The sequence below is a fragment of the Streptococcus toyakuensis genome (assembly GCF_024346585.1).
Lineage (GTDB): Bacteria > Bacillota > Bacilli > Lactobacillales > Streptococcaceae > Streptococcus > Streptococcus toyakuensis.
Genome location: NZ_AP024523.1, coordinates 885,425 through 1,000,767 on the forward strand (window position 1 = coordinate 885,425; position 115,343 = coordinate 1,000,767).

The window sequence follows — 115,343 nt, forward strand, 5'->3', positions numbered from 1 at the left end:
GGAGAACCTGCTGCAGAAGCAGGAATGGACCGCGTTCAGGCCGATTACACTGGAATGCTTGGGACCGTGATGAATGCTCTTGTGATGGCAGATTCATTGCAGCAAGTTGGTGTCGATACGCGTGTGCAAACTGCCATTGCCATGCAACAAGTGGCAGAGCCGTACGTACGTGGACGTGCCCTTCGTCATCTTGAAAAAGGCCGCATCGTTATCTTTGGTGCTGGGATTGGTTCACCTTACTTCTCAACAGATACAACAGCTGCCCTTCGTGCAGCTGAAATCGAAGCGGATGCCATCCTTATGGCTAAAAATGGGGTAGACGGTGTTTACAATGCCGATCCTAAGAAAGACAAAACTGCCGTTAAGTTTGAAGAATTGACCCACCGTGACGTTATCAATAAAGGTCTTCGTATCATGGACTCAACTGCTTCAACCCTCTCTATGGACAACGACATTGACTTGGTTGTCTTCAATATGAACCAACCAGGCAACATCAAACGTGTCGTATTTGGTGAAAATATTGGAACAACAGTTTCAAACAATATCGAAGAAAAGGAATAAGAAAATTATGGCTAATGCAATTGTAGAAAAAGCTAAAGAGAGAATGACCCAGTCTCACCAATCACTTGCTCGTGAATTTGGTGGTATCCGTGCCGGTCGTGCCAACGCAAGCTTGCTAGACCGTATCCACGTAGAATACTACGGAGTCGAAACTCCTCTTAACCAAATCGCTTCAATTACTATTCCAGAAGCGCGTGTCTTGTTGGTAACACCATTTGACAAGTCTTCATTGAAAGACATCGAACGTGCCTTGAACGCTTCTGATCTTGGTATTACACCAGCTAATGACGGTTCTGTGATCCGCTTGGTTATCCCTGCTCTTACAGAAGAGACTCGTCGTGACCTTGCCAAAGAAGTGAAGAAGGTCGGTGAGAATGCTAAAGTGGCTGTCCGCAATATCCGTCGTGATGCTATGGACGAAGCTAAAAAGCAAGAAAAAGCAAAAGAAATCACTGAAGACGAATTGAAGACTCTTGAAAAAGATATTCAAAAAGTAACAGACGACGCTGTGAAACACATCGACGACATGACAGCCAATAAAGAAAAAGAAATCTTGGAAGTCTAAAAATAAACAGAAAAACTCAGTTGGCATTGCTGGCTGAGTTTTATTCGAAAGAAGGAAATATGAATACAAATCTTGCAAGTTTTATCGTTGGACTCATCATCGATGAAAATGACCGTTTTTACTTTGTGCAAAAGGATGGTCAGACCTATGCTCTTGCTAAGGAAGAAGGTCAACATACAGTAGGGGATACGGTCAAAGGTTTCGCCTACACGGATATGAATCAAAAACTCCGCCTGACAACCTTAGAAGTGACTGCCACTCAGGACCAATTTGGTTGGGGAACCGTAACAGAAGTTCGTAAGGATTTGGGTGTCTTTGTCGATACTGGTCTACCTGACAAGGAAATCGTTGTGTCACTCGATATCCTCCCTGAGTTCAAGGAACTCTGGCCTAAGAAGGGTGACAAACTCTACATCCGCCTTGAAGTGGACAAGAAAGACCGAATCTGGGGACTCTTGGCTTATCAAGAAGACTTCCAACGTCTGGCTCGTCCTGCCTACAACAATATGCAGAACCAAAACTGGCCAGCCATTGTTTACCGCCTCAAGCTGTCAGGGACCTTTGTCTATCTGCCAGAGAATAACATGCTTGGTTTCATTCACCCAAGTGAGCGCTATGCAGAGCCACGTTTAGGGCAAGTGTTAGATGCGCGTGTCATTGGTTTCCGAGAGGTTGACCGCACTCTTAATCTTTCTCTCAAACCGCGTTCTTTTGAGATGTTGGAAAATGATGCACAAATGATTCTGACTTACTTGGAAAGCAATGGCGGTTTCATGACTTTAAATGATAAGTCATCTCCTGATGATATCAAAGCAACCTTTGGTATTTCTAAAGGTCAGTTCAAGAAAGCACTCGGTGGCTTGATGAAGGCTGGCAAAATCAAGCAAGATCAGTTTGGGACAGAGTTGATTTAGGCCTTATAGACATGATAAAGAAACTTGAAGAAATGAGTTTAGAGGAACTCTGGCAACTTTTTCCGATTTTTTTAGTAGAGCACAAGCCAGAGTGGAAATACTGGTATGAATCGGAAAAAGCAAATCTGAAAAAAATATTGGGTGCAAATGTTATTAAAAGAATAGAACATATCGGTAGCACTGCTATCCCTAATATTTGGGCCAAAAATATCGTTGATATTCTGTTAGAAGTAGGTAAAATAGAGGATTTAGCAAGAGTTAGGGATTTATTGGTGAAGAATGGGTGGCTAGTGATGTCGGAGAGTCCTAACAGGATTTCGCTAAATAAAGGATATACAGAGCAGGGATTTGCTGAGAAAGTTTTTCATTTACATTTGCGAATGACGGGAGATCATGACGAGATTTATTTTAGAGATTATCTCTGCCAGCATCCAGATATTGCCCAAGCGTATCAGGAATTAAAACTAAGTTTGTGGAAAAAATTTGAACACAATCGAGACGCCTATACAGATGCTAAAACAGATTTTATAAACCACTACGTTTCAGAGGCTAAGTCCAGTAATTTTCAAGAATCAGAAAAGTGTCATTAAAAAACTCTTGATAGGAGAAAGAATTGAGAAAATCATTTTACACTTGGCTCATGACCGAGCGCAATCCTAAAAGTAATAGCCCTAAAGCCATCTTGGCAGACCTCGCTTTTGAAGAGTCAGCTTTTCCAAAACATACAGATGATTTTGATGAGGTGAGTCGCTTTCTGGAGGAGCATGCCAGTTTCTCTTTTAACCTAGGTGACTTTGACGCTATCTGGCAAGAATACTTAGAACACTAGAGACAATGAGATGAGGCTAGTATTTTATTGTTCTCTTTGCTATAATATAAAGAAATAAACGGATTAGAGAGGTTCTTTATTTGAAGGAACATTCAATAGACATTCAACTAAGTCACCCAGATGACTTGTTCCATCTTTTTGGTTCCAATGAGCGCCATCTTCGTTTGATGGAAGAAGAGCTCGATGTGGTGATTCATGCCCGTACGGAGATTGTGCAGGTTTTGGGAGAAGAAGCTGCCTGTGAGGAAGCCCGTCAGGTTATTCAGGCTTTGATGGTCTTGGTAAATCGTGGAATGACCGTTGGCACGCCAGATGTGGTGACTGCGATTAGCATGGTCAAAAACGATGAAATTGACAAGTTTGTCGCCCTTTACGAAGAAGAAATTATCAAGGATAATACTGGGAAGCCTATCCGTGTCAAAACCTTGGGTCAAAAGCTTTATGTGGACAGTGTCAAACAGCATGATGTGACCTTTGGAATCGGACCTGCAGGGACAGGGAAGACCTTTCTTGCAGTGACTTTGGCAGTAACTGCCCTTAAACGTGGGCAAGTCAAGCGGATTATCCTTACTCGTCCGGCAGTGGAAGCAGGCGAGAGTCTAGGATTTCTTCCGGGTGATCTTAAGGAGAAGGTCGATCCTTATCTTCGACCAGTTTATGATGCCTTGTATCAGATTCTCGGGAAAGACCAAACGACCCGTCTCATGGAGCGTGAAATTATCGAAATCGCGCCCCTCGCCTACATGCGTGGACGGACCTTGGATGATGCCTTTGTCATTCTCGATGAGGCGCAAAATACGACTATCATGCAGATGAAGATGTTCTTGACTCGTTTAGGCTTTAATTCGAAGATGATTGTCAATGGGGATATCAGTCAGATTGACCTGCCACGTAATGTTAAGTCCGGTTTGATTGATGCTCAAGAAAAGCTCAAGAACATTCACCAAATCGACTTTGTTCATTTTTCAGCTAAGGATGTGGTTCGCCATCCGGTTGTCGCTCAGATTATTCGAGCTTATGAACCCGCTCCAGTTAAGGTTGAAGAAAAGAACCAAGAGACAGAATAGCAAAAAAGAGCAGTTCAGATGCGAACTGCTTTTAAGTTGCCCTGTATAAAAAGTTGTATGGCTAATTTATTATATACAGAATAATGATGATTCTAATCTGATGTTGGTAAAATTCTAGAAATATTAGTGCTGAAACCTCCACATTTAAGTTAACTTATTATAAATTTTATTTTTTCTTAATTTCCTTAGCAATTAATAGGAAAAATTACGATAAATTTTATTGAAATAAAGATTTCAAAATGATAAAATGATATTTGGGTTAGAGTGGGCTTATGTCCAAAATTTGAAAGTACCTAACTCGCTTTCACATCTTAATAGAAAGGAGATATTATGAAAAAAGACAAGTGGTGGCTTCCATTTTTAGCAGTAGGAGTCATCATAGCTTTAGCGGTGGGTTTAATTTATTTCACTAGACCCACTAAGGATGGAGATATAGGAACGTCTTCAGTTTCGCAATCGACTTCAAGCGATGAGAACAATTCAGCTTTGAGTTTAAAAGGTCAACAACTTCCAGAATTTAAAATGACCTCTCAAGATGGAAAATTGATTGCTATCTCGGAACTGTATGATAAACCTATATTAGTTGTCGAATGGGCTAGTTGGTGTCCGCATTGCCAGAAACAACTACCCATTGTTCAGCAGATGTATGAAAAGTATGGAGATCAAATTCATTTTGTTCTTCTGAATATGAACGAACCAGGAAAAGAAACAAAGGAAACTGCTGATCAGTATATCAAAGAAAAAGGATATACTTTCCCGTATTATTATGACGAAGATCAGTTCGCAGCCGATCTTTTACAGGTTCAAACCATACCAAGTATGTATCTTGTGACAAAACAGCAACAGGTAAAGAATGTATTAGTAAATCATACCACTGCTGAAAATTTCTCGAAAGAGTTACAAGAACTGCTAAACTAACATACATTCATTTCGGAAAAAGGAGGAAGAAGAAATCGCAATAGGATTTCAGAGAAAATTATGAGAGATTTCATTAAAAAAGGTCTCCATTCTGTTTACGATTCTGTTTCTCTCTGTGCCATTAGGATTAGCTAGTTTACGTTTCGGTCGTGGTGCGGCTGATGAAACTGAGGTAATTCGAGTAGGAGATAATACGGAAATTATCCAGAATGGATGTTATCGTAAGATAAAGAAATCGGACAAAACAAAGTGGACAGTTCCACGTAAACCGGTCGACTTAGTTATTCTTCAGGATGCGAGTGGATCGTTCAAGAACACCATTCCTAATGTCCAAAATGCCTTAAAAACATTGACAACATTTGTCAGTGAAGAAAATTATGATGAGAATAATCCACGTTTGGTTAAGACTGATAACCCGGATACATCAGACCGAGTTATGATGGCAACCTTCCAAGGTGCAGATGGATACAACTATTACTACAATAATGATTTTACAGGTCGTAAAGATACTTATGGTAGTTGGGGACCTGATTATGATTACAAATACAAGTCTAGCAACTTGTCTTCAGATCAAAATGATATCCATCAATTCATTGATAATATTAAGGTGGCAGGAGGAACCCCTACAGTACCAGCTATTGACGATGTCATTGCTCAATATAATCAAAGAAAAGGGAATATGGCTAACGGTCGTAAGACCATCTTCCTTTTGATTACGGATGGAGTTGCCAACGGGAAACGTGACCCGGATGGTAAGGTTCGTCTAGAGTACAGCGACTATCGCAACAATATTCTTACACGTGCTTGGAATTTTGATGAGCTAACTGAAGCATCTCAAAACGTTTTAGGGCGAGTGAAAGAGGTTAAGGAAGCATCTACAAGACTTCAAAATGTTGTTGGTTCCGAAGGAACTGTAGTAGTAGGTTTCTGGGAAGACGTATCAATCTTTGCAAACTCTAAAGCTCAGTATTATGACACATATAAAGAAGGTTATTCAAAATACTTTGATATCGGTGACAACCGTTCAGTTCAAGATATCTTCCATGAAGCATTAGAGGGGATGGCTTCTCCAGCAAAAAATATTAATGGTAAGAACGTTTCTTTCTATGTTAATGAACAAAGTGATATCAATAAGTTCTCAAGTCGAGTTCTAGAATCTGTTGGAGCTGCGTTGATTAAGGAAGACATCAAGGGTGAGTTCACTGTTACACCTGGATATAAGGTTGATGCTGTTCGAATCAATGGTAAAACAGTTGTTGAAAAAGTCACAGATCCATCAAAACAAATTCGTGGTCGAATCAATCAAGAAGGTGACAATGTCACAATCTATGTACCCGATAGTGTCTTCAATCCAGGTAATAACAATTTCGACTATGATTTGAGTAAGGAAGCTCGTGCTCCTGAAACGAATGAAGAGGATGAAGTTGATCCGCCAGCTGATTATAAACCTGTAAACGAAGAAGTTACAGTTCCTGAATTGACGGGTGTCTTCAAGACAGGTGAATTTTCAACTCAAAAAATCGGTGGTCGTAATGAAAAAGTTGAAGTTCAAAAACTCGAGTACTGTTACCCAAGTGTCACTAAGAAAATTACCGACGCAGATAAGAGTAATGACTTGGGAGAAATTGATGACCCGCTTGGTTTGACAAAGAAAAAAGCCTATTCTGCACAATTGTCAGACAAGGCAGAGGAGTTCACCTATACTCTTGATTACAACTTCAATAACGTAGCCTACGAATTTGAAAAGAACGTCATGTTGACAGACCCACTTGACTACCGTTTGGAAGTGGTTGAAAGTTCAGCTACTGGACCAAATGGAGAAAAATGGACCACTCGTGTAGTTAGTCAAGATGATTCAGAAGGCAACCCTCAAAGTGTCGTGGTTGCGGATGTTCCTGCTAAAGGATCCAACTACAATTACTTGGTATTGAAAAAAGCTCAAATGACCATTAAGGTTCGTTTGAAAGAACAATACCGCAATAATCAATCAAGTAAAGAATTCATGGCTCTCCTTCAGGAAAGTAATGGATTTGGTCTCCTAAACCAAGGGAACATCATGTGGAATGGTGATGACAATCAACCAAACCAAGATGCGCATGCCAAGACAGATACCAAACCAAGTACCATTCGCCGTTCAAATCCAGTTTACGTGAAACCTCCAGTTGTAACAGAGATTACGAAGAAGGTTAATGACAAAGAACATGAAGATTTGAAGGCAGAAGAGGAACTCTTTGAGTACAAGGTGACTGCTCCATGGCCAGGTATTGCGGACAACTTTACGCTGACAGATACAGTTGTTCCAGAGTTAGAAGTTCAAGCAGATAGTTTGAATGTAAAACTCGGTGGAAAAGATAACGCTGATTTGAAAGGTGCGACAACTGTTTCAGGTCAAACCGTTTCGTTGACACTAGACAAAACTAATCTTGAAAAAATCACTCGTAAAGTGAATCGCCGTAAGGTGAAAGACATTCAATATGTAGAATTAACCTTTAAGGCGAAAATCCGTAAAGGTGCTGATCTTTCTAAATACAAGAAAGATGGTCAAGTAAAAGTACCAAATACAGCGGATGTGATCTTGAACGATGTGAAACAAACCTCTAACGAAGTAACGGTTACCCCACCAAAACCAAAAGAACCAACGATTGATAAGAAAATCAATGAAAACTTGGATAGCTTCCAAACGTTTGATGGGCAACCATACAACTACAACATTACAACAGCAGTACCAAGTGATGTTGCTAATTACAAGAAATTTGTGATTCGTGATACACTGGATGCTAATTTGGAACTTGCAGGAGACGTAAGTATTAAAGGTTCTGCAGCGGCCCTCTTTGATATCCACACCAATGGCCAAGAGATTACGGCAACGGTGAAGGATGGTCAGTTTGGTGAACTTGCAAAATACTCAACTGTTGAACTAGTCATTCCTGCAAAAGTTAAAAATGGTGTGACAGGTACAACCATTGAAAACAAGGCTTCTATTTCCTTTACAAATGAGAATAATGTAGAGAAAGAAGTTGAATCGAAACCTGTCACCGTAACGCCACCTCCTGTAACGAAGAAGATCAATGAAACTCTTGATCACTTAGATATCGCGACAGGTCAAGCGTATAACTACAACATTAAGACAAAACTTCCAACCGATATTACAGATTACAAGAAATTTGTGATTACAGATACACTTGAAGGAGATTTGTCAGTTATCAATGAAACTTCAAGCAAACCAGTTATCAAAGGAGCAGCTGCAGCCTTCTTCGATGTAACAGTTGAGGGTCAAACCGTGACTGCAACGATGAAGGAGTTTGCGAACGCTACAGACCTTGCTGGTCAAGAAGTGGAATTGATTATTCCGGCTAAGATCAATGATGGAGTGACTCGTATCAACATTCCAAATACTGCGAAGTTCAGCTTCACAGATAAGAACGATCATAGCGGAGAAAAAGAAACGAAACCTGTCACCGTAACCCCTCCATCAGAACCAGGTGTTGATAAGAAAATCAACGAAACACTGACAGAGGCAACAATCGGTGCGGAAACCGACTTTGCTTATAATATCAAAGCGAAATTGCCAAATGATATTACAACGTACAAGTCCTTCGTTGTAACGGATACCTTGGATGAGAACTTGACTCCAGGTCAAGCTGAAATCAAGGGAGCGGCAGCGAAATTCTTCGATGTAACAGTTCAAGGTCAAACCGTGACTGCAACGATGAAAGATTTTGCGAATGCGGGTGACTACGGTAACCAAGAAGTAGAGCTCGTGATTCATGCCAAAGTGAAGAAAGGCTCAACTGTTCCATCTATTGAGAACAAAGCTAAGATTACTTACACCAACAAGAATGACCAACAAGGTGAGAAAGAAACCAAGCCAGTCACTGTTACACCACCACCAATCACGAAGAAGGTGAATGGTCAGGAACACGCAGATCTTGGTAAGTTATCAGAAATCTTTACTTATACGATTGACTCAACGGTTCCACATGTGGCAGATAGCTTCACCATTTCAGATGATATCGTCAAAGAATTGGCATTTGAAGGAGAAGCAACGGTCACTGTTGATGGCCAAGCTGTTCAAGACCTCACTGTAACAACAGAAGGTCAACGTTTGACGGTCACATTTGGTAAAGAGCAAGTGAAACAATATGCTGGTAAAGCTGTACAAGTTTCATTTAAGGCTAAGGTGAAGGAAGGCATTACCTTTGATGCACTCTTAGCAGCTTATCCAAATGAATCAAAAGACAAGCCGGTAGTACCAAATACTGCTAGCTACATCATTAATGATAATCCTGATTCTAAGAAAGAATCAAAACCAGTTACCGTTACACCACCACCAACCACTACTCCAGAGCTTAAGAAGGAAGTAAACGGAGCAGAACGTTATGATCTTGCAAAACGTAATGAAGAGTTTACTTATACTTTGAAAACAACAATGCCTGCCAGCGCAACTGTGTTTGAGATGACAGACGAGTTGAAAGAAGTTCTAGAATTTGTTGGTGAGAATGCTTCAGCCACTGTTAAACTTGATGGTGAGGATGCAGGATCGAAGGCGACAGTGACACTTTCTGGTCAAGTCATCAAAGTTGCCTTTACAGAAGCTTCTGTAAAAGCAGATGCAGGTAAGTCCATTGAAGTGAATTTCAAGGCTAAGATTAGAGTTAATGCCAACTTATCAGCTTATGTGAATAAAGATGGTAAGACAGAGATTCCGAATAAGGCTTCTTATGATATTGATCACAATCCGAAATATCACAAGGACTCTAACGAAGTCCCAGTAACGCCACCAACACCAGAAGAGCCAGAAATCAAGAAAGATGTGAACGGCAAGGCAGAAGAAACCCTCGCGAAACGTGATGAAGTCTTCACCTATAATGTGAAAACAAGTGTAGCGCAAGATGCGACAGCCTTTGCGGTAACGGATACCCTAGTGGACGTTCTTGAATTCGCAGGAACTTCAAGTGCTAAATTGAATGGTCAAGCTCTTGATGCCAGTCAAATCAAGGTAGAAGGACAAACGATTACCTTGACGCTTACAGAGGAACAAGTGAAAGCCAATGGTGGTCAAGCAGTTGAATTAACATTCGACGCGAAGATCAAAGCCGGTGCGAACTTGTCTGCTTACCTATCAGAAGATAAGACTGTGAAAGTTCCTAACAAGGCAGCTTACAAGGCAGATCTACCAAACAAACCAGGCTTTACGAAAGACTCTAACGAAGTTCCAGTAACGCCACCAACACCAGCAGAGCCAGAGATCAAGAAAGATGTGAACGGCAAAGAATCTGAAACTCTTGACAAACGCGACCAAGTCTTCACTTACAACGTGAAAACAAGTGTAGCTCAAGATGCGACAGCCTTCTCAGTCACAGATACCCTAGTGGACGTTCTTGAATTCGCAGGAACTTCAAGTGCTAAATTGAATGGTCAAGCTCTTGATGCTAGCCAAATCAAGGTAGAAGGTCAAACCATTACCTTGACGCTTACAGAAGAACAAGTGAAAGCCAATGGCGGTCAAGCAGTTGAATTAACATTCGACGCGAAGATCAAAGCTGGCGCGAACTTGTCTGCTTACCTATCAGAAGATAAGACTGTGAAAGTTCCTAACAAGGCAGCTTACAAGGCAGATCTACCAAACAAACCAGGCTTTACGAAAGACTCTAACGAAGTTCCAGTAACGCCACCAACACCAGCAGAGCCAGAGATCAAGAAAGATGTGAACGGCAAAGAATCTGAAACTCTTGACAAACGCGACCAAGTCTTCACTTACAACGTGAAAACAAGTGTAGCGCAAGATGCGACAGCTTTCTCAGTCACAGATACCCTAGTGGACGTTCTTGAATTCGCAGGAACTTCAAGTGCTAAATTGAATGGTCAAGCTCTTGATGCCAGTCAAATCAAGGTAGAAGGACAAACGATTACCTTGACTCTTACAGAAGAACAAGTGAAAGCCAATGGCGGTCAAGCAGTTGAATTAACATTCGACGCGAAGATCAAAGCCGGCGCGAACTTGTCTGCTTACCTATCAGAAGATAAGACTGTGAAAGTTCCTAACAAGGCAGCTTACAAGGCAGATCTACCAAACAAACCAGGCTTTACGAAAGACTCTAACGAAGTTCCAGTAACGCCACCAACACCAGAAGAACCAGAGATCAAGAAAGATGTGAACGGCAAAGAATCTGAAACTCTTGACAAACGCGACCAAGTCTTCACTTACAACGTGAAAACAAGTGTAGCTCAAGATGCGACAGCCTTCTCAGTCACAGATACCCTAGTGGACGTTCTTGAATTCGCAGGAACTTCAAGTGCTAAATTGAATGGTCAAGCTCTTGATGCTAGCCAAATCAAGGTAGAAGGTCAAACGATTACCTTGACGCTTACAGAAGACCAAGTGAAAGCCAATGGCGGTCAAGTCGTTGAATTAACATTCGACGCCAAGATCAAAGCTGGTGCGAACTTGTCTGCACATGTGAAGGAAGACGGTCGTATACGGATTCCGAATAAGGCGACTTACAAGGTAGATCTTCCAAATAAACCAGGCTTTACGAAAGACTCCAATGAAGTCCCAGTAACGCCACCGACACCAGATGAACCAGAGATCAAGAAAGATGTCAATACTAAGGCTGAGGAAACGCTTGCTGATCGTGACCAAATTTTCACATACAACGTGAAAACAAGTGTCCCAACAGATGTATCATCCTTCAGTGTAAGTGATACACTTGAGTCTGTTCTTTATTATGCAGGTTCAGCAAGTGCAATCTTGAATGGTCAAGCTCTTGATGCCAGTCAAATCAAGGTAGAAGGTCAAACCATTACCTTGACCCTTACAGAAGAACAAGTGAAAGCCAATGGCGGTCAAGCAGTTGAATTGAGCTTCACTGCTAAGATTAAAGCGGGAGCTGATTTGACTCCATATCTAACAGATCGTGGATTCACTGTTCCAAATACGGCTTCTTATGATGCAAACATTCCAAATAGACCAGGGCTACACAAAGATTCGAATAAAGTTCCGGTTATCGTTCCAAAAGAACCAGAACCAGAAATTACGAAGAAAATCAACCGTACCTTGGACCACTTGGATGTCGAATACGATGCACCTTACATGTACAATGTCAATACAGCTTTACCAAAAGATATTGATAAGTACAAAGAGTTCACCGTAACAGATACACTTGAATCTGTTTTGGCAATCCCTGATACGCCAGTAGCCTATGTGGACGGTCGTGATGCAAATGGAGCTCTTGAAACAAGTGTTGAAGGAAACACTGTCACTGTAAAAGTGAAAGATTTCGCTCGACTAAAAGGCTTCAAAGAGATTCAATTGTACATCCCAGCTAAACTCAAAGCGAATAGCGATTTGACTCCTTATAAGGATCAATTGGTACCAAACAAAGCAAGTGTTAACTTCAAGGATGCCAATGGTCAATCTGGCAGCAAGGAATCAAAACCGGTAACGGTGAAACCACGTGACCCAGAAAAACCAACTGAACCAAAACCAAATGAACCTTCTAAGACTGTTGGACCAGAAGATGGATCAAATCCAACTGGTGGTTACAGATTGAAAGAAGCAGATGAAACATTCCGCTTCGACATTTCAACGCTCGTTCCTGCAGATCCTAAGGATGAAAATGGAAATGCCTTGAAAGATGAGTACGGTCGCATCAAGAAGACGGAATTGACGAACTTCACAATCAGTGATAAAATCAATCAAGTCCTCAAAGTGAACCTTGACCGCATCGCCCTCAAAGTTGAAAACGCTCAATTTGACAAGATCAAAGCAACTCTTCAAGCCCAACTTGAACAGTCTGAGAAAGAACTCAAAGCTTTGACAGGTAAGTCAACTGATGAGACTTCAACAGAGGCTAACAAGAAGGAAGATTTGAAAGTGGCGGAAGCGAAAGTGGCTGAATTGAAAGCGAAGTTGGAAGCAGCTAAGGCAGCGCAGCCAGCTAAACCAGCTGAAACTACAACACCAGCTACAGCTGAAACTACAACACCAGCTACATCTGATTCTTCTGCAACAGAAGATAAGAAACCTGCAACTAGCGAGCCAAGTCAAGATCTTGTAAGCTTGGAAGCAGAGTTGAAAGCAGCTGAAGAAAACTTGGCTAAACTTCAAGCACCAGCTGAGAAAGAAGCAGAATTGGCACCAGCTGATAAGAAACAACAACAAGAGAAACTCGAAAATGAAATCAAGAAACTAAAAGAAGCTCAAACCAAGCTTCAAGCAGCTATTGATAAATTGAGTAAGTCTTCAAATGATCGTGGTGAATTAGTAGGTAAAGATTTAGAAGCAATTGCTATTGTTACTTACGATGAAACTAGCAATGTTGTGACTTTTGAAATCAGCGACAAGGATGTTCTTGAAGCCTTGAAGGGAAGTACCGTACGTCTTGTACTTTACACTAACTTCAAAGAAGGAACAGATTTTACACAATTCGCTGCTGGTGTTCCTAATAAAGCTAAAGTAAGCTTTAACCATAATCCACAGCCTACCAATACAGTTATGGTGTTCCCACCTAAACCGGAGGAGCCAACAAAACCAACTCCTGTTGGGAATGTTCCACCAAAAGATCCAGGCAAAAACTTGCCAAATACAGGTTCTGAAGCATCTTCAATCTTTGGAGTACTTGCTGCCCTAGCTCTAGGACTTGCTGGACTTCTAGTTTGGAAGCGTAAAGCTGAACGTTAGTATCATATAGTAAGAGGAGAGTAGAAATATTTCCTCTCTTCCTTACTATATATTAAATGAATTAAGGGAAAAAGAATGAGTAGAAAAAAATTATTAAAGTTAGGGATTTCAATACTTGCTTTAAACGCTCTTGGAGTAGCAACGTATCATGTAGCTCCAGATCTATATCAAATTCCAACAGTGCATGCAGAAGAAACACCGGCGGAAGATGAAGAAATTCCAGATGGAGCAGAGCGAAACATTGCGCTTAAATTCAAAAGAATGCTTGATGATGTAGAGGCTTTCATCGCTGACTATAAAGCTAATCCTAATGATGAAGACAACAAAACTGGATTAGAAGATAGTTTGGCGGAAGCTACTAACTACCTTCCTACCGCAAAGAAGGCAATGAAGAGTCCAGAAGGTCAAAAAGGTTTTGTGGCATATGAAGCTCGCTACAATGAGTTGAAAGCCAAGGTTGAAGCTTTGTTGGCTGGTAAGACAGAACAACCAGCGGAACCAAAAGTTGAGCATCAAGAAATCACTACAACAGAAGAGATTCCTTATGCATCTCGTACCGAAAACAATGCTGATCTTGCAGAAGGTACTCGCAATGTGAAACAAGCGGGTGTTAAAGGTACTAAGACCATTACTTGGGATATCACACTGACAGATGGTAAAGAAACAGCTCGTACTAAGAAAAGCGAGAAAGTTACCAAAGAACCAGTAGAAGAAATCATCGAAGTTGGAACTAAGAAAACAGGTGTAGAAACCAAAGAAACAGTGACTGTAGAGGAAAAAGTTGCTTTCAAAGAAGAAACGAGAGTAGACCCAGTACTGGATAAAGGTCAAACGCGTGTTGAAGAAGGTGAAGAAGGTATCGATGAAGTCACTTATGAAGTGACAAAAGTGGATGGTGTTGAAAAATCTCGTAAAGAAGTTTCACGCAAGACCAAGAAAGCAGCCAAAAACAAGATTACTTATACCGGTTCAAAAGCTGTTGTAACGACTAAGGAAGTAACCAAAACTGAAGAAGTTGCCTTCCAGACTCGTGAGGTTGAAAATACACTCTTAGCTGAAGGTGTTCGCCGAGTGAAGACAGCTGGTAAGAAAGGTGTTCGTACGATTGTTGAAACTGTCACTTACACAGACGGAAAAGAGACAGGTCGTGAGGTGAAATCAAACACAATCACTACTCCAGCAGTAGACGAAGTTGTCGAAGTTGGAACTAAGAAAGTAGTAGCCCCAGTTGTAACGACTAAGGAAGAAACGAAGACAGAAGATGTTGCTTTCCAAGTCAAAGAAGTGAAGAACGCAGACCTTCCAGAAGGAAGTCGTCAAGTGAAAGCTGCTGGTAAGAAGGGTGTTCGCACCATTGTTTATACAGTGACATACACAGACGGCGTTGAAACAGGTCGCGAAGTGAAATCAAACACAATCACCACTCCAGCAGTAGATGAGATTGTTGAAGTTGGAACTAAGAAAGTAGTAGCGCCAGTTGTAACGACTAAGGAAGAGACCAAGACAGAAGAAGTTGCTTTCCAAGTCAAAGAAGTGCAGAACGCAGACCTTCCAGAAGGAAGTCGTCAAGTGAAGACAGCTGGTAAGAAGGGTGTTCGCACCATTGTTTATACAGTGACTTACACAGATGGCGTTGAAACAGGTCGTGTTGAGAAATCAAACACAATCACTACTCCAGCAGTAGACGAAGTTGTCGAAGTTGGAACTAAGAAAGTAGCTTCTACAACAACCAACGGTGATAAGAAAGATACTGCAACAACAGGGAACCAAGCTGAAAACACTAAGAAAGAAGAAACTGTAAGCCAAGATCAGAAAGCTCTACCAAGCACAGGTACAGCTTCTACCAGTCTTCTTTCAATGATTGGTTTATTTATCGCCGGTCTAGTCGGCTTTGTCGTTCGTAAGAAGGACTAAGGCTCTCTAATTGTACAAAAGCATCTTTTGTACCAGAAATACTAAAAAGAACCCAGAATTTATTCTTGGGTTCTTTCTTTATAAATTAAAACGAATTACTATGGATAAGTTGTTAGAAACGATATCATGTTATGGAGTTTGTAGAGTAGTATGAGTCTATTCTAGCTTGAAAGAATGGTCAACCATTTTTAAACCAATTCATTGATAGAAGTAAAATCTCTACCCAGGCCTTGGGCGACTGGGAGGCTGGTCAAGTAACCTTGATAAGTGGTCACACCTTGACGCAAGCCTTCATCTTCAGCAATTGCTTGTGCGAATCCTTTGCCAGCCAGAGCTTCGATATAAGGAAGAGTGACATTGGTTAGGGCGATAGTAGAAGTACGGGCAACCGCACCAGGGATATTGGCAACGGCATAGTGGAGAACACCGTATTTTTCATAGACAGGTTCATCGTGCGTTGTCACACGGTCAGCTGTCTCGATAACGCCACCTTGGTCAACGGCAACGTCAACAATGACAGAGCCTGGACGCATTTGTTTGACCATCTCATCTGTCACCAATTTCGGTGCTTTGGCACCAGGGATGAGAACTGCACCAATCACCACATCAGCATCTCTCACACTTGCTTCGATGTTGAATGAATTAGACATAAGAGTTTGGATTTGGTTTCCAAAGACTTCTTCTAGAACTGAGAGACGCTTCGCACTGATATCTAAAATAGTCACTTGAGCACCAAGACCAAGGGCGATGCGGGCAGCATGTGTACCGACGACACCACCACCGATGATGGTTACTTTTCCTTTTGGAACACCTGGTACACCACCTAGTAGGACACCAGAACCACCAGCTTGCTTAGTAAGGAAGTGAGCTCCGATTTGAACAGCCATACGACCTGCAACCTCACTCATAGGAACGAGGAGTGGTAGTTGTCCTTGATTGTCACGAACAGTTTCATAGGCAATTCCTGTTGTTTTGGCTGCTAACATAGCACCTGTTAATTCTGGAGCAGCGGCCATGTGCAAGTAGGTGAAGAGGAGAAGATCGTCGCGCAAATAACCATATTCAGAAGCTAGTGGTTCTTTTACTTTCACGACCAACTCGGCAGCCCAGGCTTCAGCAGCAGTTGCGACAATCTCAGCTCCTTGCTTTTGATAGTCTGCATCAGTAAATCCTGAACCGAGACCAGCATTTGTTTCGATGAGAACACGATGTCCACGACTGATTAAACTATGGACGCCAGCAGGAGTGAGGGCAACACGGTTTTCGTTATTTTTAATTTCTTTTGGGATTCCGATTAACATAGAGATAACCTACCTTTCAATTGTTAGATTGTTTTAGTTGTCACATTCCATTCCATAAATCAAAAATGTGATGGTTTTATTGTATATGAAACCGCTTCAAAAATCAAGAAAAACTTGTCATCCAAATTTATTTATGCTAGACTAGTGAGAATCAAGCTCTAATGGAGGGAAAAGTATGGAATCAATATTTGTGAAATTTGCCCAGTATCCATCTATAGAAACGGAGCGTTTATTGCTCCGACCTGTAACCTTGGACGATGCAGAAGCTATGTTTGAGTATGCCTCAGACAGAGAAAATACACGCTACACTTTTCCAACAAATCAAAGCCTAGAAGAGACCAAGAACAACATCTCTCAGTTATACTTGGCTAATCCCTTGGGACGGTGGGGAATTGAACTAAAAAGCACTGGTCAGTTTATCGGAACCATTGACTTGCACAAGATTGATCCTGTTCTTAAGAAGGCAGCTATTGGTTACATTATCAACCAAAAGTATTGGAATCAAGGATTGACGACAGAAGCCAATCGTTCCGTGATTGAGCTGGCTTTTGAGAAGATTGGAATGAACAAGTTGACCGCTCTTCACGATAAAGACAATCCCGCATCAGGAAAGGTCATGGAGAAATCAGGTATGCGTTTTTCCCACGAAGAACCCTATGCCAAAATGGATAATAAAGAACCAGGTCGAATGATCACAAGAGTTCATTATGTCTTGACTAAGGAAGACTATTTTGAAAATAAATAAGCAGTTGAAAAGATTTTTCAGCTGTTTTTTTCTTTCACTTACGAATAACTTAAGAGAGGAGAAAATATGGAAGTCATTATCGAAAAAATCAAAGAGTATAAAATCATTGTCATCTGTGCTGGTTTGGGTTTAGCCTTAGGCGGATTTTTCCTGTTAAAACCAACTTCACAAACATCTGTGAAAGAAACAAATTTGCAGGCTGAAGTCGCAGCTGTTTCAAAGGATTCATCGTCTGAAAAAGAAGTGAACAAGGAAGAGAAGGAAGAATCTCCTGAACAAGATCTGATAACAGTAGATGTCAAAGGTGCTGTTAAATCGCCAGGGATTTATGACTTGCCAGTAGGTAGTCGTGTCAATGATGCTGTTCAAAAGGCGGGTGGCTTGACAGAGCAAGCAGACAGCAAATCGCTCAATCTAGCTCAGAAAGTTAGTGATGAAGCTCTGGTTTACGTTCCAACTAAGGGAGAAGAAGTAGCTAGTCAACAGACTGCTTCTGGGACGGCCTCTTCGACGAGCAAGGAAAAGAAGGTCAATCTCAACAAGGCCAGTCTGGAAGAACTCAAGCAGGTCAAAGGACTTGGTGGCAAACGAGCCCAGGATATTATCGACCATCGTGAGGCAAATGGCAAGTTCAAGTCGGTTGATGAATTAAAGAAGGTTTCTGGTATTGGCGCTAAGACCATAGAAAAGCTAAAAGACTATGTTACAGTGGATTAAGAATTTCCCTATCCCCCTAATCTATCTGAGTTTCCTGTTGCTCTGGCTTTACTATGCCATTTTTGGAGTGTCCTATCTCGCACTGCTAGGTTTTGTTTTTTTGCTTGTCTGTCTCTTTTTCCAATTTCCTTGGAAATCGGCCGGTAAAGTTCTAGCGTTTTGTGGAGTTTTTGGTTTTTGGTTTTTGTTTCAAACTTGGCAACAGAGTCGAGCGAGTCAAAATTTGGCGGATTCTGTTGAAAGGGTACGGATTTTGCCTGACACTGTTAAGATCAATGGTGATAGTCTGTCCTTTCGTGGCAAGTCTGATAGACGCATTTTTCAAGTCTATTATAAACTCCAGTCCGAGGAGGAGAAAGAAGCCTTTCAAGCTTTAACCGACCTTCATGAGATAGGACTAGAAGGGAAGCTTTCGGAGCCAGAAGGGCAGAGAAATTTTGGTGGCTTTGACTACCAAGCCTATCTGAAGACTCAGGGAATTTACCAGATTCTCAATATCAAAAAAATCCAGTCACTTCAAAAGGTTGGCAGTTGGGATATAGGTGAAAACCTGTCCAGTTTACGTCGAAAGGCTGTAGTTTGGATTAAGACACATTTTCCAGTTCCTATGCGCAATTACATGACGGGGCTCTTGTTAGGGCATCTGGATACAGATTTTGAGGAGATGAATGAGCTTTATTCTAGTTTAGGAATTATCCACCTCTTTGCCTTATCGGGGATGCAGGTAGGTTTTTTCATGGATGGATTTAAGAAACTACTCTTGCGATTGGGCTTGACCCAAGAAAAGTTGAAGTGGCTGACTTATCCCTTTTCCCTTCTCTATGCTGGTCTGACAGGATTTTCAGCATCGGTTATTCGCAGTCTCTTGCAGAAGCTACTGGCTCAACATGGTGTTAAGGGCTTGGATAATTTTGCCTTGACGGTGCTTGTCCTCTTTATTGTCATGCCTAACTTTTTCCTGACTGCAGGAGGAGTCTTGTCCTGCGCTTATGCTTTTATCTTGACCATGACCAGCAAAGAAGGAGAGGGACTCAAGGCTGTTGCCAGAGAAAGTTTAGTCATCTCCTTAGGAATATTGCCTATTTTATCCTTCTATTTCGCGGAATTTCAGCCTTGGTCCATCCTTTTGACCTTTGTCTTTTCCTTTCTTTTTGACTTGGTCTTCTTACCGCTCTTGTCTATCTTATTTGTCTTTTCCTTTCTCTATCCAGTCATTCAGCTAAATTTTATTTTTGAATGGTTGGAAGGGATGATTCGCTTGGTGTCACAGGTGGCGAGTAGACCTCTAGTCTTTGGACAACCCAATGCATGGCTTTTAATCTTATTATTAATTTCCCTGGCTTTGGTCTATGATTTGAGGAAAAACATTAAAAGACTAACGGTATTGAGCTTATTGATTACAAGTCTCTTTCTCCTGACCAAGCATCCACTGGAAAATGAAATTACCATGCTGGATGTTGGGCAAGGGGAAAGTATTTTCCTAAGGGATGTAACTGGGAAGACCATTCTCATAGATGTAGGTGGCAAGGCAGAATCTGATAAGAAAATCGAAAAATGGCAAGAAAAGGCGACGACCAGCAATGCACAGCGAACCTTGATTCCCTATCTCAAAAGTCGAGGAGTAGCCAAGATTGACCAGCTAATTTTGACCAATACAGATAAGGAGCATGTTGGAGATTTGTTGGAGATGACCAAGGCTTTCCATGTAGGCGAAATTTTAGTGTCCAAAGGCAGTTTGAAACAGAAGGAATTTGTAGCAGAACTACAGGCAACTCAAACCAAGGTGCGCAGTGTGACAACAGGAGAGAACCTTCCAATTTTTGGAAGTCAGTTAGAAGTCTTATCTCCAAGGAAAATTGGAGATGGAGGTCATGAAGATTCTCTAGTTCTGTATGGAAAACTCTTGGATAAGCACTTTCTTTTCACAGGAAATTTGGAGGAGAAAGGAGAGAAGGATCTTCTAAAGCAATATCCTGACCTAGAGGTGGATGTTTTGAAAGTTGGCCAACATGGATCTAAAAAATTATCAAGTTCAGCCTTTTTAGAACAGCTCAAACCAGAGATGACTCTCATCTCAGTTGGAAAGAACAATCGAACCAAACTACCCCATCAGGAAACCTTGACACGACTGGAAGGTATCAATAGCAAAGTTTATAGAACTGACCATCAAGGAGCTATACGCTTTAAGGGGTTAGATAGTTGGAAAATCGAAACGGTTGGTTAATGAGCAGAAACTTTTCAAAAAAATAACTTTTTATCTTGACAAGGGCTAGAAAACTTGGTATCATATAAAAGTTGAGAAAAGCAGAAGTGAGAGCTTCTCGCCTTGTGACATTAAGTTGCCTGGCCCTACGGATGAAAAGTTTCTAAGAAACGCTATCATAACGTGCGGGCTTGTATATTTACGAGTCCGCTATTGTTTTTCTCTAATAAAACAAAAGAGGTGAAAACCATAGCAAAGCAAGACTTATTCATCAATGATGAGATTCGTGTACGTGAAGTTCGCTTGATTGGTCTTGAAGGAGAACAGCTAGGCATCAAGCCACTCAGTGAAGCGCAAGCTTTGGCTGATAACGCTAATGTTGACCTAGTATTGATTCAACCCCAAGCCAAACCGCCTGTTGCAAAAATTATGGACTACGGTAAGTTCAAATTTGAGTACCAGAAGAAGCAAAAAGAACAACGTAAAAAACAAAGTGTTGTTACTGTAAAAGAAGTTCGTCTAAGTCCAACTATTGACAAGGGTGACTTTGATACAAAACTTCGCAATGCACGCAAATTCCTTGAAAAAGGAAATAAAGTTAAGGTATCTATTCGCTTTAAGGGTCGTATGATTACCCATAAAGAGATTGGTGCAAAAGTTTTAGCCGAGTTTGCTGAAGCAACTCAAGATATTGCCATCATCGAACAACGTGCTAAAATGGATGGACGTCAAATGTTCATGCAATTGGCGCCAGCGACTGACAAAAAATAATTGTCAGAAAGTTAAATAAAGGAGAAAAAATCATGCCAAAACAAAAAACACACCGCGCATCAGCTAAACGTTTCAAACGTACAGGTTCTGGTGGACTTAAACGTTTCCGTGCTTACACTTCTCACCGTTTCCACGGAAAAACTAAGAAACAACGTCGTCATCTTCGTAAAGCATCTATGGTGCATTCAGGAGATTACAAACGTATCAAAGCAATGCTTACTCGCTTGAAATAATAGCTTGACTGTAAGTAAACAATTCTAGGAAATATTTGGAGGAAATAAAACATGGCACGTGTTAAAGGTGGCGTTGTATCACGTAAACGTCGTAAACGTATTCTTAAATTAGCAAAAGGTTACTATGGAGCTAAACACATCTTGTTCCGTACTGCAAAAGAACAAGTAATGAACTCTTACTACTATGCATACCGTGACCGTCGTCAGAAAAAACGTGACTTCCGCAAATTGTGGATCACTCGTATCAACGCGGCAGCTCGTATGAACGGACTTTCATACTCACAATTGATGCATGGTTTGAAATTGGCTGAGATCGAAGTTAACCGTAAAATGCTTGCTGACTTGGCTGTTAACGATGCAGCAGCTTTCACAGCTCTTGCAGATGCAGCTAAAGCAAAACTTGGTAAATAATAACAGATAAGACTGGAACAGGATTGTCCCAGTCTTTTTAAAAATAAAGGAGGAAAATATGGCTTCAAAAATGCTACACACTTGCTTGCGCGTAGAAAATCTTGAAAAATCAATCGCATTTTATCAAGATGCTTTTGGATTTAAAGAATTGCGTCGCAGAGATTTTCCAGACCATGCCTTCACGATTGTCTATCTAGGTCTTGAGGGTGATGACTATGAGTTGGAGTTGACTTATAACTACGATCATGGTCCTTATGTGGTTGGAGATGGCTTTGCCCATATCGCCCTCAGTACACCTGATCTTGAGGCGCTTCATCAAGAGCATAGTGCCAAAGGTTATGAAGTTACTGAGCCAAATGGTCTACCAGGAACTGCGCCTAACTATTACTTTGTCAAAGACCCTGATGGCTACAAGGTCGAAGTCATCCGTGAAAAATAATCTCGTGAGGTCAAGTAGAATGTTCGTTTTCTACTTGACTTTTTTTAGCTGAAAGAGTATACTAGTAAAAATTTAACCTTTAAGGGGAGTCCAGAGAGACTCACAAGGTGTCAGATAAAAGAATAGTACAATTTTCTAGAGGAGACTTTTTGAGTGTGCTCTCTTGTGTTGTACGATTTTAACTGAGGCCTTGCACTAGCAAGGTCTTTTCTTTGTCTGATCCCCTTAAAATTTAAGGAGGAAAAGTCATGAATCCCACATGTAAGAAACGTTTGGGTGCCATTCGTTTGGAAACCATGAAGGTGGTTGCACAGGAGGAAATCGCGCCAGCAATCTTTGAATTAGTCCTAGAGGGGGAAATGGTTGAAGCCATGCGAGCAGGCCAATTTCTTCATCTGCGTGTGCCTGATGATGCCCATCTCTTGCGTCGCCCTATTTCAATTTCGTCTATTGATAAGATTAACAAGCAGTGTCACCTCATTTATCGGATTGAAGGTGCTGGTACAGCTATTTTTTCAACCTTAAGTCAGGGAGATACTCTTGATGTGATGGGACCTCAGGGGAATGGCTTTGACTTGTCTGATCTTGATGAGCAGAGTCAGGTTCTCCTTGTTGGTGGGGGGATTGGTGTTCCGCCCTTGCTTGAGGTGGCCAAGGAATTGCATGCGCGTGGAGTAAAAGTAGTGACTGTTCTTGGTTTTGCGACTAAGGATGCTGTTATTTTAGAGACGGAATTAGCTCAATATGGTCAAGTCTTTGTAACGACAGATGATGGTTCTTATGGTATCAAGGGAAATGTGTCAGTTGTTATCAAGGATTTAGACAATCAATTTGATGCTGTTTACTCATGTGGGGCACCTGGAATGATGAAGTATATCAATCAAACCTTCTATAACCATCCAAGAGCCTATCTATCTTTGGAATCTCGTATGGCTTGTGGGATGGGTGCCTGCTATGCCTGCGTCCTAAAAGTGCCAGAAAGCGAGACGGTCAGCCAACGTGTCTGTGAAGATGGCCCTGTTTTCCGCACAGGAACAGTTGTATTATAAGGAGAAAATTATGACTACAAATCGTTTACAAGTTTCTCTACCAGGCTTGGATTTGAAAAATCCGATTATTCCAGCATCAGGTTGTTTTGGCTTTGGACAAGAGTATGCTAAGTACTATGATTTAGACCTTTTAGGTTCTATTATGATCAAGGCGACAACCCTTGAACCACGCTTTGGCAATCCAACTCCAAGGGTGGCAGAGACACCTGCTGGTATGCTCAATGCAATTGGCTTGCAAAATCCTGGTTTGGAAGTTGTTTTGGCTGAAAAGTTACCTTGGCTGGAAAGAGAATATCCAAATCTTCCTATTATTGCCAATGTGGCTGGTTTTTCAAAACAAGAGTATGCGGCCGTTTCTAGTGGTATTTCCAAGGCAGCTAATGTAAAGGCTATCGAGCTCAATATTTCTTGTCCCAATGTTGACCACTGTAATCACGGACTTTTGATTGGTCAAGATCCAGATTTAGCTTATGATGTGGTGAAAGCAGCTGTAGAAGCGTCTGATGTGCCAGTTTATGTCAAATTAACCCCGAGTGTGACCGATATCGTTACTGTCGCAAAAGCTGCAGAAGATGCGGGGGCATGTGGATTAACCATGATCAATACTCTAGTTGGAATGCGCTTTGACCTCAAAACTAGAAAACCAATATTGGCCAATGGAACAGGTGGAATGTCTGGTCCAGCAGTTTTTCCAGTAGCCCTCAAACTCATCCGCCAAGTCGCCCAAACAACAGACCTGCCTATCATTGGAATGGGAGGAGTGGATTCGGCTGAAGCTGCCCTAGAAATGTATCTGGCTGGAGCATCTGCTATTGGAGTTGGAACAGCCAACTTTACCAATCCTTACGCCTGTCCTGACATCATCGAAAATTTACCAAAGGTTATGGATAAATATAGTATCAGCAGTCTAGAAAATCTTCGCAAGGAAGTAAAAGAGTCTCTGAGGTAAACTGCAATCAATCTGTTCTTGATTTTTTATGAGTTTGTAATGTTGATTATAGAGAATTTTGATATAATGAAATGAGTAAGAACAGAGGAAGAAGGTTAATGAAGAAAGTAAGATTTATTTTTTTAGCCCTGCTATTTTTCTTAGCTAGTCCAGAGGGTGTAATGGCCAGTGATGGTACTTGGCAAGGAAAACAATACCTGAAAGCAGATGGCAGTCAAGCATCCAATGAGTGGGTCTTTGATGCTCATTATCAATCTTGGTTTTATATAAAAGCAGATGCCAACTATGCTGAAAATGAATGGCTGAAACAAGGTGACGACTATTTTTACCTCAAATCTGGTGGCTATATGGCCAAGTCAGAATGGATAGAAGACAAGGGAGCATTCTATTATCTTGACCAAAATGGAAAGCTGAAAAGAAATGCTTGGGTAGGAACTTCCTATGTTGGTGCAACAGGTGCCAAGGTAATAGAAAATTGGGTCTATGATTCTCAATACGACGCTTGGTTTTATATCAAAGCAGATGGACAACACGCAGAGAAAGAATGGCTCCAAATTAAGGGCAAGGACTATTATTTCAAATCCGGTGGTTATTTACTGACAAGTCAGTGGATTGAACAGGCTTATGTGAGTGCTAGCGGTGCTAAAGTACAGCAAGGTTGGCTTTTTGACAAACAATACCAATCTTGGTTTTATATCAAAGAAAATGGAAATCATGCTGATAAAGAATGGATTTTCGAAAATGGTCACTATTATTATCTAAAATCCGGTGGCTATATGGCAGTTAATGAATGGATTTTGGATAAGGAGTCATGGTTTTATCTCAAGTCTGATGGCAAAATGGCTGAGAAAGAATGGGTATACGATTCTAAAAGTCAAGCCTGGTACTACTTCAAATCCGGTGGCTACATGGCAAAAAATGAGACTATTGATGGTCATCAGCTTGGAAGCGACGGTAAATGGCTTGGAGAAAAAGCTACAAATGAAAATGCTGCTTATTATCAAGTAGTACCTGTCACAGCAAATGTCTATAATGCAGATGGTGAAAAGCTCTCCTATATATCGCAAGGTAGTGTTGTTTGGCTAGATAAGGATAGAAAAAGTGATGACAAGCGCCTGGCTATTACTATTTCTGGTTTGTCAGGCTATATGAAAACAGAAGATTTACAAGCACTAGATGCTAGCAAGGATTTTATCCCTTATTATGAGAGTGATGGACATCGTTTTTATCACTATGTGGCTCAGAATGCTAGTATCCCAGTAGCTGCTCATCTTTCTTATATGGAAGTAGGCAAGAAATATTATTCGGCAGATGGCCTGCATTTTGATGGTTTTAAGCTTGAGAATCCCTTCCTTTTCAAAGACTTGACAGAGGTTACAAACTATAGTGCTGAAGACTTGGATAAGGTATTTAGTCTGCTAAATATTAATAATAGTCTCTTGGAGAACAAGGGAGCTACCTTTAAGGAAGCCGAAGAACATTACCATATCAATGCCCTTTACCTTCTTGCCCATAGTGCCTTAGAAAGCGACTGGGGACGTAGCAAGATTGCCAAAGATAAGAATAATTTCTTTGGAATTACAGCCTATGATACGACTCCTTACCTTTCTGCCAAGACATTTGATGATGTGGATAAGGGAATTTTAGGTGCAAGCAAGTGGATTAAGGAAAATTATATCGATAGGGGCAGAACTTTCCTTGGAAACAAGGCGTCTGGTATGAATGTTGAATATGCCTCAGACCCTTATTGGGGTGAAAAAATTGCTAGTGTGATGATGAAAATCAATGAGAAACTAGGTGGCAAAGATTAGTCCTATAATTGGATATGATTTGAGTGAATAGTAAGTTAAAAATCCTGATTTCAAGTAAAATCAGGATTTTTTCATGGATGCGATTTTTTCTGGATCTGGTGTGACACGGAGGGTCTTTTGCCCTGTGTAAGTGACAAAGCCGGGTTTTCCACCAGTTGGTTTGTTGAGTTTTTTGACTTCGATCATATCCACCTGCACCAGATTCGACAGGCGACCTTGAGAGAAGTAGGCGGCTAGTTCTGCCGCGTCTGTCTTGACTTCATCGGAAGGATCAAGATTGCCTGAGATGACAACGTGGCTTCCAGGGATATTCTTGGCATGGAACCAAAGTTCCTCCTTGCGGGCCATTTTAAAGGTTAACTCCTCGTTTTGTAGGTTGTTTCGGCCGACATAGATGATGGTTTTGCCATCGCTTGCTAGATATTGTTCTGGCTTTTTGCGTTTCTGGATTTTCTCCCGTTGTCTTCTGCGGATAAAGCCAGTTTGAATCAATTCTTCACGGATTTCAGTGATTTCTTCCAGTCCAGCTTGGTTAAGGACGGTTTCTACACTTTCCAGATAGAGAATGGTTGCCTTGGTTTCCTCAATCAGATCAGTCAAGTATTTGACAGCTTCTTTGAGTTTCTGATACCGTTTAAAATAGCGTTGGGCATTCTGGTTGGGAGTCAAGGCCTTATCAAGCGCAATCGTGATAGGTTGGTTGGTGTAGTAGTTGTCTAGGATAACCTGGTCTTGGTCGTTTGGCACTTGATGAAGGAAGGTTGTCAGCAATTCTCCTTTTTGACGAAATTCTTCAGCATTGTCTGTCGCCAGTAACTCTTTTTCTTGTTTTTTCAGCTTATGACGATTTTTTTGAAGTTCATTTTCAACACGACGAATGAGTTCACTAGCTTGCTGTTTGACGCGGTCGCGCTCAGCCTTATCCTTATAGTAGGTGTCCAACAAATCAGAAAGACTGGAAAAAGGCTCTCCCACCTGATTTGCAAAAGGAACTGGGCTGAAGGAAGTCTCAGTCAAGCATGGTTTGGTTTCTTGATTGAAAAAGTTTCGGAAAGTAGATAGTTTATCAATAATCAGAATGTTTTCCAATTCATTTGCCGTATCGCGTCCCAGACCTTGAAAGAGGCTTTGAAGGTTTTTAGCTGTCGTTTCCTGTGTTTGTAGGATTTCAAAGAGTTTCTCGTCCTTGATTGTAAAAGGATTGAGAGATTCCGTACTTGGCGGAGCGATGTAGGTCGACCCAGGAAGCAAGGTACGGTAGCTATTTTGTGAAAAACCAACATGTTTGATGACTTCGAGGATTTTGTGGCTACTTTTATCAACCAGTAGAATATTACTGTGTTTACCCATAATCTCAATAATCAAGGTAGCCTGGATATGGTCTCCAATCTCGTTTTTATTGGAAACTGTCATTTCCACAATACGGTCATTTTCCACTTGCTCAATCGACTCAATCAGGGCACCCTGCAAATATTTTCTCAAAACCATGATAAAGGTGGAAGGTTGAGCTGGATTTTCAAAAGTCGTTTGGGTCAGCTGAATGCGTCCAAAAACTGGATGGGCAGAAAGGAGCAGGCGATGACTTTGGCGATTGCTACGGATTTGCAAGACCAACTCTTGTTCAAAAGGTTGATTGATTTTCTGAATGCGACCGTTCACTAATTCTCTTCGCAATTCCTCAACCATGTGGTGTAAAAAAAATCCGTCAAATGACATCGTTCTCTCCTTGTGATTGTATTCCATAGTATTATATCAAAAAGGTAGAATAAAATCATGGAAATATGGTATAATAAAGCCAAGTAAAGAGAAACGAGAAGCACATGTATATTGAAATGGTAGATGAAACTGGTCAAGTTTCAAAAGAAATGTTGCAACAAACCCAAGAAATTTTGGAATTTGCAGCCCAAAAATTAGGAAAAGAAGACAAGGAGATGGCAGTCACTTTTGTGACCAATGAGCGTAGTCATGAACTTAATCTGGAGTACCGTGACACAGACCGTCCGACAGATGTCATCAGCCTTGAATATAAGCCAGAGTTGGAAATTGCCTTTGACGAAGAGGATTTACTTGAAAATCCAGAATTGGCAGAGATGATGTCTGAGTTTGATGCCTATATTGGGGAACTGTTCATCTCTATCGATAAGGCTCATGAGCAGGCTGAGGAATATGGCCACAGCTTTGAGCGTGAGATGGGCTTCTTGGCAGTGCACGGCTTTTTACATATCAACGGCTATGATCACTACACTCCGGAAGAAGAAGCGGAGATGTTCGGTTTACAAGAAGAAATTTTGACAGCCTATGGACTCACAAGACAATAAACGAAAATGGAAAAATCGTGACCTGATATCCAGTTTAGAATTTGCTTTGACAGGTATTTTTACTGCTATCAAGGAAGAACGCAATATGCGAAAACATGCAGTGACGGCTCTAGTGGTCATCCTTGCAGGTTTTATTTTTCAGGTGTCACGAATCGAATGGCTCTTTCTCCTATTGAGCATTTTCTTGGTAGTAGCCTTTGAAATTATCAATTCTGCTATTGAAAATGTGGTGGATTTGGCCAGTCACTATCACTTTTCCATGCTGGCTAAAAATGCCAAGGATATGGCGGCTGGCGCGGTATTAGTGGTCTCTCTTTTCGCGGCCTTAACAGGCGCATTGATTTTTCTCCCACGAATCTGGGATTTATTATTTTAAACAGTAAGAGGAAATTATGACTTTTAAATCAGGCTTTGTAGCCATTTTAGGACGTCCCAACGTTGGGAAGTCAACTTTTTTGAATCACGTTATGGGGCAAAAAATCGCCATCATGAGTGACAAGGCGCAGACAACGCGCAACAAAATCATGGGAATTTACACGACTGATAAGGAACAAATCGTCTTTATCGATACGCCAGGGATTCACAAGCCTAAAACAGCTCTCGGAGATTTCATGGTTGAGTCTGCCTACAGTACCCTTCGCGAAGTGGACACCGTTCTTTTCATGGTACCTGCGGATGAGGCGCGTGGTAAGGGCGACGACATGATTATCGAGCGTCTTAAGGCTGCTAAGATTCCTGTTATTCTGGTGGTGAACAAGATTGATAAGGTCCACCCAGACCAGCTTTTGTCTCAGATTGATGACTTCCGTAATCAAATGGACTTTAAGGAAATCATTCCAATCTCAGCTCTTCAAGGGAATAACGTCTCTCGTCTAGTGGATATTTTGAGTGAAAATCTGGACGAAGGTTTCCAATATTTTCCGTCTGATCAAATCACAGATCATCCAGAACGATTCTTGGTTTCTGAAATGGTTCGCGAGAAAGTCTTGCACCTAACTCGTGAAGAAATTCCGCATTCTGTTGCAGTAGTAGTGGATTCTATGAAACGAGATGAAGAGACAGACAAGGTTCACATCCGTGCAACCATCATGGTCGAGCGTGATAGTCAAAAAGGGATTATCATCGGTAAAGGTGGTGTTATGCTTAAGAAAATTGGTAGTATGGCCCGTCGTGATATCGAACTCATGCTAGGAGACAAGGTCTTCCTAGAAACTTGGGTCAAGGTCAAGAAAAACTGGCGTGATAAAAAGCTAGATTTGGCTGACTTTGGCTATAATGAAAAAGAATACTAAGTAGAGGTGGGCTCATGCCTGCTTCTTGTTTTTACAGAAGGAGGACTTATGCCTGAATTACCTGAGGTTGAAACCGTTCGTCGTGGCTTGGAAAAATTGATTTTGGGTAAGAAGATTTCGAGTGTAGAAATTCGTTATCCCAAGATGATTAAGATGGATTTGGACGAGTTTCGAAAGGAAGTGTCTGGTCAAGTTGTTGAGTCAATGGGACGTCGTGGTAAATATTTGCTTTTTTATCTGACAGACAAGGTCTTGATTTCGCATCTGCGGATGGAGGGCAAGTATTTTTACTATCCAGACCAAGTACCTGAACGCAAGCATGCCCATGTTTTCTTTCAGTTTGAGGACGGTGGAACGCTTGTTTATGAGGATGTACGCAAGTTTGGTACTATGGAACTCTTGTCTCCTGACCTTTTGGACACCTATTTTATTTCTAAAAAAATAGGTCCTGAACCAAGCGAGCAAGACTTTGATGTGCAGGTCTTTCAAGCTGCTCTAACTAAATCTAAAAAGCCTATCAAATCCCATCTTTTAGACCAGACTTTGGTAGCTGGACTTGGCAATATCTATGTGGATGAGGTTCTCTGGCGAGCTCAGGTTCATCCGGCTAGACCTTCCCAGACTTTGACAGCAGTAGAAGTGACAGCTATTCATGACCAGACCATTGCTGTATTAGGACAGGCTGTTGAAAAAGGTGGTTCCACCATTCGGACCTATACCAATGCCTTTGGGGAAGATGGAACCATGCAGGATTTTCATCAGGTCTATGACAAGGCTGGTCAAGAATGTTCACGTTGTGCCACCATCATTGAGAAAATCCAACTAGGCGGACGAGGCACCCACTTTTGTCCAAACTGTCAAAGGAGAGACTGATGGGAAAAATCATTGGAATCACAGGAGGAATTGCCTCTGGTAAGTCAACCGTGACAAATTTTCTAAGAAAGCAAGGCTTTCAAGTAGTGGATGCCGACGCAGTCGTTCACCAACTACAGAAACCTGGTGGTCGTCTGTTTCAGGCTCTAGTCCAGCACTTTGGGCAAGAAATCATCCTTGAAAACGGAGAACTTAATCGCCCTCTCCTAGCTAGTCTTATCTTTTCAAATCCTGAAGAACGAGAATGGTCTAAGCAAATCCAAGGAGAGATTATCCGTGAGGAACTAGCTACATTAAGAGACCAATTGGCTCAGACAGAAGAGATTTTTTTCATGGATATTCCCCTGCTTTTTGAGCAGGACTACAGCGCTTGGTTTGATGAGACATGGTTGGTCTATGTGGAACGAGATGTCCAAGTAGAACGCTTAATGAAAAGGGACCAGTTGTCCAAAGATGAAGCTGAGTCTCGTCTGGCAGCCCAGTGGCCTTTAGAGAAAAAGAAAGATTTGGCCAGCCATGTTTTAAACAACAATGGAAATCAAGACCAGCTTCTTACTCAGGTGTTCTCCCTGCTTGAGGGAGGTAAGCAAGATGACAGAGATTAACTGGAAGGATAATCTGCGCATTGCCTGGTTTGGTAATTTTCTGACAGGAGCCAGTATTTCCTTAGTTGTGCCTTTTATGCCCATCTTTGTGGAAAATCTAGGTGTAGGGAGTGATCAAGCTGCTTTTTATGCAGGATTAGCTATTTCTGTCTCTGCCATTTCTGCAGCACTTTTCTCTCCTATCTGGGGCATTCTTGCTGACAAATACGGTCGAAAGCCCATGATGATTCGAGCTGGGCTTGCCATGACCATTACTATGGGAGGCTTAGCCTTTGTACCAAATATCTATTGGTTAATCTTTCTTCGTTTACTGAATGGTGTATTTGCGGGTTTTGTTCCCAATGCAACAGCCCTGATAGCCAGTCAGGTTCCCAAGGAGAAATCAGGCTCTGCCTTAGGTACTTTGTCTACAGGCGTAGTTGCAGGTACTCTAACGGGTCCCTTTATCGGTGGCTTTATTGCAGAATTATTTGGCATTCGTACTGTCTTTTTACTGGTTGGTAGCTTTCTATTTTTAGCTGCTGTTTTGACTATTTGCTTTATCAAGGAAGATTTTCAACCAGTAGCCAAGGAAAAGGTCATCCCAACCAAGGAATTATTTACATCAGTTAAATATCCCTATCTTTTGGTCAACCTCTTTCTGACCAGTTTTGTCATCCAATTTTCAGCTCAATCGATTGGCCCTATTTTGGCTCTTTATGTACGCGACTTAGGGCAGACAGAGAATCTTCTTTTTGTCTCTGGTTTGATTGTATCCAGTATGGGCTTTTCCAGTATGATGAGTGCAGGAGTCATGGGCAAGCTAGGTGACAAGGTGGGCAACCATCGCCTCTTAGTTGTAGCCCAGTTTTATTCAGTCATCATCTATCTCCTCTGTGCCAATGCCTCTAGCCCTCTTCAACTAGGACTTTATCGTTTCCTCTTTGGATTGGGAACCGGTGCCTTGATTCCCGGAGTCAATGCCCTTCTCAGCAAGATGACTCCCAAAGCCGGTATTTCAAGGGTCTTTGCCTTCAATCAGGTATTCTTTTATCTGGGAGGTGTCGTTGGGCCTATGGCAGGTTCTGCAGTAGCAGGTCAATTTGGCTACCATGCTGTCTTTTATGCGACAAGCCTTTGTGTTGCCTTTAGTTGTCTCTTTAACCTGCTTCAATTTCGAACATTATTAAAAGTAAAGGAAATCTAGTGCGAGTAAAAATCAATCTCAAATGCTCCTCTTGTGGCAGTATCAATTACCTAACCAGTAAAAATTCAAAAACCCATCCAGACAAGATTGAGGTTTTAAAGTATTGTCCCAAGGAAAGAAAAGTAACCCTACATCTTGAATCTAAGTAGATTTTATGGTAAAATAATAGGGATTTTAAGGAGTTTGATATGTATAACCTATTATTAACCATTTTATTAGTATTATCTGTTGTGATTGTGATTGCGATTTTCATGCAACCAACCAAAAACCAATCCAGCAATGTATTTGATGCCAGCTCAGGTGATTTGTTTGAACGCAGTAAAGCACGCGGTTTTGAAGCTGTAATGCAGCGTTTGACAGGGATTTTAGTCTTTTTCTGGCTAGCCATTGCCTTAGCATTGACGGTATTATCAAGTAGATAAGAAAATAATGGGCAGGACTAGGTCTTTGCCTATTTTTATTTCTAAATGATATTTGAGAAGGTTTTACAGTAAAAGAAAATTAAAAAATCTAGAAAGAAAATATGAAAGACAGAATAAAAGAATATTTACAAGATAAGGGAAAGGTAACTGTCAATGACTTGGCTCAGGCTTTGGGAAAAGACGGTTCCAAGGATTTTCGTGAGTTGATTAAAACCTTGTCCTTAATGGAAAGAAAGCACCAGATACGCTTTGAAGAAGATGGAAGTCTGACCTTGGAAGTCAAGAAAAAACATGAGATTACTCTCAAGGGGATTTTTCATGCTCATAAAAATGGCTTTGGCTTTGTTAGTCTGGAAGGCGAGGAGGACGACCTTTTTGTAGGAAAAAACGATGTCAACTATGCTATTGATGGTGATACCGTTGAGGTCGTCATCAAGAAAGTCGCTGACCGCAATAAGGGAACAGCAGCGGAAGCAAAAATTATCGATATCTTAGAACACAGTCTGACAACCGTAGTCGGTCAAATCGTTCTGGATCAGGAAAAGCCTAAGTATGCTGGCTACATCCGTTCGAAAAACCAGAAAATCAGCCAACCCATCTATGTTAAGAAACCAGCCCTTAAACTCGAGGGAACCGAAGTTCTCAAGGTCTTTATCGATAAATACCCAAGCAAGAAACACGATTTCTTTGTCGCGAGTGTTCTAGATGTGGTGGGGTATTCAACGGATGTCGGAATTGATGTTCTTGAGGTTTTGGAGTCTATGGACATTGTATCCGAGTTTCCAGAAGCTGTTATCAAGGAAGCAGAAAGTGTGCCTGATGCTCCGTCTCAAAAGGATATGGAAGGCCGTCTGGATTTGAGAGATGAGATTACCTTTACCATTGACGGTGCGGATGCCAAGGATTTGGACGATGCCGTGCATATCAAAGCATTGAAAAATGGAAATCTGGAGCTTGGAGTTCACATAGCAGATGTTTCCTACTATGTGACTGAGGGTTCGGCTCTTGATAAGGAAGCCCTTAATCGCGCGACTTCTGTCTATGTGACAGACCGTGTGGTCCCAATGCTTCCAGAACGACTGTCAAATGGTATCTGCTCCCTCAATCCTCAAGTTGACCGCCTGACCCAGTCTGCCATTATGGAGATTGATAAACATGGTCGTGTGGTCAACTATACCATTACACAAACAGTTATCAAGACCAGTTTCCGTATGACTTATAGCGATGTCAATGATATCCTAGCTGGCGACGAGGAAAAGCGACAAGAATATCAGAAAATTGTTCTTAGTATCGAACTCATGGCCAAACTTCATGAAACTTTAGAAAACATGCGTGTGAAACGTGGAGCCCTCAATTTCGATACCAATGAAGCCAAGATTTTAGTGGATAAACAAGGTAAGCCTGTTGATATCGTTCTTCGTCAGCGTGGTGTTGCCGAGCGGATGATTGAGTCTTTTATGTTGATGGCCAACGAAACAGTTGCCGAGCATTTCAGCAAGTTGGATTTGCCTTTTATCTATCGGATTCACGAGGAGCCTAAGGCTGAAAAGGTTCAGAAGTTTATTGATTATGCTTCGAGTTTTGGCTTGCGCATTTATGGGACTGCCAGTGAGATTAGCCAGGAGGCTCTCCAAGACATCATGCGTGCTGTTGAGGGAGAACTTTATGCAGATGTCTTGTCCATGATGCTTCTTCGATCCATGCAGCAGGCTCGCTATTCAGAGCACAATCACGGTCACTATGGATTAGCGGCTGATTATTATACTCACTTTACTAGTCCGATTCGTCGTTATCCGGACCTCCTTGTTCACCGTATGATTCGGGACTACGGCCGTTCTAAGGAAATAGCCGAGCATTTTGAACAAGTAATTCCAGAGATTGCGACCCAGTCTTCCAACCGTGAGCGTCGTGCTATTGAGGCTGAGCGTGAAGTCGAAGCCATGAAAAAGGCTGAGTACATGGAAGAATACGTGGGCGAAGAGTACGATGCGGTTGTGTCTAGCATCGTTAAATTCGGTCTCTTTGTTGAATTGCCAAACACAGTTGAAGGCTTGATTCACATCACTAATCTACCTGAATTTTATCATTTCAATGAGCGTGATTTGACTCTTCGTGGAGAGAAATCAGGTATTACCTTCCGTGTAGGACAACAGATTCGTATTCGAGTTGAAAGAGCGGATAAGATGACTGGTGAAATTGACTTCTCTTATATTCCAAGTGAGTTTGATGTGATTGAAAAAGGCTTGAAACAGTCTAATCGTAATGATAGAGGGCGTGGTTCAAGTCGTCGTTCAGATAAGAAGGAAGATAAGAGAAAATCAGGACGCTCAAATGATAAGCGCAAGCATTCACAAAAAGACAAGAAGAAAAAAGGAAAGAAACCCTTTTACAAGGAAGTAGCTAAGAAAGGAGCCAAGCATGGCAAAGGGCGAGGGAAAGGTCGTCGCACAAAATAAAAAGGCGCGCCACGACTATACAATCGTAGATACGCTAGAGGCAGGGATGGTCCTGACTGGAACTGAAATCAAGAGTGTACGAGCAGCTCGAATCAATCTCAAGGATGGCTTTGCCCAAGTAAAAAATGGGGAGGTATGGCTGAGCAATGTTCATATCGCTCCTTACGAAGAGGGCAATATCTGGAACCAAGAACCAGAACGTCGTCGAAAACTCTTACTCCATAAAAAGCAAATTCAAAAATTGGAACAAGAGACTAAAGGAACAGGAATGACCCTGGTTCCCCTTAAAGTCTATATCAAAGATGGCTATGCCAAGCTCCTTTTAGGCCTAGCTAAAGGGAAGCATGACTACGATAAACGGGAGTCTATCAAACGACGTGAGCAAAACCGCGACATCGCGCGTGTTATGAAAGCTGTTAATCAGCGATAAAAAGAGGAATGAAGATGGAAAAACTAGTTGCCTATAAACGCATGCCTTTGTGGACTAAAGAAACCATGCCAGAGGCTGTTCAGCAAAAGCACAATACCAAGGTTGGGACTTGGGGCAAGATTACTGTTTTAAAAGGAACTCTCAAGTTTATTGAATTGACAGAGGATGGTGAGGTTCTAGCTGAACACCTATTTGAAGCAGGGGCTGACAATCCAATGGCGCAACCACAAGCCTGGCACCGAGTGGAGGCTGTAACAGACGATGTAGAATGGTACTTGGAATTTTATTGTAAACCTGAGGATTATTTTCCTAAGAAATACAATACCAATCCTGTTCATTCAGAGGTCCTAGAGGCAATGCAGACAGTAAAACCAGGGAAAGCCTTGGATTTGGGCTGTGGTCAGGGCCGTAACTCTCTCTTTCTTGCACAGAATGGTTTTGATGTGACAGCTGTAGATCAAAATGAATTATCTCTTGAAATCTTGCAAAGCATTGTTGAGCAGGAAGACCTAGATATGCCTGTTGGTCTTTACGATATCAATTCAGCCAGTATTGGGAAAGAATATGATTTTATCGTTTCAACAGTTGTTCTCATGTTTCTACAAGCGGACCGCATTCCAGCTATTATTCAAAATAAGCAGGAGAAAACCAGTGTTGGTGGTTACAATCTTATCGTTTGTGCTATGGACACGGAGGATTATCCTTGCTCTGTGAACTTCCCATTCACCTTTAAAGAAGGAGAATTGGCAGACTATTACAAGGACTGGGAATTGGTTAAGTACAATGAAAATCCTGGCCATCTTCACCGTCGCGATGAGAATGGCAATCGTATTCAACTACGCTTTGCGACCATGCTAGCTAAGAAAATCAAATAAACATGAATGAAGATTAGGAATTTTCCTGATCTTTTTTCTTTTTTACGAATAATATAGAAAAGGAGGGAAATCATGTTTGTTGCGAGAGATTCTAGGGGAGAATTGGTAAATGTGTTAGAGGATAAGCTTGAGAAGCAAGCATACACCTGCCCAGCTTGTGGAGGTCAGCTCCGTTTGCGTCAAGGACCAAGTGTCCGGATCCATTTTGCCCACAAAACCTTAAAAGACTGTGATTTTTCCTCTGAAAATGAAAGTCCAGAACATCTGGAAAATAAGGAAGTCCTTTATCACTGGTTGAAAAAAGAGGCCGAGGTGCAATTAGAATACCTGCTTCCAGAGCTTAAACAGATTGCGGATGTATTTGTAAATGGCAATCTAGCTTTAGAGGTTCAATGTAGTCCCTTGCCTCAAAAAGTTCTTAAAGAGCGTAGCGAGGGCTATCGTAGTCAGGGTTACCAAGTACTGTGGTTGCTGGGAAAAAAACTGTGGCTCAAGGAGCGTTTGACTCGTCTACAACAAGGTTTTCTCTATTTCAGTCACAACATGGGCTTTTATGTTTGGGAATTAGACAGTGAAAAACAAGTTTTAAGACTCAAATACCTGATTCACCAAGATCTCCGAGGTAAACTCCATTATCAGATTAAGGAATTTCCCTATGGTCACGGTAGTTTACTGGAGATATTACGTTTTCCCTATAAGAAACAAAAAATATCTCATTTTACAGTTTCTCAGGACAAGGACATCTGTCGCTATATCCGGCAACAACTCTATTATCAAAATCCTATTTGGATGAAAGAACAAGCAGAAGCCTACCAGAAGGGGGAAAATCTCCTGACTTACGGGCTAAAAGAATGGTATCCACAAATTCGACCATTAGTAGGTAATTTTTGCCAAATTGAGAAAGATTTGACTCGCTATTATCAGTATTTTCAAACCTATTATCAAGAAAATCCTCAAAATGATTGGCAAAAGCTCTATCCACCAGCCTTTTATCAGCAATATTTCTTAAAAAATATGGTAGAATAGAAAGGATGGAGGAATCTAATGGTATTACAAAGACATGAAATAAATGAAAAAGATACATGGGATCTATCAACGATCTACCCAACTGACCAGGCTTGGGAAGAAGCCTTAAAAGATTTAACAGAACAACTGGAGAAAGTAAGCCAGTATGAAGGTCATCTCTTGGATAGCGCGGATAGCCTACTAGAAATTACTGAATTTTCTCTTGAAATGGAACGCCAGATGGAGAAGCTTTACGTCTATGCTCATATGAAGAATGATCAGGATACACGTGAAGCCAAGTACCAAGAGTACTATGCCAAGGCAATGACACTCTACAGCCAGCTAGACCAAGCCTTTTCATTCTATGAGCCTGAATTTATGGAGATTAGTGAAGAGCAGTATGCTGACTTTTTAGAGGCTCAACCAAAATTGCAGGTTTATCAACACTATTTTGACAAGCTTTTACAAGGCAAGGAACACGTTCTATCACAACGTGAAGAAGAATTATTGGCTGGAGCTGGAGAAATCTTTGGTTCGGCAAGTGAAACCTTCGCTATCTTGGACAATGCGGATATTGTATTCCCTTATGTCCTTGACGATGATGGTAAGGAAGTTCAGCTATCTCATGGGACTTACACACGTTTGATGGAGTCTAAAAATCGTGAGGTGCGTCGTGGTGCCTATCAAGCACTTTATGCGACTTATGAACAATTCCAACATACCTATGCCAAAACCTTGCAAACCAATGTTAAGGTGCAAAACTACCGTGCCAAAGTTCGCAACTATAAGAGTGCTCGTCATGCAGCCCTAGCAGCGAATTTTGTTCCAGAAAGTGTTTATGACAATTTGGTAGCAGCAGTTCGCAAGCATTTGCCACTCTTACATCGTTACCTGGAGTTGCGTTCAAAGATTTTGGGGATTTCAGACCTCAAGATGTATGATGTTTACACTCCGCTTTCGTCTGTCGAATATAGTTTTACCTACCAAGAAGCCTTGAAAAAAGCAGAAGAAGCCTTGGCAGTCTTGGGTGAGGATTACTTGAGCCGTGTTAAACGTGCCTTCAGCGAGCGTTGGATTGATGTTTACGAAAATCAAGGCAAGCGTTCAGGAGCCTACTCTGGTGGTTCTTACGATACCAATGCTTTTATGCTTCTCAACTGGCAGGACAATCTAGACAATCTTTTTACTCTTGTTCATGAAACAGGTCACAGTATGCATTCCAGCTATACTCGCGAAACTCAGCCTTATGTTTACGGAGATTATTCTATCTTCTTGGCTGAGATTGCATCAACTACCAATGAAAATATCTTAACGGAGAAATTATTGGAAGAAGTGGAAGATGATGCAACGCGCTTTGCGATTCTCAATAACTTCCTAGATGGTTTCCGTGGAACAGTTTTCCGCCAAACTCAATTTGCTGAGTTTGAACACGCTATTCACCAAGCGGATCAAAATGGTGAAGTCTTGACAAGCGATTTCCTAAATAAACTCTATGCAGACTTGAACCAAGTGTATTATGGTCTGAGTAAGGAAGACAATCCTGAAATCCAATACGAGTGGGCACGTATTCCACACTTCTACTATAACTACTATGTATACCAATATTCAACAGGTTTTGCAGCAGCCTCAGCCCTGGCTGAAAAGATTGTTCATGGTAGTCAAGAAGACCGTGACCGTTATATCGACTACCTCAAGGCAGGTAAATCTGACTATCCACTTAATGTCATGAGAAAAGCTGGTGTTGATATGGAGAAGGAAGACTATCTCAACGATGCCTTTGCAGTCTTTGAACGTCGTTTAAATGAGTTTGAAGCACTTGTTGAAAAATTGGGATTGGCATAAGATGGTTGAATCGTATAGTAAAAATGCCAATCATAACATGCGTCGTCCTGTTGTCAAGGAAGAAATTGTAGACTTGATGCGTCAGCGTCAAAAGCAAGTTACAGGTTCTTTGAAAGAATTGGAAGACTTTGCCCGCAAGGAAAATATTCCCATTATTCCCTATGAAACGGTTGCTTATTTCCGTTTTCTCATGGAAACCATGCAGCCTAAAAATATTCTGGAAATTGGGACTGCAATCGGTTTTTCAGCCCTCTTGATGGCTGAACACGCACCAAATGCTAAGATTACAACCATTGACCGCAATCCAGAAATGATTGGTTTTGCCAAGGAAAATTTCGCCCAGTTTGACAGTCGCAAGCAAATTACGCTCCTAGAAGGAGATGCGGTAGATGTCTTATCTACCTTGACAGAGTCCTATGATTTCGTCTTTATGGATTCAGCTAAGTCTAAATACATCGTCTTTCTGCCAGAAATCCTCAAACATTTGGAAGTCGGTGGTGTGGTTGTTTTGGATGATATTTTCCAAGGTGGTGATGTTGCTAAGGATATTATGGAAGTCCGTCGTGGTCAGCGAACTATTTACAGAGGACTTCAAAGACTATTTGATGCAACCTTAGACAATCCAGGACTCACCGCAACATTAGTACCTCTGGGGGACGGTATTCTCATGCTTCGTAAAAATGTAGCAGATGTTCAATTGCCTGACAGCGAATGATTTTCAGAAAAATTTAAGAAAATATAGTAAAATAGATAGGGTAACACTTATCTCAAAGGAGTAGACATGAAGAAAAAACTATTGGCAGGTGCCATTACACTATTATCAGTAGCAACTTTAGCAGCTTGTTCGAAAGGTTCAGAAGGGGCAGATCTTATCAGCATGAAAGGGGATGTCATCACAGAACATCAATTTTATGAGCAAGTGAAAAGCAATCCTTCAGCTCAACAAGTATTGTTGAACATGACCATCCAAAAAGTATTTGAGAAGCAATATGGCTCAGAAGTAGATGACAAAGAAGTCAACGATACTATTGCCGAAGAAGAGAAACAATATGGTGAGAACTACCAACGTGTCTTATCGCAAGCAGGAATGACTCTTGAAACACGTAAAGCTCAAATTCGTACAAGTAAATTGGTTGAGTTGGCAGTTAAGAAAGCAGCAGAAGCTGAATTGACAGATGATGCTTACAAGAAGGCCTTTGACGAATACACTCCTGATGTGACTGCTCAAATTATCCGTTTGGACAATGAAGACAAAGCTAAAGAAATTCTTGAAAAAGCTAAAGCTAGTGATGCAGACTTTGCTCAATTAGCCAAAGATAATTCAACAGATGAGAAAACTAAAGCGAATGGTGGAGAAATCACTTTTGATTCTGCTTCAACAGAAGTACCAGAACAAGTTAAAAAAGCTGCTTTTGCTTTAGATGTAAACGGTGTTTCTGATGTGATTAGCGTTACTGGAACACAAGCCTACAGCAGTCAATATTACATTGTTAAACTGATTAAGAAAACAGAAAAATCATCTAATATTGACGATTACAAAGAAAAATTAAAAACTGTTATCTTAACTCAAAAACAAAACGACGCATCATTTGTTCAAAGTATTATCGGAAAAGAATTGCAAGCAGCCAATATCAAGGTTAAAGATCAAGCCTTCCAAAATATCTTCACTCAATACATCGGTGGTGGAGATTCAAGCTCAAGCAGTTCTTCAAAAGAATAAAACAGAAAAGAGCCAAGTGCTCTTTTTCTTATGAGAAAATCTTCTATCTTAAGGGTAAGAGTTTTTTTCTTTCGGAAAAAATGGTATAATAGCAATCAAAACTAGAAAATAAACGGAATTTGGGAATAATTTCTTTTGTTCTCATTAGATTGGTGATACTATGAAGATTAGTAAGAGGCACCTGTTAAACTATTCTATTCTAGTTCCTTACTTACTTTTATCTATTTTGGGTTTGATTGTAGTCTATTCTACAACCAGTGCCATTCTTATCGAAGAAGGTAAAAGTGCCCTCCAATTGGTTCGAAGTCAGGGAATGTTTTGGATATTTAGTTTAATATTGATTGTCTTGATATATAAGCTGAAACTGAATTTTTTAAGAAAAGAACGACTTTTATTTATTGTTATGTTTGTTGAGCTGATTCTCTTAGCTCTGGCTCGCTTAATTGGTACGCCAGTCAATGGAGCCTATGGTTGGATTTCAGTAGGACCTTTGACCATTCAGCCAGCGGAGTATTTGAAGATTATCATCGTCTGGTACTTGGCCCAACGTTTTTCAAAACAACAAGATGAAATTGGTATTTACGATTTCCAAGTTTTAACTCAAAATCAATGGATTCCTCGTGCTTTTAATGATTGGCGCTTTGTCCTCTTGGTAATGATAGGAAGTTTGGCTATCTTCCCAGATCTGGGGAATGCGACTATCCTAGCTCTGGTTGCCTTGATTATGTATACAGTTAGTGGGATTGCTCATCGTTGGTTTATAGCCTTTATCGGTGTATTGGTAGGAGTTTCAGCCCTATCCTTATCAGCTATTTCTATGATTGGGGTTGATAAGTTTTCAAAAGTTCCAGTATTTGGTTACGTTGCTAAGCGTTTCAGTGCCTACTTTAATCCCTTTGCTGATTTGGCAGGAGCAGGCCACCAACTTGCAAATTCCTACTTTGCCATGGTAAATGGTGGTTGGTTTGGTCTAGGATTAGGAAATTCAATCGAAAAACGTGGTTATTTACCAGAGGCCCATACAGACTTTGTATTTTCAATTGTCATTGAAGAGTTTGGATTTGTGGGAGCCAGCTTGATTTTAGCACTTGTCTTTTTCCTGATTTTACGAATTATTCTAGTCGGTATTCGTGCTAAGAATCCCTTTAATTCCATGATGGCGATTGGAGTTGGGGGGATGATGCTGGTACAGGTCTTTGTCAATATCGGTGGAATTTCTGGCATTATTCCTTCGACAGGAGTAACCTTCCCCTTCCTATCACAAGGAGGGAACAGTCTCCTAGTCTTGTCTGTAGCCATCGCCTTTGTCTTAAATATTGATGCAAGTGAAAAACGTGCCCAATTATATGAGGAGTTAGAAGCTCACTCATCAAACTATATGTAGAGTTGATAGTGGAAAGGATGACCTATGTCTCTTCAAAAATTAGAAAACTATAGTAATAAAGCTGTCGTGCAAGAAGAAGTATTGATTTTAACAGAATTGTTAGAAGATATCACTAAAAATATGCTTGCCCCAGAGACTTTTGCAAAAATCATGGAGTTGAAAGAATTATCAACTCAAGAAGATTATCAGGGCTTGAACCAACTGGTTACTAGTCTGTCAAATGATGAAATGGCTTATATTTCACGCTATTTCTCTATCTTGCCCCTCTTGATTAATATTTCAGAAGACGTGGATTTGGCTTATGAAATCAACCACCAAAATAATATCGATCAAGATTATCTTGGGAAATTATCAGCAACAATCAAAATGGTTGCTGAAAAAGAAAATGCGGTTGAAATTCTTGAACACTTGAATGTTGTCCCTGTTTTGACAGCCCATCCAACACAAGTGCAACGTAAGAGTATGTTGGATTTGACCAACCATATCCACACCCTCTTGCGTAAGTATCGTGATGTGAAATTAGGCTTGATTAATAAGGAAAAATGGCATAATGATCTCCGTCGTTACATTGAGATTATCATGCAGACAGACATGATTCGTGAAAAAAAATTGAAAGTAACCAATGAAATCACGAATGTTATGGAATACTACAATAGTTCATTTCTGAAGGCAGTTCCTCATTTGACTGCTGAGTACAAGCGTCTCGCTAAAAAACACGGTTTGGAGTTGAAACATCCTAAACCAATTACCATGGGAATGTGGATTGGTGGAGACCGTGATGGTAATCCTTTTGTTACAGCAGATACCTTGAAACAATCTGCTATGACTCAGTGTGAAGTCATCATGAACTACTATGATGAAAAGATTTACCAACTTTATCGTGAATTCTCTCTCTCAACCAGTATTGTCAATGTGAGCAAGCAAGTCAGAGAAATGGCTCGTCAATCCAAGGATAATTCAATTTATCGTGAAAAAGAACTTTACCGCCGTGCCTTATTTGATATTCAATCAAAAATCCAAGCAACAAAAACCTATCTAATTGAAGATAAGGAAGTTGGAGCGCGCTATGAAACAGCCAATGATTTTTATAAGGATTTAATTACTATTCGTGATTCTCTCTTGGAAAATAAGGGTGAAGCACTGATTTCTGGTGATTTTGTTGAGCTGATTCAGGCAGTTGAAATTTTTGGTTTCTATTTGGCATCTATTGACATGCGTCAAGATTCTAGTGTTCACGAAGCCTGTGTAGCTGAACTCTTGAAATCAGCGGGTATTCATTCTCATTATAGCGAACTCAGTGAAGAAGAAAAATGCCAGCTTCTTCTGAAAGAATTAGAGGAAGATCCACGTATTCTTTCTGCCACTCACGTTGAAAAATCAGAGTTACTTGAAAAAGAATTAGCAATCTTTAAGGCTGCTCGTAAGTTGAAAGATAAGTTGGGAGATGATGTCATTCGTCAGACTATCATTTCACATGCAACCAGCGTATCAGACATGTTGGAATTGGCTATCTTGCTAAAAGAAGTAGGGTTAGTTGATAAAGAAAGAGCCCGTGTCCAAATTGTTCCTCTCTTTGAAACAATTGAGGACTTGGACCACTCAGAAGAAACTATGAGAGAATACCTTTCTCTTCCTCTTGCTAAGAAATGGATTGCTTCACGTAATAACTACCAAGAAATCATGCTTGGTTACTCTGATAGTAATAAAGATGGTGGTTACCTTTCATCATGTTGGACCCTCTACAAGGCTCAACAACAATTGACTGCTATTGGAGATGAATTTGGCGTTAAGGTTACCTTCTTCCACGGCCGTGGTGGGACTGTCGGTCGTGGTGGTGGACCAACCTATGAAGCCATCACCTCTCAACCTCTCAAGTCCATTAAGGATCGTATCCGCTTGACGGAGCAGGGTGAAGTAATTGGCAATAAATATGGTAACAAAGACGCAGCTTACTATAACCTTGAAATGTTGGTTTCGGCGGCCATTAACCGTATGATTACTCAGAAGAAGAGCGATACCAACACCTCAAATCGTTACGAAGCTATTATGGACCAAGTGGTGGACCGTAGTTACGATATCTACCGTGATTTGGTCTTTGGTAATGATCATTTCTATGATTATTTCTTCGAGTCAAGTCCAATCAAGGCTATTTCAAGCTTTAATATTGGTTCTCGTCCAGCCGCTCGTAAGACTATTACTGAAATCGGTGGTTTGCGAGCTATCCCTTGGGTATTCTCATGGTCGCAAAGTCGCGTCATGTTCCCTGGATGGTATGGAGTTGGTTCAAGCTTCAAGGAATTTATCGATAAAAATCCAGAGAATATTGCTATCTTACGAGATATGTACCAAAATTGGCCTTTCTTCCAATCGCTTCTTTCAAATGTCGACATGGTCTTGTCAAAATCAAATATGAATATTGCTTTTGAATATGCCAAACTGTGTGAGGATGAAGAAGTAAAAGCAATCTATGAGACTATTCTAAATGAATGGCAAGTCACCAAGGAAGTCATCTTGGCTATCGAAGGTTACGATGAACTCTTGGCTGAAAATCCATATCTAAAAGCAAGTTTGGATTATCGTATGCCTTACTTTAATATTCTCAACTATATCCAGTTGGAGTTGATTAAACGTCAACGCCGAGGAGAATTATCAAGCGATCAAGAAAAATTAATCCATACAACCATCAACGGAATTGCGACAGGATTGCGTAATTCGGGCTGATGTCTTTCAAACTTCCTCTTTTCTATAGGGGAAGTTTTTGAATCTTTCAAAAAAATGCTAAAAGAGTCTTGACAAGTAGTTGAAAAATGATATAATTTAACCATTCAGAAAAGTAATCATTCAAACTTTTTAGAGAGTCTGTGGTAGCTGAAAACAGATAAGTGATGATGATGAAAATTGGGCTGAATGGTATTTAGAATTTGAAATCATAAAAATTCGGTGAGCACACCTTACAGTGCATCTCGTTATTGCGAGACAGAGCGATAGGGAAATTCCCTATAAATGAGGTGGTACCGCGCATCGACGTCCTCACACAAGTTTTTTGTGTGAGGACTTTTTTGATGGAGGTTAGTATGGAAAGAAAACGATGGCGTCGCTTGTTTATACTCAATGAAAATCAAAAAGCAAACTAGGAAGCTAGCCGCAAGCTGTACTTGAGTACGGTAAGGCGACGCTGACGTGGTTTGAAGAGATTTTCGAAGAGTATTAGATAAGTGAAGTATTTTAAAGGAATAAAAGGAGAAATAGAATGAAAAATAAACGTTTAATTGGAATTATCGCTGCATTAGCAGTCTTAGTAGCAGGAAGCTTGATTTACTCTTCAATGAATAAACCAGAAGCTAAGAATGAAAAGAAAGTTGCCAAAGTTGGTGTCCTTCAGTTTGTGAGCCATCCCTCTCTTGACTTGATTTATAAAGGGATTCAAGATGGACTTGCAGAAGAAGGCTATAAAGATGATCAAGTTAAAATCGACTTTATGAACTCAGAAGGCGACCAAAGTAAGGTTGCGACAATGAGTAAACAATTGGTTGCAAATGGGAATGACCTTGTAGTAGGGATTGCAACACCAGCTGCTCAAGGCTTGGCTAGTGCCACAAAAGATCTACCGGTTATCATGGCTGCTATTACAGACCCAATCGGTGCGAACTTGGTTAAAGATTTGAAAAAACCAGGTGGCAACATTACAGGGGTATCTGACCACAATCCCGCTCAACAACAAGTTGAACTCATCAAAGCTTTGACACCGAATGTGAAAACAATCGGAGCTCTTTACTCAAGTAGCGAAGATAATTCCAAAACTCAGGTAGAAGAATTTAAGGCTTATGCTGAAAAAGCAGGTTTGACAGTGGAAACATTTGCAGTTCCTTCAACAAATGAAATTGCTTCAACAGTTAATGTTATGACTAGCAAGGTCGATGCTATCTGGGTTCCAATTGATAACACCATTGCATCAGCTTTTTCAACAGTTGTATCAAGCAACCAATCCGCTAAAAAACCAATCTACCCAAGTGCGACTGCCATGGTAGAAGCTGGTGGTTTAGCATCAGTTGTAGTTGACCAACATGACCTTGGTGTGGCAACAGGTAAAATGATTGCTCAAGTTTTGAAAGGTGCTAAACCAGCTGATACTCCAGTCAATGTCTTTTCAACTGGTAAATCAGTTATCAATAAAAAATTGGCACAAGAGCTAGGTATTACGATTCCTGAATCTGTTCTAAAAGAAGCAGGACAAGTGATTGAATAATCTACAATGGAGGAGTTGGGGACATCTCCTCCAATTTTTTACAATAGAAATCGTATAGAAAAGGTTAAGAAACAGATGATACTATCTATTATTTCTCAAGGATTTGTCTGGGCTATTTTAGGTCTGGGGATCTTTATGACATTTAGGATTTTAAACTTTCCAGATATGACGACAGAAGGTTCCTTCCCTCTTGGGGGAGCTGTTGCTGTCACTTTGATAACCAAAGGTGTGAATCCCTTTTTAGCGACACTTGTTGCTGTTGGAGCTGGTTGTTTGGCTGGAGTGGCAGCGGGCCTTCTTTATACAAAAGGGAAGATCCCAACCTTGCTCTCAGGGATTTTGGTGATGACTTCCTGTCACTCTATCATGCTCTTGATTATGGGGCGTGCAAATTTAGGATTGCTTGGAACCAAGCAAATACAGGATGTTTTGCCTTTTGATTCAGATTTGAATCAACTTTTGACTGGTCTTATCTTTGTCAGTCTTGTTATTGCTCTCATGCTCTTTTTCTTGGATACCAAACTCGGACAGGCCTATATTGCTACAGGTGACAATCCTGATATGGCTAGAAGTTTCGGGATTCATACTGGTCGCATGGAGCTTATGGGCTTGGTCTTATCAAATGGTGTGATTGCCCTTGCAGGTGCTCTTATTGCCCAGCAAGAAGGTTATGCCGATGTATCTCGAGGAATCGGGGTTATCGTTGTAGGTCTTGCAAGTTTGATTATTGGGGAAGTTATTTTCAAGAGTTTGAGCTTGGCAGAGCGTCTGGTTGCCATCGTTGTGGGTTCTATCGCCTATCAATTCTTAGTGTGGGCAGTTATTGCTCTTGGCTTTAATACAAGTTACCTTCGTTTATACAGTGCCTTGATTTTGGCAGTCTGCCTCATGATTCCAACATTTAAGCAAACAATCTTGAAAGGAGCCAAGTTAAGCAAATGACAGCAATTGTAGAATTAAAAAATGCAACCAAAGTCGTTAAAAATGGCTTTGATGAAGAAAAGATTATTTTAAATGATGTTTCCTTAGAAATTTTTGAACAGGACTTTATCACGATTTTAGGTGGAAATGGTGCTGGGAAATCGACTCTCTTTAACACTATTGCAGGAACCTTATCACTAACCAGTGGAACTATCCGTATTTTAGGTGAGGATGTTACCAAGTTTTCACCAGAGAAGCGAGCTAAGTATCTGTCTCGTGTCTTCCAAGATCCAAAGATGGGAACAGCTCCTCGTATGACAGTGGCAGAGAATCTCTTGATTGCCAAGTTTCGTGGTGAAAAGCGTGGATTGTTACCACGACGCTTGACAAGTTATAAGGATGAATTTCAGGCAACTATTGAAAAAGTAGGAAATGGTCTTGAGAAACACTTGAATACACCGATTGAGTTCTTATCAGGTGGGCAAAGACAGGCCTTGAGTCTCTTGATGGCAACCTTGAAGCGACCTGAATTACTCTTGTTAGACGAGCATACTGCAGCTCTTGATCCAAAGACCAGTGTAGCCTTGATGGAGTTGACAGATGAATTTGTCAAGAAAGATCAGCTGACAGCTCTTATGATTACCCACCATATGGAAGATGCTCTCAAATATGGCAATCGTCTGATTGTCATGAAAGAAGGTCGTATAATTCAAGACCTTAATAATGAAGAAAAATCTAAGATGAAAATCTCAGACTACTATCAATTATTTGAATAGATAAACTTTATTTTCATCAAAAAATAGAGAAGACAAACTTAGAAGCATTAAAGTGTTTCTGAGTTTTTTAACTTTCTTTTCTATTTAGAAAAATAAGGCAAAGATAATTACGGAAAGCGTATGAAATGGTTTACTTTTTTTCAGAAATAAGCTATACTAGTTTACGTGATACTATGATAAGATGGAGGTATTGTGTATGGTTGACAAACAAGTCATTGAAGAAATCAAAAACAATGCCAACATTGTGGAAGTCATAGGAGATGTGATTTCTTTACAAAAGGCAGGACGGAACTATCTAGGGCTCTGTCCTTTTCATGGTGAAAAAACACCTTCTTTCAACGTTGTAGAAGACAAGCAGTTTTACCACTGTTTTGGTTGTGGTCGCTCAGGTGATGTTTTTAAGTTCATTGAGGAGTACCAAGGTGTTCCCTTTATGGAGGCTGTCCAAATCTTAGGTCAGCGAGTTGGGATTGAGGTTGAAAAACCGCTTTATAGTGAACAAAGGCCAGTTTTGCCTCACCAAGCTCTTTATGATATGCACGAAGATGCAGCCAAATTTTATCATGCTATTCTCATGACAACGACTATGGGAGAAGAGGCCAGAAATTACCTTTATCAGCGTGGCTTGACAGATGAGGTGCTCAAGCATTTTCGGATTGGTTTGGCACCTCCAGAACGTAACTATCTCTATCAACGTTTGTCTGGTCAGTATAGTGATGAGGATTTTCTAGATTCAGGATTGTTTTACCTCTCGGATGCTAATCAATTTGTAGACACCTTTCACAATCGGATTATGTTTCCCCTGACAAATGACCAAGGAAAGGTTATTGCCTTTTCAGGTCGTATCTGGCAGAAAACGGATTCACAAACTTCTAAGTATAAAAATAGCCGATCTACTGCAATTTTTAACAAAAGTTACGAATTATATCATATGGATAGGGCAAAAAAATCTTCTGGTAAAACCAGTGAGATTTACCTCATGGAAGGATTCATGGATGTCATTGCAGCTTATCGGGCTGGAATCGAAAATGCTGTAGCGTCCATGGGAACAGCCTTGAGTCGAGAGCATGTTGAGCATCTAAAAAGGTTAACCAAGAAGTTGATTCTTGTATACGATGGTGATAAGGCTGGGCAAGCTGCGACATTGAAAGCGCTGGATGAAATTGGTGATATGCCTGTGCAAATTGTCAGCATGCCTGATAACTTGGATCCAGATGAGTATCTAAAAAAAAATGGTCCAGAAGACTTGGCCTATCTATTAACGAAAACTCGTATTAGTCCGATTGAGTTCTACATTCACCAGTACAAACCTGAAAATAGTGAAAATCTGCAGGCTCAAATTGAGTTTATTGAAAAAATAGCTCCCTTGATTGTTCAAGAAAAGTCTATCACTGCTCAAAACAGCTATATTCATATTTTAGCTGACAGTCTGGCGTCCTTTGATTATGCCCAGATTGAGCAGATTGTGAATGAGAGTCGTCAGGCGCAAAGACAGAATCGCATGGAAGGAATTTCCAGACCGACGCAAATCACCATCCCTGTCACCAAGCAGTTATCAGCTATTATGAGGGCTGAAGCCCATCTACTTTATCGAATGATGGAGTCCCCTCTTGTTTTGAATGATTATCGTTTGCGAGAAGACTTTGCATTTGCCACACCTGAATTTCAGGTCTTATATGACTTGCTTGGCCAGTATGGAAATCTTCCTCCAGAAGTTTTAGCAGAACAGACAGAGGAAGTTGAAAGAGCTTGGTACCAAGTTTTAGCTCAGGATTTACCTGCTGAGATGTCACCTCAGGAACTTAGTGAAGTAGAAATGACTCGAAACAAGGCTCTCTTGAATCAGGATAATATGAGAATCAAAAAGAAGGTGCAGGAAGCTAGCCATGTAGGAGATATCGACACAGCCTTAGAAGAATTGGAACGTTTAATTTCCCAAAAGAGAAGAATGGAGTAATAATGGCAACAAAACAAAAAGAAGTAACAACATTTGACGTACAAGTAGCAGAATTTATCCGTAATCATAAGCAAAAAGGGACAGCAACAGATGATGAAATCAATGCTAGTCTAGTCATTCCTTTTACCTTGGATGCTGATGGGATTGAAGACCTTTTGCAACGAATTCAGGATGCAGGGATTTCAATCACAGATAACGAAGGAAATCCAAGTGCGCGTGTTCTTAGCACTGAAGAAGAGCCAGAACTCAGCGATGAGGACTTGATTGGATCAACTTCGGCTAAGGTTAATGACCCTGTTCGTATGTACTTGAAAGAAATCGGGGTCGTACCTCTCTTGACCAATGAAGAGGAAAAAGAATTGGCACTGGCTGTTGAAGCCGGCGATATCGAAGCCAAACAACGTCTTGCGGAAGCTAACCTTCGTTTGGTTGTTTCTATTGCCAAGCGCTATGTTGGTCGTGGTATGCAGTTCCTTGATTTGATTCAAGAAGGGAACATGGGCTTGATGAAGGCGGTTGACAAGTTTGACTATTCTAAAGGATTCAAGTTCTCAACTTACGCAACTTGGTGGATTCGTCAAGCCATCACTCGTGCCATTGCGGATCAAGCTCGTACCATCCGTATCCCAGTTCATATGGTTGAAACCATCAATAAATTGGTTCGTGAGCAGCGTAACCTCCTTCAAGAATTAGGACAAGATCCAACACCTGAGCAAATCGCTGAACGTATGGATATGACACCTGATAAGGTTCGTGAAATCTTGAAGATTGCCCAAGAACCGGTATCCCTTGAAACTCCTATCGGTGAAGAGGATGATAGCCACCTTGGGGACTTTATCGAAGATGAAGTGATTGAAAATCCAGTGGACTATACAACTCGTATCGTCTTGCGTGAGCAGTTGGATGAGGTTTTGGATACTCTTACAGACCGTGAAGAAAATGTTCTGCGTCTCCGTTTTGGTCTAGATGATGGAAAAATGCGCACCCTTGAAGATGTGGGTAAAGTCTTTAACGTAACCCGTGAGCGTATTCGTCAGATTGAAGCCAAGGCTTTAAGAAAACTACGTCAACCAAGTCGTAGCAAACCGCTTCGTGATTTTATTGAAGACTAAGAGTGAGGATGAATATGGCTTATACAGAAGAGCAAATTGAAAACATCAAAACACGAATTTTATCAGCCTTGGAAGAAGTTATTGACCCTGAGTTGGGAATCGATATTGTCAATCTTGGTTTGATCTATGAAATTCGTTTTGACGGTGACACAGGACAAACAGAGATTGATATGACTTTGACAACCATGGGTTGTCCTCTAGCAGACCTTTTGACAGACCAGATTTATGATGCTATGACAGAGGTTCCAGAAGTAACGGATACTGAGGTCAAATTAGTTTGGTATCCAGCCTGGACTGTTGAAAAAATGAGTCGCTATGCACGTATTGCCCTAGGCATTAAGTAAACAAATAAAAACATGTGAGAGATTATTGGAAAAGCGAGGAAATTTCCCCCTCTTTTCCTCTAGTCTCTCCTTTCTTTTGCTGATTTTATTCAAAGAAAATGATATAATAGTAGTTATGGAAAAAAAGAAATTACGCATCAATATGTTGAGTTCAAGTGAGAAAGTAGCAGGACAAGGAGTTTCAGGTGCTTACCGTGAATTAGTTCGTCTTCTTCACCGTGATGCCAAGGACCAATTGATTGTTACAGAAAATCTTCCAATAGAGGCAGATGTGACTCACTTTCATACAATTGATCTCCCCTATTATTTATCAACATTCCAGAAGAAACGATCAGGAAGGAAAATTGGCTATGTGCATTTCTTACCTGATACACTCGAGGGGAGTTTGAAAATTCCATTTTTCATAAAGGGAATTGTGAAACGCTATGTATTTTCTTTTTACAACCGGATGGAGCACTTGGTGGTGGTCAATCCTATGTTTATTGAGGATTTAGTGGCAGCTGGTATTCCACGTGAAAAAGTGACCTATATCCCTAACTTTGTCAACAAGGAAAAATGGCATCCGCTTCCACAGGAAGAGGTAGCGAGACTGCGTACAGAGCTAGGTCTTAGTGACAATCAGTTTATCGTAGTAGGTGCTGGTCAAGTTCAGAAACGCAAAGGGATTGACGATTTTATCCGTCTGGCTGAGGAATTGCCGCAAATTACCTTTATCTGGGCAGGTGGTTTCTCTTTTGGTGGTATGACAGATGGTTATGAACGCTACAAGAAAATCATGGAAAATCCCCCTAAAAATTTGATTTTTCCAGGTATTGTATCGCCAGAGCGGATGCGCGAATTGTATGCCCTAGCGGATCTTTTCTTGCTTCCTAGTTACAATGAACTCTTTCCTATGACTATCCTAGAAGCTGCCAGTTGTGAAGCTCCGATTATGTTGCGTGATTTAGATCTTTATAAGGTAATTTTGGAGGGCAATTATCGGGCGACAGCAGATAGAGAAGAGATGAAAGAAGCTATTCTGGAATATCAAGCGAATCCTGATGCTTTAAAAGATTTGAAAGAAAAAGCTAAGAATATTTCTAGAGAGTATTCTGAAGAGCATCTGTTACAAATCTGGTTGGACTTTTATGAGAAACAAGCCGCTTTAGGGAGAAAGTAAAAAGTGAGGTAATCTATGCGAATTGGTTTATTTACAGATACCTATTTTCCTCAGGTTTCAGGTGTTGCGACCAGTATTCGAACCTTGAAAACCGAACTTGAAAAGCAGGGACATGCTGTTTTTATATTTACAACGACAGATAAGGATGTCAATCGTTATGAAGATTGGCAAATTATCCGCATTCCAAGTGTTCCTTTCTTTGCTTTTAAGGATCGCCGCTTTGCCTATCGAGGATTCAGCAAGGCGCTTGAAATTGCTAAACAATATCAACTGGATATTATCCATACTCAGACAGAATTTTCTCTTGGCTTGTTGGGAATTTGGATTGCGCGTGAATTGAAGATTCCAGTCATCCATACCTATCACACCCAATACGAAGACTACGTGCATTATATTGCTAAGGGGATGTTGATTCGTCCTAGTATGGTCAAGTACTTAGTAAGAGGTTTCCTGCATGATGTGGATGGGGTTATTTGCCCGAGTGAGATTGTCCGTGACTTGCTATCTGACTATAAGGTCAAGGTTGAAAAAAGGGTCATTCCAACTGGGATTGAATTAGCCAAGTTTGAGCGTCCAGAAATCAAGCAAGAAAATCTAAAAGAACTGCGTAGTAAATTAGGGATTCAAGAGGACGAACAGATGTTGCTTAGTCTTTCCAGAATTTCCTATGAAAAAAATATTCAAGCAGTACTAGCAGCCTTTGCAGAAGTTCTGAAAGAAGAAGACAAGGTCAAACTGGTGGTAGCTGGGGATGGTCCTTATCTGGATGACCTCAAAGAGCAAGCCAAGAAACTAGAGATTCAAGACTACGTCATCTTTACAGGCATGATTGCTCCTAGTGAGACGGCTCTTTACTATAAGGCGGCGGATTTCTTCATCTCGGCATCGACAAGTGAAACGCAAGGTTTGACATACTTGGAAAGCTTAGCCAGTGGAACACCTGTCATTGCACATGGAAATCCTTATCTGGACAACCTGATCAGTGATAAAATGTTTGGAACCTTGTATTACGGTGAACATGATTTGGCTGGTGCTATTTTAGAGGCCCTGATTGCAACACCAGACATGAATGAGCATACTTTATCAGAGAAGTTGTATGAGATTTCAGCTGAAAACTTTGGGAAACGAGTACATGAGTTTTATCTGGATTCCATCATTTCAAATAACTTCCAGAAAGATTTAGCCAAAGATGATACGGTCAGCCAGCGTATCTTTAAGACGGTTTTGTATCTTCCGCAAAAGGTGGTCGCTGTACCGGTAAAAGGCTCTAGACGCATGCTGAGGGCTTCAAAAACACAGTTAATCAGCATCAGAGATTATTGGAAAGACCATGAAGAATAGAAAGAGGAATAGCTATGAAAAAACAATTGATGAGAAGTGGTAGTGATCAAAAAATTGCTGGAGTATGTGCTGGGGTCGCAAATTATTTTGATATTGATCCGACTATTGTTCGTGTAATATGGGGTGTTCTTGCATTTTGTTATGGGGCAGGAATTGTAGCTTATATCATTTTATGGATTATTGCACCAGTATCAAGTGACTATTGAAAACTAGCTGAATTCATGCTAAGATAATAGAAAATAGAATGTAACGAAGGAGATAAAAATGGCATTTGGAGATAATGGAAAACGTAAAAAAACGATGTTTGAGAAATTAACCTTGCTTATCGTGCTTATCATGTTAGTAGCAAGTTTATTGGGAATTTTTGCAACTGCAATTGGTGCCCTCAGTAATCTATAAAATAGATTCAAGAAAATTTAGTGACTGGGATTTCCCAGCCCTTTTTTAAAGTGAGAAGAAAAATGAGTATGTTTTTAGATACGGCCAAGATTAAGGTTAAGGCTGGTAATGGTGGTGATGGCATGGTTGCCTTTCGCCGTGAAAAATATGTCCCTAATGGCGGTCCTTGGGGTGGTGACGGTGGTCGTGGAGGAAATGTGGTCTTCGTTGTAGACGAAGGGTTACGGACTTTGATGGATTTCCGCTACAATCGTCATTTCAAGGCTGAATCTGGTGAAAAAGGGATGACCAAAGGAATGCATGGTCGTGGTGCTGAGGACCTTAGAGTTCGAGTACCACAAGGTACGACGGTGCGTGATGCAGAGACTGGCAAGGTCTTGACAGATTTGATTGAGCACGGTCAAGAATTTATTGTAGCTCACGGTGGTCGCGGTGGACGTGGAAATATTCGATTTGCGACACCAAAAAATCCTGCACCGGAAATCTCTGAAAATGGAGAACCAGGTCAGGAACGTGAGTTGCAATTGGAACTAAAAATCCTTGCGGATGTTGGTTTAGTAGGCTTCCCATCTGTAGGGAAATCAACACTTTTAAGTGTTATCACATCTGCTAAACCAAAAATCGGTGCCTACCACTTTACCACTATTGTGCCAAATCTAGGTATGGTTCGTACCCAATCAGGAGAATCCTTTGCAGTAGCAGATTTACCAGGTTTGATTGAAGGGGCTAGTCAAGGTGTTGGTTTGGGAACCCAGTTCCTCCGTCACATTGAGCGTACACGTGTTATCCTTCATATTATTGATATGTCAGCTAGTGAAGGACGTGATCCATATGAGGATTATCTTGCAATCAATAAAGAATTAGAGTCATATAATCTTCGTCTCATGGAGCGTCCACAGATTATTGTAGCTAATAAGATGGACATGCCTGAGAGTCAGGAAAATCTTGTAGAATTCAAGAAAAAATTGGCTGAAAACTACGATGAATTTGAAGAGTTACCAGCTATTTTCCCAATATCTGGTTTAACTAAGCAAGGTTTGGCAACGCTTTTGGATGCGACAGCTGAATTGTTAGATAAGACACCAGAATTCTTGCTCTACGACGAGTCAGATATGGAAGAAGAAGCTTACTATGGATTTGACGAGGAAGAAAAATCCTTTGAAATTAGCCGTGATGACGATGCTACATGGGTACTTTCTGGTGAAAAACTCATGAAACTCTTTAATATGACCAACTTTGATCGTGACGAGTCTGTCATGAAATTTGCCCGCCAGCTTCGTGGTATGGGGGTTGATGAAGCCCTTCGTGCTCGTGGTGCTAAAGATGGGGACTTGGTCCGCATTGGTAAATTTGAGTTTGAATTTGTAGACTAGGAGACTGGTATGGGAGATAAACCGATATCTTTCCGAGACGCGGATGGCAATTTTGTTTCAGCCGCAGATGTTTGGAATGAAAAGAAATTGGAAGAACTGTTTAATCGTCTCAATCCAAATCGTGCTCTGAGATTGGCACGAACTAAAAAAGACAATCCATCTCAGTAAAATAGATAAAAAGATTCCGTGCCTAATCAGACACGGAATTTTCTTATTCTTCAAAGAAAAATGGTGGAGCGAATTTTTTCAGTTCTTCAAAGCATTTTTGAGCAGCTTCTGCATCTTCACAGATGACAAGGCAGACATCATCACCACAGAGAGTAGCGATAGCGTCAGAGAAACTTAATGCATCAATGATAGAACCAAAGGATTGCGCAAGTCCAGGAAGGGTTTTTAGTAGGACTTGGTGTTGAACTGGACGCATCAAGACAAGAGCATCTTCCATGTAGATTTCGAGACGTTTCTCCCATTTTGAGATAGAGCCTGTATTGAGCACGTAGTAAGAGTTGTCTTCTTCACGTACTTTTGAGAGGTTCATGCTTTTAATATCTCTCGAAAGTGTAGCTTGTGTAACTTGAATATCATTATCAGCAAGAAGAGCTTGTAGCTCAGCTTGAGTATGAATCTTGTTTTTCGTTACAAGAGCTCGTATGAGTTGGTGCCGGTGTTCAGATTTATTCATAAAATGTTACTCCTTGTACTGGGTACAGAAAGCGTGGACGGAACGAAATCGTCAGTCGGGTGGTAAGCGGTATTGTCACGTATGATGATTTCAAAGTCAGTAGTATAGGACTAAATGGAGAAAATCCCACTCTTTTAACTTGTCACTAGTTGAGTGTAGATGAATTGGGTATCTATCCGTTTATCTACATTGGTGTCCTCTACTAACAGTAAATCATTCAATTAGGGTAGCCTTTTGTCACGACTTATTGTGAATTTATGATTAATGTTAATTCACAAAGATTTTTCAACATGTGGTGTGGTAGCGAGTATTATTAATGAGTACACATGTTGGTTAGGGTTTTAGTATCTTTTGTCAAAGCTTCCGTGTAGACCTATCATAAGCCTATATCGGGATTGCATTTGATACCAAGTGTATGTTTGTTTCAACTGTTCAAGTGGAAATCTTCCATATAGAAAGTCTGATATATTATGCCTTTTGACAAGGTAGGATAAGAGTAGACTGTTCAAGATCAACAGTCAGGTGGTAAGCGGTGTTATCACGGATTGTGATTTCAAAGTCAGTAGTATAGAGTACTAAACGAAGAGTATCTCCTTCTTTTAACTTGTAAATAGTCGGTTGCAGTTCAAACTGGATATCCATCCATTCATCTGCCTTAATATCCTCTACTAACAGTAAATCATTTCTATTTTGTAAATTGAGGTAGCCTTTTGTCACGACTCGTTGTGTATTTTCACGAAAAGGCAATTCGTTGAGATTTTCCAACATATGGTAGCGACCGTTGTCAATGGTTCTAGCACTTAAAACAGCTGGATAAGGTTGCAGGTATTTCTTCTGTCCAAATTCTAGCAGTTGGGCAGATAAGAGCCCCTTATTTATACTGGATTTGATACGAAGATTGAGTTGGGCACGACCGTTCAAGTGAAGATCTTTGGTTACAGGAAGGTCAATAGTAATCTGATTGGTTTTTCCTTGATAGAGTTCTGTATTGAAGGTCTGGTAGGTCTTACCATAGCGCTCAAAATCCTTATCTGGGTACTGGTTTTGAATGACTTTCTCTTCTTGACCAAGTGAGAAGGTTTCAAAGTTTTCTTGCCCACCGAAGGTATCAAGTGATAGCCAAGTCTGAGGGGCTGTATTGTCCTGCCAAATGACAGTAGGAAGTTGGAAATCTGTATCTTGTCCCAGTAATTTCTTTGTCAATAAGGCGTTCATGGACTCACGGAAGTCAATGGACTGCCAGTTGTTCATGTACACATGGGCGCCATTATGGAAAAAGAGGTGCTTATTTATATGAGTAGGAAGAGCATGGAACATCTGGTAAACATGAAGTGGTTTGACATTCCAATCCTGTGAACCATGGGTAAAGACAACCTCTGCCTTTACTTTATCAGCATTGAGCAGATAGTTGCGGTCATGCCAAAATTGATTGTAGTCACCAGATTTGCGATCTAACTGCTCTTTTACTTTTTCTAAGTCAGCTTGGTGAGCCTCATTACCACGGATATAGTCGCCGGCCAAGAGATTGCGAGAGTAGGTCAGTTCAGCAAGGGAATCAAAGTCCTCACCTGGGTAACCACCTGGGCTAGTTACCAGACCGTTTTCACGGTAGTAGTTGTACCAAGAAGAAATACCAGCCTCGGCAATGATAACCTCTAAACCATCTACACCTGTAGTCGAAAGACCATTGGACATGGTACCTAGATAAGAAAGTCCAGTTGTGGCTACTTTTCCGTTTGACCAGTCAGCCTTTACTTGACGCTGGCGCGTATGGTCGGTAAAGGCGCGGCAACGACCATTGAGCCAATCGATGACATTCTTATAAGCCTCGATTTGCTGGTAGTCTCCATTAGTCATGAAACCAGTAGAGTCTTTAGTACCAACACCTGACACATAGAGATTAGCAAAACCTCGTGGAAGGAAGTAGTCGTTGAGTGTATAGCTAGCGTTGATGTGAGTTAGCCTTTCCTCAGCTTCTGACACAAGCTCAGCTTGGCCTTGAGGTTGGACAAGATTGACTTGAGGTTCTTCTAGCTCAATCTTATGAGCAGGCTTAACCTCGAGCTCGCCCTCCATCTTGTAGAGAGCCTTGTCGCTAGCCTTGTCATTTGTTCCCTGATGGTAGGGACTAGCTGTCATGATAGCAGGGATTTGTCCATCAAAACGAGGTCGAATGATGCTGACCTTGACTAAGTCAGGTAAACCCTTTTGGTCAGTATCGACACGAGACTCAACGTAAACGACTTCTCGAATGACATCATGGCTAGAAAAAGTAGCCAAACTCTTGCCGTTAAAGTAGTGGTAGTCATTATCCTCCGGAATAAGACCGTCACTAACAAGTTGGTCGATAAGAGTAATTCCCTTTTTGGTGCGAGTATTGAGTAACTGATAGAGATTTTCAATCAAGTCACCATATACAATGGGAAATCCAGTCTCTTTACGGAAAACTTCACTTTCTTCGAAGTCAACCAAATAAGAAAAGCCTAAAAGTTGAAAGGCTACAGTGTAGAAAATATCTGCAGTCAACTCTTTGTTTGACTGAAAAAAAGTCAGTAAGTCAGTTTCTTTATCAACTGCCAAACTGGATAGAGGATAGGCACTATCTTTATAATTAAAAAAGAAACGAATAAGAAACGCTTCAAGCATTTTTTTATTTGTAATATTGACTGGTAAATCAAACCCATACTTTTTTAATTCAAAGATAATTGTATCTCTAGGTAGCGCTAAATAGCTGAATTGATTAAAACGCATATAACCTCCGATAAAATTAAACTTAAGATTATTATATCAAAAAAAGAGTGAAAAATAAATATAAAAACAAAAATAAAATAACATAAAAAGATATTTAGTATCGCAATTAATATAAAAGTAAAAATTACTTAAATATAAGTCGAAAAAAACTAAAAAATAAAAGCATGAAACTATTGAATTTGTTGACTAAATCGGGGGGGGGGTGGTATAATTTAAGTAGGTAATTGCACACATGGTTACAAATCTAAAAAAAAAGAAAGTGATTAAAATGTATAAATCAAAAAGACAAAAAAATAAATCTTTTGATTGGTATGGTTTGAGTCAACGCTTCTCTATCCGTAAGTATCATTTTGGTGTTGCGAGTGTGCTGTTGGGGACAGCCTTGATTTTGGGTGCTGCCCAAACGACTGCCAAAGCAGAAGAAACAGCTACTGAAAATAAAACAGAAGCTGTGGCATCTGCTCCAAAAGATGATAAGGTAAGTGAGAATGTCGCAACTGTGACGACACCAGCTCTCTCTGCTACGACAGAAGCGGCTGTAGTAGAAAAGCCGGCCTTGAGTGATGAGGAAGTTGCAAAATTAGCTGCTGAAGTATCTAAGAAAGATGATAAAGCATCTGAAACAGCTACAACTGAAAAAACAGAAGCAGCTGACAAAGAAAAAGCAACACTGACTGCTCCTTTAACTGACAAAAAAGCTGATAAAGCAGTTGATGAAAAAGCTGATAAAAAGGACGAAAAGAAAGCAGAAAACCCAATTACTGCTACTAAAACTGTTCTTGAGCAGCTGACATCTGAAGCAGAAGTATTGAACACAACTGCCTCAAACTTTGCGGATAAAAAGGCAGAAGATAAAGCTGGAAAAGAAGCAATCGCAACCGCAGTAGCTTCAGCAAAAGTTCAAATCGAAGCTTCTAAGAAAGCTCTTGCTGCCGGAGAAATCACTAAGGAAGAATTGGATGCCCAACTTCAACGTATTTCATCTGCTATCGAAGCTGTCTATGCTGAGATGAAACGTGCAGGACACGTAGGTAAGGTTGAAGCAGTGTTGGCGGATGGAACTACTACCAATACAGCAATCGTAGCTCCTACAACTAAGACTCCAGTAAAAAATATTAATGATTTAACAGAAGAAGAGATAGCTGCGGTTAAACGTGAAATCATGAATGCCAACCCAAGCATTACGGATCCTTCTATGATTGAAGTAGAGAAGAAAGGAAACGGAACTGCAGGTGGAGCAACTGTTACAATAAATGGTGTTAAAACTAATATTCCTTCTGGAGATACTGTTGTTGGTACTGCGGGTACAAAAAACTTAGAGCAACTTAAAAATAATATTAACTGGTTCGACTTTGCAGCAGCATCTATTACCTACTCTAATGGGACTGTAGTAGGGCCTGCAAGAAAATTAGCGCAACCTATTACTAAAACTATCACATATCCAAATGGTGATGTTGTAACAGGTAAAATCACAATGGTTCGTGCTGTTACCTATGCTGATGGTTCAAAAGGCTTAACGACTGATGATAAATTCTTAAAATCAGGAACTGCAAAATATGTCGAACATTTATACTACACGGGTGGAGCTCAAAATGATCATGAAATTTATGAAGCTTTACAAGAAGGTATGAAGTTCAATGTTAAAACGAAGGTTGAAGGCTATGCTTTAACAGCCACAGTTATAAAACTAGGTTCGAAAAATGTAGAGTCTGATCCAAATAAAACACCGGCAGGACCAGTGAATGCTGTACGTGATTATGGTGATTGGGGTTCTGATAAACAATTAGCAAAAGCACAAGCTGAGGATAAAAAATTCAAGCAAAATGCTACAAAAAATAAAACAACATTTGCTAATAACCCAACGGTTTCCGTAAATGGTGTAGCACTAACGATACCAGAATACCCAACAGAAACATTTGCCAATACAGATACCTACTATGCAAAAGCTAAAGCATACCATGAAGCGGTACAAGCATACAACAAAGCCATTGAATCTCAGAAATTATCTGCAACGAAATTGTCAGAAACTGGGTTCTCTTATGTTAATGTGAATGGTAAGGCTGTACCATCAGGATCAGCTAATCTTTATAAAAAAATTGGAGATCAAAGACATGCGGATGTCTTAATTACATCTCAAGATACTCAATGGTCATACTTAAGGAAAGCAGGACTTCCAACAACAAATCCAGATGGAAGTGAAATGCTTACTGCATTTACATCGTCTCGTGATGAATCTAACGTTGGGGTAACATTTGCACTTTCTGCGACATATAATGGTCGTATTGTAGACGTAAACGTAATTGCGGCTGATGCTGAAGAAGCAGGGCGTACAGAAATTGTTCAATTTGAAACAGATGGAACGAAATGGGAACAATTCATGGCATTAAATCTTCAAAAAGATATTGATGATAAAACAGCTAAAGGAGTTTATCCAAGTAAAGAAAGTGATGTTAATGCTGACGGACGTCTTGCGCAAGCGGGATATAATCCAAAAGATTGGGTTAACTTAGACGAAAAAGGGAAACCTATTGCATACGGAACTAATACATTTGGAGCGAACTACACATCAATGGGATCTAAAAACTCATTACCTATCGCTCTTTCTCAAAACGTTAAAACATTATCGATGTACTTGAACTCTGCAGGAGCGCAGGCAGGAACAATCGGATTCATGATTTATGATGGAGGAGATGCTCCGCAATCTTACGGTTCTGCACAACATATTATCGGGGACTTTAACAAAGAAGTTATTAAAGATGGAGTTAAAACTCAGGTAACAGCTACTCAGCCATATCTAGGTAATGTTAAAAGAGACCCAGATTTCCGTTCAACTAAAACTGACCCTTCAGGTGGATGGGTACTTGATGATTTAATCACATCAGAAAAATATAAAGAGACACCATTAGAATCAGGAAAAACAATTGTAACAACAGATAAGGGTGTAACAGGTAAATACTTATTATTACCAAATGGTAATGCTGTAATTGAAAAATCTGATAACACACGTGTACTTTTAAATCAAGGTGATGTTATTGAGATGGCGAACCCAGTATCTAAGCTTCCGATTCGTGGAGTTTATAACCACACAACAGGTGCTTTAGGTGAAGGTACTCTTGGAGATGAAGGAGAAAGCCAACTTCTTGATCCAGCGGTAGCAACTGAGTACAAATTACGTCAAGCCCAAGGTAATGAATATGTCCTTGAAGGTGTTCGTGCTAACCTAGGTGTTAATAATGATAAAGCTTATATCCGTGGATGGGTAGACTTCAACAACAACGGTAAATTTGATCTTAATGAATCTTCAGAAATCGTAGAAGTTAACCAAAATGGAACTTACAATATTAAATTCAAAAACACGCCACAATTACTAGATACCTCAGCAGATAGCTTAGGAGTACGTTTACGTATTTCATTAACAAAAGATGAGATTCTAGAACCAACAGGTGTGGCATCATCAGGGGAAGTAGAGGATTTCCAAACACATGTAGTTCACATGCCACGTGGTACTAGATATGAGACAAAAGATTATCAAGGGCGAGAACAAACAGTTACACTATCAACTAATGCGATGTTCATAGCTAATGGTAAAAATAAAGATTCTAAATTTACGAAATGGGCGCAAATTGAAAATGAGAATTTATCGCCGAAAATAGTTCTAACTGATAAGCAAGTCGCGTCAGAAGAAGCTATTGCTGATAAGTCTGGATTACCTGCAAATTATCGTGTAGACTCTACAGGCAAGGTTCATGTAGAACGAAATGGTGCCACTGTATATTCAGGAGAATATGTAACAGTAAAAGATAAAAATAATAAAGTTTTGGGTAAAGGACTTAAAGTTACAAACCCATTAACTGGGAAAACAGAATATTTATTAAGTGAGTATACAGAATATGATACTGCAGGAAATGAAGTAGGTACATATAAAGTTAATCCTGCTAATGAAGGTAAAAATACTTCTGTAGGAAATGGATTATATGAAACTACATTAACATTTAAACCTAACAAATCTTATGTTGGAACAGCAAAAGGTATTGCTGTACGTGCATGGGATGATAATAATAATTCAACTGGATGGGAAGCTAATAATGATACAATTGAGGCTTCTAAAATATCTACTACATTAGCAGAAAAAGATAAGGTTCTTGAAAATACAAACAATGGAAATAATGGTTATAAAACAATGGATACTAGTTATATTCCAACTGTTATTGATGTGAGACCAATAGGTGAAGATACTACAACTACTGATGTTCAAGGTAAAAAACAAAGTGCTAGACCTCAAATCCCAGTATATGGAACAGTGGAAACTGAAACAGGAGATAAGATTACAGATTCTAGGTATGCTGATGAATTCGAAATCATAGATAAGAATAAGAGTATAAAATTAGCGGATACTTTAGATAGTAATAAATCTTCATACGATAAAGATACTGAAGTAAGTAGGGCTACTACATTAACACTTGCTGATGGTAAGGTGGTTACGTATACTCCTGATAAAGATAAATTACCAGCGCGTGCGAAAATTGCTGAAGATGCAGATGTGGTAGTAACAGGTACAGGTTCTGTTGTAGTAAATAATGTTCGACTTGTTACTGGAAAAACTATCCCAGCGGGAGCTAGTCCAGTTGATCCTCATCCTGTTACAGCAGACACGGTTGTTACTCTAGCTAACGGTACAGAGACTACTATTTCTGCCGGAGGAAGAATTCCAGCAGGAGCTAAACTTAAAAATCCATTAGTAACAACGGCGAATAATACATGGAATAATGTCACATATAATACAGGTGATACTATACCACGAGAATCAGGTAATAAAATTTCTACCCTAGCTAAAGAAACAGCTATTAGTCAAATTGTAGGAAAAGGAGATGTTGTAAAAGTTGACGGTAAATATCGTGCAACTAACACGATTCCAGCGGGTACTAAAGTCAAGAGAATATTACCGTTAAATCAAGTTATATTACCAAGCGCAACACATCTTGATCCTACAACAGGAGCAATAACAGAGGTTCCACGTAGTTATGACCTGGCAAACACTAACGATTCTAAAGTAACAATCACAGGTGAAGGGGTATACGAACTTGTGAAAGATGCAAGTGGAAAACCAACAGGTGAAGTTACATTTACACCAGAACCTGGATTTGTAGGAAGAGGAACAGGTGTAGATTTAGTACAACCAGATATAGACTATAATGATGTTGTAGCAAATGATAAAGTTACAGAAAAATATGGTACTGATTACGGTAGAGCAAAATACACACCAATAGTAACACCAGTTACAGAAGCGTCGATTACACGTACAATTCACTATGTGTATGAGAGTGATAATGATGCAACAGCTACTAGTCAAGCTTCTTATAAAAATAATGATCCAATTTTATCGATCAATAATGAACCAGTAACACGTTCTCAAACTTTAAACTATACTCGTACATATAAAATGTTTGATGAAGATGGTGTATTAGACCAACCGATGGTAACTGCGAATACAGTTAGAGATGTAAATGGTACAGAATACACAGCAGGAACTGAAATACCTAAAGGTACTAAATTCTCTCAAGGAACATTGATTATTTCCGATTGGAAACATGGAGAAAATAACGAAGAGATGAATAGTATAGTTTCTCCTACTGTAAAAGGTTATACAGCGAATGTTGTAACTTTAGAATACAATGCTCCAAATGCAACAGGAGAAATGGCTCATATTAAAGATACTAAGGAAATTGGTACTTATAAACCGATTGATAGAAATACAAAAGATGTAGGAACGTATAAACCAGCTTCTTCTGCAATAAGATCAGACGACAAAGACAACTTCGATATGTATGTTGTTTATAAAGCTGATACTCAAAAAGCCAAAGTAACATACATCGACTTAGATGCGACAGGTGATGCTCGTATTCTTGAAGTTCAAACAGCAGCAACTGCTCCTACTACGGGTGCGGATGCGAAAACAACTTACAGTGTTCCAGAACTTCAAGGTAAATCTCATACGAAGATTCCTTACCTAACAGCTGACACAATCAAGAAATATGAAGACCTTGGTTATGAATTAGTAACAGATGACTATACAAACAATACTCAAGGTACAGCTATTGAAGGTGGACGTAAGTTTGATGATGATAAAGATGTAGACCAAGCATTCAACGTTTACCTACGTCACAAGAAAGTTACACGTAAAATTAAAGATACTCAAGAAGTAACACGTACAATCGAGTACAAATATGCAAGTACAGATGATGTACCAGCAGATAAACGTGGAACAACAGCCGCGCCAACTGTGACTGAAACACTTCACTTTGAACGTGACCGTACAATCGACTACACATTAGCTGCGAAAGAATATCCAACAGAATACGCAACTTACAAAGCGGTGTTAGATAAGAGTGGATATGATTCTCCAGAAGAGTACAAAGCTCGTGTAGTTTACTACGACCACATCACAAATAAAGCAATAGCAGCAGATGCAACAGATACTCAAAAATCAATCGTTACATTTGGACCATGGACTCCAGTAGGTGGAACATCTAACGATGCAATTACATTATCTGATGCAGAAAAAGCCAAAGATGATAAATTTAACCTTGTTAACTCTCCAGAAGTGACTGGATACACTCCAGATAACGCTACTGTAGAAGCAACTGCAGCAATCGATGCAGAAGCAGATGACTACAAGATCACAGTACTTTACACTCCAGTTGCTCAAAAAGCTGTAGTTAAATTCGTAGAAGTAGATCCTACTAATACAGATAAAGTAATTACTCCAGGTCTTGCAGATCCAATCGCAGTAACAGGTAAATCAGAAGCAGCTTACCCAGCTACAACAGCAACTTCAGTAACAGATAAGATTGCTGAACTTGTTAAGAAAGGTTACGAATTAGTAAATAACGGATTTGTATCAACTGATAAGTTCGATAAAGATGCAGCAGTTGATCAAGAATATGTTGTGAAATTCAAAGCTAAAGTAGTTGATATTCCATCATTTGATCCAACAAAACCGAAGAGTGATGATAACCCAAGACCAATTCCAGGTAAAACGCCAATCGATCCAAATAATCCAGATGGACCAAAATGGACTGAAGCACTAATCAACGCAGTAAAAGTACAAGAAGAAGTAACTCGTACAATCAAGTATGTATACGAAGATGGTACTCCAGTAGCTGAATCTGATCTAACAAGTGTAGCTGATAAGAAAGTTAAAACACTTAAATTCACTCGTCCTGGTAAGATTAATGTAGCGACAGGAGAAATCACATACGGAGACTGGTCAGCGAACCAAACGTTCGAAGCTGTAACATCTCCAGTATTAGAGAAATACACAGCGGCAGTTGCAGGAGTAACTCCAACAACAGCTAATGTACCAGAGAAAACTGTAGCGGCTACAGATAAAGACTTCGAAGAAGTAGTAGTTTACAAAACTAAACTAATCACAGTTGATCCAAAAGCTCCAAATTATAAAGAACCTAAGAAAGATCAGCCAATTAATCCAAGTGATCCAAATGGACCAAAATGGACAGATGAACTACTTGCGAAACTTAAAAATAATGAAGAGGTAACACGTACAATTACGTACACTTACTCAACAGAAGCAAGTGAATTAAACCAAGCTGAAAAAGATGGAAATAAAGGTGGAACTAATGTAGTAGAACCAGTTACTACAAAAGTGAACTATACTCGTGTAGCTAAAGTAAACCCAGTAACAGGAGAAATCACTTATGGAGATTGGGAAGCTAAAAATAACGATACTACATTAGAAGGAAATGCTCTTCCAGCTGTAGCTGGATATGTTGCAACAGGGGATGTAGAAACATCTGTTAAACCTGTAGAAAATGTTAAGGCAGAAGATAAAGATATTACGGAAAAAGTAGTGTACAAAGCACTAGGTAAATATGTACCAGTTGTACCAGCAGGATTCAATCCTCCAACAATTCAAAATCCACAATATCCAAATAATCCAACAGATCCTACAAAACCAGGAACACCAACAACAACGATTCCATATGTACCAGGAACTACACCAGTAGGACCAGATGGACAACCGTTGACACCAAAAGTACCAGGTGATCCAAAACAAGGATATGTACCACCAGTACCAACAACACCAACTGGAGACACAACAATCGTTTATACGAAAGATGGTTCTCAAGTAGCAGTAACTAAATTCGTAGATACAACTGGTAAAGGACTAGAACCTTCAGTAGTAGATACTGGTGATACAGGAAAAGCTTTCACTAAAGATGCAGAAGTAACTGCAGCAATCAATAAGATTTTAGCTCGTGGATATGAAAAAGTAGCCAATGTAAATACAAGTGAAAAAGATTATCCATCAACAGATGCTGAAAAAGTATTTGATGCTGATGCGTCAACAAACCAAGAATATACAGTAACATTCAAACCGATTGTTAAAGATATTCCAACAGATCCAACTACTCCAGGTTATGTGAAACCAGAACCAGGACAACCAGTAGTTCCAGGTGACAATAATGGACCAAAATGGCCTGATTCAGTTAAAGACTTGAAGACAACTGAATCTGTAACACGTACTATCAAGTATATTTATGACGATGGAACTCCAGTTCCAGATGCTAAACTAGGTGCAGATGTACCAGGTAAGAAAGTTCAAACTCTTGAATTCACAAGAACAGCTAAAGTTAACCTTGTGACAGGAGAAATTGAATATGGAACTTGGACACCTAAAACAACAGCTGATTTTGAAGCAGTGACAACACCAACAATTGATGGATATACATCAGCATTAGTAAGTAATCCAACAACAAGTGATGTTCCAGCTAAGACAGTAACAGCTGATGCAGCGGACTTCGAAGAAGTTGTAGTTTACAAAATAAAACAAATTACAATTGATCCAAATGATCCAAACTTCGATCCAAATAAACCAGTAGATCCAAACAATCCAGACGGACTAAAATATAAAGATCTTAAACTAGCTGAAGAAGTAAAACGTACAATTACGTATACTTATGCAGATGATGTAGCAGATACTGCTAAACGTGGAACTGAAGCAGAACCTAAACATGAAACTACAGTAAGCTTTACACGTACAGCAACAGTTAATGCTGTAACAAAAGAAATTACTTACAGTGAATGGACGGCTAAAGATAACGATACAACTCTTGAAGGAAAAGCAACTATCCCAGTTAAACCTGGATATGTAGCTACAGGAGATGTAGAAGCATCTAAGAAAGATGTAACGGGTGTTAATGCAACGGATAAAGATATTGTTGAAAAAGTTATCTATAAAGATTTAGGTAAATTTGTCCCAGTTGTTCCAGAAGGATTCACTCCTCCGACAATTGAAAACCCACAATATCCAAATAATCCAGATGATCCTACAAAACCAGGAACTCCTACAACTACGATTCCATACGTACCAGGAACTACACCAGTGGGACCAAATGGAAAACCATTAACTCCGAAAGATCCAAACGATCCAAAACAAGGATATAACCCACCAGTGCCAACGAACCCGACTGAAGATACTACAATCGTTTATACGAAAGATGGTTCTCAAGTAGCAGTTACACACTTCATCGAAGTAAACAGTGAAACTGATAAGACTGAAAAAGGTGGAGTAGCCCAATCAATCGTTGATACAGGAGATGCAGGAAAAGCATTCACGAAAGGTGCAGAAGTAACAGCTACAATCGAAGCTCTGAAAGCTAAAGGATACACAGTTGTTGAAAATAATTACCCAACAGATGGTAAATTCGACGCAGACTCTAAGACTAACCAAGAATTTAAAGTCCTAGTAACTGCTAAGCCAATTACTGTAAATCCAAACGATCCAACTCCAACTAAAGATCAACCAATTGATCCAAATAATCCAACAGGACCAAAATGGACTCCAGAGTTAATCAAAGAGTTAGAAGATGGACGTAAAGAGGAAGTTAAACGTACAATCAAGTATGTTTACGCAGATGGATCAAAAGCTGCTGATTCAGTTCAAGAAACTAAAGAGTTCAAACGTTCAGCAACAATCAACCCAGTAAGTGGTAAGATTACATTCGGAGATTGGTCACCAGCTCAAACATTTGAATCTGTGACTTCACCAAAAGTTACAAACTTCACTCCAGATAAAGAGTCTGTACCAGCGGCAGAAGTAACAGCAACTGCTGAGGATATTAATGAAACAGTAATCTATACTACAAAACCAGCAAATATCGATCCATCTAAACCAACAGATCCAAATACTCCAAACGTTACTCCGAAACCTGAAGATAAAGTACCAAATGATCCGAAGGGACGTACTTACAAAGAATTAGGATTAATCGAAGAAGTAACTCACACAGTTCACTACAAACTAGCTGATGGATCAGATGCGGGTATCCCTGATAATGTACAAACATTAACATTTACACGTACTGCTGACCTAGATCCAGTAACTGGAGCAGTTTCTAACTTCTCTGACTGGAAAGCTAAAGGCGATGACACAACAATCGATGCTATAACAACACCAAACAAACCTGGATATGTAGCTTCAGCTGCGACATCTACAGCTCGTGAAAATGTTCAAGCTACGGATAAAGATAGTGAAGAAACAATTATCTACCGTAAACTTGGTTCATATGTACCGGTAATTCCAGAAGGAGTAACACCTCCAGCAGGAACTGATTTAACACCAAAACCATATGAAACTCCAACTAATGAAGATCCAACAAAACCAGGAACACCTACTGAAACTCCAGTAGTACCATACATCCCTGGTACAACACCAGTAGGACCAGACGGTAAACCATTAACTCCGAAAGATCCTAACGATCCAACTAAAGGTTATGAAGTACCGAAAGTACCAGAAGACCCAACTCAAAACACTACAATCACGTATGTTAAAGATGGTTCTCAAGTTGCTCTAGTTCACTTCATTAAAGCTGATGGAACTGCGGTTCACGTTTCAGTTGCAGAAGCAGGAGACACAGGTAAAGCAATTAAGACAACAAACATCGATAACGTTAAAGCTGAATTAGAAGCTAAAGGTTACGAAGTAGTTGCGCCAACAGATGCAGCTTACACAGCAGAACGTGTAGCATTCTACGCAGAAGCTAACCGTACATTTGATGACAAGGATGACAAAGGTAATGATGGAATTAGTCAAGTTTACTATGTAATCGTTAAAGAGGGAATCACTCCAATCGATCCAGATAAACCGCTAGATCCAAACAATCCAAACACAACTCCAAAACCAGGAGACAAAGTACCTGGAGATCCAAAACAACGTACATACGAACAACTAGGATTACTAGATGAAGTAAATCGTACAATCAACTACAGATACGCTAATACTGATAAAGTAGAAGAAGCTAAACGTGGTCAAGAAGCTGCAGCTACTGTAGAACAAAAACTTCGTTACTCTCGTAAAGGTGATTTAAACAAAGTAACAGGTGAAATCACTTATACTTCTGATTGGACTGAACCTCAAACATTAGCTGAAGTAACATCACCAGTTATCGACGGATACGTTGCGGATATTAAAGCAGCTGAAAAAGTAGAGAACGTAGCTCACGATGCAGCTGATTCTGTAGTAAATGTTGTTTACACACCACTAGGTAAATATGTACCAAAAGTACCAGAAGGATTCGAAGTTCCAAAAGTTGAGAAACCTCAATATCCAAACGATCCAACAGATCCAACTAGACCAGGAACACCAACAACAGTGATTCCTCACGTTCCAGGAACAACTCCAAAAGATCCAAATGGAAATCCACTGAAACCAGTAGATCCAAACGATCCAAGTAAAGGATATGTTCCACCAACACCTGAAAATCCAACAGAAGATACGCAAATCACTTATGAGAAAGATACTCAAAAAGCGAAAGTAACTTATGTGGTAGAAGGAACAGGAACAGTACTTCACACAGATAACCTAGAAGGTAAATCTGGAGAACCAATCGAGTACAGTACAGTAGCTAAACTTGCTGAATTGAAAGCTCTAGGATATGACCTAGTAAGTGACGGATTCACAACAGCTACAGATAAGAACTACGATAAAGATACAAAAGTTGATCAAAGCTTTGTAGTAACAGTTAAACCACACGTTGAGCCAATCAAACCAGTAGATCCAGAAAATCCAAATGATCCAAATAAACCAAAACCGGGTGATCCAATCGATCCTAAGAACCCTGATGGACCAAAATGGACTGAAGATCTAATCAAGAAGATTGATACAACTCGCCACGTGAACCGTACAATTAAGTATGTTAACGAAAAAGGTGAGGAAGTAGCTAAGAAAGTAACTGATAAAGTTACATTCAATCGTGAAGCTAAGATCAATTCAGTAACAGGTGAAATCACTTACGGTAACTGGACAGCTAAAGATGGAGATACAACATTCGATAAAGTTGAATCACCAGTCGTTAACGGATACATCCTGAAAGATGCCAAACAAAAAGAAGTAGCAGCTACAACAGGATTAACTGCAGACTCTAAAGATGAAAACATCGAAGTAGTTTACACTAAACTTGGTTCATGGGTACCGAAAGTACCAGAAGGTGAAACACCAATTGATCCACTTCCATATCCAAATGATCCAACAGATCCAACGAAACCAGGAACACCAACAACAGTGATTCCTCACGTTCCAGGAACAACTCCAAAAGATCCAAATGGAAACCCACTGAAACCAGTAGATCCAAATGATCCAAGTAAAGGATATGTTCCACCAACACCTGAAACCCCAACAGAAGATACTGAAATCACTTATGAGAAAGATACTCAGAAAGCAAAAGTAACTTATGTGGTAGAAGGAACTGGAACAGTACTTCACACAGATAACCTAGAAGGTAAATCTGGAGAACCAATCGACTACAGTACAGTAGCTAAACTTGCTGAATTGAAAGCTCTAGGATATGACTTAGTAAGTGACGGATTCACAACTGCTACAGATAAGAACTACGATAAAGATACGAAAGTAGATCAAAGCTTCGTAGTTACAGTTAAACCACACGTTGAGCCAATCAAACCAGTAGATCCAGAAAATCCAAATGATCCAAATAAACCAAAACCAGGTGAACCAATCGATCCTAAGAACCCTGATGGACCAAAATGGACTGAAAATCTAATCAAGAAGATTGATACAACTCGCCACGTGAACCGTACAATCACATACGTTAACGAAAAAGGTGAGGAAGTGGCTAAGAAAGTAACAGATAAAGTTACATTCACTCGTGAAGCTAAGATTAACTCTGTAACAGGTGAAATCACATACGGTAACTGGACAGCTAAAGATGGAGATACAACATTCGATAAAGTTGAATCACCAGTCGTTAAAGGCTACATCCTGAAAGATGCCAAACAAAAAGAAGTAGCAGCTACAACAGGATTAACTGCAGACTCTAAAGATGAAAATATCGAAGTTGTCTACACTAAACTTGGTTCATGGATTCCAAAAGTACCAGAAGGTTCTACACCAGTTCCTCCGGTTACGTATCCAAACGATCCAAAAGATCCAACTAAACCTGGAACTGATAAACCTAAAGTGCCTTATATCCCAGGAACTACACCGGTGGTGCCAAAAGATCCAACTAAACCAATTAGTCCGGATAACCCACTAGTTCCATTAACACCAGTAGATCCAAACGATCCAACTAAAGGATATGAAGTACCACCAGTACCAACAGATCCAGGAACTGATACGCGAATCACTTACGTAACTGATAAACAAAAAGCTATCACTAACTTCGTAGATGAAAAAGGTAAAGTAGTATCAACTCCAGTAATTGATGAAGGTGATTCAGGAGCTAACTTCACTAAGTCTAAAGTTGATGAAGTAACTAAGACTATTGAAAAACTTGAAAAAGCTGGTTATAGAGTCGTTAAGAACGAGTTCCCATCTAAAGATACAGATAGAGTATTTGATAAAGATAAATCTGTAGATCAAATCTTCACTGTAACAGTAGCTGAAAGAATTATTCCAGTTACACCAGGTAAACCAATAGATCCAACTGATCCAAACTTACCGAAGAATCCAGATGGAACACCTGTGACACCATCTACACCAGAACCAGGTAAACCAGTATTCCCTAACGATCCAAACAGCCCAGTATGGCCAAATACTGTGAAAGATCTTGTAACTGAGAAATCAGCTACACGTACGATCAAGTATGTAGATCGCAATGGAAACGAAGTTTCTGAAACTCGTGTTGAAACAATCAAGTTCACACGTGAAGCGAAAGTTAACTTAGTAACTGGTGAAATCACATATGGTGAATGGACAACAGATCGTAACGATAATATCTTCAACGGTTACCCAGTACCAGTTGTGAAAGGATACATCGCTAAAGCTGGTGATCTAGAATCATCAACTAAAGATGTACAAGTAACTCCTGATACAATCAAGGATATCAATGAAACAGTGATTTACGATAAGTTAGGTTCATGGATTCCAAATATCCCAGGAACACCAACAAATCCAATCACATATCCAAACGATCCTAAAGATCCAACTAAACCAGGAACAGATAAACCTAAAGTACCTTATGTACCAGGATTTATCCCTGTAGACCCAGAAGGTCAACCATTGAAACCAGTTGATCCAAACGATCCAACGAAAGGATACGAAGTACCAGAGGTACCTGGTGATCCAACGCAAGATACACCAATCAACTACATTCCTAAGGATCCTACACCAAATCCAACTCCATACCCAGGTCCAACTCCAGCTCCAACTCCTAAACCAGAGCCTAAGCCGGAACCAAAACCAGAACCAGAAACTCCACAACCTGTAACACCTGCAGATAATGGAGATAACAATGGAAATAATAATGGAACTCCAACAACTCCAGCTCAACCAGCAGAGCCTTCTACACCTCAATACATGGATGGTCAACGTGAACTTCCAAATACAGGTACAGAAGATCATGCTAGCCTTGCAGCACTTGGACTTCTAGGAGCCCTAAGTGGATTTGGATTGATTGCTCGCAAGAAAAGAGAAGATGAAGAATAATCATTTTGCTCCATATTAAATTCTAACTTGCAATCAGACAAAGAAAGAACTTGAGATTTAACATCTCAGGTTCTTTTCTTTCTCTTTTTGAAAATGGTATAATATAGTGAGAAGGATAGAGGAGAAGTGTAAATTGATCGCACAACTAGATACAAAAACAGTCTATAGTTTTATGGAGAGTGTCATTTCAATCACCAAGTATGTGAGAGCAGCTAAAGAATTCGGCTACACTCATCTGGCTATAATGGATATTGATAATCTTTATGGTGCTTTTGACTTTCTAGAGGTTACAAAAAAATACGGCATTCATCCTTTATTAGGGCTTGAAATGAATGTGCTTGTGGATGCTCAGGAAGTGAATTTGCGCTTTTTAGCTCTATCTAGTGTAGGCTATCAGCAGTTGATGAAACTTTCAACAGCCAAGATGCAGGGGGAGAAAAGTTGGTCAGTTCTATCTCAGTATCTAGAGGATATTGCGGTAATTATGCCTTATTTTGATGGACTGGAGTCGTTAGAACTAGGCTGTGATTACTATATTGGAGTTTATCCAGAAACACTGGCAAGCGAATTTCATCATCCTATTTTACCCCTCTATCGGGTCAATGCTTTTGAAAGTAAGGATAGAGAAATTTTGCAAGTTTTAACAGCGATTAAAGAAAATCTACCGCTCAGAGAAGTTCCTTTGCGTTCGAGACAAGATGTTTTTATATCAGCAAGTTCTTTAGAGAAACTATTCCAAGAACGTTTTCCTCAAGCCTTGGAAAACTTAGAAAAGCTAATTTCAGGTATTTCTTATGACTTGGATACTAGTTTGAAACTGCCTCGTTTTAATCCAGCTAGACCAGCAGTAGAAGAGTTGAGAGAACGTGCTGAATTGGGACTTGCGCAGAAGGGGTTGACTAGTAAAGAATATCAAGACCGTCTAGACCAAGAATTGGCTGTTATTCATGATATGGGCTTTGATGATTATTTCTTGGTTGTCTGGGATTTATTGCGTTTTGGACGTTCGAATGGCTACTATATGGGAATGGGACGGGGTTCCGCAGTTGGTAGCTTGGTTTCCTATGCTTTAGACATTACAGGGATTGATCCAGTTCAGAAAAATCTGATTTTTGAACGTTTCCTCAATCGTGAACGCTATACCATGCCTGATATTGATATTGATATTCCAGATATTTATCGTCCAGATTTTATCAGATATGTTGGTAATAAATATGGTAGTAAGCATGCGGCTCAAATCGTTACTTTTTCTACCTTTGGGGCCAAGCAAGCTTTACGTGATGTTTTGAAGCGTTTTGGTGTGCCAGAGTATGAATTGTCCGCAATTACCAAGAAAATCAGTTTTCGTGATAATCTTAAGTCGGCCTATGAGGGCAATCTCCAGTTTCGTCAGCAAATTAATAGTAAGTTAGAATACCAAAAAGCCTTTGACATTGCTTGCAAGATAGAGGGCTATCCAAGACAAACCTCTGTCCATGCAGCTGGTGTTGTGATCAGTGACCAGGATTTGACCAACTATATCCCTCTGAAGCATGGTGATGAAATTCCACTGACTCAGTATGATGCTCATGGAGTTGAAGCTAGTGGGCTTTTGAAAATGGACTTTCTGGGACTACGAAATTTGACCTTTGTTCAGAAAATGAAAGAGTTGCTTGCTGAAACCGAAGATATTCACTTGAAAATTGAAGAAATAGATTTGGAAGACAAAGAAACTCTAGCTCTTTTTGCCTCTGGAAATACAAAAGGTATCTTTCAATTCGAGCAACCGGGTGCTATTCGCCTACTCAAGCGTGTGCAGCCAGTCTGTTTTGAAGATGTCGTAGCAACTACTTCCTTAAATCGACCAGGTGCTAGTGATTATATCAATAATTTTGTAGCTAGAAAACATGGGCAGGAAGAAGTGACTGTTCTAGATTCAGCTCTGGAGGATATTTTGGCTCCAACTTATGGCATTATGCTCTATCAGGAGCAGGTTATGCAGGTTGCTCAGCGATTTGCTGGATTTAGTCTTGGGAAGGCCGACATTTTGCGTCGAGCTATGGGTAAAAAGGATGCCTCTGCCATGCATGAAATGAGGGCTTCCTTTATTCAAGGCTCCATAGAAGCTGGTCATACTGTGGAAAAAGCAGAGCAGGTTTTTGATGTTATGGAGAAGTTTGCAGGTTATGGTTTTAACCGATCTCACGCCTATGCCTACTCAGCCTTGGCCTTCCAGTTGGCTTATTTTAAAACACATTATCCAGCTATCTTTTATCAGGTCATGTTGAATTCTTCCAACAGTGATTACCTAACAGATGCACTTGAAGCAGGCTTTGAAGTAGCACCATTGTCCATCAATACCATCCCCTATCATGATAAAATTGCTAACAAGTCCATCTATCTAGGTCTGAAGTCGATTAAGGGAGTCAGCAATGATTTGGCTCTTTGGATTATTGAAAATAGACCTTATTCTAACATTGAAGATTTTATAGCTAAATTACCTGAGAATTATCTGAAACTTCCTCTGTTAGAGCCATTAGTAAAAGTCGGTCTTTTCGATTCATTTGAGAAAAATCGTCAAAAAGTATTTAATAATTTAGATAATCTATTTGAATTTGCGAAAGTGTTAGGAAGCTTATTTGGTGATACTATATATAGTTGGCAGGAATCGGAAGATTGGACAGAACAAGAAAAATTCTATATGGAACAAGAGCTTCTAGGAGTGGGAGTTAGCAAACATCCACTACAAGCTATTGCAAGTAAGGCTATCTACCCAATTACACCAATCGGAAATTTGTCAGAAAATAGTCACTCAATTATATTGGTTGAAATTCAGAAAATAAAAGTGATTCGGACCAAAAAGGGTGAAAACATGGCATTCTTACAGGTAGATGATAGTAAGAAAAAATTGGATGTTACTCTCTTCTCAGACTTATATCGTCAGGTTGGGAATGATGTTAAAGAAGGTGGATTCTACTACATCAAAGGAAAAGTCCAGTCACGTGACGGCCGTCTGCAAATGATTGCACAAGAAATAAGAGAAGCGGTAGCTGAGCGCTTTTGGATTCAGGTGAAGAATCATGATTCGGATCAAGAAATTTCGAGAATTTTAGACCAATATAAAGGCCCAATCCCAGTCATCATCAGGTATGAAGAGGAACAGAGAACGATTGTTTCTCCCCATCATTTTGTGACTAAATCTGATGAATTAGAAGCGAAATTGAATGGAATCGTTATGAAAACGATTTATCGCTAAAATTACGGAAAATAGAGGAATTTTCCAATTAAATGTGATATAATCAGTAAGAATGTTAAAAGAAAAAGGAGCATAACCAATATGAAACGTATTGCTGTTTTGACTAGTGGTGGAGACGCCCCTGGTATGAACGCTGCCATCCGCGCAGTTGTTCGTCAAGCAATTTCAGAAGGAATGGAAGTGTTTGGTATCTATGACGGATATGCTGGTATGGTTGCCGGTGAAATTCATCCCCTAGATGCAGCTTCAGTAGGAGACATCATTTCTCGTGGTGGTACTTTCCTTCACTCAGCTCGCTACCCAGAGTTCGCTCAACTTGAAGGGCAACTTAAAGGGATTGAGCAATTGAAAAAACACGGGATTGAAGGTGTAGTTGTTATCGGTGGTGACGGATCTTACCACGGTGCTATGCGTTTGACTGAGCATGGCTTCCCAGCTATCGGTCTTCCAGGTACAATCGATAACGATATCGTTGGTACTGACTTCACAATCGGTTTTGACACAGCGGTTACGACTGCTATGGATGCTATCGATAAGATTCGTGATACGTCATCAAGTCACCGTCGTACTTTTGTTATCGAAGTTATGGGACGTAACGCAGGTGATATCGCTCTTTGGGCAGGTATCGCAACTGGTGCTGATGAAATCATCATTCCTGAAGAAGGCTTCAAGATTGAAGATATCGTAGAAAGCATTAAATGTGGTTATGAGTGTGGTAAAAAACACAACATCATCGTCTTGGCAGAAGGTGTAATGTCTGCAGCTGAATTTGGTCAAAAACTAAAAGAAGCTGGGGATACAAGCGACCTTCGTGTGACAGAACTTGGACATATTCAACGTGGTGGTTCTCCAACTGCGCGTGACCGTGTTTTGGCATCACGTATGGGTGCACATGCTGTTAAACTTCTTAAAGAAGGTATCGGTGGTGTTGCGGTTGGTATCCGTAACGAGAAAATGGTTGAAAACCCAATTCTTGGAACTGCAGAAGAAGGAGCATTGTTTAGCCTTACTGCAGATGGTAAGATTGTGGTTAACAACCCACACAAGGCTGACCTTGAGCTATCTAGCTTGAATAAGAGCTTGTCATAATTTATAATTTAGTTAATAAGACCAAAAAGGTCATATATATAAAGGAGTCACAAAAATCATGAGTAAACGTGTAAAAATCGTTGCAACTTTGGGACCTGCGGTAGAAATCCGTGGTGGTAAAAAATTTGGTGATGACGGATACTGGGGTGAAAAACTTGATGTTGAAGCTTCAGCTAAAAACATTGCCAAATTGATTGAAGCTGGTGCTAACACATTCCGTTTCAACTTCTCACACGGTGACCACCAAGAACAAGGTGAGCGTATGGCAACTGTTAAACTTGCAGAAAAACTTGCAGGTAAAAAAGTTGGTTTCCTTCTTGATACAAAAGGACCAGAAATCCGTACAGAATTGTTTGAAGCTTCAGCTAAAGAGTATTCATACAAAACTGGTGAGAAAATCCGTGTTGCAACTAAACAAGGAATCAAATCAACTCGTGATGTGATTGCATTGAACGTTGCTGGTGCTCTTGATATCTATGATGATGTTGAAGTTGGTCGTCAAGTTTTGGTTGACGATGGTAAACTTGGTCTTCGTGTGGTTGCTAAAGATGATGCAACTCGTGAATTTGAAGTTGAAGTTGAAAACGATGGCGTAATTGCTAAACAAAAAGGTGTTAACATCCCTAACACTAAAATTCCTTTCCCAGCTCTTGCTGAACGTGATAACGACGATATCCGCTTTGGTCTTGAACAAGGTATCAACTTCATCGCGATTTCATTCGTACGTACTGCAAAAGACGTAAACGAAGTTCGTGCAATCTGTAAAGAAACTGGAAACGGACACGTTCAATTATTCGCTAAAATCGAAAACCAACAAGGTATCGATAACTTGGATGAAATCATCGAAGCTGCTGATGGTATCATGATTGCTCGTGGTGACATGGGTATCGAAGTACCATTCGAGATGGTTCCAGTTTACCAAAAAATGATCATCACTAAAGTGAACGCTGCAGGTAAAGTTGTTATCACTGCAACAAACATGCTTGAAACAATGACTGAAAAACCACGTGCAACTCGTTCAGAAGTATCAGACGTATTCAATGCTGTTATCGACGGTACTGATGCTACAATGCTTTCAGGTGAATCTGCAAACGGTAAATACCCACTTGAGTCAGTAACTACAATGGCTACAATCGACAAGAACGCTCAAACCCTTCTTAACGAATACGGTCGTTTGAACTCAGATTCATTTGAACGTAACTCTAAGACAGAAGTAATGGCTTCAGCTGTTAAAGATGCTACTAACTCAATGGATATCAAATTGGTTGTAACTCTTACTAAGACAGGTCACACTGCACGTTTGATCTCTAAATACCGTCCAAATGCTGACATCTTAGCATTGACATTCGACGAATTGACAGAACGTGGATTGATGTTGAACTGGGGTGTTATCCCAATGTTGACAGATGCTCCATCATCAACTGACGATATGTTTGAAATTGCTGAACGTAAAGCAGTTGAAGCAGGTCTTGTACAATCTGGTGATGATATCGTTATCGTAGCTGGTGTACCACTTGGAGAAGCTGTACGTACAAACACAATGCGTATCCGCACAGTACGTTAATTAAAATGAAAAAAACCTATCACATCAAGCTTTCTAGCCTGTATGATAGGTCTTTTTTTGTACCAGGGGGCAAAAAAGGGGGCAATCTTTTTACTTTCGATTTAATGGGACGGTATCAAGTGCGTCAAATACTGCTTGCTCCAGACTTTTTGTAACGTGACTATAGATCTAATTGGTAGTTTTCGGATTTATGCTCAAACTGTGATATGATAGCTTTTAAAGTTATGTTGTTTTTTACGTAAACTTCATAAAATGTTTAGTTAAGATAGAGATAAAAAATAACTCCCTGATGACTCAAGGAGTTATTTCTATCTAAATTAGTTTTTAGAAGCTGCTTGGAATTCTGGATTTTTCCATGCTTCGTCAATGATAGCTTGCAATTCTTTAGCAGATGCTTGCATTTTTTGAGTTTCTGCGTCGTTCAATGGGATATTTACTGGACGAACAATACCATGTGCACCAACAACAGCTGGTTGACCGATAAAGACGTTTTCAACTCCGTATTGACCTTCTTGGAATACTGAAAGTGGAAGTACTGCGTTTTCATCATCAAGGATAGCTTTAGTGATACGAGCAAGAGCAACTGCGATACCGTAGTATGTTGCACCTTTTTTGTTGATGATTGTGTAGGCAGCATCACGAACACCTTCGAACAATTCAATCAATTCAGCTTCTTGAACATTTTGAGTGTCTTTAAGGAATTCTTCAAGGTTTACACCAGCGATGTTAGCGTGTGACCAAACAGCGAACTCAGAGTCACCGTGTTCACCCATGATGTAGGCGTGCACTGAACGAGCATCAACATCAAGTTTTTCAGCAAGTGCTTGACGGAAACGAGCTGAGTCAAGTGAAGTACCTGAACCGATAACGCGTTCTTTAGGGAAACCAGAGAATTTCCAAGTTGAGTAAGTCAAAACGTCAACTGGGTTAGCAGCAACAAGGAAGATACCTTTGAAACCTGATTCAACAACTTGAGTTACGATTGATTTGTTGATAGCAAGGTTTTTACCTACAAGGTCAAGACGAGTTTCACCTGGTTTTTGAGGCGCACCTGCAGTGATTACAACAAGGTCAGCGTCTGCACAGTCAGAGTATTGAGCTGCATAGATTTTTTTAGGTGAAGTGAAGGCAAGGGCGTGACTAAGGTCAAGCGCGTCACCAACAGCTTTTTCATGCAATTGCGGAATTTCGATAATTCCAAGCTCTTGTGCAATTCCTTGGTTAACAAGTGCAAAAGCGTAAGAAGAACCTACAGCACCATCACCGACAAGGATAACTTTTTTGTGTTGTTTAGTTGAAGTCATTATTCTAAACATCTCCTTAATTTTATTCAGGGATTTCCCCAGTTATTTCAATTTTATCACTTTTGAAAAGCTTTGTCACGGATATACATTTCAGTTCTTGATGTAAACGTTTTAGTGGTTTTAGATACCTGAAATATAGCGGACATTATGGTATAATATAGTTAATTACTAATAGTGAAATGAGGCATTTATTAATGCAGGATAGAAATTTAGTGAATGTCAATCTGACAAAGGAGATGAAGACGAGCTTTATTGACTACGCTATGAGTGTTATCGTAGCGCGGGCTCTTCCTGATGTTCGAGATGGCTTGAAACCCGTCCACCGTCGGATTCTCTACGGAATGAATGAATTGGGTGTTACTCCAGACAAACCTCATAAAAAATCTGCTCGTATTACAGGGGATGTCATGGGTAAATACCACCCACACGGGGATTACTCTATCTATGAAGCCATGGTCCGTATGGCTCAATGGTGGAGTTACCGTTACATGCTTGTAGATGGTCATGGGAACTTTGGTTCCATGGACGGTGATGGTGCTGCCGCCCAGCGTTACACTGAGGCACGTATGAGCAAGATTGCTCTGGAAATGCTTCGTGATATTAACAAAAATACAGTTGATTTCGTTGATAACTATGATGCCAATGAACGTGAACCCTTGGTCTTGCCAGCACGTTTTCCTAATCTTTTGGTTAATGGAGCAACTGGTATTGCGGTTGGGATGGCAACCAATATTCCACCTCATAACCTTGGTGAAACCATTGATGCAGTGAAGTTGGTCATGGACAATCCTGAAGTGACCACTAAGGACTTGATGGAAGTCCTGCCTGGACCAGATTTTCCAACTGGTGCTCTTGTTATGGGGAAATCAGGTATCCATAAGGCTTATGAGACAGGTAAAGGTTCTATTGTTCTTCGTTCTCGTACTGAAATCGAAGAAACTAAGACAGGGCGTGAGCGCATCGTTGTAACAGAATTTCCTTACATGGTTAATAAAACCAAGGTGCACGAGCATATTGTTCGTTTGGTTCAGGAAAAACGCATTGAGGGGATCACAGCAGTACGTGATGAATCAAACCGTGAAGGTGTTCGATTTGTTATCGAAGTCAAGCGAGATGCCTCTGCCAATGTTATTCTTAATAACCTTTTCAAGATGACCCAGATGCAAACCAACTTTGGTTTCAATATGCTTGCTATCCAAAATGGTGTGCCGAAGATTTTATCCCTTCGTCAGATTTTAGATGCTTATATCGAGCACCAAAAAGAAGTGGTTGTTCGTCGGACACGTTTTGATAAGGAAAAAGCAGAAGCACGTGCGCACATCTTAGAAGGTCTCTTAATTGCGCTAGACCATATCGACGAAGTGATTCGCATCATCCGTGCTAGTGAAACGGATGCGGAAGCACAAGCTGAGTTGATGAGTAAGTTTAAGCTTTCTGAACGTCAAAGTCAAGCCATCCTAGATATGCGCCTTCGTCGTTTGACAGGATTGGAACGCGATAAGATTCAGTCTGAATATGATGATCTCTTGGCTCTGATAGCGGATTTAGCAGATATTCTAGCTAAACCAGAACGTGTTTCTCAAATCATTAAAGATGAATTAGACGAAGTCAAGCGTAAGTTTGGCGATCAACGTCGTACTGAATTAATGGTCGGTGAAGTCTTAAGCCTTGAAGATGAGGACTTGATTGAAGAATCAGATGTCTTAATTACGCTTTCTAACAAGGGCTACATCAAACGTCTGGACCAAGACGAATTTACCGCTCAAAAACGTGGTGGTCGTGGTGTTCAAGGTACGGGAGTTAAGGATGACGATTTTGTTCGTGAGTTAGTGTCAACTAGTACTCATGATCACTTACTCTTCTTTACAAATAAAGGCCGTGTCTATCGCCTGAAAGGCTATGAAATTCCTGAGTATGGTCGTACAGCCAAGGGCTTGCCGATTGTCAATCTTTTGAAATTGGATGAAGGCGAAAGTATTCAAACCATCATCAATGTCGAGTCTGAACGCAGTGATGATGCTTATCTCTTCTTCACAACCCGTCATGGTATTGTGAAGAGAACCAGCGTCAAGGAATTTGCTAACATTCGTCAAAATGGACTTAAAGCACTGAACCTCAAAGATGAAGATGAGTTGATTAATGTCTTGTTGACGGAAGAAGATACAGACATTATCATTGGTACCAAGTTTGGTTATGCAATTCGCTTTAATCAATCAGCCGTTCGTGGAATGAGTCGTATCGCTACGGGTGTGAAAGGTGTTAATCTCCGTGATGGGGACACAGTTGTTGGTGCTAGTGTGATTACAGACCAGGATGAGGTTCTGATCATCACTGAAAAAGGATATGGTAAGCGCACCGTTGCGACTGAATATCCAACAAAAGGTCGTGGTGGTAAAGGGATGCAAACTGCTAAAATTACTGAAAAGAATGGTTCCCTTGCTGGTCTTATAACAGTTAAAGGCGATGAAGATTTGATGATTATCACTGATACAGGTGTCATGATTCGAACCAACGTTGCCAATATTTCACAAACAGGTCGCTCAACTATGGGAGTTAAAGTGATGCGCCTGGACCAAGATGCTAAAATTGTAACCTTTACTACGGTTACAGCGGCAGAAAAAGAAGAAGTTGGGGCAGAAAACGAAACAGAAGGTGAAGCATAATGTCTCATAAAAAGAACAAAAAGAAAACAAACCGTAAAAATTTACTAATCAATATCCTGGCAGGATTTTTAATTCTCTTGTCACTTGCTTTGATTTTCAATTCAAAAATTCGTGATATGTTCATGGTGTGGAATACCAATAAATACCAAGTCAGCCAGGTATCAAAAGAAAAATTAGAAGAAAATCAAGATACAGAAGGAAATTTTGACTTTGATTCAGTAAAAGCTATCTCGTCAGAAGCTGTCTTATCCTCACAATGGGATTCGCAAAAATTGCCAGTTATCGGTGGAATTGCTGTCCCTGAGGTAGAAATTAACTTGCCTATTTTTAAGGGACTGGATAATGTCAATCTCTTCTATGGAGCTGGTACAATGAAGCGTGATCAAGTGATGGGGAAAGGAAACTATTCCCTTGCGAGCCATCACATCTTCACGGCGGAAAACGCCAGCCAAATGCTCTTTTCTCCATTATCACGCGCTAAAAATGGGATGAAAATTTATCTTACTGATAAGGATAAAGTTTATACCTATGAAATCCGTGAAGTGAAGCATGTGACTCCAGATCGCGTTGATGAGATTGATGACCGTACTGGAGTTGATGAAATCACACTTGTAACCTGTGTTGACTATGATGCGACAGAACGTATTATCGTAAAAGGTGACTTGAAAGATACAAAAGATTATTCACAAACACCTGAAGAAATTCTAACAGCTTTCAATCAACCATATAAACAACGTTATTAAAGATAAATCAGTAAAATCTTAGGTTTTACTGATTTTTTATAGATTGAATTTCAAAATAAACTGTTATGAAATACAGAAAACGTTTCCTTAATTCTAAAGTTTGTGATATAATTATCAGGTAAAAAAATTTTAGGAGTTTATTATGGTTTCTTCAGAATTTATCTCAAAGATTGAATTTGCTTGCAAGAAGAAGGAAAGTCTTTATAGTCAAAGCAAATTTAAGTATGCGATTCGTTCTATGTTCGCAGGTGCATTTTTAACCTTCAGTACTGCTGCTGGTGCAGTTGGGGCTGACTTGATTAATAAAATTGCACCAGGTAGTGGACGCTTCCTCTTCCCATTTGTCTTTGCTTGGGGCTTGGCCTACATTGTTTTCTTGAATGCTGAGTTGGTAACATCAAACATGATGTTCTTGACTGCTGGTAGTTTCTTGAAAAAAATCTCTTGGAGAAAAACAGCTGAGATTTTACTTTACTGTACCTTATTCAACCTTATCGGAGCTTTAATAGCAGGTTGGGGCTTTGCTCATTCGGCAGCCTATGCAAATCTGACACACGATAGTTTCATCTCAGGGGTTGTTGAGATGAAGTTAGGCCGTTCAAATGAATTAATCTTGCTTGAGGCGATTTTGGCAAATATTTTCGTAAATATTGCGATTCTTTCATTTGTTTTGGTCAAAGATGGTGGTGCCAAACTTTGGCTCGTTTTATCAGCAATTTACATGTTTGTATTCTTAACAAACGAGCACATCGCTGCGAACTTTGCTTCTTTTGCGATTGTAAAATTCAGTGTTGCTGCGGATTCAATTGCTAACTTTGGTGTTGGAAATATGCTTCGTCACTGGGGTGTAACCTTCATTGGGAACTTCATTGGTGGTGGTCTTTTGATGGGTCTTCCATACGCCTTCCTCAATAAAAACGAAGATACTTATGTAGATTAAGAAAATGAGCACGATTAAGTCGTGCTTTTTTCCTTTTTAAAATAAAGTAATAGCTATTTCTTATATCAAAATATAGAAAACTGATATTGGTAAACTATAACTTAAGGTGCTACAATATCCTTAATCAAACTATTTGGAGGTCGTTTTATGACTCGTGATTTTAAATTTGAAACCTTGCAACTACATGCTGGTCAAGTTGTGGATCCAGCCACCAAGTCTCGTGCAGTACCAATTTATCAAACAACATCCTTTGTTTTTGATGATACGCAGGAAGGTGCGGATTTGTTTGCCTTGAGAAAACCAGGAAATATCTATACTCGTATTACCAATCCTACAACAGCGGCCTTTGAAGAAAGAATCGCTGCTCTTGAAGGTGGTGTTGGAGCTCTTGCAACCGCATCAGGTATGGCAGCAGTGACTTATACGATTTTGGCTCTTGCCCATGCTGGTGACCATGTAGTGGCTGCTTCGACTATTTACGGTGGAACTTTCAATCTTTTGAAAGAAACTCTTCCTCGTTATGGTATTACAACAACCTTTGTCGATGTTGATAATTTGGAGGAAGTAGAAGCAGCTATCAATGACAATACCAGGCTTGTCTTGATTGAAACCTTGGGCAACCCCTTGATTAACATTCCAGATTTGGAAAAATTGGCAGAGATTGCTCATAAAAATCAGATTCCACTTGTTTCCGACAATACCTTTGCAACACCTTACTTGATTAACGTCTTTTCTCACGGTGTTGATATTGCCATTCACTCTGCGACTAAATTTATCGGGGGTCATGGTACGACTATTGGTGGAGTGATTGTCGATAGCGGGCGTTTTGACTGGGCGGCTTCAGGAAAATTCCCTCAATTTGTTGAGGAAGACCCAAGCTACCACAATTTGAGCTATACTCGTGATGTGGGGGCAGCAGCCTTTATTATCGCTGTCCGTGTTCAATTGCTTCGTGATACAGGGGCGGCCTTGTCACCATTTAATGCCTTCCTCTTGCTACAAGGACTTGAAACCCTTTCTCTTCGTGTGGAACGCCATGTGCAAAATGCTGAGAAAATTGTTGATTTCCTTGTCAACCATCCTAAGGTAGAAAAAGTCAACTATCCAAAACTTGCTGATAGTCCTTACCATGCCTTGGCTGAGAAATATTTGCCAAAAGGTGTGGGTTCCATCTTTACCTTCCATGTCAAAGGTGGGGAGGCAGAAGCACGCAAGGTCATTGATAATTTGGAAATCTTCTCTGACCTAGCAAACGTAGCAGATGCTAAATCACTTGTTGTCCATCCAGCAACAACCACTCACGGTCAATTGTCAGAAAAAGATCTGGAAGCTGCAGGTGTCACACCAAACCAAATCCGCTTGTCAATCGGTCTTGAAAATGTAGAAGATTTGATTGAAGACTTGCGCTTGGCCTTGGAAAAAATTTAAAGAAAAAGAAGATAAACAGTGGGTTTCGACTCACTGTTTTTGATTTTCCCTCAGGCATGATATAATGGTTACAGAAGTCTAGAAAGAGGAACGATATGAACGAAATCAAATGCCCCAACTGTGGGGAAGTCTTTACAGTAAATGAAAGTCAGTATGCCGAACTTTTGTCCCAAGTGAGAACAGCAGAGTTTGATAAGGAATTGCACGATCGGATGAAGCAGGAACTGGCCTTGGCTGAGCAAAAGGCCATGAATGAACAACAGTCTAAACTGGCTCAAAAAGACCAAGAAATTGCGCAATTACAGAGCCAAATCCAAAACTTTAATACAGAAAAAGAATTGGCCAAGAAAGAGGTTGAACAGACAAGCCATCAGGCTTTATTAGCAAAGGACAAGGAAGTACAGGCCTTGGAAAACAAATTAGCTACCTTGCGTTTGGAGCATGAAAATCAACTGCAAAAGACACTTTCTAACCTAGAAAAAGAACGAGATCAGGTCAAAAATCAGCTCCTTTTACAAGAAAAGGAAAACGAGCTTTCTCTTGCTTCTGTTAAACAAAACTATGAAGCCCAGCTTAAAGCAGCAAGTGAACAGGTCGAGTTTTATAAGAATTTTAAGGCTCAACAATCGACAAAAGCTATCGGGGAAAGTCTGGAACAGTATGCAGAGAGTGAGTTTAACAAGGTCCGTAGTTTTGCCTTTCCCAATGCCTACTTTGAGAAGGATAACAAGGTCTCTGCGCGTGGGTCTAAGGGGGACTTTATTTTCCGTGAATGTGATGAAAATGGGGTCGAGATTATCTCCATTATGTTTGAGATGAAAAATGAAGCAGATGGAACAGAGAAGAAGCACAAGAATGCAGATTTTTACAAGGAATTGGACAAGGACCGTCGGGAGAAGAACTGTGAATATGCCGTTTTGGTGACCATGCTTGAGGCCGATAACGATTACTTTAATACAGGGATTGTTGACGTCAGTCACGAGTATGAAAAGATGTATGTGGTCCGTCCTCAGTTCTTTATTCAGTTGATTGGGCTTTTGCGAAATGCGGCTCTTAATTCCCTTAAATACAAGCAAGAGTTGGCCTTGGTTCGCGAACAAAATATTGACATTACGCATTTTGAAGAAGACTTAGATGCCTTTAAACTAGCCTTTGCTAAGAACTATAACTCAGCTTCGACTAACTTTGGCAAAGCTATCGATGAAATTGACAAGGCCATCAAACGCATGGAAGAGGTCAAGAAATTCCTAACCACATCTGAAAACCAACTTCGCCTTGCAAACAACAAATTGGAAGATGTTTCCGTCAAAAAATTGACACGTAAAAATCCAACCATGAAAGCTAAGTTTGAAGCTCTGAAAGGGGAGTGAGATTATCTTAAAAACAGGAGTGTTATATGAAAAGAACTATAGAAATTATTAGAACATGGTCAGCTGATAAAATTGAATTAATTTTTCTTAAAAGCTGGAGCTACTTTGCTAGCTCATTTAGCTAGTTTGTTTGTATAAATTAGTTTGTAATTTTTTATAGGAGTTTTTTATGTTAGATAATATTTCTAAGAATATCTCGAATTGGTCATCAGGTCGAATTTGCAGTATACTGGAGGTTTTTATTTTATTTTATCTACGTTGGATAATTATAGCAACAGCAATTAGTTTATTATTCGTAAAATCAACCGTCTTGACTACATTATTGCTTATATTTCTAACATTACTGACTATTATCGTTGTAATAACTCATTTTTTAGTAAATCACGTTGCAGAAGTTATTTTATACGAGCAAGTGAATTTTATAAAATATATTTCCCTTTTAACTGAAACTTATGAAAGGCGTCCTGATAATAGAACAGGGAATTTAAATGCATTAAATCTGGGTTTAGCAAGGTGTGCTTTCTATCAAGGGAATTTTAGTGAGGCAATCCAATATGCTGAACGAATAAGTGTTAAAAGTTCTAAATTGAATTTGAAACGTATTTATGAACTAAACATCGTATTTATAGAATCATTATCATACCTTTATTTAAGGGAGAGAGATGAAATTTCTAAACTTTTAGTATCTTGCGATTGGGAAAAAATTAAAAGAATTGATAAAAATAGAATGTTGGATTTAATTGAACCAGTATCAAAAATACTCAATGGAGAAGTTACAGACTACTTCGACACCACCGAACCAGAAAATAAGTTGGCTCGAATCATGTTTTCTTATTATGGCGCTCTCAATGCCCAATTAAAAGGAGATGAAGCTCGTGCTCGTAGTTTGTTTGAAAGCATAGCCCATGAAAATCCAGAGCTCTTTTATGTTCAGGAAGCGCAGAAATATTTAGAATTAGTGAAATGAGAATAATATATGAAATTAGTAAAAAAAATAGTCAGTTCAGCGACGGAGGATATCTTACTTCAAATAGAAACTATTATTCAACTTAGTTCAGTCTTAGGAATATCTTTGGGAGTGATAGCAGTGATTCTAGAATCTAAAGGTAATGAAAAATTATGGTCGTTAATATTTATATCATTGATGTTGGGATTCCTTATTCTTGTTTTATATTTACGAGTTGTGTCCAACAAGGTTATCTATTTAATGTTACACGATTCTATTGATCTTAAGCTATATGAAGACATGTTAAGAGTTCAATCAGAAAAATCTATTAAGCCCTTTAGAGCAACATATCGTGAGAATTACCAAATTATCCAAGGTCGAGTGGCTTATTTAAAAGGAGATTTTCAAGCTGCCAAGGAAAATATGTCCAAATATGATTTGAAAAAAATTTGGAAGAGATTCAGAACCCCTGCGTTTTTAATATCAAGCTTTGAACTATTAACAGTTTCCATTCATCTCCAAGATGTGCAAGATATTGCTTTCTTTGAGGAACAATTGTCCAAGGCACCAGATTTTAAAGGAGGCAAAGCTACACTTGTTGCTCAAGCCCAAGCCATAAAAGATATTGTGTTCAATAAAGAAGCGAACGACTACTTCGACATTACTGAACCAGAAAGTAAGTTAGCTCGAATCATGTTTTCTTATTACGGCGCTCTCAATGCCCAATTAAAAGGAGATGAAGCTCGTGCCCGAAGTTTGTTTGAAAGTATCGCCCATGAAAATCCAGAACTCTTTTATGTTCAGGAAGCGAAGAAATATTTAGAATCAGTGAAATGAGAGTAATATATGAAATTGATTGAAAAAATAGTAAGTAGGGCGACAGAAAACACTCTGTTACAAATAGAAACTATTAGTCAACTTAGTTCAGTCTTAGGAATATCTTTGGGAGTGATAGCAGTGATTCTAGAATCTAAAGGTAATGAAAAATTATGGTCGTTAATATTTATATCATTGATGTTGGGATTCCTTATTCTTGTTTTATATTTACGAGTTGTGTCCAACAAGGTTATCTATTTAATGTTACACGATTCTATTGATCTTAAGCTATATGAAGACATGTTAAGAGTTCAATCAGAAAAATCTATTAAGCCCTTTAGGGCAACATATCGTGAGAATTACCAAATTATCCAAGGTCGAGTGGCTTATTTAAAAGGAGATTTTCAAGCTGCCAAGGAAAATATGTCCAAATATGATTTGAAAAAAATTTGGAAGAGATTCAGAACCCCTGCGTTTTTAATATCAAGCTTTGAACTATTAACAGTTTCCATTCATCTCCAAGATGTGCAAGATATTGCTTTCTTTGAGGAACAATTGTCCAAGGCGCCAGATTTTAAAGGAGGCAAAGCTACACTTGTTGCTCAAGCCCAAGCCATAAAAGATATTGTGTTCAATAAAGAAGTGAACGACTACTTTAACATTACTGAGCCAGAAAGTAAGCTAGCTCGAATCATGTTTTCTTATTACGGCGCTCTCAATGCCCAATTAAAAGGAGATGAAGCTCGTGCCCGTAGTTTGTTTGAAAGTATCGTCCATGAAAATCCAGAGCTCTTTTATGTTCAGGAAGCTAGGAAGTATTTAGAAAAATAAGCTGATATAGTTTTAAAATCTGTCTAAGATAGAATATGTTGATGTAAAGTGAAAAGGGAATTAGAAAGCAAAAATGAACGGTATTATCAACTTAAAAAAAGAAGCGGGCATGACCTCGCATGATGCGGTTTTTAAACTGCGTAAGATTTTGGGAACCAAGAAGATTGGTCATGGTGGAACCTTGGATCCGGATGTGGTGGGTGTTTTGCCCATTGCGGTTGGCAAGGCAACACGCATGGTCGAGTTTATGCAGGATGAGGGCAAGGTCTATGAGGGGGAAATCACTCTGGGCTATTCCACGACGACAGAGGATGCTAGTGGGGAAGTGGTCGCAGAGACACCTGTTTTATCGCCCTTGGATGAAAAGCTTGTTGATGAAGCAATCGCCAGTCTGACTGGGCCTATTACCCAGATTCCACCTATGTATTCGGCTGTAAAGGTCAATGGTCGCAAGCTTTATGAGTATGCGCGTGCTGGCCAAGAAGTGGAGCGTCCAGAACGTCAGGTGACCATTTATCAATTTGAGCGGACAAGTCCGATTTCTTATGAGGGGAATCTTGCACGCTTTACTTTTCGTGTAAAATGCAGTAAAGGGACTTACATCCGTACATTGTCAGTTGATTTGGGAGAGAAGCTTGGTTATGCGGCCCATATGTCTCACCTGACTCGAACTAGTGCAGCTGGTTTACAGTTAGAAGATGCTCTTACCTTGGAAGAAATTGCTGCAAAAGTGGGGGCTGGCCAATTGGACTTTCTTCATCCTCTAGAGATTGGGACAGGAGACCTTGTCAAAGTTTTCCTAACTCAAGAAGAGGCTACAGAAGTACGCTTTGGTCGTTTTATTGAGTTAGAACAGTCGGATAAGGAATTAGCTGCTTTTGAAGGAGATAAATTGTTAGCTATTCTAGAAAAACGGGACAATCTCTACAAGCCAAGGAAGGTTTTTAGCTAGTCTAACTGGGGTGTAAGGAGTGTTGTTTCCCCTAGATTATCCAAACCAGACTATAAATTTTGTAAAAAATATGATAGAATAGACGACGGATAAAAAAACGGAGGATAGCATGCAAAATAGACCAATCATTATCGGAGTGACAGGTGGTTCTGGTGGTGGTAAGACCAGTGTTTCAAGAGCCATTTTATCGCATTTTCCTGATGAAAAGATTTCCATGATTGAGCATGATTCATACTACAAGGATCAGTCTCATTTGACCTTTGAAGAGCGTGTCAAAACCAACTACGACCATCCTTTTGCCTTTGATACAGACTTGATGATCGGGCAGATTAAGGAATTGTTGGCAGGGCGTCCGGTGGACATCCCGACCTATGACTATACAGAACATACACGAAGTAGCAAGACCTATCGTCAAGAACCTCAAGATGTCTTTATCGTTGAGGGGATTTTGGTCTTGGAGGACAAGCGTCTGCGCGATTTGATGGATATTAAGATTTTTGTGGATACGGATGATGATGTGCGCATTATTCGTCGTATCAAGCGTGATATGGAAGAGCGTGGCCGTAGCCTTGATAGTGTTATTGACCAGTATTTAGGCGTAGTCAAACCTATGTACCATCAGTTTATCGAGCCAACCAAGCGTTATGCGGATATTGTCATTCCTGAGGGAGTCAGTAACACAGTGGCTATCGATCTTTTGACAACCAAGATTGCAAAGATTTTGGAAGAAGCTCGAAACAGCAAATAAACAGATGTGGAGGCCCTGCCTCCTTTTTCTATTTTTCCCTCATAATGGTACATAAATGGAGATTTTTAGGCATATTTTTGGTATAATAATACCCATGGAAAAGCAAGAAAATGAATAGTAGGTGGAGATGGAAAAGTATTTATCGGTAACAACTTTGACCAAGTATCTGAAAATGAAATTCGATAAAGACCCTTACTTGGAACGGGTCTATTTAACTGGTCAAGTTTCCAACTTTCGTAAACGACCTACTCACCAATATTTCTCCTTAAAAGATGACCACGCAGTCATTCAAGCGACCATCTGGTCTGGAATTTATCAGAAATTAGGTTTTGACCTGGAAGAAGGAATGAAAATCAATGTGATTGGACGTGTGCAGGTCTATGAACCAAGTGGTAGCTACTCCATCATCATTGAAAAGGCAGAGCCTGATGGAGTTGGTGCGCTTGCGATTCAGTTTGAACAACTCAAGAAAAAATTGACAGAAGAAGGCCTGTTTCAAGAACGTTTCAAGCAACCTCTGCCCCAATTTTCTAAGAGAATTGGTGTAGTAACCAGTCGCAGTGGAGCCGTTATTCGAGATATTATCACGACCGTCAGTAGGCGATTTCCAGGTGTCGATATTCTGCTCTATCCGACCAAGGTTCAAGGTGAAGGTTCTGCGGAGGAAATTGCTCGAAATATTGCGCGTGCTAATCAACGAGACGATTTGGATTTGCTGATTATTGGTCGTGGTGGAGGTTCCATAGAGGATCTCTGGGCTTTTAACGAGGAAATTGTGGTACGAGCTATTTTTGAGTCTCGTTTGCCAGTTATCTCTAGTGTGGGGCATGAGACAGATGTGACTTTAGCAGATTTTGTGGCAGATCGCCGCGCTGCGACGCCAACAGCTGCGGCTGAACTGGCAACACCTGTGACCAAGTTGGATTTATTAACTCATTTGCAAAATCAGGAAAAACGAATGGCAACAGCAGTCCGAAATGTCCTATCTAAGAAACAAGAAGCTTTGAAAAAATGCAGTCAGTCTGTTATCTTTAGACAGCCAGAGCGCTTGTATGATGGCTATTTGCAACGCTTGGATCAGCTGCAACTGCGCTTAAAACAAAGTTTGCGAACACGGATTTCTGATAACAAACAAGTCGTCCAAGAAAGGACGCATCGACTGGTACAATTATCACCTGTTACTAAAATACAACGTTATCAAGATCGTCTTGGTCAGTTGGACAAGCTCCTCCGTAGCCAAATGGCTTTGGTTTATGATGCCAAGGTTACTGAGGTGAAACGACTTTCGGAAGCCTTGCTGATGTTGGATACCAGTCGAATCGTGGCGCGTGGCTATGCTATTGTCAAAAAAGAAGAGTCCGTAGTTGATTCGGTTGAAAATTTGAAGAAAAAAGACCAAGTGACGCTTTTGATGCGAGATGGTCAAGTAGAATTAGAGGTTAAAGATGTCAAAACAAAAGAAATTTGAGGAAAATCTAGCAGAACTGGAAACCATTGTCCAAAGTTTGGAAAATGGTGAAATTGCTCTGGAAGATGCGATTGCTGCCTTTCAAAAGGGCATGATCTTGTCAAAAGAGCTCCAAGCGACGCTGGACAAGGCTGAAAAGACCTTGGTCAAGGTCATGCAAGAAGACGGAACAGAAAGTGATTTTGAATGAAAAAGCAAGAAAAATTAGCTCTTGTTGAGTCGGCTTTGGAAGACTTTTATGGAGACCAGCAGTTTGCCTCTAGTTTGCGAGAGTCTGTTCTCTATTCCATTCATGCTGGTGGCAAGCGTATTCGGCCTTTTCTCTTGTTAGAAGTTTTGGAAGCCTTGCATATTGCAATCAAACCTGCTCATGCGCAGGTGGCTGCGGCCTTGGAAATGATTCATACAGGGAGCTTGATTCATGATGATCTTCCAGCTATGGATGATGATGATTACCGTCGGGGACGTTTGACCAATCATAAGAAATTTGGTGAAGCTATGGCCATTTTGGCTGGAGATGCTTTATTCCTAGATCCTTATGCTTTGATAGCGCAGGCAGATTTGCCAAGTCAGATCAAGGTGGACTTGATTGCCAACTTATCTCTTGCTTCAGGTAGTCTGGGTATGGTGGCAGGGCAGGTTTTGGACATGGAGGGTGAACACCAAATTCTGACTTTGGAAGAACTTCAGACCATTCATGCCAATAAGACTGGAAGACTACTAGCCTATCCCTTCCAAGCTGCTGCTATTATAGCCGAATTGTCACCTGAAATGCAGGTGAAGCTGAAAACTGTTGGTGAATTGATTGGTCTTGCTTTTCAAGTTCGAGATGATGTGTTAGATGTGACCGCCAGTTTTGAGGAAATCGGCAAGACGCCACAAAAGGACCTGCAGGCAGAAAAGTCAACCTATCCAGCCTTGTTGGGCTTGGAAGAGGCTATTGCCTTTTGTAACCAAACCTTGGACCAAGCTAATGCCAAATTAGAAGATATTGCCCAGCAGGTTCCTTTTGAGATAGAATCGATTGTGAAAGTAGTAGAAAGTTTGAGAATCAATGGCTAAGGAAAGAGTGGATGTACTAGCTTATAAACAGGGCTTGTTTGAAACGAGAGAGCAGGCCAAACGTGGTGTCATGGCTGGCCTAGTCGTAGCAGTCCTTAATGGAGAACGGTTTGACAAGCCAGGAGAGAAAATCCCAGATGACACCGAGCTAAAACTCAAGGGGGAGAAACTCAAGTATGTTAGTCGTGGTGGCTTGAAACTGGAGAAGGCCTTGCAGGTCTTTGATTTGTCAGTGGAAGGAGCTACAACGATTGATATCGGTGCCTCTACTGGAGGTTTTACCGATGTCATGTTGCAAAATGGTGCCGAGTTGGTCTTTGCAGTCGATGTTGGTACCAATCAGTTGGCTTGGAAATTACGCCAAGACCCACGGGTTGTCAGCATGGAGCAGTTCAATTTCCGCTATGCTGAAAAGACTGATTTCGAGCAGGAACCGAGCTTTGCCAGTATTGATGTGAGTTTCATTTCCCTCAGTCTGATTCTTCCAGCCTTGCACCGTGTCTTGGCTGATCAAGGTCAAGTTGTAGCTCTGGTTAAGCCCCAGTTTGAGGCCGGACGTGAGCAGATTGGAAAAAATGGAATCATTCGTGATGCCAAGGTCCATCAGAATGTCCTTGAATCTGTCACAACAATGGCAGTAGAGGAAGGTTTTTCAGTCCTTGGCTTGGACTTTTCTCCCATCCAAGGTGGTCATGGAAATGTTGAGTTTTTAGCGTATTTGAAAAAAGAAGAGTCAGCAAGCAATCAGGTTCTTGCTGAAATTGAAGAAGTAGTAGAAAGGGCGCATAGTCAATTTAAAAATGAATAAAAAAGAGAGACTTGAAAAAATTAGACGATTTGTGACAGATTATCAAATCGGTACACAAGAAGAAATTGTAGAACACTTGAAAGAAGCAGGAATCACTGCTACTCAGGCAACGGTATCACGGGATATCAAAGAACTAGGTATTGTCAAAATTCCTTTGAGAGACAACACCTATGTCTATGAATTGCCAAAATCAATCGTAAAAAGTTTGCAACTGGCTGAAGACAATATCGAATCGGCTGAATTGATGGATAAGATGATTAATCTCCAAGTCATCCCAGGAAATACTGCTTTTGTAAAAGCTCAGTTAATCGAGACTTTTGCGGACAAGATTTTTAGCTGTTTGGCTGATGATAGTTCGATTTTAGTCATTGCCAGAAGTGAAAATCTAGCTGAGGAAATCTTTGAACAAGTAAAAAATTGGTAGGTCTATATGTTACTTGAAATTTCGATAAAAAACTTTGCCATTATTGAGGCTATTTCCCTCAATTTTGAAAAGGGAATGACTGTCCTGACTGGTGAAACGGGTGCAGGGAAGTCGATTATCATTGATGCCATGAATATGATGTTGGGAGCTCGTGCTACGACAGATGTTATTCGTCATGGTGCGCCAAAGGCAGAGATTGAGGGGCTTTTCTCAGTTGAGAATAGTCGCCTTTTACAGGAAATTTTTGATGAGCAAGGTTTGGAAATGGGGGATGAGATTATCATCCGTCGGGAAATTCTGCAAAATGGTCGTAGTATCAGCCGTGTCAATGGTCAGATGGTTAATCTGTCTGTTTTGCGCGCTATTGGGCAACATCTGGTAGATATTCATGGTCAGCATGACCAAGAGGAGTTAATGCGTCCCCAACTGCATATTCAAATGTTGGATGAATTTGGTGATACAGGCTTTTGGGCCTTGAAAGAAACCTATCAAACGAGTTTTGATGCCTATCGAAAAATGCGTAAGCAGGTTCTGGAAGTCAAGAAAAACCAACAGGAACACAAGGCACGTATTGAAATGTTGGAATTTCAAATGGCAGAGATTGAGGCAGCAAACTTGCAAGCCGGAGAAGATCTGGCTCTCAATCAGGAGCGTGATAAACTTCTCAATCATAAAAATATTGCGGATACGCTGACTAATGCCTGCAGTATGTTGGACAATGAAGATTTTTCAAGTCTGGCCAATGTTCGTTCAGCCATGAATGACATGGAAAGTGTCGAAGAGTATGACCCTGAATACCGTGAAATTTCAAGCTCTTTGTCTGAGACCTACTATGTCTTAGAAGATATTAGCAAACGTCTGGAAGCTATTATAGAGGACCTTGATTTTGATGGTAATCGTCTCATGCAGGTTGAGAACCGCTTGGACCTCCTTCATACCATTACCCGTAAGTATGGTGGGACTGTAGACGATGTCTTGCTTTATTTTGCCAAGATTACGGAAGAATACAATCTCTTGACAGGCAATAACCTTTCGTCTGAGGAGGACATGGAAGCAGAGCTCAAGAAATTGGAAGTTAATCTTGTCGATTTGGCAGGTCAGCTTGCCTCTGCTCGTCATGACTTGGCTCAGCAGCTAGAAGCAGATATTAAACAAGAACTGCAAGACCTCTATATGGAAAAAGCTCAGTTTCAGGTTCGTTTTAGCAAGGGCAAATTCAGTCGTGAGGGAAATGAAATGGTTGAGTTTTATATTTCAACCAACCCTGGCGAAGATTTTAAACCCTTGGTCAAGGTTGCATCTGGTGGGGAATTATCTCGTCTCATGCTAGCCATTAAGTCTGCCTTTTCACGTAAAGAAGGTAAGACGAGTATTGTCTTTGATGAAGTGGATACGGGAGTTTCAGGTCGTGTTGCCCAAGCTATTGCACAGAAGATTCATAAAATTGGTCAGCATGGGCAGGTTCTAGCTATTTCCCATTTACCACAAGTGATTGCGATTGCGGATTATCAATTCTTTATTGAGAAGATTAGCAATGACCATTCAACAGTTTCGACTGTTCGTCTCTTGACGGTTGAAGAGAGAGTGGAGGAAGTTGCCAAGATGTTGGCTGGTGATGATGTGACGGAAGCAGCCCTGACGCAAGCCAGAGAATTGTTGAGAAACAGGGAGAAATAAGATGACAGACTATTATGTAATTGGAGATGTTCATGGAAAAGCTGGGATGCTGGAAGACCTTCTCAAAACATGGGATGGTCAGACCCAGTTGCTCTTTCTAGGGGACTTGATTGACCGTGGCGAAGATAGTCGCCGTGTCCTAGAGATGGTTAAGGACTTGGTGGACAATCAAGGGGCTATCTGTTTGTCAGGGAACCACGAGTATATGTTTTTGACATGGCTCGATAACCCAGAAGAAAGCTATGACCATTATCGTCGCAATGGTGGAGATACAACCATTAACTCTATCCTAGGTCGTCCCTTGGATGCACCAGTTGATGGAGTTGAGGATGCCAAGCGTGTTGCTACTGAAGCGGCAGACTTGGTCGAATTTATTCGTCAAATGCCGTTTGTGGTAGAGACAGACAAGTATATCTTTGTTCATGCAGGTATTGATTTGACCTTGGATGACTGGCATGAAACCACAGATTATAAAAAAGTTTGGCTTAGAAAACCATTCCACGAAGCCGAAAATTATACTGGAAAAATCATTGTCTTTGGCCATACACCGGTCTATGGTTTGTTAAAGCAAGAGCGAGGTACAGCTGAGCTTTGGACTACAGAAGATGGCAAGATTGGAATGGACGGAGGAGCTGTTTATGGTGGTGTCCTTCACGGGATTGTCTTTACTGACCAAGGAATGACAGAACATCACTTTATTGAGAATGACGGCTTTGTCGCTGAAGATTAGTACTCCTAGCAGGGTATGGTCTTGTCAAAATGTCAAAAACAATTTATAATAAATAGATACCCTGAAAGGAAGAGAATCATGAACTTAGAAGAATTGAAAAAACGACAGGAGAAGATCCGTAACTTCTCTATTATCGCCCATATTGACCATGGAAAGTCGACTCTAGCAGACCGCATTTTGGAAAAAACAGAGACGGTTTCAAGTCGTGAAATGCAAGCTCAGCTTTTGGATAGCATGGATCTAGAACGGGAACGTGGGATTACCATTAAGTTGAATGCCATCGAGCTGAATTATACTGATAAAGATGGGGAAACTTATATTTTCCACTTGATTGACACGCCGGGGCACGTAGACTTCACCTATGAAGTTTCACGTTCGCTAGCTGCCTGTGAGGGAGCGATTTTGGTCGTCGATGCTGCCCAAGGGATTGAGGCCCAAACCCTTGCCAACGTTTATCTGGCCTTGGACAATGATTTGGAAATCATGCCAGTCATTAATAAAATTGACCTGCCAGCTGCAGATCCTGAGCGCGTGCGTACTGAGATTGAGGATGTCATTGGTTTGGATGCCAGTGAAGCAGTTTTGGCTTCTGCCAAGGCTGGTATCGGTATCGAGGAAATCCTTGAGCAAATCGTAGAAAAAGTACCAGCTCCAACGGGTGATGTGACGGCGCCACTTAAGGCTTTGATTTTCGACTCAGTTTATGATGCTTACCGTGGGGTTATTCTCCAAGTTCGTGTCATGGATGGGGTGGTTAAACCTGGCGATAAGATTCAGCTTATGAGCAATGGCAAGACTTTTGATGTGACAGAAGTTGGTATTTTTACTCCGAAAGCAGTTGGTCGTGATTTCCTTGCGACTGGTGATGTTGGTTATATTGCAGCTTCTATCAAGACGGTTCAGGATACGCGTGTGGGTGATACCGTTACCTTGGCAACCAATCCTGCGGCAGAGCCATTACATGGTTACAAGCAGATGAATCCTATGGTCTTTGCGGGTCTATATCCTATCGAGTCAAACAAGTACAATGACCTACGTGAAGCCCTTGAAAAATTGCAACTGAATGATGCTAGTCTTCAGTTTGAACCAGAAACATCTCAGGCACTTGGATTTGGTTTCCGTTGTGGTTTCCTTGGACTTCTCCACATGGATGTTATCCAGGAACGTTTAGAGCGTGAGTTCAATATTGACCTCATCATGACAGCTCCGTCTGTTATTTACAAAGTTAATTTGACCGACGGTGAGTCTATGGATGTGTCTAACCCATCTGAGTTCCCAGATCCTACCAAGATTGCGACCATTGAAGAGCCTTATGTTAAGGCGCAAATCATGGTACCACAGGAGTTCGTCGGAGCAGTGATGGAGCTAGCTCAGCGCAAGCGTGGGGACTTTGTGACTATGGATTATATTGATGATAACCGTGTCAATGTTATCTATCAAATTCCACTAGCTGAAATCGTCTTTGACTTCTTTGATAAGCTTAAGTCTTCGACGCGTGGTTATGCAAGTTTTGACTACGAATTGTCAGAATATCGCCCATCTAAGCTAGTGAAAATGGATATCCTTCTCAACGGAGACAAGGTGGATGCCCTTAGCTTTATCGTTCACAAGGATTTTGCTTACGAACGTGGAAAACTCATCGTTGATAAACTTAAGAAAATCATCCCTCGTCAACAATTTGAAGTACCAATCCAAGCAGCTATTGGACACAAGATTGTAGCTCGTACGGATATCAAGGCCCTTCGTAAGAACGTACTTGCTAAGTGTTACGGTGGTGACGTTTCTCGTAAACGCAAACTCCTTGAAAAACAAAAAGCTGGTAAGAAACGCATGAAAGCTATTGGATCAGTAGAAGTTCCACAAGAAGCCTTCCTTAGCGTCTTGAGCATGGATGAAGAATAAGTTATCATAATTGTTTTTCTTGTTCACAGGAAATTTACATAAGAATCAATAGTAAAACAGGCTTAAATAGGCCTGTTTTTTTGCATTTATAATAGGATTAAATCGTTTAAAGTGTTTGTTTTAAATGTTTGTTTTGATTGTAAAGATAAAAAATAAACAAAATAATCAAAAAAAGGACAAAAAACAACAAAAAAATATTGACAACGATTTCATATAGTGTTATACTTATAGCATAAAGTTAATGGAAAGAAGGGAAAACCTTATGGGATTAGATCATTTCTTTGACAAAAACCTTGTGTTTTGCTTAGAAGCGGATAATCAAGAACATCTCTTTGATCAGGTCGCAACTTTATTGGAAGAACGAGAAATCGTGACTCCGACCTATCGTGAAGCCCTGATCACGCGTGAAAAGTCATTTCCAACTGGCTTAGATATGGAATTTTTGGGTAAGGATTTGCCGAATGTGGCTATTCCTCATACAGATATTGTTCATAATCTAGCTGAAAAAGTTGTGGTCGTTCGATTAGATAATCCAGTGACCTTCCACAATATGATTGCACCAGATAAGGAAGTAGAAGTATCCTTACTCTTCTTTATCATTAATAACTCAAGTTCAAGTCAAACGAACATTCTTGCTCAGTTGATGGACTTCTTTACTGGAAATAGTCATCTTGAAGACCTATCAAAAATTTCTGAACCAGAAGCCCTCTATGCTTATATTGCTGAAGCAATTGCTTAATTTTGTCTATTAAAAATATTAAATCGGAGGAAATCCATATGATTAAAATTCTTGCTGCCTGCGGTGCAGGTGTTAACTCAAGCCACCAAATTAAAAGTGCTCTTGAAGAAGAACTTTCAAACCGCGGTTTTGATGTTCACTGTGATGCAGTTATGGTAAAAGACGTTAATGAAGACCTTATCAAAGGTTATGACATTTTTACACCAATTGCTGCAACAGATCTTGGTTTTGACCCAGGTATTCCAGTTATCGAAGCTGGACCAATCTTATTCCGTATCCCAGCAATGAGTGCTCCAGTATTTGATAATATTGAAGCAGCTATCAAAGAACACGGGTTAAGCTAATTTTAATTTGTTAACATTCATATAACTATAAAAAGGGAGGAACTATTATGGATGTCATTATCGAACTAGCCAATAAGCTGTTCAAACCTATCTTGGATATGGGTGGGCCAATCATCATGCTGATCATTTTGACAGTATTGGCTCTACTTTTTGGAGTGAAATTCTCCAAAGCACTTGAAGGTGGTATCAAACTTGCCATCGCTCTTACTGGTATCGGTGCTATCATCGGTATGCTGAATGGTGCTTTCTCAGCATCACTTGCAAAATTCGTTGAAAATACTGGTATTCAATTGAACATCACTGACGTTGGTTGGGCACCACTTGCTACAATCACTTGGGGATCTGCTTGGACACTTTACTTCTTGCTCATCATGTTGATTGTCAACGTAGTGATGCTTGCTATGAAGAAAACTGATACACTTGACGTTGATATCTTCGATATCTGGCACTTGTCTATCACAGGTCTTTTGATTAAATGGTATGCAGACAACAACGGTGTAAGCCAAGGGGTTTCACTCTTCATCGCCACTGCAGCAGTTGTCCTTGTAGGTGTTCTTAAAATCATCAACTCTGATTTGATGAAACCTACATTTGATGACCTTCTTAACGCACCAAGTTCATCACCAATGACTTCAACTCACATGAACTACATGATGAACCCAGTTATCATGGTTTTGGATAAGATTTTTGAAAAATTCTTCCCAGGTCTTGATAAATATGACTTTGATGCTGCTAAATTGAACAAGAAAATCGGTTTCTGGGGATCTAAATTCTTCATCGGTTTCATCCTTGGTATCGTTATCGGTTTGATGGGTACTCCACATCCAGTTGCTGGCGTAGAAGATGCAGCAAACTGGCAATTAGTTATTAAAGGTTGGTTGTCTCTTGGTTTGACAGCCGGTGTATCTTTGGAACTCTTCTCACTCATCGGTTCATGGTTCATCGCTGCCGTAGAACCACTTTCACAAGGTATTACAAACGTTGCTACTAAACGTCTTCAAGGACGTAAATTTAATATCGGTCTTGACTGGCCATTCATCGCTGGTCGTGCTGAAATCTGGGCTTGTGCCAACGTACTTGCACCAATCATGTTGATCGAAGCTGTGCTTCTTTCAAAAGTCGGAAATGGTATCTTGCCACTTGCAGGTATCATCGCTATGGGTGTTACTCCAGCTCTCTTGGTTGTAACACGTGGTAAATTGCTCCGTATGATTATCTTCGGAACACTCTTGTTGCCACTCTTCCTTCTTTCAGGTACACTTATCGCACCATTTGCAACAGAACTTGCTAAAGGTGTAGGTGCCTTCCCAGCAGGTGTGAGCGAAACTCAATTGATCACTCACTCAACTCTTGAAGGACCAATCGAAAAACTTCTTGGTTGGACAATTGGTAACACTACAACAGGTGATATCAAAGCAATCCTTGGTGCTGTAGTCTTCCTTGTATTCTATATCGGTATCTTTGCATGGTACAGAAAACAAATGATCAAACGTAACGAAGAGTACGCAGCAAAAGCAAAATAATGCGCTCCTATAAAATGTAAATTGTTAAAGCTAGGTTGTCATTTTCCTGATAGGAGTGACAGCCTAGTTTTTTATAAACTATCAAGAAATCGGAGAAAATAATGGTAATTGAATTAAAATCAGAACAATTAAGAGTTGAATTTAACAGTTTTGGTGGGGCTCTTTCTTCTATAAAAGATACTGAGGGACTGGAGTATTTGTGGCAAGGGCATGCCACTTATTGGAGTGGACAAGCTCCTGTTCTCTTCCCCATTTGTGGTTCTTTGAGAGAGGATACAGCCCTCTATATAGATGAGAAGGGGCAAGAAAGCAAAGGAAAGATTCCTCGTCATGGTTTGGTTCGTAAGAAAGAATTTGAATTAGTTGAACAGACAGATAATAGTGTAACTTTTGCAATTGAAGACGATGAGAATAGCTATCAGAACTACCCTTATTATTTCCGCCTAGAAATCACTTATAGCCTTACTGGCAAGACAGTACGAACTCAATACAAGATTTTCAATAAAGAAACTAGCAAGGTCATGCCTTACTTTATTGGTGGACATCCAGGATTTAATTGTCCTCTACTGGATGATGAAGTCTATGAAGATTATTATCTAGAGTTTGAGAAAGAAGAGACTTGCTCTGTTCCACGTCCTTTCCCAGAAACGGGTATGCTGGATTTTCAAGATAGAAGTCCATGGCTAGAGGGTCAAAAAGAATTAGACCTCAGCTATGATCTTTTCAGTACAGATGCAGTCACCTTAGATGAATTGCAATCTAGAACAATTGCGCTTCGTTCTCGGAAACATGATAAGGGATTGAAAGTGCACTTTACAGAGTTTCCAAACCTCATTATATGGTCAACTTTGAATAAGGGTCCTTTCATTGCTTTTGAACCCTGGTCAGGCTTGTCAACATCCCTTGAAGAAGGAGATCATCTAGAAGATAAGAAGAATGTTTGCCTCCTAGAACCTGGTCAAGTGGATCAAATTGGTTTTGATATCGAAATTTTTTAATTAAAAAAACACAAAAACAAACATTAATTGTTGACTTTTTTAAGAAATAGGAGTATATTATGTTTGTAAGCAACAAATGATGTTTGTCACAAACAAACGATCACTTGTTATATTCTCTTTCGTAGAGAAAGATTATTTCTAGGAAGCTGGTTTCCTAAACTTGAATAAGGTGTCATTCATCTCATTCAATCCTATTTGTCAATAAACTGCTAGAAAGCTTTTTGTAGGTAATACTCAATGAAAATTAAAGAGCAAACTAGGAAACTAGCCGCAGGCTGTACTTGAGTACGGCAAGGCGACGTTGACGCTGTTTGAATTTGATTTTCGAAGAGTATAAACTGCTAACTATAAAAGGTTTTATTAGCCTAGAAAAATAAAAGGAGTATACAATATGTCTATTGTTATCGGTGCAGATGCTGCAGGTTTGAGATTGAAAGAAGTTGTGAAAGACTTCTTGGAAAAAGAAAACTTCCACGTTGTGGATGTTACAGCTGAAGGTCAAGACTTTGTTGATGTGACTCTTGCTGTTGCTGCAGAAGTAAACAAAGAAGAACAAAACCTTGGTATCGTGATTGATGCTTATGGAGCTGGTCCATTTATGGTCGCAACGAAGATCAAAGGAATGGTTGCTGCAGAAGTATCTGACGAACGTTCAGCTTATATGACTCGTGGTCACAACAACTCACGTATGATCACTATGGGTGCACAACTTGTTGGTGATGAATTGGCTAAAAACATCGCTAAAGGATTTGTTAACGGTAAATACGATGGTGGACGTCATCAAATCAGGGTCGATATGTTGAACAAAATGTGCTAATACTCTTCAAAAATCAAGATAATCTGTCGTCAGCTCACTTTAGCTAACCTCAGTTATGCTCGCAGCTCGCTTCCTAAGCTAATCTTGATTTTTCTTGAGTAAGGATAAATGATATTAGATTTATATAATTAATCGGAGGGAATAACTAATGAGAATTGCAATTGGATGTGATCACATCGTAACAGATGAAAAAATGGCGGTTTCAGAATTTTTGAAATCAAAAGGATATGAAGTCATTGACTTTGGTACCTATGACCATACACGTACTCACTACCCAATCTTTGGTAAAAAAGTAGGGGAAGCTGTAACTAGTGGTCAAGCTGATCTTGGGGTATGTATCTGTGGTACTGGTGTTGGTATCAACAACGCTGTAAATAAAGTTCCAGGTGTCCGTTCTGCCTTGGTTCGTGATATGACAACAGCCCTTTATGCTAAAGAGCAATTGAACGCTAACGTTATCGGATTTGGTGGTAAGATTACTGGTGAATTGCTCATGTGTGATATCATCGAAGCTTTCATCCATGCTGAATACAAACCATCTGAAGAAAATAAAAAATTGATTGCGAAAATTGAACACCTTGAAAGTCACAATGCTCAACAAACAGACGCAAACTTCTTCACTGAATTCCTTGAAAAATGGGATCGCGGAGAATACCACGACTAAGAGGTGACCTATGATTTTAACAGTCACAATGAACCCATCCATTGATATTTCCTATCCCTTGGATGAGTTAAAGATTGATACTGTCAATCGTGTGGTGGATGTAACCAAAACGGCTGGTGGTAAGGGCCTCAATGTTACCCGAGTACTTTCAGAATTTGGAGATTCTGTTCTTGCTACTGGTTTAGTTGGTGGTAAACTTGGTGAGTTTTTGGTTGAAAATATCGATGATCAAGTAAAGAAAGATTTCTTCTCAATTCAGGGAGAAACTCGTAACTGTATCGCTATTCTTCACGGAGACAACCAAACAGAAGTTCTTGAAAAAGGTCCTGAAGTATTGGAACAGGAAGGTCAAGACTTTTTGGAACATTTCAAAAAACTCTTGGAGTCAGTTGAAGTAGTAGCTATCTCAGGTAGTCTGCCAGCTGGCCTTCCAGTTGATTACTATGCGAGCTTGGTAGGACTTGCTAATCAAGCTGGCAAGCCTGTTGTCTTGGACTGCTCTGGTGCAGCACTTCAGGCGGTTCTTGAATCACCACATAAACCAACAGTCATCAAACCAAATAATGAGGAATTGTCCCAGCTTCTAGGAAGAGAAGTTTCTGAGGATTTGGATGAATTAAAAGAAGTCCTTCAAGAACCTTTGTTTGCAGGTATTGAATGGATTATCGTTTCACTTGGTGCCAACGGTGCCTTTGCCAAACATGGTGACACTTTCTACAAGGTAGATATTCCTAGAATTCAGGTAGTCAACCCTGTTGGATCTGGAGATTCTACAGTTGCTGGAATTTCTTCAGGACTTCTTCATAAAGAATCGGATGCAGAATTACTCATCAAGGCAAATGTCCTTGGTATGCTCAATGCTCAAGAAAAAATGACTGGTCATGTCAACATGGCCAACTATCAAGCTCTATATGATCAATTAATAGTAAAAGAGGTATAAAATGGCTTTAACAGAACAAAAACGTGCACGCTTAGAAAAACTTTCTGATGAAAATGGTATCATCTCAGCTCTTGCATTTGACCAACGTGGTGCTTTGAAACGCCTCATGGCTCAACACCAAACAGAAGAACCAACTGTGGCCCAAATGGAAGAACTTAAAGTTTTGGTAGCAGATGAATTGACTAAATACGCTTCATCTATGCTTCTTGATCCTGAATATGGACTTCCAGCAACTAAAGCTCTTGATGAAAAAGCAGGTCTTCTCCTTGCTTATGAAAAAACAGGTTATGACACAACAAGCACAAAACGCTTGCCAGACTGCTTGGATGTTTGGTCTGCAAAACGTATTAAAGAAGAAGGTGCAGATGCAGTTAAATTCTTGCTTTACTATGATGTAGATAGCTCAGACGAACTCAACCAAGAAAAACAAGCTTACATCGAACGCATCGGTTCTGAATGTGTGGCTGAAGATATCCCATTCTTCCTTGAAATCCTTGCTTACGATGAAAAAATTGCTGATGCAGGTTCTGTAGAATACGCTAAAGTAAAACCACACAAAGTTATCGGTGCTATGAAAGTCTTCTCAGACCCACGCTTTAACATTGATGTCTTGAAAGTTGAAGTTCCTGTTAACATTAAATATGTTGAAGGCTTCGCTGAAGGTGAAGTAGTTTATACACGTGAAGAAGCAGCAGCCTTCTTCAAAGCACAAGATGAAGCAACTAACTTGCCATACATCTACTTGAGTGCTGGTGTATCAGCTAAACTTTTCCAAGATACTCTTGTATTTGCTCACGAATCAGGTGCAAACTTCAATGGCGTTCTTTGTGGCCGTGCAACATGGGCTGGATCGGTTGAAGCATACATCAAAGATGGTGAAGAAGCAGCTCGCGAATGGCTTCGCACAACTGGATTTGAAAACATTGACGAACTCAATAAAGTTCTTCAAACAACAGCGACTTCATGGAAAGAACGCGTGTAGCACTCAAATTGTGAAAATAACTTCAGTCTAGGGATAGAAATATCTCTAGACTTTTTTGATGATGTAAAAATAACCTTGAGTTAGTTATCCTCAAGGTTATACTCTTCGAAAATCAAATTCAAACCACGTCAGCGTCGCCTTATCGTAGGTATGGTTACTGATTTCGTCAGTTCTATCCACAACCTCAAAACAGTGTTTTGAGCTGACTTCGTCAGTTCTATCTACAACCTCAAAGCACTGCTTTGAGCAGCCTGCGGCTAGTTTCCTAGTTTGCTCTTTGATTTTCATTGAGTATTAGATAAAATATAGAAGGCGGAATACAAGTTAATCGTGATATTCTCCACGATCCCACTTGGCATTCTCTTCATCGAAGATATGATCATTGGCAGCTACATCTGGGCTCACTTCAGATAGTTTATCAATTTTCGCAATCAATTCCTCTTTTTCAGGACTTGGTTTGTATTTGGTATTGATAAATTCATCTACAATGTTGTTAATGAAATTGATACCTAGGATAGCACCACCGAAAGCAACAATATTAGAATTGAGATTTTCACGAGCGGAACGAGCAGTCGCAACATCTCCGACAAGTACAACTCGAGTTCCAGGAACTTTATCAGCAGATACAGCAATTCCAACACCTGTACCGCACAGGGCAACTCCAAAGTCAGCCCGTCCATTGACGACTTCCTCTGCAATTAAGCGACCATAAATAGGATAGTGGGTACGGACGAAATCATAAGTACCAACATCAATGATTTCATGACCTTGTTCTTTTAGGTGTTTTGAAATCTTCATCTTCACATCTGTTACAATGTGATCACAACCGAGAGCTATTTTCATGGGAATACCTCCTAGCAGAGCTTGTTCAGCATATCAATGCGAACTTGGTGACGGCCAGCATCATAGTTGTGCTCAAGAAAGGTTTTGACTATTTCAACTGCTAAAATATCACCTGTAATTCCAGAACCAATTGTAATGATTGGAGTAGAATTGTGTCGAATAGTCATCATGGCAGAGTGTTCATCGGAAACAGCGGCGCAGATAATACCTTTAAACTTATTAGCAGGCATAAAAGAATGTCCAAACTTGTCAAAAAGAATAGCGCGAGCTTGCTTATATTTTCTAAACTCTGTAATAGCATTGACAGTAGAATAAACGAAATCCTCAGAACCTTGTGTAGAGTTGAGATCAATTACTTCATAACCAGAATGAAGCAGATAGTGTTTGACGGTTTCTTTCAGTTGGAAACCATCTTGGTCAGTAGCTAAAATAACTTTCATAAGAACCTTCTTTCTTTAGCTATCCAAAAGCATGCAATGAAAGATCATTGTTGACGATATAGAAGATATATTATGTCTTCAAATATAGTATAGTCCTTGTAAAATTATTTGTCAAGGATTCATAAAAACTAGCTGAAAAATTTTTTCTCCAGCTAGTTTTGGCATTTATTGACCCAATTTCTGATATCGGTTAAATCATAGTTAATCTCAGATTGATGGGCTACCTGGCTGAGTGTAATAGAAGTCAGGGTTGCAACTAAAGTGTTTTCAATAATATCAAGAGAGTTGGTTACAACGCATCTTTTAGCCTTTTTACTTTCCTCGTTGCCTAAGAATTTTTTTAGAAGATTTTGACTTTCAAAGATTCGATTTTTTCCTTCTATAGCTACAAATACATCGTAAAAGGTGATTTGGCTGAGGGGTTTAGAAAGAGCAACGCCTCCATTTTTCCCTCTAACGGATTTAACCAACCCTTCGTTGTCTAATAGTTTTATAATTTTTTTCAAATAAGAATCTGAAACTTCTAGCCGTTCACTCAAGGAAATTGTATTGATATACTTTCCTTCAGGTAGCTGATCTAACATGAGTAAGACATAGACTGACTGTTCCCAACCTGATGACAATCGCATGTTTGTACCTCCATATAAAAAGATAATCATTATCCACAATTACCAGTATAGCCTTTTTTTGTTTTTTTCTCAATACATAGGAGTTTAAAAAAATAATCTTGGAATTTTTTGATAAATCTCTTGACATTCATTTTTAAAAGAGTAGAATAAAAGACAAAAAATATCATCAATATCTTTTAAAAGAAGGGGAAATAAATGAAACGAGGTTCAAATTTTATTTTTTTGATTTCTATATTACTTACCACACTTTTTATGGGGTCGTCTTTTCCAACTGGGAAATATCTCATAGTAGTTGAAAAGACTCCTCCATTATTACTTGGAGGTGTTCGATTTATTATTGCTGGGTTAGTGATGTTAGTATTATCGTTTTTATTTGGCAAGGGAGGGACTATCATCCCTAAAAGTCAAGGTAGTAAGATAAAGGGGTTTATATTGGTTGTGACTATCGGGATTTTACAGACAGCTGGAACCATGGGATTTCTTAATCTTGCCCTAGCTCATGATGTATCATCATCGATGTCTTCCATTATCTTATTTACGAATCCTCTTTGGTTAGCTTTCTTAGCACATTTTTTGTTAAAAGATACATTGACTATTCAGAAGATAAGTGCATTAATATTAGGTGTGGCTGGAGTTGTTACTTGTATAGGACTAGATGTATCTGCGTTTAGTTTAGGTGCTTTGTTTGCTTTACTTGGTTCATTTTGTTGGTCGGTCAATACAGTTGTCACCAAGAAAATTCCTTTTGATAACGGTCCGTGGATATTTACAGCTTGGCAATTGTTATTAGGTGGGGTATTCCTTTACATATTCTCAATACCTGTGCATGAAAGTTATAACTTTCTAAATTTAGGATTTTGGGGCTGGGTTTGGTTTATATGGTTAATTATTCCTGCGTCTGTTGGTTCGTTTGGACTGTGGTTTTATAGTCTAGGACAAAGGGGAGCAACAGTAGCTAGCAGTTTCTTGTTTTTAGTTCCAGTATTTTCAACTATCTTTTCTATTATGGGCTTACATGAGCCGTTTACATTGAATTTAGTTCTTGGTGGTTCGATGGTTGTGTTAGCATTGGTATTAGTAAACTGGAAAGTCAAGGGAGAAGAGGAGTAGTTTATGGAAGTTGGAAATGATATTGTTATTCAAAATGGAACACAATGGAGTTTTGGTAATGGTGTAGCTCAACATTTTGATGAGCATGTTAGACAATCCATTCCTTTATATGATGAAGGACATGACCTTGTTTGTCATCTAAGCGATTTTTTATTCGTGACCATTCCTTATGTTATGAGCTAGGCTCTGCAACGGGTAATTTGATTGGTAAATTATACCAGCGTCACAAGTCTAAAAAAGAAGTTCGTTTTATCGGGATAGAAGAGATTCCAGAAATGAATCAGGTGGCACAATCAAAATTTCCTGAGCTTGAATTTATAACAAGCTCCGTGGAGGAAGCCAGGTTAGAACCCAGCGATTTAATTATTAGCTATTATTTCCTTCAGTTTATTCTCCCAGACAAGAGAATAAAGATTTTATCAAAAATACATGAATCGTTAGTTGAAGGTGGAGCGTTTATTCTATTTGAGAAAGAAATCATGACAGATCCGAAGGTAAATAAGTTGATAGTTTCCAATTATATTAAATTCAAGCAAGAACATGGATTTAGTCCAGAAGAAATTCTATCTAAGCAATTGAGCTTGGAGGGAGTTATGATTAACCACACTCATGCTGAAAATAAAGAAATGTTAAAGAGTGCTGGATTTCATCATGTAGAAACGATAATGAGATATGGAGAGTTCAATGGATACATTTGTTTTAAATGAAGATAATCACAAGAAATGGGAAGAATTACACGCCCAATCATCAAAAACAGAGACACGCTTAGTTCCTAATGATGCAGTTCAAAAGATTTTTTCTTTGAGAAATCAAATTGTTACTCAAAACGATGAGTGTAGGGTATTAGAAGTTGGTTGTGGTTTTGGAAGGAATCTTTACTATTTAATTGAAAATCATTATGCGGATACTTATTGTGGTGTAGATTTAACAAAAGAGGCCGCTGATAGTGCAAAACGATTATTGACTAAGTCATTTCCACAATTTAATTGTCATATAACACAGACAGATGTAGGTAAAGGTTTAGATTTTCCTGACAATCATTTCGATTCTATATTTGATATAATGTCTGCGATTACATTTATAGTGGATGAAAAAGATAGACAGAACTATTTTTCAGAGGTGAAAAGGATGTTGAAAACAGGAGGAATGTATTATTTTTATTGTCCACGGAAAGATGGAATTTTCCGAGATGCAATTCCTGATAATTCTTTACTAGAAAAAGGTTACATACGTAGAAAACTAGATTCAATGTTAGAAAGAGTTTATACAGAAAGTGAGTTAATTGAATTATTGGCTCCTATGCGTCTTGTAAAATTAGAAATCGGTTCAAAACATACTAGAGCTTTTGGTGATGAGTTGTTTATTAGGAATAATGGATTTTGGTTTGGAGCTTTCAAAAAAATATAGAGTTATTAGTACACTTGTTTTTGACTTGAGAGGAAATTTTCTGCACTATAAACACTTATTTTCTAATTTTGTTTACAGTTTTATTTTTTGATAAAAATATGCTCAAATAAAGTAAAAAAAGTTTCATGTAAAGGTTTACAAAATAACTTACTTGTGCTATACTTAAATCACAAGTTAATACAAGGTGAGTGTTACTAAGTAATATTAGGCATGATCACAGGTGAATTAGAAATCGGCTGATTTTCTAGTTCATTTGTGGTCATTTTTTGTACTCATATACCTTTAAGATGTAAAAGGAGGTTGACATGTATCGCATTCTAAATCCAATGAATCACAATGTCTCGCTTGTCAGAAATGATAAAGGAGAAGAAGTGATTGTGATCGGTAAGGGGATTGCATTTGGAAAGAAGAAGGGGGATTTGATTGCTGAACATCAGGTTGAGAAAATCTTTCGGATGAAGACTGAAGAGTCAAGAGAAAACTTTATGGCTCTCCTCAAAGATGTTCCGCTTGATTTTATCACAGTGACCTATGAAATCATTGATAAGCTATCAAAGAAATATCATTATCCGATTCAAGAGTATCTCTACGTAACCTTGACAGATCATATTTACTGTTCTTACCAAGCTCTAGCACAAGGAAGGTACAAGGATAGTAATCTGCCAGATATTTCCACTAAGTATCCTGTCGCTTTTCAAATCGCAAATGAAGCATTTGAAATTTACCGCCAGAAGCTAGCAGATCATTTTCCTGAGGACGAAATTATTCGAATTGCTTATCATTTCATCAATGCCGAAGGCGAGAATGAAGTGGAACTTGTGGAGTCGATTGATAAGAGGAAAGAAATTCTCAGGAATGTTGAGGAAGTTCTAAAGGAATATGCAATTCAACGAACCAAAGAGAATAACCATTTCTATGATCGCTTTATGATTCATCTGAATTATTTCTTGGATTATTTGGATAGATCTAGAGATGATAACCAATCTCTTCTTGATATGGAAGATCATATTAAACAATCCTATCCAAAAGCGTTCGAGATTGGATCCAAGATCTATGATGTGATTACGCAACATACGGGTCTTGATTTGTATAAAAGTGAACGAGTTTATCTAGTTCTACATATCCAACGTTTATTGTCATAAAAATTTATTTAAACTATATAAGGAGAATTCTATCATGAATAGAGAAGAAGTAACATTGTTAGGTTTTGAAATTGTAGCCTATGCTGGCGATGCTCGTTCAAAATTATTGGAAGCCTTGAAAGCTGCTGAAGCTGGCGATTTTGCGAAAGCGGACGCTCTGGTAGAGGAAGCTGGTAGCTGTATTGCAGAGGCTCACCACGCGCAAACAAGTCTATTGACTAAGGAAGCTTCTGGTGAGGATTTAGCGTATAGTGTGACCATGATGCACGGTCAAGACCATTTGATGACAACCATCTTGTTAAAAGATTTGATGCACCACTTAATCGAACTTTATAAGAGAGGAGTTAAATAATGAACAAACTCATTGCATTTATTGAGAAAGGAAAACCTTTCTTTGAGAAACTATCTCGTAATATCTATCTTCGTGCTATTCGTGATGGTTTTATTGCTGGTATGCCTGTTATTCTCTTCTCAAGTATCTTTATCTTGATTGCTTTTGTACCAAACTCATGGGGCTTTAAATGGTCTGATGAAGTTGTAGCTTTTCTGATGAAACCTTACAGCTATTCAATGGGAATTCTGGCTCTCTTGGTAGCTGGTACAACTGCCAAGTCATTGACGGACTCAGTTAACCGTAGCATGGAAAAAACCAACCAAATCAACTATATGTCAACACTGTTGGCAGCGATTGTCGGTTTGTTGATGTTGGCGGCTGACCCAATTGCAGGTGGTTTTGCAACAGATTTCCTTGGAACAAAAGGTTTGCTTTCAGCCTTTCTTGCTGCCTTTGTTACCGTAGCTATCTATAAGGTCTGTGTTAAGAACAACGTTACCATTCGTATGCCTGACGAAGTTCCACCAAATATCTCACAAGTCTTTAAAGATGTGATTCCATTCACTCTATCTGTTGTTTCTCTTTATGCTCTTGATTTACTAGCTCGTCATTTTGTTGGTGCAAGCGTAGCAGAATCAATCGGTAAATTCTTTGCACCATTATTCTCTGCTGCTGATGGTTATCTAGGTATTACGATTATCTTTGGTGCATTTGCCTTCTTCTGGTTTGTTGGTATCCATGGTCCATCTATTGTTGAACCTGCTATCGCAGCAATTACCTATGCCAATGCCGAAGTCAACTTGAACCTTCTCCAACAAGGTATGCACGCTGACAAGATTCTTACTTCTGGTACACAAATGTTTATCGTTACCATGGGTGGTACTGGTGCGACACTGGTTGTTCCATTCATGTTCATGTGGTTAACAAAATCAAAACGTAACCGTGCAATCGGTCGTGCTTCAGTAGTCCCAACATTCTTTGGTGTAAATGAACCAATCTTGTTTGGTGCACCACTTGTATTAAACCCAATCTTCTTCATTCCATTTATCTTTGCTCCAATCGCAAACGTTTGGATCTTCAAATTCTTTATTGAAACACTTGGAATGAACTCATTTACTGCTAATCTACCATGGACAACTCCAGCTCCACTAGGTCTAGTTCTTGGTACCAACTTCCAAGTTCTATCATTCATTCTTGCTGCCCTTCTAATTGTGGTTGACGTAGTT

93 protein-coding genes, 1 pseudogene and 2 other annotated features (2 of these 96 running past the window's edge) are annotated in these 115,343 nt (G+C 40.0%); of the genes and pseudogenes, 85 read left to right on the forward strand and 9 right to left on the reverse strand.

Features of this window, described 5'->3' with window-relative positions; genetic code table 11:
• From pyrH to STYK_RS04655, 9 genes and pseudogenes are all read left to right on the forward strand, one after another.
• Positions 1–561 carry the 3' portion of a UMP kinase gene (gene pyrH / locus STYK_RS04615; RefSeq protein WP_000002996.1) on the forward strand. It extends 177 nt beyond the left edge of the window, so only the last 561 of its 738 coding nucleotides appear in the window; its start codon lies beyond the left edge, outside the window; its stop codon occupies positions 559–561.
• A gap of 7 nt (positions 562–568) precedes the next feature.
• Positions 569–1,126 (forward strand): ribosome recycling factor, encoded by a 558-nt coding sequence (gene frr / locus STYK_RS04620; RefSeq protein WP_001262235.1) that lies wholly within the window; start codon positions 569–571, stop codon positions 1,124–1,126.
• A gap of 59 nt (positions 1,127–1,185) precedes the next feature.
• Positions 1,186–2,040, forward strand: coding sequence for an RNA-binding virulence regulatory protein CvfB (gene cvfB, locus STYK_RS04625; RefSeq protein WP_001095466.1), 855 nt, complete (start codon positions 1,186–1,188; stop codon positions 2,038–2,040).
• Positions 2,041–2,051: 11 nt separating this feature from the next.
• On the forward strand, positions 2,052–2,630 hold the full coding sequence (locus STYK_RS04630; protein ID WP_261805324.1) for a GrpB family protein: 579 nt from the start codon (positions 2,052–2,054) through the stop codon (positions 2,628–2,630).
• Positions 2,631–2,653: 23 nt separating this feature from the next.
• Positions 2,654–2,869, forward strand: a complete 216-nt coding sequence (locus STYK_RS04635; protein ID WP_001232084.1) for a YozE family protein — start codon at positions 2,654–2,656, stop codon at positions 2,867–2,869.
• An 80-nt stretch (positions 2,870–2,949) separates the two neighbouring features.
• Complete coding sequence (locus tag STYK_RS04640) at positions 2,950–3,936, forward strand: PhoH family protein (RefSeq protein WP_049550008.1); 987 nt, start codon at positions 2,950–2,952, stop codon at positions 3,934–3,936.
• A gap of 330 nt (positions 3,937–4,266) precedes the next feature.
• The gene (locus tag STYK_RS04645) at positions 4,267–4,854 is read left to right on the forward strand and encodes a TlpA family protein disulfide reductase (protein WP_063641737.1); all 588 of its coding nucleotides are present in this window, start codon (positions 4,267–4,269) and stop codon (positions 4,852–4,854) included.
• Between the two features lie 60 nt (positions 4,855–4,914).
• A pseudogene (gene padA / locus STYK_RS04650) lies at positions 4,915–13,537 on the forward strand (LPXTG-anchored isopeptide-forming adhesin PadA).
• A gap of 75 nt (positions 13,538–13,612) precedes the next feature.
• On the forward strand, positions 13,613–15,451 hold the full coding sequence (locus tag STYK_RS04655) for a G5 domain-containing protein (protein WP_261805325.1): 1,839 nt from the start codon (positions 13,613–13,615) through the stop codon (positions 15,449–15,451).
• 188 nt (positions 15,452–15,639) lie between these two features.
• On the opposite strand, the gene ald is transcribed toward STYK_RS04655, so the two are convergent.
• Positions 15,640–16,752 carry an alanine dehydrogenase gene (gene ald / locus STYK_RS04660; protein WP_000904686.1) on the reverse strand — a complete coding sequence of 371 codons (1,113 nt, stop codon included), beginning with the start codon at positions 16,750–16,752 and terminating at the stop codon, positions 15,640–15,642.
• Positions 16,753–16,927: 175 nt separating this feature from the next.
• Between ald and STYK_RS04665 the strand changes: the two genes are divergently transcribed.
• The 10 genes from STYK_RS04665 to STYK_RS04710 all read left to right on the forward strand — a co-directional run bounded on the left by STYK_RS04665 (position 16,928) and on the right by STYK_RS04710 (position 26,080).
• Positions 16,928–17,497: a GNAT family N-acetyltransferase gene (locus tag STYK_RS04665; protein WP_101799975.1), complete on the forward strand. Its 570-nt coding sequence runs from the start codon at positions 16,928–16,930 to the stop codon at positions 17,495–17,497.
• Positions 17,498–17,563: 66 nt separating this feature from the next.
• Entirely contained in the window at positions 17,564–18,214 is a 651-nt protein-coding gene (locus STYK_RS04670) for a helix-hairpin-helix domain-containing protein (RefSeq protein WP_000452009.1), read from the forward strand.
• Complete coding sequence (locus STYK_RS04675; RefSeq protein WP_261805326.1) at positions 18,198–20,438, forward strand: DNA internalization-related competence protein ComEC/Rec2; 2,241 nt, start codon at positions 18,198–18,200, stop codon at positions 20,436–20,438. The genes STYK_RS04670 and STYK_RS04675 overlap by 17 nt, the downstream gene beginning before the upstream one ends.
• A 72-nt stretch (positions 20,439–20,510) precedes the next feature.
• Positions 20,511–20,642 (forward strand) — a sequence feature (ribosomal protein L20 leader region).
• A 15-nt stretch (positions 20,643–20,657) separates the two neighbouring features.
• Complete coding sequence (gene infC, locus STYK_RS04680; protein WP_000848180.1) at positions 20,658–21,188, forward strand: translation initiation factor IF-3; 531 nt, start codon at positions 20,658–20,660, stop codon at positions 21,186–21,188.
• A 32-nt stretch (positions 21,189–21,220) separates the two neighbouring features.
• Positions 21,221–21,421, forward strand: a complete 201-nt coding sequence (gene rpmI / locus STYK_RS04685; RefSeq protein WP_001125943.1) for a 50S ribosomal protein L35 — start codon at positions 21,221–21,223, stop codon at positions 21,419–21,421.
• Between the two features lie 51 nt (positions 21,422–21,472).
• Complete coding sequence (gene rplT / locus STYK_RS04690) at positions 21,473–21,832, forward strand: 50S ribosomal protein L20 (RefSeq protein WP_000124834.1); 360 nt, start codon at positions 21,473–21,475, stop codon at positions 21,830–21,832.
• Between the two features lie 58 nt (positions 21,833–21,890).
• Entirely contained in the window at positions 21,891–22,271 is a 381-nt protein-coding gene (gloA, locus tag STYK_RS04695) for a lactoylglutathione lyase (protein ID WP_000157153.1), read from the forward strand.
• A gap of 248 nt (positions 22,272–22,519) precedes the next feature.
• Entirely contained in the window at positions 22,520–23,320 is an 801-nt protein-coding gene (locus tag STYK_RS04700) for a dihydroorotate dehydrogenase electron transfer subunit (protein WP_261100085.1), read from the forward strand.
• Positions 23,283–24,269, forward strand: a complete 987-nt coding sequence (locus STYK_RS04705) for a dihydroorotate dehydrogenase (RefSeq protein WP_261100086.1) — start codon at positions 23,283–23,285, stop codon at positions 24,267–24,269. The genes STYK_RS04700 and STYK_RS04705 overlap by 38 nt, the downstream gene beginning before the upstream one ends.
• A 98-nt stretch (positions 24,270–24,367) precedes the next feature.
• A complete protein-coding gene (locus tag STYK_RS04710; protein ID WP_315972285.1) occupies positions 24,368–26,080 on the forward strand; it encodes a glucosaminidase domain-containing protein in 1,713 nt (570 codons plus the stop codon).
• Positions 26,081–26,140: 60 nt separating this feature from the next.
• Here the strand turns inward: STYK_RS04710 and pavA are convergent, their stop codons facing one another.
• Positions 26,141–27,796, reverse strand: coding sequence for an Rqc2 family fibronectin-binding protein PavA (gene pavA, locus STYK_RS04715; RefSeq protein WP_261805328.1), 1,656 nt, complete (start codon positions 27,794–27,796; stop codon positions 26,141–26,143).
• 104 nt (positions 27,797–27,900) lie between these two features.
• Here pavA and ybeY point away from each other — a divergent pair, with 104 nt between their 5' ends.
• The 29 genes from ybeY to STYK_RS04860 all read left to right on the forward strand — a co-directional run bounded on the left by ybeY (position 27,901) and on the right by STYK_RS04860 (position 56,284).
• Positions 27,901–28,398 carry an rRNA maturation RNase YbeY gene (ybeY, locus tag STYK_RS04720; protein ID WP_000275156.1) on the forward strand — a complete coding sequence of 166 codons (498 nt, stop codon included), beginning with the start codon at positions 27,901–27,903 and terminating at the stop codon, positions 28,396–28,398.
• The gene (locus tag STYK_RS04725) at positions 28,379–28,774 is read left to right on the forward strand and encodes a diacylglycerol kinase family protein (RefSeq protein ID WP_045611476.1); all 396 of its coding nucleotides are present in this window, start codon (positions 28,379–28,381) and stop codon (positions 28,772–28,774) included. The genes ybeY and STYK_RS04725 overlap by 20 nt, the downstream gene beginning before the upstream one ends.
• A 16-nt stretch (positions 28,775–28,790) precedes the next feature.
• Positions 28,791–29,690, forward strand: a complete 900-nt coding sequence (gene era, locus STYK_RS04730; protein ID WP_164226018.1) for a GTPase Era — start codon at positions 28,791–28,793, stop codon at positions 29,688–29,690.
• 48 nt (positions 29,691–29,738) lie between these two features.
• Positions 29,739–30,563, forward strand: a complete 825-nt coding sequence (gene mutM, locus STYK_RS04735) for a DNA-formamidopyrimidine glycosylase (protein ID WP_164226019.1) — start codon at positions 29,739–29,741, stop codon at positions 30,561–30,563.
• Entirely contained in the window at positions 30,563–31,168 is a 606-nt protein-coding gene (coaE, locus tag STYK_RS04740) for a dephospho-CoA kinase (protein ID WP_261805329.1), read from the forward strand. The genes mutM and coaE overlap by 1 nt, the downstream gene beginning before the upstream one ends.
• Positions 31,155–32,354: a multidrug efflux MFS transporter PmrA gene (locus tag STYK_RS04745; protein WP_049488727.1), complete on the forward strand. Its 1,200-nt coding sequence runs from the start codon at positions 31,155–31,157 to the stop codon at positions 32,352–32,354. Before coaE ends, STYK_RS04745 begins: the two co-directional genes overlap by 14 nt.
• Positions 32,354–32,503, forward strand: a complete 150-nt coding sequence (rpmG, locus tag STYK_RS04750) for a 50S ribosomal protein L33 (RefSeq protein WP_001809104.1) — start codon at positions 32,354–32,356, stop codon at positions 32,501–32,503. Before STYK_RS04745 ends, rpmG begins: the two co-directional genes overlap by 1 nt.
• 39 nt (positions 32,504–32,542) lie before the next feature.
• Complete coding sequence (gene secG / locus STYK_RS04755) at positions 32,543–32,776, forward strand: preprotein translocase subunit SecG (RefSeq protein ID WP_000282517.1); 234 nt, start codon at positions 32,543–32,545, stop codon at positions 32,774–32,776.
• 101 nt (positions 32,777–32,877) lie between these two features.
• Entirely contained in the window at positions 32,878–35,232 is a 2,355-nt protein-coding gene (gene rnr, locus STYK_RS04760) for a ribonuclease R (RefSeq protein WP_261805330.1), read from the forward strand.
• Complete coding sequence (gene smpB, locus STYK_RS04765) at positions 35,195–35,662, forward strand: SsrA-binding protein SmpB (RefSeq protein ID WP_001051750.1); 468 nt, start codon at positions 35,195–35,197, stop codon at positions 35,660–35,662. The genes rnr and smpB overlap by 38 nt, the downstream gene beginning before the upstream one ends.
• A 14-nt stretch (positions 35,663–35,676) precedes the next feature.
• Entirely contained in the window at positions 35,677–36,537 is an 861-nt protein-coding gene (gene tehB, locus STYK_RS04770) for an SAM-dependent methyltransferase TehB (protein ID WP_261805331.1), read from the forward strand.
• A 72-nt stretch (positions 36,538–36,609) separates the two neighbouring features.
• Positions 36,610–37,563 (forward strand): competence protein CoiA, encoded by a 954-nt coding sequence (locus STYK_RS04775; protein WP_261805332.1) that lies wholly within the window; start codon positions 36,610–36,612, stop codon positions 37,561–37,563.
• Positions 37,564–37,581: 18 nt separating this feature from the next.
• A complete protein-coding gene (gene pepF, locus STYK_RS04780; protein WP_261047672.1) occupies positions 37,582–39,384 on the forward strand; it encodes an oligoendopeptidase F in 1,803 nt (600 codons plus the stop codon).
• A gap of 1 nt (position 39,385) precedes the next feature.
• The gene (locus STYK_RS04785; protein WP_261805333.1) at positions 39,386–40,099 is read left to right on the forward strand and encodes an O-methyltransferase; all 714 of its coding nucleotides are present in this window, start codon (positions 39,386–39,388) and stop codon (positions 40,097–40,099) included.
• Between the two features lie 66 nt (positions 40,100–40,165).
• Positions 40,166–41,104, forward strand: a complete 939-nt coding sequence (prsA, locus tag STYK_RS04790; RefSeq protein WP_004254642.1) for a peptidylprolyl isomerase PrsA — start codon at positions 40,166–40,168, stop codon at positions 41,102–41,104.
• Positions 41,105–41,264: 160 nt separating this feature from the next.
• Positions 41,265–42,488, forward strand: coding sequence for a cell division peptidoglycan polymerase FtsW (ftsW, locus tag STYK_RS04795; RefSeq protein ID WP_084887824.1), 1,224 nt, complete (start codon positions 41,265–41,267; stop codon positions 42,486–42,488).
• Between the two features lie 24 nt (positions 42,489–42,512).
• Positions 42,513–45,209, forward strand: coding sequence for a phosphoenolpyruvate carboxylase (gene ppc / locus STYK_RS04800; protein ID WP_033684999.1), 2,697 nt, complete (start codon positions 42,513–42,515; stop codon positions 45,207–45,209).
• A gap of 96 nt (positions 45,210–45,305) precedes the next feature.
• Positions 45,306–45,523, forward strand: a binding site (T-box leader).
• A 215-nt stretch (positions 45,524–45,738) separates the two neighbouring features.
• Entirely contained in the window at positions 45,739–46,734 is a 996-nt protein-coding gene (gene trpX / locus STYK_RS04805) for a tryptophan ABC transporter substrate-binding protein (protein ID WP_000792150.1), read from the forward strand.
• Positions 46,735–46,809: 75 nt separating this feature from the next.
• A complete protein-coding gene (locus tag STYK_RS04810) occupies positions 46,810–47,676 on the forward strand; it encodes an ABC transporter permease (protein ID WP_261044001.1) in 867 nt (288 codons plus the stop codon).
• Entirely contained in the window at positions 47,673–48,431 is a 759-nt protein-coding gene (locus STYK_RS04815) for an ABC transporter ATP-binding protein (RefSeq protein ID WP_261044002.1), read from the forward strand. Before STYK_RS04810 ends, STYK_RS04815 begins: the two co-directional genes overlap by 4 nt.
• 196 nt (positions 48,432–48,627) lie before the next feature.
• Positions 48,628–50,388 (forward strand): DNA primase, encoded by a 1,761-nt coding sequence (gene dnaG, locus STYK_RS04820; RefSeq protein WP_261044003.1) that lies wholly within the window; start codon positions 48,628–48,630, stop codon positions 50,386–50,388.
• A 2-nt stretch (positions 50,389–50,390) separates the two neighbouring features.
• A complete protein-coding gene (gene rpoD, locus STYK_RS04825; RefSeq protein ID WP_000201903.1) occupies positions 50,391–51,500 on the forward strand; it encodes an RNA polymerase sigma factor RpoD in 1,110 nt (369 codons plus the stop codon).
• A 14-nt stretch (positions 51,501–51,514) separates the two neighbouring features.
• Positions 51,515–51,844: a metal-sulfur cluster assembly factor gene (locus tag STYK_RS04830; protein WP_000331925.1), complete on the forward strand. Its 330-nt coding sequence runs from the start codon at positions 51,515–51,517 to the stop codon at positions 51,842–51,844.
• Positions 51,845–51,959: 115 nt separating this feature from the next.
• Entirely contained in the window at positions 51,960–53,003 is a 1,044-nt protein-coding gene (cpoA, locus tag STYK_RS04835; RefSeq protein WP_049499364.1) for an alpha-galactosylglucosyldiacylglycerol synthase, read from the forward strand.
• A gap of 15 nt (positions 53,004–53,018) precedes the next feature.
• Positions 53,019–54,344: a glycosyltransferase family 4 protein gene (locus tag STYK_RS04840; protein ID WP_261805334.1), complete on the forward strand. Its 1,326-nt coding sequence runs from the start codon at positions 53,019–53,021 to the stop codon at positions 54,342–54,344.
• A gap of 14 nt (positions 54,345–54,358) precedes the next feature.
• On the forward strand, positions 54,359–54,550 hold the full coding sequence (locus STYK_RS04845; protein ID WP_192852010.1) for a PspC domain-containing protein: 192 nt from the start codon (positions 54,359–54,361) through the stop codon (positions 54,548–54,550).
• Between the two features lie 58 nt (positions 54,551–54,608).
• A complete protein-coding gene (locus STYK_RS04850; protein ID WP_000863853.1) occupies positions 54,609–54,743 on the forward strand; it encodes a DUF4044 domain-containing protein in 135 nt (44 codons plus the stop codon).
• Between the two features lie 62 nt (positions 54,744–54,805).
• Positions 54,806–56,116, forward strand: coding sequence for a GTPase ObgE (gene obgE / locus STYK_RS04855; RefSeq protein WP_261805335.1), 1,311 nt, complete (start codon positions 54,806–54,808; stop codon positions 56,114–56,116).
• A 9-nt stretch (positions 56,117–56,125) separates the two neighbouring features.
• Positions 56,126–56,284, forward strand: a complete 159-nt coding sequence (locus STYK_RS04860; protein WP_007284777.1) for a hypothetical protein — start codon at positions 56,126–56,128, stop codon at positions 56,282–56,284.
• 43 nt (positions 56,285–56,327) lie between these two features.
• On the opposite strand, the gene STYK_RS04865 is transcribed toward STYK_RS04860, so the two are convergent.
• Both STYK_RS04865 and STYK_RS04870 read right to left on the reverse strand, forming a co-directional pair.
• The gene (locus tag STYK_RS04865) at positions 56,328–56,798 is read right to left on the reverse strand and encodes an arginine repressor (RefSeq protein ID WP_061589810.1); all 471 of its coding nucleotides are present in this window, start codon (positions 56,796–56,798) and stop codon (positions 56,328–56,330) included.
• A 468-nt stretch (positions 56,799–57,266) separates the two neighbouring features.
• Positions 57,267–59,549 carry a Xaa-Pro dipeptidyl-peptidase gene (locus STYK_RS04870; protein ID WP_261805336.1) on the reverse strand — a complete coding sequence of 761 codons (2,283 nt, stop codon included), beginning with the start codon at positions 59,547–59,549 and terminating at the stop codon, positions 57,267–57,269.
• Between the two features lie 268 nt (positions 59,550–59,817).
• Between STYK_RS04870 and STYK_RS04875 the strand changes: the two genes are divergently transcribed.
• The 4 genes from STYK_RS04875 to pyk all read left to right on the forward strand — a co-directional run bounded on the left by STYK_RS04875 (position 59,818) and on the right by pyk (position 80,393).
• Positions 59,818–74,505 carry a mucin-binding protein gene (locus STYK_RS04875; RefSeq protein WP_261805337.1) on the forward strand — a complete coding sequence of 4,896 codons (14,688 nt, stop codon included), beginning with the start codon at positions 59,818–59,820 and terminating at the stop codon, positions 74,503–74,505.
• A gap of 133 nt (positions 74,506–74,638) precedes the next feature.
• Entirely contained in the window at positions 74,639–77,740 is a 3,102-nt protein-coding gene (locus STYK_RS04880; protein WP_261805338.1) for a DNA polymerase III subunit alpha, read from the forward strand.
• A gap of 81 nt (positions 77,741–77,821) precedes the next feature.
• On the forward strand, positions 77,822–78,829 hold the full coding sequence (gene pfkA, locus STYK_RS04885; RefSeq protein WP_000820863.1) for a 6-phosphofructokinase: 1,008 nt from the start codon (positions 77,822–77,824) through the stop codon (positions 78,827–78,829).
• Between the two features lie 58 nt (positions 78,830–78,887).
• Entirely contained in the window at positions 78,888–80,393 is a 1,506-nt protein-coding gene (pyk, locus tag STYK_RS04890) for a pyruvate kinase (RefSeq protein WP_261805339.1), read from the forward strand.
• A 317-nt stretch (positions 80,394–80,710) separates the two neighbouring features.
• On the opposite strand, the gene STYK_RS04895 is transcribed toward pyk, so the two are convergent.
• Positions 80,711–81,697 carry an L-lactate dehydrogenase gene (locus STYK_RS04895; protein WP_000204726.1) on the reverse strand — a complete coding sequence of 329 codons (987 nt, stop codon included), beginning with the start codon at positions 81,695–81,697 and terminating at the stop codon, positions 80,711–80,713.
• Between the two features lie 194 nt (positions 81,698–81,891).
• On the opposite strand from STYK_RS04895, the gene gyrA reads away from it, so the two are divergent.
• The 26 genes from gyrA to lacD all read left to right on the forward strand — a co-directional run bounded on the left by gyrA (position 81,892) and on the right by lacD (position 108,212).
• Positions 81,892–84,360 (forward strand): DNA gyrase subunit A, encoded by a 2,469-nt coding sequence (gene gyrA / locus STYK_RS04900; protein WP_261805340.1) that lies wholly within the window; start codon positions 81,892–81,894, stop codon positions 84,358–84,360.
• Complete coding sequence (locus STYK_RS04905; protein ID WP_261146535.1) at positions 84,360–85,103, forward strand: class A sortase; 744 nt, start codon at positions 84,360–84,362, stop codon at positions 85,101–85,103. Before gyrA ends, STYK_RS04905 begins: the two co-directional genes overlap by 1 nt.
• 142 nt (positions 85,104–85,245) lie before the next feature.
• Positions 85,246–86,043 (forward strand): formate/nitrite transporter family protein, encoded by a 798-nt coding sequence (locus STYK_RS04910; RefSeq protein WP_000254781.1) that lies wholly within the window; start codon positions 85,246–85,248, stop codon positions 86,041–86,043.
• Between the two features lie 147 nt (positions 86,044–86,190).
• The gene (locus STYK_RS04915) at positions 86,191–87,471 is read left to right on the forward strand and encodes an O-acetylhomoserine aminocarboxypropyltransferase/cysteine synthase family protein (RefSeq protein ID WP_261805341.1); all 1,281 of its coding nucleotides are present in this window, start codon (positions 86,191–86,193) and stop codon (positions 87,469–87,471) included.
• A gap of 95 nt (positions 87,472–87,566) precedes the next feature.
• Positions 87,567–88,841, forward strand: coding sequence for a DUF2130 domain-containing protein (locus tag STYK_RS04920; protein ID WP_261044190.1), 1,275 nt, complete (start codon positions 87,567–87,569; stop codon positions 88,839–88,841).
• Between the two features lie 169 nt (positions 88,842–89,010).
• Positions 89,011–89,808 (forward strand): hypothetical protein, encoded by a 798-nt coding sequence (locus STYK_RS04925; RefSeq protein ID WP_261805342.1) that lies wholly within the window; start codon positions 89,011–89,013, stop codon positions 89,806–89,808.
• Between the two features lie 9 nt (positions 89,809–89,817).
• Complete coding sequence (locus STYK_RS04930) at positions 89,818–90,624, forward strand: hypothetical protein (protein WP_261805343.1); 807 nt, start codon at positions 89,818–89,820, stop codon at positions 90,622–90,624.
• 9 nt (positions 90,625–90,633) lie between these two features.
• Positions 90,634–91,434, forward strand: a complete 801-nt coding sequence (locus STYK_RS04935; RefSeq protein ID WP_261805344.1) for a hypothetical protein — start codon at positions 90,634–90,636, stop codon at positions 91,432–91,434.
• A gap of 73 nt (positions 91,435–91,507) precedes the next feature.
• Positions 91,508–92,386, forward strand: coding sequence for a tRNA pseudouridine(55) synthase TruB (gene truB / locus STYK_RS04940; RefSeq protein WP_261805345.1), 879 nt, complete (start codon positions 91,508–91,510; stop codon positions 92,384–92,386).
• A gap of 109 nt (positions 92,387–92,495) precedes the next feature.
• Positions 92,496–93,134, forward strand: a complete 639-nt coding sequence (gene udk / locus STYK_RS04945) for a uridine kinase (RefSeq protein WP_261805346.1) — start codon at positions 92,496–92,498, stop codon at positions 93,132–93,134.
• Positions 93,135–93,261: 127 nt separating this feature from the next.
• Complete coding sequence (gene xseA / locus STYK_RS04950; protein WP_261805347.1) at positions 93,262–94,602, forward strand: exodeoxyribonuclease VII large subunit; 1,341 nt, start codon at positions 93,262–93,264, stop codon at positions 94,600–94,602.
• Positions 94,580–94,792 carry an exodeoxyribonuclease VII small subunit gene (locus STYK_RS04955; protein ID WP_033629613.1) on the forward strand — a complete coding sequence of 71 codons (213 nt, stop codon included), beginning with the start codon at positions 94,580–94,582 and terminating at the stop codon, positions 94,790–94,792. Before xseA ends, STYK_RS04955 begins: the two co-directional genes overlap by 23 nt.
• Positions 94,789–95,664 carry a polyprenyl synthetase family protein gene (locus STYK_RS04960; RefSeq protein ID WP_261805348.1) on the forward strand — a complete coding sequence of 292 codons (876 nt, stop codon included), beginning with the start codon at positions 94,789–94,791 and terminating at the stop codon, positions 95,662–95,664. Before STYK_RS04955 ends, STYK_RS04960 begins: the two co-directional genes overlap by 4 nt.
• Complete coding sequence (locus tag STYK_RS04965; RefSeq protein ID WP_261805349.1) at positions 95,657–96,472, forward strand: TlyA family RNA methyltransferase; 816 nt, start codon at positions 95,657–95,659, stop codon at positions 96,470–96,472. The genes STYK_RS04960 and STYK_RS04965 overlap by 8 nt, the downstream gene beginning before the upstream one ends.
• Positions 96,465–96,896 (forward strand): arginine repressor, encoded by a 432-nt coding sequence (locus STYK_RS04970; protein ID WP_049499393.1) that lies wholly within the window; start codon positions 96,465–96,467, stop codon positions 96,894–96,896. Before STYK_RS04965 ends, STYK_RS04970 begins: the two co-directional genes overlap by 8 nt.
• A 6-nt stretch (positions 96,897–96,902) precedes the next feature.
• A complete protein-coding gene (gene recN / locus STYK_RS04975) occupies positions 96,903–98,573 on the forward strand; it encodes a DNA repair protein RecN (protein WP_261805350.1) in 1,671 nt (556 codons plus the stop codon).
• Between the two features lies 1 nt (position 98,574).
• Complete coding sequence (locus STYK_RS04980; RefSeq protein ID WP_261104563.1) at positions 98,575–99,303, forward strand: metallophosphoesterase family protein; 729 nt, start codon at positions 98,575–98,577, stop codon at positions 99,301–99,303.
• 78 nt (positions 99,304–99,381) lie between these two features.
• Entirely contained in the window at positions 99,382–101,205 is a 1,824-nt protein-coding gene (lepA, locus tag STYK_RS04985) for a translation elongation factor 4 (RefSeq protein ID WP_261805351.1), read from the forward strand.
• Positions 101,206–101,467: 262 nt separating this feature from the next.
• Positions 101,468–101,944 (forward strand): PTS sugar transporter subunit IIA, encoded by a 477-nt coding sequence (locus STYK_RS04990; protein ID WP_033685008.1) that lies wholly within the window; start codon positions 101,468–101,470, stop codon positions 101,942–101,944.
• Between the two features lie 38 nt (positions 101,945–101,982).
• A complete protein-coding gene (locus STYK_RS04995; RefSeq protein WP_000590547.1) occupies positions 101,983–102,288 on the forward strand; it encodes a PTS sugar transporter subunit IIB in 306 nt (101 codons plus the stop codon).
• Between the two features lie 47 nt (positions 102,289–102,335).
• Entirely contained in the window at positions 102,336–103,811 is a 1,476-nt protein-coding gene (locus tag STYK_RS05000) for a PTS galactitol transporter subunit IIC (RefSeq protein WP_000382513.1), read from the forward strand.
• Between the two features lie 101 nt (positions 103,812–103,912).
• Entirely contained in the window at positions 103,913–104,809 is an 897-nt protein-coding gene (locus tag STYK_RS05005; protein ID WP_261805352.1) for an aldose 1-epimerase family protein, read from the forward strand.
• Between the two features lie 391 nt (positions 104,810–105,200).
• On the forward strand, positions 105,201–105,626 hold the full coding sequence (gene lacA / locus STYK_RS05010) for a galactose-6-phosphate isomerase subunit LacA (protein ID WP_000029277.1): 426 nt from the start codon (positions 105,201–105,203) through the stop codon (positions 105,624–105,626).
• Between the two features lie 148 nt (positions 105,627–105,774).
• On the forward strand, positions 105,775–106,290 hold the full coding sequence (gene lacB / locus STYK_RS05015; protein WP_001216910.1) for a galactose-6-phosphate isomerase subunit LacB: 516 nt from the start codon (positions 105,775–105,777) through the stop codon (positions 106,288–106,290).
• Positions 106,291–106,300: 10 nt separating this feature from the next.
• Positions 106,301–107,230, forward strand: coding sequence for a tagatose-6-phosphate kinase (locus STYK_RS05020; protein WP_261805353.1), 930 nt, complete (start codon positions 106,301–106,303; stop codon positions 107,228–107,230).
• Position 107,231: 1 nt separating this feature from the next.
• Positions 107,232–108,212, forward strand: coding sequence for a tagatose-bisphosphate aldolase (gene lacD / locus STYK_RS05025; RefSeq protein WP_001229115.1), 981 nt, complete (start codon positions 107,232–107,234; stop codon positions 108,210–108,212).
• A gap of 96 nt (positions 108,213–108,308) precedes the next feature.
• Here the strand turns inward: lacD and STYK_RS05030 are convergent, their stop codons facing one another.
• From STYK_RS05030 to STYK_RS05045, 4 genes are all read right to left on the reverse strand, one after another.
• Positions 108,309–108,500 carry a hypothetical protein gene (locus STYK_RS05030; protein WP_261805354.1) on the reverse strand — a complete coding sequence of 64 codons (192 nt, stop codon included), beginning with the start codon at positions 108,498–108,500 and terminating at the stop codon, positions 108,309–108,311.
• Positions 108,501–108,536: 36 nt separating this feature from the next.
• Complete coding sequence (gene lacB / locus STYK_RS05035) at positions 108,537–109,055, reverse strand: galactose-6-phosphate isomerase subunit LacB (RefSeq protein WP_261805355.1); 519 nt, start codon at positions 109,053–109,055, stop codon at positions 108,537–108,539.
• 11 nt (positions 109,056–109,066) lie between these two features.
• Positions 109,067–109,495, reverse strand: a complete 429-nt coding sequence (lacA, locus tag STYK_RS05040) for a galactose-6-phosphate isomerase subunit LacA (protein ID WP_261805356.1) — start codon at positions 109,493–109,495, stop codon at positions 109,067–109,069.
• A 152-nt stretch (positions 109,496–109,647) separates the two neighbouring features.
• On the reverse strand, positions 109,648–110,124 hold the full coding sequence (locus STYK_RS05045) for an RrF2 family transcriptional regulator (RefSeq protein ID WP_001239965.1): 477 nt from the start codon (positions 110,122–110,124) through the stop codon (positions 109,648–109,650).
• A gap of 195 nt (positions 110,125–110,319) precedes the next feature.
• Between STYK_RS05045 and STYK_RS05050 the strand changes: the two genes are divergently transcribed.
• From STYK_RS05050 to STYK_RS05080, 7 genes are all read left to right on the forward strand, one after another.
• The gene (locus STYK_RS05050; protein WP_247933375.1) at positions 110,320–111,234 is read left to right on the forward strand and encodes a DMT family transporter; all 915 of its coding nucleotides are present in this window, start codon (positions 110,320–110,322) and stop codon (positions 111,232–111,234) included.
• A gap of 3 nt (positions 111,235–111,237) precedes the next feature.
• The gene (locus STYK_RS05055) at positions 111,238–111,417 is read left to right on the forward strand and encodes a hypothetical protein (protein ID WP_156790863.1); all 180 of its coding nucleotides are present in this window, start codon (positions 111,238–111,240) and stop codon (positions 111,415–111,417) included.
• 17 nt (positions 111,418–111,434) lie between these two features.
• A complete protein-coding gene (locus STYK_RS05060; protein WP_261805357.1) occupies positions 111,435–111,941 on the forward strand; it encodes a class I SAM-dependent methyltransferase in 507 nt (168 codons plus the stop codon).
• Positions 111,919–112,641, forward strand: coding sequence for a class I SAM-dependent methyltransferase (locus STYK_RS05065; protein ID WP_033683558.1), 723 nt, complete (start codon positions 111,919–111,921; stop codon positions 112,639–112,641). The genes STYK_RS05060 and STYK_RS05065 overlap by 23 nt, the downstream gene beginning before the upstream one ends.
• 305 nt (positions 112,642–112,946) lie before the next feature.
• Positions 112,947–113,783 carry a PRD domain-containing protein gene (locus STYK_RS05070; protein WP_203180658.1) on the forward strand — a complete coding sequence of 279 codons (837 nt, stop codon included), beginning with the start codon at positions 112,947–112,949 and terminating at the stop codon, positions 113,781–113,783.
• A 34-nt stretch (positions 113,784–113,817) separates the two neighbouring features.
• Positions 113,818–114,135 carry a PTS lactose/cellobiose transporter subunit IIA gene (locus STYK_RS05075; RefSeq protein WP_039704004.1) on the forward strand — a complete coding sequence of 106 codons (318 nt, stop codon included), beginning with the start codon at positions 113,818–113,820 and terminating at the stop codon, positions 114,133–114,135.
• On the forward strand, positions 114,135–115,343 hold the 5' portion of the coding sequence (locus tag STYK_RS05080; protein ID WP_261805358.1) for a lactose-specific PTS transporter subunit EIIC. It continues 483 nt past the right edge of the window; only the first 1,209 of its 1,692 coding nucleotides appear in the window; its start codon is at positions 114,135–114,137; its stop codon lies beyond the right edge, outside the window. The genes STYK_RS05075 and STYK_RS05080 overlap by 1 nt, the downstream gene beginning before the upstream one ends.

Coding starts and splice junctions, on each gene's coding strand:
- STYK_RS05045 (WP_001239965.1), bottom strand. CDS start 110,124: ATGCGATTGTCATCAGGTTGGGAACAGTCAGTCTATGTCTTACTCATG.
- tehB (WP_261805331.1), top strand. CDS start 35,677: ATGGAAAAACTAGTTGCCTATAAACGCATGCCTTTGTGGACTAAAGAA.
- ald (WP_000904686.1), bottom strand. CDS start 16,752: ATGTTAATCGGAATCCCAAAAGAAATTAAAAATAACGAAAACCGTGTT.
- STYK_RS04910 (WP_000254781.1), top strand. CDS start 85,246: ATGGTTTCTTCAGAATTTATCTCAAAGATTGAATTTGCTTGCAAGAAG.
- rnr (WP_261805330.1), top strand. CDS start 32,878: ATGAAAGACAGAATAAAAGAATATTTACAAGATAAGGGAAAGGTAACT.
- secG (WP_000282517.1), top strand. CDS start 32,543: ATGTATAACCTATTATTAACCATTTTATTAGTATTATCTGTTGTGATT.
- STYK_RS05055 (WP_156790863.1), top strand. CDS start 111,238: ATGGAAGTTGGAAATGATATTGTTATTCAAAATGGAACACAATGGAGT.
- era (WP_164226018.1), top strand. CDS start 28,791: ATGACTTTTAAATCAGGCTTTGTAGCCATTTTAGGACGTCCCAACGTT.
- recN (WP_261805350.1), top strand. CDS start 96,903: ATGTTACTTGAAATTTCGATAAAAAACTTTGCCATTATTGAGGCTATT.
- STYK_RS04785 (WP_261805333.1), top strand. CDS start 39,386: ATGGTTGAATCGTATAGTAAAAATGCCAATCATAACATGCGTCGTCCT.
- STYK_RS05065 (WP_033683558.1), top strand. CDS start 111,919: ATGGATACATTTGTTTTAAATGAAGATAATCACAAGAAATGGGAAGAA.
- lacA (WP_000029277.1), top strand. CDS start 105,201: ATGTCTATTGTTATCGGTGCAGATGCTGCAGGTTTGAGATTGAAAGAA.
- STYK_RS04995 (WP_000590547.1), top strand. CDS start 101,983: ATGATTAAAATTCTTGCTGCCTGCGGTGCAGGTGTTAACTCAAGCCAC.
- pavA (WP_261805328.1), bottom strand. CDS start 27,796: ATGTCATTTGACGGATTTTTTTTACACCACATGGTTGAGGAATTGCGA.
- STYK_RS04830 (WP_000331925.1), top strand. CDS start 51,515: ATGGCTTATACAGAAGAGCAAATTGAAAACATCAAAACACGAATTTTA.
- gyrA (WP_261805340.1), top strand. CDS start 81,892: ATGCAGGATAGAAATTTAGTGAATGTCAATCTGACAAAGGAGATGAAG.
- dnaG (WP_261044003.1), top strand. CDS start 48,628: ATGGTTGACAAACAAGTCATTGAAGAAATCAAAAACAATGCCAACATT.
- mutM (WP_164226019.1), top strand. CDS start 29,739: ATGCCTGAATTACCTGAGGTTGAAACCGTTCGTCGTGGCTTGGAAAAA.
- STYK_RS04935 (WP_261805344.1), top strand. CDS start 90,634: ATGAAATTGATTGAAAAAATAGTAAGTAGGGCGACAGAAAACACTCTG.
- STYK_RS04745 (WP_049488727.1), top strand. CDS start 31,155: ATGACAGAGATTAACTGGAAGGATAATCTGCGCATTGCCTGGTTTGGT.
- STYK_RS04775 (WP_261805332.1), top strand. CDS start 36,610: ATGTTTGTTGCGAGAGATTCTAGGGGAGAATTGGTAAATGTGTTAGAG.
- STYK_RS04645 (WP_063641737.1), top strand. CDS start 4,267: ATGAAAAAAGACAAGTGGTGGCTTCCATTTTTAGCAGTAGGAGTCATC.
- lacA (WP_261805356.1), bottom strand. CDS start 109,495: ATGAAAGTTATTTTAGCTACTGACCAAGATGGTTTCCAACTGAAAGAA.
- STYK_RS04710 (WP_315972285.1), top strand. CDS start 24,368: ATGAAGAAAGTAAGATTTATTTTTTTAGCCCTGCTATTTTTCTTAGCT.
- STYK_RS04930 (WP_261805343.1), top strand. CDS start 89,818: ATGAAATTAGTAAAAAAAATAGTCAGTTCAGCGACGGAGGATATCTTA.
- rpoD (WP_000201903.1), top strand. CDS start 50,391: ATGGCAACAAAACAAAAAGAAGTAACAACATTTGACGTACAAGTAGCA.
- STYK_RS04655 (WP_261805325.1), top strand. CDS start 13,613: ATGAGTAGAAAAAAATTATTAAAGTTAGGGATTTCAATACTTGCTTTA.
- lacB (WP_261805355.1), bottom strand. CDS start 109,055: ATGAAAATAGCTCTCGGTTGTGATCACATTGTAACAGATGTGAAGATG.
- STYK_RS04865 (WP_061589810.1), bottom strand. CDS start 56,798: ATGAATAAATCTGAACACCGGCACCAACTCATACGAGCTCTTGTAACG.
- STYK_RS04895 (WP_000204726.1), bottom strand. CDS start 81,697: ATGACTTCAACTAAACAACACAAAAAAGTTATCCTTGTCGGTGATGGT.
- ppc (WP_033684999.1), top strand. CDS start 42,513: ATGTCTCTTCAAAAATTAGAAAACTATAGTAATAAAGCTGTCGTGCAA.
- STYK_RS04665 (WP_101799975.1), top strand. CDS start 16,928: ATGGAATCAATATTTGTGAAATTTGCCCAGTATCCATCTATAGAAACG.
- obgE (WP_261805335.1), top strand. CDS start 54,806: ATGAGTATGTTTTTAGATACGGCCAAGATTAAGGTTAAGGCTGGTAAT.
- STYK_RS04915 (WP_261805341.1), top strand. CDS start 86,191: ATGACTCGTGATTTTAAATTTGAAACCTTGCAACTACATGCTGGTCAA.
- STYK_RS05000 (WP_000382513.1), top strand. CDS start 102,336: ATGGATGTCATTATCGAACTAGCCAATAAGCTGTTCAAACCTATCTTG.
- STYK_RS05050 (WP_247933375.1), top strand. CDS start 110,320: ATGAAACGAGGTTCAAATTTTATTTTTTTGATTTCTATATTACTTACC.
- STYK_RS04670 (WP_000452009.1), top strand. CDS start 17,564: ATGGAAGTCATTATCGAAAAAATCAAAGAGTATAAAATCATTGTCATC.
- STYK_RS04920 (WP_261044190.1), top strand. CDS start 87,567: ATGAACGAAATCAAATGCCCCAACTGTGGGGAAGTCTTTACAGTAAAT.
- prsA (WP_004254642.1), top strand. CDS start 40,166: ATGAAGAAAAAACTATTGGCAGGTGCCATTACACTATTATCAGTAGCA.
- STYK_RS04725 (WP_045611476.1), top strand. CDS start 28,379: ATGGACTCACAAGACAATAAACGAAAATGGAAAAATCGTGACCTGATA.
- trpX (WP_000792150.1), top strand. CDS start 45,739: ATGAAAAATAAACGTTTAATTGGAATTATCGCTGCATTAGCAGTCTTA.
- STYK_RS05005 (WP_261805352.1), top strand. CDS start 103,913: ATGGTAATTGAATTAAAATCAGAACAATTAAGAGTTGAATTTAACAGT.
- STYK_RS04860 (WP_007284777.1), top strand. CDS start 56,126: ATGGGAGATAAACCGATATCTTTCCGAGACGCGGATGGCAATTTTGTT.
- STYK_RS04815 (WP_261044002.1), top strand. CDS start 47,673: ATGACAGCAATTGTAGAATTAAAAAATGCAACCAAAGTCGTTAAAAAT.
- STYK_RS04810 (WP_261044001.1), top strand. CDS start 46,810: ATGATACTATCTATTATTTCTCAAGGATTTGTCTGGGCTATTTTAGGT.
- ybeY (WP_000275156.1), top strand. CDS start 27,901: ATGTATATTGAAATGGTAGATGAAACTGGTCAAGTTTCAAAAGAAATG.
- STYK_RS04970 (WP_049499393.1), top strand. CDS start 96,465: ATGAATAAAAAAGAGAGACTTGAAAAAATTAGACGATTTGTGACAGAT.
- STYK_RS04840 (WP_261805334.1), top strand. CDS start 53,019: ATGCGAATTGGTTTATTTACAGATACCTATTTTCCTCAGGTTTCAGGT.
- STYK_RS04870 (WP_261805336.1), bottom strand. CDS start 59,549: ATGCGTTTTAATCAATTCAGCTATTTAGCGCTACCTAGAGATACAATT.
- STYK_RS04700 (WP_261100085.1), top strand. CDS start 22,520: ATGAATCCCACATGTAAGAAACGTTTGGGTGCCATTCGTTTGGAAACC.
- STYK_RS04965 (WP_261805349.1), top strand. CDS start 95,657: ATGGCTAAGGAAAGAGTGGATGTACTAGCTTATAAACAGGGCTTGTTT.
- cpoA (WP_049499364.1), top strand. CDS start 51,960: ATGGAAAAAAAGAAATTACGCATCAATATGTTGAGTTCAAGTGAGAAA.
- smpB (WP_001051750.1), top strand. CDS start 35,195: ATGGCAAAGGGCGAGGGAAAGGTCGTCGCACAAAATAAAAAGGCGCGC.
- STYK_RS04875 (WP_261805337.1), top strand. CDS start 59,818: ATGTATAAATCAAAAAGACAAAAAAATAAATCTTTTGATTGGTATGGT.
- STYK_RS04905 (WP_261146535.1), top strand. CDS start 84,360: ATGTCTCATAAAAAGAACAAAAAGAAAACAAACCGTAAAAATTTACTA.
- STYK_RS04675 (WP_261805326.1), top strand. CDS start 18,198: ATGTTACAGTGGATTAAGAATTTCCCTATCCCCCTAATCTATCTGAGT.
- coaE (WP_261805329.1), top strand. CDS start 30,563: ATGGGAAAAATCATTGGAATCACAGGAGGAATTGCCTCTGGTAAGTCA.
- STYK_RS04990 (WP_033685008.1), top strand. CDS start 101,468: ATGGGATTAGATCATTTCTTTGACAAAAACCTTGTGTTTTGCTTAGAA.
- STYK_RS04850 (WP_000863853.1), top strand. CDS start 54,609: ATGGCATTTGGAGATAATGGAAAACGTAAAAAAACGATGTTTGAGAAA.
- STYK_RS04925 (WP_261805342.1), top strand. CDS start 89,011: ATGTTAGATAATATTTCTAAGAATATCTCGAATTGGTCATCAGGTCGA.
- xseA (WP_261805347.1), top strand. CDS start 93,262: ATGGAAAAGTATTTATCGGTAACAACTTTGACCAAGTATCTGAAAATG.
- STYK_RS05070 (WP_203180658.1), top strand. CDS start 112,947: ATGTATCGCATTCTAAATCCAATGAATCACAATGTCTCGCTTGTCAGA.
- rplT (WP_000124834.1), top strand. CDS start 21,473: ATGGCACGTGTTAAAGGTGGCGTTGTATCACGTAAACGTCGTAAACGT.
- STYK_RS04955 (WP_033629613.1), top strand. CDS start 94,580: ATGTCAAAACAAAAGAAATTTGAGGAAAATCTAGCAGAACTGGAAACC.
- ftsW (WP_084887824.1), top strand. CDS start 41,265: ATGAAGATTAGTAAGAGGCACCTGTTAAACTATTCTATTCTAGTTCCT.
- STYK_RS05020 (WP_261805353.1), top strand. CDS start 106,301: ATGATTTTAACAGTCACAATGAACCCATCCATTGATATTTCCTATCCC.
- truB (WP_261805345.1), top strand. CDS start 91,508: ATGAACGGTATTATCAACTTAAAAAAAGAAGCGGGCATGACCTCGCAT.
- udk (WP_261805346.1), top strand. CDS start 92,496: ATGCAAAATAGACCAATCATTATCGGAGTGACAGGTGGTTCTGGTGGT.
- cvfB (WP_001095466.1), top strand. CDS start 1,186: ATGAATACAAATCTTGCAAGTTTTATCGTTGGACTCATCATCGATGAA.
- STYK_RS04980 (WP_261104563.1), top strand. CDS start 98,575: ATGACAGACTATTATGTAATTGGAGATGTTCATGGAAAAGCTGGGATG.
- rpmI (WP_001125943.1), top strand. CDS start 21,221: ATGCCAAAACAAAAAACACACCGCGCATCAGCTAAACGTTTCAAACGT.
- STYK_RS04960 (WP_261805348.1), top strand. CDS start 94,789: ATGAAAAAGCAAGAAAAATTAGCTCTTGTTGAGTCGGCTTTGGAAGAC.
- lepA (WP_261805351.1), top strand. CDS start 99,382: ATGAACTTAGAAGAATTGAAAAAACGACAGGAGAAGATCCGTAACTTC.
- STYK_RS05075 (WP_039704004.1), top strand. CDS start 113,818: ATGAATAGAGAAGAAGTAACATTGTTAGGTTTTGAAATTGTAGCCTAT.
- STYK_RS04630 (WP_261805324.1), top strand. CDS start 2,052: ATGATAAAGAAACTTGAAGAAATGAGTTTAGAGGAACTCTGGCAACTT.
- pepF (WP_261047672.1), top strand. CDS start 37,582: ATGGTATTACAAAGACATGAAATAAATGAAAAAGATACATGGGATCTA.
- STYK_RS05030 (WP_261805354.1), bottom strand. CDS start 108,500: ATGAAAATCAAAGAGCAAACTAGGAAACTAGCCGCAGGCTGCTCAAAG.
- gloA (WP_000157153.1), top strand. CDS start 21,891: ATGGCTTCAAAAATGCTACACACTTGCTTGCGCGTAGAAAATCTTGAA.
- lacD (WP_001229115.1), top strand. CDS start 107,232: ATGGCTTTAACAGAACAAAAACGTGCACGCTTAGAAAAACTTTCTGAT.
- pfkA (WP_000820863.1), top strand. CDS start 77,822: ATGAAACGTATTGCTGTTTTGACTAGTGGTGGAGACGCCCCTGGTATG.
- pyk (WP_261805339.1), top strand. CDS start 78,888: ATGAGTAAACGTGTAAAAATCGTTGCAACTTTGGGACCTGCGGTAGAA.
- lacB (WP_001216910.1), top strand. CDS start 105,775: ATGAGAATTGCAATTGGATGTGATCACATCGTAACAGATGAAAAAATG.
- frr (WP_001262235.1), top strand. CDS start 569: ATGGCTAATGCAATTGTAGAAAAAGCTAAAGAGAGAATGACCCAGTCT.
- STYK_RS04845 (WP_192852010.1), top strand. CDS start 54,359: ATGAAAAAACAATTGATGAGAAGTGGTAGTGATCAAAAAATTGCTGGA.
- STYK_RS04705 (WP_261100086.1), top strand. CDS start 23,283: ATGGCCCTGTTTTCCGCACAGGAACAGTTGTATTATAAGGAGAAAATT.